Raw genomic sequence first — 112,860 nt, 5'->3', positions numbered from 1 at the left:
GAACCCGCCGAACATGGCGAACACCACCGTTCCGAAGAGCACGTAATGCAGATGCGCCACGATGAAGTACGTATCCGTGACATGGAAGTCCAGCGGCGGTGATGCGATCATGACGCCGCTGAGCCCGCCCAGCAGGAAGGTGACGAGAAACCCCAGTGCCCAGAGCATCGGCGTCTCGAACGAGACGCTTCCGTTCCACATCGTGCCGATCCAGTTGAAGAACTTGACCCCCGTGGGCACCGCGATGATGAACGACATCAGGGAGAAGAACGGCAGGAGCACAGCTCCCGTGGCGAACATATGGTGCGCCCAGACCACTGCGGACAGCATGGTGATCATAATTGTGGCGCCCACCATTCCGACGTATCCGAAAATCGGCTTCCGGCTGAAGACCGGAATGATTTCGGTCACCACGCCGAAGAAGGGAAGGGCCACGATATAGACCTCGGGATGGCCGAAGAACCAGAACAGATGCTGCCACAGCAGCGCGCCGCCGTTCGCCGGGTCGTAGATGTGCGCACCGAACTTTCGGTCCGCCTCCAGGGCCAGTAGAGCCGCCGCCAGCACCGGAAAGGAAACCAGCACCAGAATGGAGGTGAACAGCACGTTCCAGGTGAAGATCGGCATACGGAACATGGTCATCCCCGGCGCGCGGAGGCACACGATGGTGGCGATGAAATTGACCGCGCCGAGCGTCGTGCTGACTCCGGTCAGTACCAGTCCCATTGCCCACAGGTCCCCGCCCTCGCTCGGGGAGTACACGGGGCCGTTCAGCGGGGCATAGGCGAACCATCCGAAATCGGCCGCCCCGACCGGCGTGAGGAAACCGGACACGACGATCAGCCCGCCGAAAAGGAACAGCCAGTAGGTGAAGGCGTTCAACCGGGGGAAAGCGACGTCGGGCGCGCCGATCTGCAACGGCATGACCGCGTTGGCGAATCCGGCGAACATCGGAGTCGCGAAAAGCAGCATCATGATCGTGCCGTGAATGGTGAACAGCTGGTTGAACTGCTCCCTGCTGACAATCTGCAGGCCGGGGCGCGCCAGCTCGGCCCGCATCATCATGGCCATGACTCCGGCGAGCAGAAAGAACCCGAACGCCGTGACCATGTACAGATTTCCGATGACCTTGTGGTCCGTCGTCGTCAGCCAGTCCCGGATGCGGTTCCCGGTCGCGTTCCGGTCGTTCCCCGGCACGGCTTCCGTAGCCGCTTCAGCCGCCTCTGTGGAGCCGTGGACCATCCGGGTTTCTCCGTTCGCCGCCGGGACACAGACCGCCCGTCGCGGAATTCCGCGACGGGCGCCGCATGCTATGTCCCTTTTTCCCGGGCGACGGGCGACAGCCGGTGACTGCTCCGTCCGGCGTCGGAAAGTGCCCTCGTACGGCGGATAACCTGCCGATCCCCGAACCCTGTCGTGCCCTCAGCCGCCGACGCCGCCGCTCCCGAAGCCGCCGCCCTTGTTCTGGTCCTTCTCGGGCACGCCCTTCTCCGGCGGTTCGACGCCGTGGCTGCCGTACTGCTTCAGCTCATAGGGCATGAGGCGGTGCCCGTCGGCCGGGAACGCCTCCTCGTCCGCCTCCCGGATCTCCTCGACGTGCGTGCGCAGGGAAGGCGCGTGCGGCTGCTCCTCCGGGGTCGGCGGCGGCGGCTCCGACGCCCGCCAATTGATGCCCAGCCGCACCGCCAGGATCAGGACGATGGTGACGACGATCCCCGCGATGAACGGGCCGATACCGATGATCAGGTCGCTTGCCGCCGTCTCGACGAGCGCGTCGAGTGCATGCTGCTGCGTTCCGCTCAGCGCGTTCATGTCTCGTGCCTCCCTACCCTCCCTGCGCGGTTCGCGGCCCTACCCCTCGCGGATACCTCAGCCGCGCCGGATCAAACGGCTCAACGGCCCCGCGAAACACGCCACCGTGCCCTTCCGGCCCCCTGACCACCCGCGCCCGTACGCTCGCTGCGCAGGACGCACCGACTCCGCTGGAGCACCCCGGAAGGCAGGAGCAGCCCCGTGATCTTCTTCCGGCGGACACGGCTGAAGACACACGCCGCGAAAGGGACCGCCAGGCATGCCGCCCACCGGACCGTCGGCCGCGTCGCCGAAGGGCTGGACGCCCGGCTCCCCGCCTCCGAAGGCGGTCAGCTGCTCCGTAAGGCGTTCCCCAACCACTGGTCGTTCCTGCTCGGCGAGCTGGCCCTGTACAGCCTGATCGTGCTGATCGTCACCGGCGTGTATCTGACCCTGTTCTTCAAGCCGGAACTGCGCGAAGTGGTGTACGACGGGTCGTACACGCCGCTCCGGGGCGTACGGATGTCGCAGGCCTTCGACTCCACCCTCAACATCAGCTTCGACATCCGCGGCGGTCTGCTGATCCGGCAGCTGCACCACTGGGCGGCGATCTTCTTCGTCGCCGCGATCGGGGCGCATCTGCTGCGGATCTTCTTCACCGGGGCGTTCCGCAGACCCCGTGAAGCGAACTGGACCATCGGGGTGACGCTCTTCCTGCTCGCCCTGGCGGAGGGGTTCGCGGGCTACTCACTGCCCGATGATCTGCTCTCCGGCACCGGAATGCGGATCGCGCAGGGCATCATGCTGTCGATCCCGGTGGTGGGGACGTACGTCAGCATGTTCGCGTTCGGGGCGGAGTTCCCAGGCGAGGACATGATCACGCGGCTGTACGCGGTGCACATCCTGCTCCTGCCGGGGCTGCTCATCGGCCTGGTCACCATCCATCTCATCCTCGTCTTCTACCTGAAGCACACCCAGTGGGCGGGCCCGGGCCGCACCAACCGCAACGCCGTCGGCAAGCCGTTCTTCCCCCAGTTCGTCACGTCGTCCAGCGGGCTGTTCTGCATCGTCGCCGGCGTGCTGACGGCCCTCAGCGCGATCGCTCAGATCAACCCGGTGTGGGCGTACGGGCCGTACCGGCCGGAGCTGGTGTCGACGGGCTCGCAGCCGGACTGGTACGTCGGCTTCCTGGAGGGCGCGCTGCGGCTCGTACCGCCGTGGGAGACGAACATCGCCGGGCACACCCTGATGTGGAACGTCCTGCTGCCCGCGGTGGTGCTGCCCGCTCTGCTCTTCGCGGTGCTGTACGCGTATCCGTTCTGCGAGGCCCGGATGACGGGCGACCGGCGCGAACACCACCTGTGCGACCGGCCGCGCGACCGCCCGGTGCGCACCGGGCTCGGGGTCGCCGCCGTCGTCTTCTACGGTGTGCTGCTGCTGGCCGGGGGCAACGATGTGGTGGCGTACACCTTCCGGATCTCGGTCAACGCTCTGACCTGGGTGCTGCAGGCGGCCTTGATCGTGCTGCCGGTTGTCGCGTTCATGGTCACCAAGCGGCTCTGCCTCGCGCTCCAGGACGCGGAGCGCGAGCGGCAGGCCAAGGGCGCGGAGACGGGCTATGTGCGGCAGACGGTGGAGGGCGGCTATGAGCAGGTACGAACCGGACCACGCCACGACGCGCGGTGACGGTGGGCCGTTCGAGATGCGGGGGCGCGGAAGCCTTGGTTCGCTGGTGGGGCCAGCTCTCCCAACTGCCCGAGGAGTGACCATGAGCGTCGCAGGCGAGCCCGCAGGCCGAGTGCAGCAGATGCGCGAGAAGGCACAGGAACTGAGCGAAGCCGCGGAGCGCGCGACCGACCCGATCCAGCGTGAGCGGCTTCAGGAGAAGGCACGGCGGCTGGAGAAGCAGAGCAGGCAGGAGCAGAGCCTGCAGGAGGGCGGCTCGACGGGCGGGCAGCAGTACCCGCCCGAGTAGCGCCCCTGGCCCCTGGCCTCGGTGGCCTCCCATCCGCAGCCCGCGGACCGGAGGCCACCGAGGAGCGCGAGGAGCGTGAGGAGCGTGAGGAGAGCGAGGAGAGCGAGGAGAGCAAGTTCAACAAGGAGGACGGCCGCATGCCCATCGCCACGGTGAATCCCGCCACCGGAGAGACGCTCAAGACCTTCGACGAGCTCGGACCCGAGGAGCTCGAACGCCGCCTGGCGCTCGCCGAGACCGCCTTCGCCCAGTACCGGACCACCTCCTTCAGCCACCGGGCCGAGCTGCTGAACCGCGCAGCTGACCTGCTGGACCAGGACCAGCCGGACATCGCCCGCACCATGACCACCGAGATGGGCAAGCCGATCGCCGCCGCCCGCGCGGAGGCGGCGAAGTGCGCGAAGGCGATGCGCTGGTACGCCGAGCGCGCCGAGGAACTGCTCGCCCCCGAGCAGCCCTCGGCCGCCGATCTGAAGGACTCCGGAGCCTCCCGGGCGAGCGTCCGCTACCGCCCCCTCGGCCCTGTCCTGGCCGTGATGCCGTGGAACTTCCCGCTCTGGCAGGTCGTACGCTTCGCCGCCCCCGCGCTCATGGCGGGCAACGTAGGCCTGCTCAAGCACGCGTCGAACGTCCCGCAGACCGCCCTCTACCTGGAGGACCTCTTCCAGCGCGCCGGGTTTCCCGATGGGTGCTTCCAGACGCTGCTCGTGGGATCCGGCGCGGTCGAGGGCATCCTGCGCGACCGCAGGGTGGCCGCCGCCACGCTCACCGGCAGCGAGCGGGCCGGGCGTTCCGTCGCCGCCGTCGCGGGCGACGAGGTGAAGAAGACCGTGCTGGAGCTCGGCGGCAGTGACCCCTTCGTCGTGATGCCGTCAGCCGATGTCGAGCGGGCCGCCCGTACGGCGGTGACGGCCCGGGCGCAGAACAACGGGCAGTCCTGCATCGCCGCCAAGCGGTTCATCGTCCACGCCGAGGTCCACGACGCCTTCTGTGAGCGCTTCACCGCGGGAATGCGGGCGCTGAGCGTGGGCGACCCGATGCGGGAGACAACCGACGTCGGCCCGCTCGCGAGCGAACAGGGGCGCGCCGATCTGGAGGCACTGGTCGATGACGCCCTGCGCCTCGGGGCGGTGGCACAGTGCGGAGCGCGGCGCCCCGAGAAGCGTCCCCGGGGCTGGTACTACGAGCCCACGGTCCTCACCGGAGTGTCCGACAGCATGCGCATCCACCGGGAGGAAGCCTTCGGCCCGGTGGCGGCGGTCTACCGGGTCGCCGGCCTCGACGAGGCGGTGACCGTCGCCAATGACACGCCCTTCGGTCTCAGTTCCAATGTGTGGACACGCGACGACGGGGAAGTGGAGCGCTTCGTGCGCGACCTGGAGGCGGGCGGGGTCTACTTCAACGGAATGACCGCCTCGCACCCGGCGCTGCCCTTCGGCGGCGTCAAGCGCTCCGGCTACGGCAGGGAGCTGTCCGGCCACGGGATCCGCGAGTTCTGCAACGTCACCACCGTGTGGCACGGCCCGGAACCGGACGACGTCAACGCCCCTGTCGAGTGAGCGGGCGTCGAGTGAGCGGGCGTCGAATGAGGGGGATCCCTCCGGGTACCCGCAGTGCGGGCAGGGGGCAGTGAGAGGAGGCTCGTCATGAGTGCCGATATGTGGGGCTATCCCGAGACCGCGGGCTTTGTGCCGGGCGCACAGCTCGTCGGGTACCACGTCGAGGCGGCCGACGGATCCATTGGAAAGGTCGACAAACATACGGAGGATGTGGACCGGTCCTACATCGTCGTGGACACCGGCCCATGGATCTTCGGCAGGCGGGTACTCCTCCCCGCGGGCCTGGTGACACGTATCGACACGGAGACCGAGACGGTGCATGTCTCCTGCATGAAAGAGGAGGTCAAGGACTCGCCGGACTACGAGAGCCGCGGCCACGGACCGGAGAGCGACAACACGTTCATCCAGCTGATCGAGCAGTACTACGTGCACCGGCGACCGTGACGCGACCGCCGGACGCGTGCCTCCTCCCGCAGGCGCGGAAAGCCAAACCACGTGTCGGTGTTGGGCCGAACGGGTGAGGAGCGGGAGGATGGGGTCATGAGTAGGTACGAGAGGTACGACGTCACCGACGAACAGTGGGAAGGCCTGGCACAGGTCGTCCCGTTGCGCAGCCGTAACGAGTGGCCTTCAAGGGTCGACCACCGCGCCGTCCCGCAGGAATACGCGGGGGCCGGGCAACGCCGTTTCATCGTTCTGCGGGTGCAGGTTTTCGCCGACGCGCGCGAGGTCGCCGACCACCTCATCGCCCAGATCCCGGTGCTGCTGGACCTGACCGGCGCCGAGCCCGATGTGGCCAAACGTATCCTGGACTTCAGCAGCGGTGTTGTCTTCGGTCTTGGCAGCGGAATGCACCGGGTCGACCGGAATGTGTTCCTCCTGGCCCCGGTCGGTACGGAGGTGGAAGGCATCGCGGCTGCCGCCGTACCCCGTTCGTAGGAAAGTCATAGAGGCGGAACGTTTCCCGCCTTTCGCGCTGCGTACCGTCCCGCCATGGACACAGCCACCCCCCTCACCAGCGCGAACAGCGCCCGCCCCGCAGTCACCGAACTACGGCTCTCCGCCTTCAAGACCCACCGGGGCGCGGTCCTGCCCCTCGGTCCGCTGACGCTCCTCGCGGGGGCGAGCGGCAGCGGCAAAACAAGCGTCCTGCAGGCGTACGAGGCGCTGGCGCGGCTCGGTGCGGGGCACAGGCTGCCGGCCGCCTTCCCGGATCCGGCGGCGTGTGTGCCGGAGCGGGCGGCGGCCGACGGGCAGGGGCGGCGCGGATTCCGGATCGGCTGCACCGTCGACGGCCCGGCCGGTCCCGTACAGCTCGACCTCGCCGTACAGGCGGAGCCCGAACTGCGTGTCGTGGGGGAGCGGCTGACCGGCGGCGGGCGGACCCTGCTGGCCACCGCGTTGCGCGACCCGGGACGGTCCTCGGTGCAGGCCGCCTGGTACACGGCCGGGCTGTCGCCGGTGACGCGCGCCCCACTGCCGGACGACCGGCTCGGCACGGCCCTGCTGCCGCTGCGCGTGGCGGGCAAGACCCAGGGCCAGCTGCGGGTGCTGGCGGCGGCGGAACAGGTCGTCCTGGCGCTGCGGTCGGTCTTCCCCTGCGATCCGCAGCCGCGTCGGATGCGCGAACCGGTGGCGGTGGGGGAGGGGGTGCTGCGGCGTGGCTGCGACAACCTGGCGGAGGTGCTGCACCGTACGCGGAGCGAGTGCGCCAAGAGGCATGTACGGCTGGCGGCGGCGGCGCGGGCGGGCTGCGCGGGAGAGGTGGCCGATCTGGCAGTCGAGGAGCTCGGCGACGGGATGGTACGCGCGCTGCTGGCCCGGGGCGGCGGGCTGCGGGCGACCCCCGTGGAGCGGCTGGGCGAAGGCGAGTTGAGATACCTGGCGCTCGCGCTGGTGATCCTCACCGGGCCCGGGGTGCTCGCCATGGACCAGCCGGCCGAGCTGCCGGACGCGTACCGGTCGCTCACCGTTCTCGCGGACGGCTTCGACCGGTGTCTGGACCGGCGGCAGGCGCGTGAACTGGTGTGTCTGGGCGCCGAGATGTGCGAGCGGGGGCATATCCGGCTGGTCGGGACGGTCGCCGACGCCTCGTACGCGCGCGGGGTGGCCGGGGTGACGGTGGTAGACCTGGTGGCGTGATGAGAGAAGACGAGCTGGATGTGGCAGGGTTGCAGCGCAGGCTGGCCGAGTTCGCGGCGGCGCGGAACTGGCAGCCGTACCACACCCCGAAGAACCTGGCGGTGGCGCTGAGCGTCGAGGCGTCCGAACTGGTCGAGATTTTCCAGTGGTTGACCCCCGAGCAGTCGGCGCGGGTGATGGAGAGCGAGGAGTCGGCGCACCGGGTGCGCGACGAGGTCGCGGATGTGCTCGCGTATCTGCTGCAGTTCTGCGAGGTGCTCGGGATCGACGCGCTGGCGGCGCTCTCCGACAAGATCGACCGGAACGAGCTGCGCTTCCCGACAGAGTGACTGTCACTCTAAGTAGCGACAAAGTTATCCACAACGGTCGTGCTGTCCACAGATTTCCGAATTCCCCTGGCTTTTATGCTCAAGTTCACTCACTCTGGGTAGTGAACTAAATGGGCAGACAGTCGTATGAACGGGGCTGCGTACATGGAAGCGAAACGGCTCATCGGGGTAAGCCGGCACGCCCTGGCACAGAGCCGTGCGGTGCCGGACATCGTGGCGGAGGCCTGGCAGATCCAGGCACTCGCCCAGGCGATTGGAGGTCTGCTGGCTTCGGGCGGTCCGCTGGAGCTGAGGAGCGAGGCGCGCGAGCTCAGCGAGATCGGCGCGCGCGGGTGCGGGGCGCTCGACCACCCCATCGCGGGCAAGGACGGCGTGCGGGCCGCGCAGCTGTCCGAAGTGGCCGATGTGCGCGCGGCGTTGATCGGGCTGGGCGTGCTGCTGGGGGAGGTGGGAATCGCTCTGGTAGGCGGCGCCTGTGGCACAGAGGAGGAGGGGCTGTACTGGCAGTGCATCGAGGCGATTGACGCGGCGGACGAGTCGACTGACCGGGTGCGCGGAATGCTGCGGAAGCTGGCGGAGCGGGAGTCGGAGACGGACTCGGAGAGGGAGCCCGGGGCGGAGCCGGAGGAGCCTGCCCACATCATCCGGGACCCGGTTCGTCCGACTCGTTCGGATCGTCCCGCTCATCCAGCTCGTCTGGCGGCCGATGCGCTGGACGCGCTGAAGGTGATGGACCCGGTGGATGCCATGGACTCGGTGGATGCGATGGACTCGGCGGCGTGGCGAATATGACCGGGGACAGCCGTGGGGTAGCCGCCATGCCGGCCGGGGCGCGGGTGCAGGATGGAAGCATGGATCTTCGAATTTTCACCGAGCCCCAGCAAGGGGCGAGCTACGACACCCTGCTGACCGTTGCCAAGGCCACCGAGGACCTGGGCTTTGATGCCCTCTTTCGCTCCGACCACTACATGGTCATGGGTTCCGGCGACGGCCTGCCCGGACCCACCGACGCCTGGATAACGCTGGCCGGGCTGGCCCGCGAGACCAAGCGGATCCGCCTCGGCACGCTGATGACCGCCGGTACGTTCCGGCTGCCCGGCGTGCTGGCCATCCAGGTCGCGCAGGTCGACCAGATGTCGGGCGGCCGGGTCGAACTGGGCCTGGGCGCGGGCTGGTTCGAGGAGGAGCACAAGGCCTACGGCATACCGTTTCCCGGCGACAAGTTCGCGCGGCTGGAAGAGCAGCTGGCGATCATCACCGGACTGTGGGCGACCGAGACCGGCCAGACCTTCTCCTTCGACGGCGCGCACTACCAGCTCGTCGACTCGCCCGCCCTGCCCAAGCCCGCCCAGGCAAAGGTGCCGGTACTGATCGGCGGCACCGGCGCCACCCGCACCCCACGGCTGGCCGGGGTGTACGCCGACGAGTTCAATATGCCCTTCGCCTCGCCGGCGGACACCGAGCGGCAGTTCGGCCGGGTCCGCGCCGCCGCGGAGGCGGCCGGGCGCGCGGCGGACGACCTGGTGTACTCCAGCGCCCTGGTCGTCTGCGTGGGCAAGGACGACGCGGAGGTGGCGCGCCGGGCCGCCGCCATCGGCCGGGAGGTGGACGAGCTCAAGAGGAACGGACTGGCGGGCACGCCCGCCGAAGTGGTCGACACGATCGGGCGGTACGGCGCGACAGGGGCGTCCCGGTTCTATCTCCAGATCCTGGACCTCGATGACCTGGACCATCTGGAGCTGATCTCCGCGCAGGTCCAGTCCCAGCTGGGCTGACCCGCCCTGCCCCGGTTGGCCCCGCCCGCGCTGCCTCGCCTCGCCTCGCCAGAGCACCATGGGAGAACCGTGATCCCCGCCCGTACACTCGCCGCCGCGCTCGCCGAAGGGGTCGTCGTCCTCGACGGCGGGCTCTCCAACCAACTGGAGGCGCAGGGCTGCGAGCTGTCCGACGCGCTCTGGTCGGCCCGGCTGCTCGCCGACGATCCTCGCCAGATCGAGGCGGCCCACACCGCGTATGTACGGGCGGGCGCGCAGGTGCTCATCACCTCCAGCTACCAGGCCACCTTCGAGGGCTTCGCGCGGCGCGGCGTCGGGCGGGAGCAGGCCGCGGAGCTGCTGGCCCGCAGCGTCGGGCTGGCGCGCGCCGCGGCCGGGACGACCGAGCGGGAGGTGTGGGTCGCGGCCTCCGTCGGGCCGTACGGCGCGATGCTCGCGGACGGCAGCGAGTACCGCGGCCGGTACGGGCTGTCCGTGGCCGAGCTGGAGAGGTTCCACCGGCCGAGGATCGAGGCACTGGCGGCGGCGGGACCCGATGTGCTCGCCCTGGAGACGGTGCCTGACACGGACGAGGCGCGGGCGCTGCTGCGGGCGGTCGAGGGGTGCGGGGTGCCGGTCTGGCTCTCGTACAGCATCACCGGCGGGCGGACCCGGGCCGGTCAGGAGCTGCGGTCGGCCTTCGCTCTCGCGGCCGGTCTGGAGCAGGTGATCGCCGTCGGGGTGAACTGCTGCACGCCGGCCGACGCGGACCGTGCGGTGGAGCTCGCGGCGGAGGTGACCGGCAAGCCGGTGGTCGTCTACCCGAACAGCGGCGAGCGGTGGGATTCCGCGGCCCGGGCATGGCGTGGCGGGGCGACCTATGACCCGGCCAGGGTGCGGGACTGGCTGGCGTCCGGCGCCCGCCTGGTCGGCGGCTGCTGCCGGGTGGGACCCGAACAGATCACGGAACTGGCGGAACTCACGGAGCCGACGGGCCCTGGAGTGGCCTGACCGATGACTTTCCGGACGGCCTGCGGTCAGCATCGGCAGAGGTTGTCGAGAAGAGGAGTTGGTGGGCGTGAGCGGAACGCGCGAGGTTCGTACCCTGCTGGCCGGGCGCGGGCTTGTGGAGTCGCCACGGTGGCACGGTGACCGGCTGTACTTCTCCGACTGGTCCTCGCACGAGGTGATCGCCGTGGATCTTGCGGGCCGGAGTGAGGTGATAGCCCGGGTGGAGTCGCTTCCTCTGTGTATCGCCTGGCAGCCGGACGGGCGGTTGCTGATCGTGTCGTCGTCCGACGGGCTTCTGCTGCGCCAGGAGCCGGACGGGTCGCTGGTGACGCATGCCGATCTGGGAAAGGCCGGCTGGAACGACATCGTCGTGGACGGCCGCGGCAACGCCTACGTCAACAGCATCGGCTTCAACATGATGGCCGGCGAAGCGTATGCCCCCGGATCCGTCACCCTGGTCACCCCGGACGGCGCGCTACGGCGGGTGGCGGACGACCTCGCCTTCCCCAACGGTATGGCGGTGACCGCCGACAACTCCACCCTCATCGTTGCCGAGTCCTATGGCCACGGGCTCGCGGCCTTCGACATCGATGCCGACGGCGGGCTTTCCCATCGGCGGGTGTGGGCCGATCTCGGCGACGGCACGCCGGACGGTATCTGTGTGGATGCCGAGAATGCCGTCTGGTACGCCGATGTGCCCCACCAGCTGTGCGCGCGCGTGGCCGAGGGAGGCAGGGTGCTGGAAACGATCGAGCTGGACCGTGGTGGGTTCGCCTGCGCGCTCGGCGGCCCTGAGGGGAGGACGCTGTTCGTGGTGGCGGCCGAGTGGCGGAACGACCTGCCGGAAATGGTCCCGGCGGGAAGCGGGCACGTGCTCGCCACCGAGGTCACCGTGCCCGGCGCCGGCTGGCCGTAGACCCGTAGGCCCGTAGGCCCGTAGGCCCGTAGAGCCGTAGGCCCGTGGCTGACGTTGGCGCTGGAAAATTCCCGAGTGTGCCCGGGGCGTTCGCTATACGTTGTGCTGACCGCAGTGCACCCGAGTGCACCCGATGTGCACGCGATTGACCGCACGGTACGTATCCGCAGCTCAGACAGCATTTTGAGGCACCCACAGTGTTCCTGACGATCAGTACCACCGGCAGCCTTGCACGTCCCGCCACCGACCTCGGTTTTCTGCTGCACAAGCATCCCGACAAGGCGCAGACGTTCTCCACCGCGCATGGCACGGCGCATGTCTTCTACCCCGAGGCGACCGCCGAGCGCTGCACCTCCGCGCTGCTGCTGGAGGTGGATCCGGTGGCTCTGGTGCGGCGCGGCAAGGGCAAGGGCCGTGGCGGTGCGCCCGACTCGGCGCTCGCGCAGTACGTCAACGACCGGCCGTACGCGGCCTCCTCGCTGCTGGCCGTGGCGCTGAGCACCGTCTTCAAGAGCGCCCTGCGAGGCGTGTGCGCCGCCCTGCCCGAACGCGTCGAGGCCCCGATGCCGCTGCGTATCGAGGTGCCCGCGCTGCCCGCGCGCGGCGGCCCCGAGCTGGTGCGGAAGCTTTTCGGGCCGCTGGGCTGGGCATCGGTGACAGCGGAGCCGGTGGCACTGGACGAGCGGTTCCCCGAGTGGGGCGAGTCCCGCTATGTGCGGCTGGTGCTCGAAGGGGAGCTGCGGCTCGCCGACGCGCTGCGCCAGTTGTACGTCCTGCTGCCCGTCCTCGACGACGCCAAGCACTACTGGGTCGCGCCCGACGAGGTGGACAAGCTGCTGCGGGCGGGCGAGGGCTGGCTGGCCGCACACCCCGAGCAGCAGCTGATCACCAGCCGCTATCTGTCCCGCCGCTGGGGGCTCACCCGGCAGGCGATGGAGCGGCTTGAGCTGGTGCGGCTGGCCGAGGCCGACGACCTCGATGTCGAGGACGTGGACAACGCCGTGGACGAGACCACCGACACCGAGGACAAGCCCGTACCGCTCGCGGTGCAGCGCAGGGACGCGATCCTCGACACGCTGCGCGCCGCCGGGGCGAGCCGGGTGCTCGACCTCGGCTGCGGGCAGGGCCAGTTGGTGCAGGCGCTGCTCAAGGATGTGCGCTTCACCGAGATCGTCGGAGTCGATGTGTCGGTGCGGGCGCTGACCATCGCGGGGCGGCGGCTGAAACTCGACCAGATGGGCGAGCGGCAGGCGGCGCGCATCACGCTGACGCAGGGCTCGCTCACCTACACCGACAAGCGGCTGGGGGGTTACGACGCCGCCGTGCTGAGCGAGGTCATCGAGCACCTCGACCTGCCGCGGCTGCCCGCCCTGGAGTACGCGGTGTTCGGGTCCGCACGGCCGCAGACGGTGGTGGTGACCACGCCGAACGTCGAGTACAACGTCCGCTGGGAGACGCTGCCCGCCGGGCATGTGCGCCACGGCGACCACCGGTTCGAGTGGACGCGCGCGGAGTTCCGCGCCTGGGCCGACCAGGTCGCCGCACGGTACGGCTACGGCGTCACGTACGCGCCCGTCGGTCCTGACGACCCCGAGGTGGGCCCGCCGACCCAGCTGGCCGTGTTCACCAAGACCAAGACCAAGACCAACAGCGAGAAGGAGGCGAAGGCGGCATGACCAGTACGAGTACGAGCACGAGCACGGACACCGCGCCCACCAAGCGCAGGCTCCCCGTGACCGACCTGTCCCTCGTCGTCCTCATCGGCGCGACCGGCTCCGGCAAGTCCACCTTCGCCCGCACCCACTTCAAGCCCACCGAGGTCCTGTCCTCCGACTTCTGCCGCGGCCTCGTCGCCGACGACGAGAACGACCAGAGCGCGAGCGGCGCCGCCTTCGACGTACTGCACTACATCGCCGGGAAGCGCCTTGAGGCCGGGCGGCTGACCGTCATCGACGCCACCAGCGTGCAGCAGGAGAGCCGGAAGCAGCTCGTACAGCTGGCGCGCCAGTACGACGTACTGCCCATCGCCATAGTCCTCGACCTGCCCGAAGACGTCTGCGCCCAGCGCAACGCCACCCGCCCCGACCGCGCCGGGATGCCCCGCCACGTCATCCAGCGACACAAGCGCGAACTGCGCCGCTCGCTGCGCGGACTGGAGCGCGAGGGCTTCCGCAAGGTGCACATCCTGCGCAGCGCGGAAGAGGTCGAGAACGCCGAAGTCGTTCTCGAACGCCGCTATAACGACCTCACCCACCTCACCGGACCTTTCGACATCATCGGCGACATCCACGGCTGCCGCTCCGAGCTGGACACCCTCCTCGCCAAGCTCGGCTACCGGGACGGCGCCCACCCCGAAGGGCGTACGGCGGTCTTCGTCGGCGACCTGGTGGACCGCGGGCCCGACAGCCCCGGCGTGCTGCGCCGCGTGATGAGCATGGTCGCCGCGGGCAACGCCCTCTGCGTGCCCGGAAACCACGAGAACAAGCTCAGCCGCTACCTCAAGGGCCGGAACGTCCAGCACACGCACGGACTGGCCGAGACCATTGAGCAGCTCGACAAGGAGGACGACACCTTCCGCGCGCAGGTGCGGGAGTTCATCGACGGACTGGTCAGCCATTACGTGCTGGACGAGGGCAAGCTGGTCGTCTGCCACGCCGGTCTGCCCGAGAAGTACCACGGCCGCACCTCCGGCCGGGTCCGCTCGCACGCCCTCTACGGCGACACCACCGGCGAGACCGACGAGTTCGGCCTGCCCGTGCGCTACCCGTGGGCGGAGGACTACCGGGGACGGGCCGCCGTCGTCTATGGCCACACACCCGTCCCGAACACCTCCTGGATCAACAACACCATCTGCCTGGACACCGGGGCGGTCTTCGGCGGCAAGATGACCGCGCTGCGCTGGCCGGAGCGCGAGCTCGTCGACGTACCGGCAGAGCGGGTCTGGTACGAACCGGCCAAGCCGCTCAGCACCGAGGCCCCCGGCAGCCGCGAAGGCCGCCCGCTGGACCTCGCCGATGTGCACGGACGCCGGGTCGTGGAGACCCGGCACATGGCACGCGTCGGCGTGCGCGAGGAGAACGCCGCTGCGGCGCTCGAAGTCATGAGCCGCTTCGCCGTCGACCCGCGGCTGCTCGCCTACCTGCCGCCGACGATGTCGCCGACCGCGACCTCGAAGGCAGACGCCCGCGGCGGAGCCGCTGATGGACACTTCTTGGAACACCCGGCCGAGGCCTTCGCCCAGTACCGGGCGGACGGCGTCGCGAAGGTCGTGTGCGAGGAGAAGCACATGGGCTCGCGGGCGGTGGCGCTGGTCTGCCGCGACGCAGCGACCGCGCGCGAGCGGTTCGGGGTCGAGGGACCGACCGGCGCGCTGCACACCCGTACCGGACGGCCCTTCTTCGCCGACGAGCAGGTCACCGAGACAATCCTGGACCGGCTGCGTACGGCCGTGACCGCTGCGGGCCTTTGGGACGAACTGGCCACTGACTGGGTGCTCCTGGACGCCGAGCTGATGCCCTGGTCGCTCAAGGCGGGCGGGCTGCTGCGTTCGCAGTACGCGGCGGTCGGCGCGGCATCGCGCGCCGTCTTCCCGGGCGCCACGGCGGCCCTCGAAGCCGCCGTCGCGCGCGGTGTCCCGGTGGACGGGCTGCTGGCCAAGCAGCGGGAGCGCGCCGGCGACGCCGCCGCGTTCACCGAGGCGTACCGGCGCTACTGCTGGCCGACCGAGGGGCTGGACGGAGGGCTGGAGGGCGTACGTCTCGCGCCGTTCCAGATCCTCGCCGTCCAGGGGCGTTCGCTCGCCGCCGTACCGCACGACGAGCAACTGGCATGGCTGGACCGGCTGGTGGAGCACGACCCCACCGGTCTGCTCCAGGTCACCCGCCGCCTCGTCGTGGAGACCGGCGACGAGGACTCAGTCAGGGCGGGTGTCGACTGGTGGCTGGAAATGACGGGCCGGGGCGGCGAGGGCATGGTCGTCAAACCCCTCCAGGCGCTCGCGCACGACGGGAAGGGCAGGCTGGTCCAGCCGGGCATCAAGGTCCGCGGTCGCGAGTATCTGCGGATCATCTACGGCCCCGAGTACACGCGGCCGGAGAACCTGGAGCGCCTGCGCAACCGGTTCCTGGGCCACAAGCGCTCGCTGGCGCTGCGGGAGTACGCGCTGGGGCTTGAGGCCCTGGACCGGCTGGGCGACGGCGAGCCGCTGTGGCGGATCCACGAAGCGGTCTTCGCCGTGCTGGCCCTGGAGTCGGAGCCGGTCGACCCCCGGTTGTAGACAAGGAAGCACCGCCCGCCGGCCGCTGGAGCAGACCACTCAGCGGCCGGCGGGCATTCGTATGCTCAGCGCCTCTCAGCCGGATGCCTGGATGCCTGGATGCCTGGATGGATGGCTGGATAGCTGCTACGAAACCTCCAAGGCGGGCAGCTAACCGACGATACGCTCGCGGGCCTGGAGCAGCAGGGCGAGGATGTTCCGTTCCCTGGCCTCGTCCAGCCGGACGATGGGAACCGAGCAGCTCAGCGCCTCATTCACCGCACCCCCGAAGCGCAGCGGAACCGCGAAGCAGCGCAGCCCCAGGGTCGACTCCTGCTCATCGATCGAGCAGCCTCGCTGGGCGATCTCCACAAGCGACTCCCGCAGGCGCTCCCGGCTGGTGATCGTGTTCTCGGTGCGCGCGGTCAGAGTCTGCGGCAGCAGCGCGTCGACCTCCTCCCAGGGGCGCTGGGAGAGGATCGCCTTGCCCAGCCCGGTCGCCCAGCAGGGCAGCCTGCGGCCGGGTCTGGAGACCACCGCGAGCGAGTGCCGGGAGACGCAGGTCGCGAGGTAGACGATCTCGTGGCCGTCGAGGCGGGCGAGATGAATCGTCTCGCCGAGTTGCTCGGACAGGTTGTTCATCACCGGCTGGGCCCGCCGCACCACATCGTCGTGTTCGACGTAGGAAGCGCCTGCGCGTAGTGCCCTGATACCCAATTGAAACCCTGAGCCGCTGCCGTCGGTGCTGACCCAGCCCGTGCGCACCAGAGTAGTCAGCAGGGCGTAGGCGCTCGCGCGCGGAATGCCCAGGTCAGTGGTGACATTGCGCAGCGAACGAGGGGTCTCCGCTGCGCTCAGATACTCCAGCAGCGTGATGGTCCGGTCTGCCGATTTAACACTCCGTACACCGCCCGGATCCAGCGATCGTGCTGTGTCGGCCACCTTTGCTCCTCTGGAATCGCTTGACGTGACGACTGTCACGGCACTTTACTCCCGTCTACAAGGTTAGACGTCGTCTCCATACGTAGACACAGGTGCTATATGTCACTGCCCCATCCGCAGCTGGCCCACTCGCTCACCGGCCTGCTCGGTTTCCCCGTCACGCCGTTCCGGGCGGACGGCGACCTGGATCTTCCGCGCTTTGAGCAACACCTCACGGAGATGCTGGACGCCAAGCCGACTGCCCTCTTCGTCGCCTGCGGCACTGGGGAATTCGCCTCGCTCACCCTCACCGAGCACCGTGAGCTCGTGCGTGCCGCAGTATCCCATGTGGGTGGTGAGGTGCTCGTATTCGCCGGCGTCGGCGGCGGCACACAGGTCGCCGTCGAGTTCGTCCGCTCCGCCGAGCAGGGCGGGGCCGACGGAGCGCTGGTTCTGCCCCCGTACCTCCAAGTCGGCCCGCCCGCAGGTCTCGTCGAGCACTACCGGCGGATCGCCGCGGCCACGGACCTCGCGCTCATCCCGTACCAGCGCGCGACCGCGATCTTCACCCCGGAGTCGGTTGCCGAACTGGCGGAGCTCGACCAGATCGTGGCCTTCAAGGACGGTCACGGCGACCTGGAGCTGCTGCAGCGCATCCACACCGCGACAGGCGGGGAGCTGCCTCTCCTCAACGGCATGCCGACGGCGGAGACCTTCGCCCGCGCCTACGCGGCGGTCGGCGCGCGGGCCTACTCCTCGGCCACCCTCGCGTTCGCCCCGGCCATCGCCCGCGCGTTCTTCGACGCCTTCGAGCGCGGTGACAACGAGCTTCAGAACACCCTGCTGCGGGAGTTCTATGTGCCGCTGACCGAACTGCGGCACACCACGAACGGCTACGCGGTCGCCCTGGTCAAGGCGGGACTTGACATCCAGGGCCGGTCGGCAGGACCGGTCCGCTCGCCGCTGGCCGACGTCTCGCCCGTACACCGCGCCGAGCTCGCCCGGTTGATCGAGCGCGGCCACGCGGCCCTCGACGTCATGGCGGGCGTCTGACCTACCGAGCGCCTGAGTACGAGGCCTGGGCCACTTCAGGGCCTGCGTACGAGCCTCTGAGCCGCTGAGCGCGGAGTACGAGCCGCCTGAGCCTCGGAGCGCCTGAGCGCCCGAGCACGAGCGCCTGAGCCACTGAGCGCCCGAGCCCCCGCACCACACCCCGACCATCTGCACTGTCCCGGAGGAACAACGATGTCCACTCCTCGTCCCCTGAGAACCACCAGCCTGCCGGTCAGAAAGACCGCGGCGATGAGCGCCATCGGCGCCATGATGCTGACAGGCGCCTGTTCGGTCGAGAACTCCAGTTCCAGCTCCCCCGACGCGCTGCGGATCGTCCTCCCCGAGGAGCCGCCCACCCTGGAGCCGTGCGACGCCTCGCTGACCAGCACCGGCCGGGTCACCCGCTCCAACATCACCGAGCCGCTGACCGAGCGTGTGCCCGATACCGGTGCGCTGGAACCGAAGCTCGCCACCAAGTGGGTACAGGCCTCCCCCACCTCCTGGACCTTCACCCTCCGCCCGGGCGTCAAGTTCCACGACGGCACACCGTTCAACGCGAAGGCCGCCGCGTACTCCATCGAGCGCACGGTCAACTCGGACATCGAATGCAATGTCGACGGCTATGTCTTCGGCGAAAGCAAGATCACCGCGACCGCCGTCAACGACACCACGCTCAAGGTCACCACGGGCAGCGTCGACCCGATTCTCCCGCTGCGCCTGTCGTTCGTGGAGATGGTGCCGACCACCACGAACAACAAGGCCAAGGTGCGTGAGCCGGTCGGTACCGGGCCTTACAAGATCGACAGCTGGAAGCAGGGCACCAGCCTGCGACTGAAGAGGTCCGACACCTACTGGGGCAAGGCACCGGACTACGCGGTGGCCGAGTACTCCTGGCGCGCCGAGGGCTCCATCCGCGCCGCGATGATCACCAGCGGTGAGGCGGACATCGCCGTAGGCATGTCACCGGCGGACGGTGCTGCCGGGAACGCCGTGGAGTACCCCAACAACGAGACGTCGTATCTGCGGATCGACGCCACCAAGGCGCCGCTCAACGACATCCGCGTGCGCAGGGCGCTCAACTACGCCACCGACAAGAACGGCTTGGTCGCCTCCGTCTTCGCCAAGCTCGGCGATCCGTCCGGCCAGATCGTTCCGGAAGGCGTCACCGGGTACAACCCGAACGTCAAGGCATGGCCCTACAACCTGAATCAGGCCAAGGCCCTGATCGATGAGGCCCGCGCAGACGGCGTACCGGTCGACACCGAGATCACGATCATCGGCCGCAACGGCATCTACCCCAAGGCCGCCGAGGCCATGGAGGTGGTGCAGAACTCGCTGCTGGAGATCGGGCTGAAGGTCAAGATCAAGATGCTGGATGTGAACGCCTGGCTGGAGTACCTACTGCGCCCCTTCCCGAAGAACCTGGGTCCCACCCTGCTCCAGGCTCAGCACGGTAACCAGGCCGGCGACGCCGCTTTCACCATGGGCCAGATCTATGGCTCCAAGGGCGCGCAGAGCAGCTTCGGCACCCCCGAACTGGACTCGCTGATCAAGAAGGCCGAGCTCGCCGCGGGACCGGAGCGGCAGGCCGCGTTCGCCGAGGCTCTCGCCTACCAGAACGACAAGGTCGTCAGGGATGTCGTACTGGCCCACATGACCGGCATCCTCGCGCTGTCGCCCGGCGTGGAGTACAAGCCGAACTCCGCGACCGGCGACGAGATGCACCTGGCTGAAATGCACCCGGCAGGCTGAGGACCCCATGCTCACGTTTCTACGACAACGCATTGTCTCCAGCGCCGTGCCACTCCTGGTCGTGGTGCTCGGAGTGTTCTTCCTGGCCCGCCTCACCGGAGACCCGGCGAACCTCTACCTCCCGCTCAGTGCCACACCGGAGATGAGGGCGGAGTTCTCTGCCCGCAATGGCTTCGACCAGTCGCTGCTCGCACAGTTCGGCGACTATCTGGCGCGAGTCAGTCAGCTCGACTTCGGCGACTCGCTGCGGACAGCCCAGCCTGCGGGCGAGGCGGTACTGCGGGCGTTCCCGGCCACGCTGCAACTGGCGGGCGTCACCATGCTGCTGGCGATCACCGGTGCGGTGATCGTCGGCAGCCTGGCCGCCGTCCGGCCGAACTCCATGGCCGACCGGATCGCGAGCTTCCTGTCCTCGATGGCAGCGAGCACGCCGGACTTCTGGTTCGCGATCATGGGTGTGCTGATCTTCGCCGTTCAGCTCAACTGGCTGCCGACCTCCGGCACCGGGAGTGGCGCCGCCTGGGTGCTGCCCGTCGCGACGCTGCTGATCAGGCCGTTCGGCGTGCTGGTCCAAGTGGTGCGCGGCGCGATGGTCTCCGCGCTCTCCGCCCCCTATATCAAGGTGGCGCGCAGCAAGGGGGCCAGTGAGCGACAGGTGATCTTCAAGCACGCACTGCGCAACGCCGGCGCGCCGGTGCTCACCGTCGCCGGAGACCTGACGGTCGGACTGGTCAACGGCGCCGTCGTGGTGGAGACGATCTTCGGCTGGCCGGGCATCGGCAAGCTGATGATCGATTCCATCCTGCAGCGTGACTTCGCGGTCCTGCAGGCGGCGGTGCTGATCACCGCACTGACGATCTTCGCGCTCAACATCCTTATTGATATGTGCTACGCGTTGCTGGACGCCCGGGTCAGACAAGGGGCGATGGCATGAGCGATCGCAAGATGCGCAAGCCCGGGAGCACAAAGCCCGGGAGTACGAAGGCGGGGGCAGCCGACATGCTGTCCCTGCTGCTCAAGGACAAGATGGCCACGGCAGCGTCCGTAGTGCTGCTGCTGGTCGCGCTGTGCGCGATCGTGGGTCCTTCGCTGTTCGGCGACCTCGCCACCGATCAGAACCTGCGATCGGTCAACCTGGCGCCGCTCAGTACGGGTTCGGGCTGGGAGTTCCTGCTCGGCAGCGACTCACTGGGCCGCAGCGTCCTGGCCCGGCTCATCGTCGCCTCCAGTACGACCATGTCGGTCGCGGTGCCCGCGGTCCTGGTGTCGCTGTTCATCGGCTCGGTGTGGGGCATGTGGGCGGGATTCCACCGTGGCTGGCGGGAGAACGTGTCGATGCGCGTCGCCGACGTCATCCTCAGCTTCCCCTCCCTGCTGCTGGCGGTGGTGGTGCTCTATGTCTTCACCCCCAGCGTCGCCAACATCGTCCTGGTGCTGGCCATCGCCCGGATCCCGATCTACCTGCGGACGGCGCGTGCCGAATCCGCCGAACTGCGCAGCCGGCTGTTCGTCGACGCGGCACGCACCTTCGGCACCGGCGACTGGGCGACCATCCGGCGCCATGTCGCGCCGATCGTGCTGCCTACGCTGCTGACCGTCGCCGCCGTCGACTTCTGCTTTGTGATGCTGACCGAGTCCTCGCTGAGCTTCCTCGGTATCGGTATCCAGCCGCCGGACGTCTCCTGGGGACTGATGGTGGCGCAGGGCAGGCAGGAGTTGCAGACCGCGTGGTGGACCGCGGTGTTCCCGGGCCTGGCGATCATCATCACCACGGTCTCGGCGACCATGCTCGCCGCCTGGGCCAGGATCGCCGGTGACCCGGGCCAGCGCTGGCGGCTCACCGTGCCCAAACGCAAGCGCCGTGACGGCAAGGCAGTCAAGTCAGCGCACGCCGGAAAGGAACTGGCATGAACAGGGACTGGACCGGCGCGGCCGCGGCCTTCGACGATCCGGCGCCGCCGGTGGCGATGGAGGTGACGGGTCTCTCCGTGGAGATCCGCACCCCCACCGGGTCCGCCCGGGTCGTACGCGATGTCGGCTTCTCGGTCAGGGCGGGCCAGACGCTCGCCCTGCTGGGCGAGTCCGGCTGCGGCAAGAGCATGACGGCCCAGGCGATCGTCGGCCTGCTGGACCCGGTCGCCGATGTGGTGGGCGGCCGGGTGCTGCTGGAGGGCCGCGATGTACTGGCGATGAGCCCGGCCGAGCGGCGCCGGATCGCCGGACCCGGCATCGGCGTGGTCTTCCAGGACGCGCTGACGGCTCTCAACCCGGTGTACACGGTCGGTTCGCAGCTGGCCGAGCCATTCCGTATCCACGAGAAACTGTCCCGGCGCGCGGCCACGGAGAAGGCCATCGAGCTGATGGAACGGGTCGGGATCCCGGAACCCCGGTCCCGGGCCAAGGCCTACCCGCACCAGTTCTCCGGCGGCATGCGCCAGCGGCTGCTCATCGCGATGGCGGTGGCGCTGCGGCCTGCGGTGCTGCTTGCCGACGAGCCGACCACCGCGCTCGACGTCACCGTCCAGGCGCAGATCATGGAGCTGCTCGCGGAACTGCGCCGCGAGCGGCGCATGGCGCTGGTGCTCATCACCCATGACCTGGCCGTGGTCGCCGAGCAGGCCGACCAGGTCGCGGTGATGTACGCGGGCTCGGTCATCGAACGCGGCCCGGTCGCCGAGGTCTTCGGCAATCCGCTGCACCCATATACCCGGGGGCTGCTGAACTCGGTGCCCGCCGACGCCGCCCGCGGGACCAGGCTGCTGTCCATCGAGGGCAGCCCTCCGCAGGCCACGTCGATCCCGTCCGGGTGCGCGTTCCGCACCCGGTGCCCGCTGGCGCGTCAGCGGTGTGCCGACGAGGCGCCGCCGCTGGTCACCACCGAGCCGGGCCGCGTGTCGGCCTGCCACTACTGGAAGGAGCTGGCCGATGCCTGAGGCGATGGTGGCCGATCAACCGCTGCTGGAGGCGCGTGGCCTGACCAAGAGCTTCCGGGTGCCGCGCAGCGCGTCGGGATCCAACCGGCTGCACGCCCTGGACAAGGTGGACATCTCCGTCCGGCGCGGTGAGACGCTGGGCCTGGTGGGGGAGTCCGGCTGCGGGAAGTCCACGCTGGCGCGGGTGCTGCTGATGCTGGAACGCCCGGACGGGGGCACCGTGCGCTTCGACGGCGTGGACCCGTTCGGTCTGCGCGGCAAGGAGTTGCTGGCCTGGCGGCGCCGGGTGCAGATGGTCTTCCAGGACCCGTTCGCCTCCCTCAACCCACGGCTGAGCGCGGCGGATCTGATCAGCGAACCGTGGCGCTCGCACAGCGACGTGGTGCCCGTGCGGGAGCGCGCGAGGAGGGTGCGTGAACTGCTGGAGATGGTGGGTCTGCGGGCAACCGACGCCGACCGCTATCCGCAGGAGTTCTCCGGCGGACAGCGCCAGCGCATCGGCATCGCCAGGGCGCTGGCACTGAATCCCGATGTGATCGTGTGCGACGAGCCGGTGTCGGCGCTGGACCTCTCGGTGCAGGCGCAGGTCCTCAACCTGCTCACCGATCTCCAGGCCGAGCTGGGCGTCGCCTATGTGTTCATCTCCCACGACCTGTCGGTGGTCCGGCATGTGGCAGACCGGGTGGCGGTGATGTATCTCGGCAGGGTGGTCGAGTCCGGCCCCACCGAGCAGGTCTACTCCTCGCCGCGGCACCCCTACACCGCCGCCCTGCTTTCGGCGGTGCCCCGGCTGGTGCCGGACGGGTCCGGGTCCGGGGCGGCGCAGCGGATCGTACTGTCCGGGGAGGTGCCCTCGCCGGTGGATCCGCCCTCCGGCTGCCGCTTCAGGACCCGGTGCTGGAAGGCCGAGGACATCTGCGCCGAGGCGGTCCCCGCCGACGCGCCCGCTCCGGGGCATGAGCAGCATCTGGCTGCCTGCCACCTTCCCCTCGCCCCGGTCGGGTGGTTCGCCCGGACGTAGCGGTCGTAGCGGATGGGTGGGGGAACTGGACCGTTCGCCGGGTGAAGGGGGCTCCGCCCGGCGAGGATGGGGGCATGGGATTCCATGTCGACTCCGAGACCGGGCGGCTGCGCCAGGTCATACTGCACCGGCCGGACCTGGAGCTGAAGCGCCTCACGCCCAGCAACAAGGACGAACTGCTCTTCGACGATGTGCTGTGGGTGCGCCGTGCCCGCCAGGAGCACGACGGGTTCGCGGACGTGCTCCGCGACCGCGGGGTGCAGGTGCACCTCTTCGGCGATCTGCTGTGTGAGTCGCTGGAGATCCCGCAGGCCAGAAAGCTCGTCCTGGACCGGGTCTTCAACGAGAAGGAGTACGGACCGCTCGCCACCGACCACCTCAGGGCCGCATTCGACGCGCTGCCCACGGCCGAGCTGGTGGAGGCGCTGGTCGGCGGGATGACCAAGCGGGAGTTCCTCGCCGGTCATCCCGAGCCGACCTCCGTCCGCTTCCATGTGATGGACCTGGACGACTTCCTCCTCGGTCCCCTCCCCAACCATCTCTTCACCCGCGACACCTCCGCCTGGATCTACGACGGTGTCTCCATCAACGCCATGCGCTGGCCCGCCCGGCAGCGCGAGACCGTCCACTTCGAGGCGATCTACAAGCACCACCCACTCTTCACCGGCCCGCGCGCGGGAGACTTCCACTACTGGTCGGACGGGCAGGACGACTACCCCTCCACCATCGAGGGCGGTGACGTGCTGGTCATCGGCAATGGCGCGGTGCTGATCGGGATGAGCGAGCGCACCACCCCGCAGGCGGTGGAGATGGTGGCGCGCGGCCTGTTCGCGGCCGGTTCGGCGCGGACCATCGTGGCGCTGGACATGCCCAAGCGGCGGGCCCTGATGCACCTCGACACCGTCATGACGATGGTCGACCGCGACACCTTCACGCAGTACGCGGGGCTGCCCATGCTCCGCTCGTACACCATCGAACCGGCCGAGGGCCCGCAGGCGCTCAAGGTCTCCGACCACCCGCCCGAGCATATGCACAGCGCGATCGCCGCGGCGCTGGGGCTCAAGGAGATCCGGGTGCTCACGGCGACGCAGGACGTGCACGCGGCCGAGCGCGAGCAGTGGGACGACGGCTGCAATGTGCTCGCCGTCGAGCCGGGCGTCGTCGTGGCGTACGAGCGCAATGCCACCACGAACACCCATCTGCGCAGACAGGGCATCGAAGTGATCGAGATCCGTGGCAGCGAACTGGGCAGGGGGAGGGGCGGGCCGCGCTGTATGAGCTGTCCGGTGGAGCGAGATCCCGTATAGCGATGCAGGTGCTCGTATATACTTCCACGGTACGGTCACCGCAGCCGCGATCCAGGAGCAGCAACCATGGCGATACAACTCGAAGGCCGCCACTTCCTCAAGGAGTTGGACTTCACGGCGGAGGAGTTCCGCGGCCTGATCGATCTGGCCGTGGAACTCAAGGCGGCCAAGCGGGCGGGCACCGAGGTCCAGCGGCTGCGCGGCCGGAACATCGCGCTGATCTTCGAGAAGTCGTCCACCCGGACGCGCTGCTCCTTCGAGGTCGCGGCGGCGGACCAGGGCGCCTCGACGACGTACATCGACCCGTCGGGCTCGCACATCGGCAGCAAGGAGTCCGCGAAGGACACCGCGCGGGTGCTGGGCCGGATGTTCGACGCGATCGAGTTCCGGGGTGACGCCCAGGCCACCGTCGAGGAGCTCGCCGCGTACGCCGGGGTCCCGGTCTACAACGGGCTCACCGCGGACTGGCACCCCACTCAGATGCTCGCGGAGGTGCTCACCATGACCGAGCACTGCGACAAGCCGCTCGACCGGATCGCCTTCGCGTACCTGGGCGACGCCCGCCTCAACATGGGCAACTCCTATCTCGTCACCGGCGCGCTGCTGGGCATGGACGTACGGATCGTCGCACCCGCGTCGTACTGGCCGGCCGAGGAGGTCGTGGCCCGCGCGCGCGAGGCGGCGGAGGTCAGCGGGGCGCGGATCACGCTCACCGAGGACATCGCCGAGGGCGTGGCGGGCGCGGACTTCGTCGCCACGGACGTCTGGGTTTCCATGGGCGAGCCCAAGGAGGTCTGGGCCGAGCGGATCAAGGCGCTCGGCCCGTACGCCGTGACGATGGACGTGCTGCGCGCGACGGGCAACGCGGATGTGAAGTTCCTGCACTGCCTGCCCGCCTTTCACGACCTGGGTACCACGGTGGGCCGTGAGGTCCATGAGAGCTATGGGCTGACGGAGCTCGAAGTGACGGATGAGGTCTTCGAATCGGACCATTCGGTCGTCTTCGACGAGGCGGAGAACCGGATGCACACGATCAAGGCGGTCCTGGTCGCCACGCTGGCGGACGCCGGATAGTCATGCGCGTATTGCGTCGTCGTGACGGGAGTCACGTAGGAGTGATAGCTTCGGGAGGCAGGCAGTAGTCCGCCCGCTGAGGGAGGCCACACTCCATGAGCCCCTTTTCCGGCTCCGCGCCGCGCACGGAGAACTGGCGTCATCTGCGGCTCACGACGGACAACGGGGTCGCGACCGTCACCCTCGCCCGCCCCGAGAAACTCAACGCGCTCACCTTCGGCGCCTACGCCGACCTGCGTGATCTGCTCGCCGAGCTGGCACGGGAGCGGTTGGTACGGGCGCTGGTGCTCGGCGGCGAGGGGCGAGGGTTCTGCTCGGGCGGCGATGTGGACGAGATCATCGGCATGACGCTGTCCATGGACACCGCCCAGCTGCTGGATTTCAACCGGATGACCGGACAGGTCGTACGGGCGCTGCGCGAGTGCCCCTTCCCGGTGATCGCCGCGGTGCACGGCGTCGCGGCGGGCGCGGGCGCGGTCCTCGCGCTGGCCGCGGACTTCCGTATCGCGGAGCCCTCGGCGCGGTTCGCGTTCCTGTTCACGAAGGTCGGGCTGTCCGGGGGCGACATGGGCGCGGCGTATCTGCTGCCGCGGGTCGTGGGGCTCGGACACGCGACCCGGCTGCTGATGCTCGGCGACTCCGTGCGTGCGCCCGAGGCCGAACGGATCGGCCTGATCAGCGAAATGACGGACGAGGGCGGGGCGGACGAACGGGCCGCGGCGCTGGCCCGCCGGTTCGCGGACGGCCCGGCGCTGGCGTACGCGCAGACGAAGGCGCTGCTGACGGCGGAGCTGGACATGCCGCTGGGGGCGGCGGTGGAGCTGGACGCGGTGACGCAGGCGTTGCTGATGAACGGGGAGGATTACGCGGAGTTTCACGCGGCGTTCACGGAGAAGCGCGAGCCGAAGTGGCGGGGCCGCTGACGATGCGGGCCCCGAGCTGGGGCTCCGCCCCAGACCCCGCGCCTCAAACTCCCCCTACGCCTAGCGGCGTGGGGGGACCCCCAGCGAGGCTGACTTTTCGCCTCGGGCCCTTGTCGGGGGCGCTGCCCCCGAGCCCCCGCGCCTCAAACGCCGGCGAGGCTGAGAGTGCGCCTCAATCGCCGGAGGGGCTGGAAATCAAGCCCGTCCGGCGATTGAGGACACGGCCGGAGGCCGTACCGGAGGCCGTACCGGAGGCGATGCGCGTCGCCGTCATCGGTGGGGGGCCCGGAGGGCTGTACGCCGCCGCCCTGCTCAAGCGGCTCGACCCGGCCCGGCAGGTCACCGTCTGGGAGCGCGGCGCTCCCGATGAGACCTTCGGGTTCGGGGTCGTCCTCTCCGACGAGACCCTCGGCGGGATCGCGCACGCCGACCCCGTCGTCCACCGCGCCCTCCAGGACGAGTTCGTACGGTGGGACGACATCGACATCGTCCACCGCGGCCGGACCCTCACCTCCGGCGGCCACGGCTTCGCGGCGCTCGGCCGCCGCAGGCTGCTGCAGCTCCTGCACGAGCGCTGCGCCGCCCTCGGCGTACGGCTCCGCTTCCGCACCCCCGCCCCGCCCGCCGCCGAACTCGCCGCCTCCCACGACCTCGTCATCGCCGCCGACGGCGTCCACAGCCTCACCCGCCAGGCCCATGCCGACGCCTTCGGGCCCCGCGTCACCACCCACCGCTGCCGCTACATCTGGCTCGCCGCCGGCTTCGCCTTCGACGCGTTCCGCTTCGAGATCGTCGAGACCGAGCACGGCGTGATGCAGCTCCACGGCTACCCGTACGCGCCCGACGCCAGCACCGTCGTCATCGAGATGCGCGAGGAGGTCTGGCGGGCCGCGGGCCTCGACGGCTGCGACGAGCAGCAGTCGACCGACCGGTGTGCCAAGTTCTTCGCCGACGCCCTCGGCGGACGCCCGCTGCGCTCCCACAACTCCGCCTGGACCGCCTTCCGTACCGTCGTCAACGAGCGCTGGTCCCACGGCAATACGGTGCTGCTCGGCGACGCCGCCCACACCGCCCACTTCTCCATCGGCTCCGGCACCAAGCTCGCCGTCGAGGACGCCCTCGCGCTCGCCGCCTGCGTCGGGGAGCAGCCCGATCTGTCGTCCGCCCTCGCCGCGTACGAGGCCGAGCGCCGCCCGGTGGTCGAGTCCACGCAGCGCGCGGCTGCCGCCAGCCTCCGCTGGTTCGAGGAGCTCGGGACCTACCTCGACCAGCCTCCCCGCCAGTTCGCCTTCAACCTGCTCACCCGCAGCCGCCGCGTCACCCACGGCAATCTGCGGCTGCGCGATCCGGCCTTCACCGACTCCGTCGAGCGTGCCTTCGGCTGCCCGCCCGCCACACCCCCGATGTTCACGCCGCTGCGGCTGCGCGGCCTCGAACTGCGCAACCGGGTCGTCGTATCACCCATGGACATGTACTCGGCCGTGGACGGCGTCCCCGGCGACTTCCACCTCGTCCACCTGGGCGCGCGGGCGCTCGGCGGGGCCGGTCTGGTGATGACCGAGATGGTGTGCGTGAGCGCCGAGGGCCGCATCACGCCCGGGTGCGCGGGGCTCTACACCCAGGAGCAGGCGAGCGCCTGGCGTCGCATCACGGACTTCGTACACGACCAAGCGCCGGGCACGGCCATCGGCGTACAGCTGGGCCACTCCGGCCGCAAGGGCTCCACGAAACTCATGTGGGACGGCATCGACGAACCCCTTCCGCAGGGCAACTGGCCGCTGGCCGCCGCCTCCCCCCTCCCGTACCGGCCGGGCGTGAACCAGATTCCGCACGAGCTGAACAGGTCCGGGCTCACCGAGATCCGCGAGCAGTTCGCATCCGCCGCACGGGCAGCCGTACGCAGCGGCTTCGACCTGCTGGAACTGCACTGCGCGCACGGCTATCTGCTGTCCGGCTTCCTCTCTCCCCTGACCAACCGCCGTACCGACGCCTACGGCGGACTGCTGGAGAACCGGCTCCGCTTCCCCCTGGAGGTCTTCGACGCGGTACGCGCGATCTGGCCCGACGACAGGCCGATGACCGTCCGCATCTCCGCCACCGACTGGGCCCGGGGCGGCACCACCGGCGCCGACGCGGTCGAGATCGCCCGCGCCTTCGCGGCCCACGGCGCCGACGCGATCGACGTCTCCACGGGACAGGTCGTCCCCGGCGAACAGCCCGAGTACGGCCGCTCCTACCAGACCCCGTACGCGGACAGGATCCGCAACACCCTCTCCGTCCCGGTCATCGCGGTCGGCGCGATCTCGTCCTGGGACGACGTCAACTCGCTGCTGCTGGCGGGCCGCGCCGACCTCTGCGCCCTGGCCAGGCCCCACCTCTACGACCCGCACTGGACGCTGCACGCGGCGGCCGAGCAGAGCTACAGCGGCCCGGCCGCGCCCTGGCCCCTCCCGTACCTGGCGGGCAGCCGCCCACCCCCGACCGGCCGCACGGACGCGCCCAAGCCGAGGCTCAGCCTCAGGTAGGGACCCGTACGAACGCCGCGCCCGGGTCCCGCAGCAGCGCGTGCAGGCGGGCGAAGACCGCCGCCGACCGTTCCCCGGGCCAGCCCTGCGGCAGCAGCTCCGTCGGCAGCCCCGGGTCCACGTACGGCAGCCGCCGCCAGGAGTCCAGCGCCGTCAGATAGTCCCGGTACGCGGCCTCGTACGCGGCCTCAGCAGTGACGTCCCGAGTCGTCTCCCATGCCCGCAGCACCGGCTCGTGCCGGTCCAGGAACTCCTCGTGCAGCTTGGCGATCGCCCCCAGGTCCCACCAGCGCGCCACCGCCTCCGCCGTCGGCGCGAAGCCGAGATGCTCGCCGCGGAACAGCTCGACGTACGGGTCGAGCTGGAGGCGGCGCAGCGTGTGCCGGGTCTCCTCGTACAGCCGCGCGGGCGCGATCCACACGCCCGGCGACGCCGAACCGAAGCCGAGCCGGGTCAGCCGCGAGCGCAGCAGATGGCGCTTGTGGCGCTCGGCCTCCGGCACCGAGAAGACGGCGAGCACCCAGCCCTCGGACAGCCGCGGCGGGCGGCGGTCGTAGATGCGCCGGTCGCCGTCCTCCAGCACCTGGCGGGCGTCGGCCGACAGCGCGTAGCCCGCCGCGCCGTCCTCGGTGCGCTCGGGGACCAGCAGGCCGCGGCGTTTGAGCCGGGAGACCGAGGACCGCACCGAGGGCGCGTCGACGCCGAGAACCGCCAGCAGACGGATCAGTTCGGCCACGGGGACAGACCCAGGACGTTCGCGTGCGTACGCGCCGTACAGGGTGACGATCAGGGATCGGGGAGTGTGCTGCTCGGCCACGCGATCACTCTAGAGCTCGCAGGCGGAAGCGTTGAAGCTTGCCCGTCGGGGTGCGCGGAAGCGCGTTCAGGAAGACGATTTCGCGCGGACATTTGTACGGTGTCAGGCGCTGTTGTACGGCGTCGGTGAGTGCGGTGACGGTGTCGTCGCCGGCCGGGACTCCCTCGCGCAGGACGACGTACGCCACCACGATCTGGCCCCGCAGGGCGTCTCCACGGCCGATCACCGCCGCCTCCGCCACGTCCGGGTGGTGCAGCAGCGCCTCCTCCACCTCCGGGCCCGCGATGTTGTATCCAGCCGAAATGATCATGTCATCGGCGCGCGAGACATAGCGGAAGTAGCCGTCCGTTTCGCGCACATACGTATCCCCGGTGAGATTCCAGCCTTCCTGTACGTACTCCTCCTGGCGGGGGTCCGCCAGATAGCGGCAGCCCACCGGGCCGCGTACGGCCAGCAGCCCCGGCTCTCCGTCCGGGACCGGACGCCCGGAACGGTCCACCACGCGCGCGTGCCACCCCGGAACCGGTATCCCGGTGGTTCCCGGCCTGATCGACTCGTCCGCCGCCGAGATGAAGATGTGCAGCAGCTCGGTCGCGCCGATGCCGTTGATCAGGCGCAGCCCGGTCCGCTCCTGCCAGGCGTGCCAGGTGGCGGCGGGCAGGTTCTCGCCGGCCGACACACAGCGTCGCAGCGAGCGCAGTGAGCCTGCGTCGTGCGCGTCGAGGCCGTCCAGCATCGCGCGGTACGCGGTCGGCGCGGTGAACAGCACCGACACCCGGTGCGCGGCGATCGCGGACAGCAGCTGCCGCGGGCTCGCGTGTTCGAGCAGCAGTGCCGACGCGCCCGCCCGCATCGGGAAGATCACCAGTCCGCCGAGTCCGAAGGTGAAGCCGAGCGGCGGGCTGCCCGCGAAGACGTCATCGGGTTCCGGTAGCAGCACGCGTGCGGAGAAGGTGTCCGCGACGGCCAGTACATCCCGGTGGAAGTGCATGCAGCCCTTGGGGCGGCCGGTCGTGCCGGACGTGAACGCGATCAGCGCGACATCGTCGGCGGCGGTCCGGACCGGCTCGTACGGCTCCGGGGCCCGGGCCGCGGCCAGCCGCAGCAGATCGTCGGGGGCCTCGCCGCCGTACGCCGTGATGCGCAACCCCGCCACCTCGGCCTTCGCCAGATCGTCGATCGAGCGGATGTCGCAGAGGGCGTGGCCGACGGCGGCCATCTCACACACCGTGGCCAGCTCCGTCGCCCGCTGCTGCGCGAGGACGGTGACCGCCACCGCGCCCGCCTTCTGCACGGCGAGCCAGCAGGCCGCGAGCCATGGGGTCGTCGGGCCGCGCAGCAGGACGCGGTTTCCGGGGATCACGCCGAGGGTGGCGGTGAGGACGTGCGCGATGCGGTCGACGTGGTCGCGCAGTTTCCCGTACGTCCAGGTCTCGCCGTCCCCGGTGTGGAAGACGGGCCGGTCGGCGCCGAAGCGTTCGATCGTACGGTCCAGCAGTTCGGCCGCGCAGTTGAGCCGGTGGGGATAGCGCAGCTCGGGCAGGTCGAAGCGGAGTTCAGGCCACTGTCCGGCGGGCGGGAGGTGGTCGCGCGCAAAGGTGTCGAGGTGGGCCGAGGGTGTCAGCTCCGTCGTTTCCATCGTTCGCGCCCTTCTCGTGGTGGGGTCGCGAATCGAGCGTATCGTGAAGGTGACGACAGTCAATGGTCCGCGATATGGGTGCTGATGGATGCCGACGGATATGGCGGATGCGCCCCGAAATGGGAGCATATATGTCGATGTTCTCGCTCGATCCTGCACAGCAGGCCTGGTGTGCGCGCCTGCGCGCCCTGGCCGCCGAGCGGCTGCGGCCCCTCGCCGAGGCCCGTGAACCCGGCCGCGTCAACCGCCCCTTGGTCGCCGCCCTCGGCGAGCTCGGCCTGCTGGAGCGCCTGTTCGAGGCCGGGGCGCTGGAGCTGTGCCTGCTGCGCGAGTCACTGGCGTACGGCTGCACGGAGGCCGAGACCGCCCTCGCCCTGCAGGGCCTCGGCGCCTGCCCCGTCGCGCAGGCGGGCACCGCAGCCCAGCGGGAGCGCTGGCTCCCCGGGGTACGGGCGGGGAGCGCCGTCGCCGCGTTCGCGCTGAGCGAGCCGGACGCCGGTTCGGACGCCGCCGCGCTCACCCTCAAGGCCGTGCCGAAGGACGGGGGCTGGCGGCTGAGCGGCGAGAAGCGCTGGATCTCCAACGCTCCTGAGGCCGACTTCTACACCGTCTTCGCCCGGACGACCGAGGGCGCGGGGGCCCGTGGCGTCACCGCGTTCCTCGTGCCCGCCGACCGGCCGGGGCTGACCGGGACGGCGCTGGAGATGCTGTCCCCGCACCCCATCGGCGCGCTCGCCTTCGACGATGTGCCCGTGTCCGGGGAGGATGTCCTGGGCGAGCGGGACCGTGGCTTCCGGGTCGCCATGAACACCCTCAACCTCTTCCGGCCGAGCGTCGGCGCGTTCGCGGTGGGCATGGCCCAGGCGGCGCTGGACGCGGCCATCGGCCATACCGCCCGCCGCAGGGCCTTCGGCGGCCCGCTCAAGGACCTCCAGTCGGTCGCACACCAGGTCGCGGAGATGGCCACCCGCACGGAGGCGGCCCGCCTTCTCGTGTACGCGGCGGCGGCCGCGTACGACGAAGGGGCCACCGATGTGCCGAAGCGGTCCGCGATGGCGAAGCTGCTGGCGACGGAGACCGCGCAGTACGTGGTCGACGCCGCCGTCCAGCTGCACGGGGCGCGCGCACTCCAGCGAGGCCATCTGCTGGAACACCTCTACCGCGAGGTCCGGGCGCCCCGGATCTACGAGGGCGCGACGGAGGTCCAGCGCACGATCGTCGCCAAGGAGTTGTACGCGAAGGAGTTGTACGGCGAGGAGTTGTACGCCGAGGAGCCGCCCGCATGAGCCTGCACCGCCACAATCCGTCCGACCTCTCGCCGCCCACCGGCTTCTCCCACGCCGTCACCGCGACCGGCTCGCGCTTGGTGTTCCTGGCCGGGCAGACCGCGCTGGACGGCGCGGGCAAGCTCGTCGGGGGGACACTGCCCGAGCAGTTCGAGACGGCCCTGGCCAATCTCCTCACCGCGCTGGCGGCGGCGGGCGGTGCTCCGCGGGATCTCGCGCGTGTCACCGTGTACGCCACCGATGTCGCCGACTACCGCGCGCACGCGGGGGAACTGGGCCGTATCTGGCGGAGGCTGGCGGGGGGTGAGTATCCCGCCATGGCGGTGATCGGGGTGGTGCGGCTCTGGGACGAGCAGGCCATGGTGGAGCTGGACGGGGTGGCCGTACTCCCCTGACGGGCCCATCGCGTACGAGGGGCCGCTGCGCGGTGCTTGTTCCCCCACCCCGCCCGCCCCCTACTCCCCCTACGCCCTGAGGGCGTGGGGGGACCCCCAGCGCGGCGTGGGTGGGGGCACCTCCCACGCCGCTAGGCGTAGGGGGAGTACCCCATCCCGTAACTGGGGCCCCGCCCCAGACCCCGTACCGCCCTTCGGGCGGTGTCCTCAATCTCCCCATAGCCTTCGGCATGGGAGGTGCCCCCAGACGGGCTTGAATTGCCGGGCCACCGGCAACTCCAGCCCCGCCGGCGTTTGAGGCGCGGGGTTCGGGGCGGAGCCCCGACAGGGGCCCGAGGGCAAAATCAAGCCCCGCTGGGGGACCTGCCACGCCGCTAGGCGTAGGGGGAGTTTGAGGCGCGGGGCTTGGGGCGGAGCCCCGACAACGTACGCCTACTGTTCCGTCAGGGAGCGGACAAGCGGGGACACAACCATGCCCAGCAGCGTGGCCGCGGCGATCGCGCCCAGCGCGATACCCCACGCGACAGGCCCCAGCGGGGTGCAGCCGAAGAACTGGCTGATACCAGGCATCTGGATCACGGCGGCGAGGACCGCCGCCGAGCCGATGCTCGCGATAAGGACATGGCGGTCCAGGCCGCCGGTCGCGAGCGTCTGCGCCAGCTGCGTGCCGACGACCGCCGCGAGCGCCACCGTACTGGCGCGGCGGCCCCTGCCCGTCAGCCGTGCCGCGCCCCATGCCAGACCCGCGCCGGTGGCGGTGATGGTCCCGCGCAGCAGCATTTCGTGGGTCAGCGCCGTACCGAGGGAACGGTGCGGGCCCTCCGCGAGCAGGCGCTGACCGGTCTGCCCGGCCGGTTCGCGTACGGCGATGGCCAGCGACGGCGCGAGGTCGGTGAGCAGATTGACCAGCATGATCTGACGGGCATTCAGCGGTGTACGGCCGGTCAGCGCCGAGATGACCACGCTGAACGTGACCTCTCCCAGATTGCCGCCGATGAGAATGCCGAGAGCGGCCCGGACCGACGCCCACATGGCCCGGCCCTCCATCAGCGCCGAGACGATCGTCTCCAGCCGGTCGTCGCTGACGACCAGATCGGCGGCGGCGGTCGCGGAGGGGGTGCCGCGGCGGCCCAGGGCGATACCGATGTCTGCGAGCCGGATGGCGGGCGCGTCGTTGGCGCCGTCGCCGGTCATGGCCACGACCCGGCCGACGCGTTGGTACGCCTGGACGATACGTACCTTGTGGTGCGGACTGCACCGGGCGATCACGTCCACGGTCGGCAGCAGCGCGTCAAGTTCGGCGTCGTCCAGCTCGTCCAGCTCCGGGCCGGTGCTCACTTTCGGCTCGGTGATGTCGCTGATGCTGGAGGCGATGGCGTCGGCGGTCGCCGGGTGGTCGCCGGTGAGCATCACCGTCTGCACGCCCGCCTCCCGCAGTCGCGCGGTCGCGGGAGCGGCACTCGTACGGACCGGATCGGCCAGCGTGAGGAACCCCAGGAACACCAGGTCCCGCACGCTCTCGTCGGTGAGGTCCTCGTCCGTACGCATCCGGCGCTCCGCCACCGCCAGCACGCGGCGACCGGCGCCCGCGAGCTTCTCGGCCTCGGCGGTCAGCCGCCGGACGGCGGCTTTGTCGAGCGCGACGGCGGTGTCTCCGTTCCGCCTGTGGGCCGCGCAGCGGTCCAGTACGTTCTCCGGCGCGCCCTTCACGCTGAGCAGCAGTCCGTGCGCCGTCTCGCCGGAGGTCGCGTGGTAGGCGCGGGACGGCTCGAAGGGCAGCGTGTCCATGCGTCGCCAGCGGGGCGCGCCCAGCCGTACGGAGACCCGGGCGGCGAGCGCACCGGCCGTCACGGCGTGGTCGGTCTGGTGCGCCATGGGCTCCGCCTGCCTGGCGGGCGGGGTGGCGCGCAGCGCGGCGGCGAGCACCTCCTTGCGCGAGACGTCGAGCCGGTCCACCGGCAGCGCGCCATCCCCGTCGCCATCCCCGTCGCTGTCCCCGGCGCTCACCGCGGCGAGCTGGAGCTTGCCCTCCGTGAGCGTCCCGGTCTTGTCGAAGCAGAGAACATCGGCGCGGCCGAGCGCCTCGATGGTGCGCGGGTTGCGTACGAGCGCGCCGACATCGGCCAGCCGCCGGGCGGCGGCCAGTTGCGCGGCGTTGACCAGGAAAGGCAGCCCTTCCGGGACGGAGGCGACGGCGAGATTGACCGCGGAGGCGAGGTTGTCCGTCAGCGGACGCCCGTGCAGCAGACCCGAGGCCGCCACCGCGCTGGCCGACCCGAGCGCGACGGGCAGGCTGGCCCGGGTGAGCTTGGCGAGCCGGGCCTCCACACCGGTCTCGGGCGCGGCCATGCGGGCGGTGGCGAGGCTGCGCCCGACCTCGGTACTCGATCCGGTGGCCACCACGACGGCCACGGCCCGGCCGGAGGACACCGTGGTTCCCTCGTACACCATCGAGCGGCGGCCGGTGATCTGCGCGGCGACCACCGGGGCCGGGTCCTTGCTCACGGCGAGCGATTCGCCGGTCAGCGACGACTCGTCGACCTCAAGCCCCTCGGTTTCCAGCAGCCGGCAGTCCGCGGGCACCACGTCCTCGGGCCGCAGCAGGATGATGTCGCCCGCCACCAGGTCCCCGGCGGTGACCAGCCGTTCGCGGCCGCCGCGGCGTACGCGCGCGCCGATGGCCGAGCGGGCGAACAGCTCGGCGAGAGCACGCTCGGTGCGCACCCGCTGGAAGCCGCCGATGAGCGCGGAGGTCCCGGTGATGGCGGCCACCAGCCCGGCGTCGGTGCGCGAGCCGACGGCGGTGGCGAGGGCGGCGCCCGCGGCGAGGACGGGGGTCAGGGGATTGGACAGCTCCTCGATGAAGGCGGAGGGCAGGGTCAGCCGCGCGGGCCCGCCGCCGGCCTGCGTGCCTTTCCTTCCGCCTGCTCCGCTCGCGCCGCCGCTGCGGGCAGCCGCCTCGTCGACCGTCAGGCCGTCGGCGTGGCTGCGCAGCCGCTCCAGCACCCGGTCGGTGGGCATCAGGTGCCAGGGCACGGTGGTCACCGGCGGGGTGAGGGGGCGCGCGAGCAACTGCCGGGCACGCCAGTTGCCCAGGCAGAACGCCACGCTCGCGGCGGTCGTGCCAGCCGCCATCGACCGGGAGGCCGCCAGGTGGGGAGCGGCCTGCAGCGCGGCCACCGCGCCGACGCCGCTGCCGCCCGCGGCCAGTACGGCACAGTCATGGTCGACCCGTGCCGCCGTGCCCACGGCGTCCACGATCAGCCCCGCGGACTCCAGGTCGGATCCGACGAGCAGATGGGCGCCCCAGGCCGGGGGCTCGCCCTCCGCGTGCACGCCGACAGCGCAGTCGGCCGCTCCCAGCGCCCGGCGGTTCCCGGAGATGAGCAGCACGACCGCACCGTCGGCCTGCAGACCACGTACCGACGCCACAAGACGACCACCCGCGGGCACCCTCGCGTCGGCGAACGAGAACGCCGGGAAGGCCCGGTCGGTGGCCAGCACCACCCGCGCCCCCGCCCGGCGGGCCGCCGCCGCGACGGCCTCGGCGCCCGGGGCGGTCTCTGTGGCCAGACCCACCACGGCCTGGAGCCTGCGCCCCTTGGCCAGGCCCAGCGTCCGTTCACTGCCCTTGCGCCGCAGCCGCGCCTCCGCCTGCCGGCCGGTACGGCCCGTCAGATCCAGGTCGGCGAGCGGCCCGAGCACCCAGCCGTCGTTGTCGCGGGCGGTCCGCAGGGGCGTGTCCGAGTCGAACAGGGCGAAGAGCCGCCGTGAGGTTTCTTCGGGATCGGCGCCGCTGAGCGGTTCCAGGTTCACCGGCTCGTACCGGTCGGTGCGCAGTGCGTCCTCGTCCAGGACTACGGTGTCGACCTGCCCGAGCCGCCGCAGCGCGCTCCGGTCCATGGTCACCACACCCCGCAGCGCCAGGAACCTGCCGAGGCTGGTGGCGAAGCCCTCCCGGCCCGCCTCCGGAGCCTTCGCCACGGCGGCCAGGGCGACGGCCAGTCCCCGGCGGGGTCCGGCGAAGGGAACGGCGATCGCACCGGCCACCATGCCCGCCGCCATGGCCCGCTCCGCATAACGGTCCGCCGAGTCCTGCGGCGTCGGCCCGGCCCGGTCGATCACCATCGAGTCGGCCGACGCGTCGTCAGGCCCACGGACGAGCCGCGGCTCCGCCTCCGCCCAGGTCGCGCGCTCCGCGGTGGCTTCCCGCCACTGCGCCAGCCGCTCCAGCACGTCCAGGACGATGCCTCCGCCGCCGGTGGCCACGCCCTGGGCGAGGGCGCTGATCACCGGCAGTACCGACTCGGCCTGCTCCGTACTGCTGGCGGCGGCGATCAGATGCCGCACCCGCGGGTGGTACCGGAGGGCCGCGGCGAGTGCTCCCACCTCGGGCGGCAGCCTGAGCCAGGGAGCCACCCGCCGGAAGGTGGCGAGGGAGAGTCCCACGGTGTCGGCGGCCAGAACGGACACCGACTGGCGGGTCTTCGGCCCCTCGCAGGGGTGGTGCGGCTCGGGCCACCACTCGGTGAACTCGTCCGCCTCCGCCGCATGGTGCCCCTCCGCGTGCGCGACTGTCGCGACGAGTTCACGCTCGGCCGGAGGCGGCGACCCCAGCGCCACGACGACCCGCTCGGACGGCGCGTTCACCCGCGCCCACACCACCCCCGGATGTCGCTCCAGCGCCCGCTCCACCCGCCGCGCGATCTGGTCCCCGCCGGCGCCGTGCACCCCGTGTACCTCGATGTAGCACCGCCCGGCCCGCTGCCACACATCGCGCCGCGGCAGCCCGATGAGCTGCCCGGCAACCTGGGCGGCACCCCGCGCACCGGCGGCGGCACCTCGCGCACCGGCCGCGACGCCGTACGTCACGCCGGAGGCGAGCGGTGCGAACAGCAGGGGCGTCCACAGGCGGACCCCTGACAGCGGTGACATCGGCTGGGCCTCCGGTCTGTTTACGCGACTTTCGGTTACGCGGAGCCAACGTGGCCCGAGTAGCCTTTCCGGCCTGGTTCAACCGTCGCAGAAGGGCCACGGAGGCACACGTTCAGGGAGTCCATTACCCTTAAATGTAGGCAAACATCATAGAAAATCTGCCCGTACGGCATCTATGGACGTGAGATCCGTGGCCACCTCACCATCACCTCGTAAGCGCACTTCGCAGGGCAGGACAAAGTCCGGCACGGAGCCGAAGAAAGCGACTCCCGCGACGCCCGAGGCACCCGCGAAGACCGCGAAGACCGCGAAGACTGCGAAGACCGCGACGCCTGCCAAGAGCGACGGACAGCGCAAGATCACCATCACGGTCCCCACCGCCGGCCGCGTCGCGAGCGGCGCGGCAAACGCGGCACTGCTCCCGGTGGCAGTTGCCCGCCAGGTCCTGCCGGCCAAGGGAGGCCTGCCGCTCTACCTCGGCCTCGGGGTACTGGGCGCCGTGGATGTCCTTGAGTGGCCGGTGGCGATCGGCATCGGCGTGGGCTATGCCGTACTCCGCCAAGGCGGCGCACTGACCCCCGGCCGCACCTCGACCTCGGGCGAGGCCCGCGCGGCCTGACCTCGGTGAACTGCCGGGCACCTGGAGGGTGCCCGGCGGTTTTCGCATCAGGTGGCGGAAGGAACGGTCACCAGGTGCCCGGCTCCGCGTACCAGGAGCGGTTCGGGTTCTCGAATCCGCCGTCGGCCCAGCCCGGGAACGTGAAGGCCCGGGTGGCGCCGATCGCGTAGTTGTACATGGCCATGAGGTCGGCCCGGCTGTCGTCGTCCGTGTCGCCGGAAAGCGGGTCGCCGGAGCTGCTGGCATACCAGCCGCTGGGCTGGGACTTCCAGCTGGACAGCGGCGCGTCGGAGCCGCCGTCTACGGGTCACGCCCTCGTCGTAGTCGTACATCACCGTGGCGTCGGCGGAGAATGTCCACCGGGGCCGCGGCACCGGTGTCGTAGTCGTAGAGCGCGATTAGGTCATTCTGCGCTCACCGGCGCTCCACCCCGTGACCGCCAGGAACATCGGCCAAGGTACTGCTGGGACTCGGCCGGGGACATGGCGGCGGCTGTCTGCTCGTCCCACACCTTCGCGTACGCCTGAACGTCACGCTGCTGTTCGAGCAATGTACCCGGCCAGCACGATCGTGAGGATCTCGGCTGTCGGTGTTCGCGTCAGATGGTGTCGTTTCGGACGGCCGTGATGAAGACCTGCCACTGCTTGGGATCGAAGGTGTGAGCTCCCAGAGAGCGGTTCTTGCTGTCGCCGACGGCTACGAGGCCATCGGCGGTCAGCTGCTTCTCGACGCATTGCCCCCCGTTGTCACCGCTGTAGGAGGACTTCTGCCAGGCGTCCTCGGGGAGGTTGTGCCGCGTCATCTGGTGTACCTGCCTCTAAGTTCTCTTCTGGAAGTCGCGCGCTGTCTGCGAGATCAGGTCCATGGATTGTCGTGAGGGTAGGGCGGAAGCTCGGAGCTCGTCAAAGGCCAGCTTGTACCGCTCAACGGGGCCATTTTCCTCCAGATACAGCGCCCCGTCGAGGTAGTCCAGGTTGACGACGTCGAGATCCATCGGGTCGGGGTACGCGTAAAGACTGAAGGGCCCGTCGAGTCCGGCGTGCCATCCCTGCCCGAACGGGATGACTTGGATCGTGAGCTTGGGCGGGTTGTTGACCTCGATCAGCTTCTGGAGCTGAGCGGCCATCACCCGTGGCCCGCCGACCTCGCGTCGGAGCACCGCTTCGTCCAGGACGCACACGTACTGGGGCGGGTTGTCCCGCTTGAAGATCTCCTGACGGTTCATGCGGACCGAGACGAGCTGCTGGACCTCTTCCTCGGATGCCTTCTTGTCTACGGAGTGGATGGTCTCCGTCGCGTACTCGATCGTCTGGAGGATGCCAGGGACCAGCAGGGGCTGGAACGCGTGGATGCGGGCGGCGTCGGACTCGATGGCCAGTCGCTCCTGGAACGGTTCTTGCAGTATGTCGTTGTGCTGGGCCCACCAGCCTTTGCGGCGTCCTTCCCTGGCCAGCGTAGCCAGGGCTGTCTTGAGCTTCTGATCCTCCACTCTGTACAGCGTCAGCAGCGCTTCGATCTCCAGCTTGCTGACGCCCTGTCGGCCGTTCTCCTGGCGGGAGATTTTGGACTTGTCGCCGCCGATGCGCTCGGCGGCCTCCTCCATCTTGACGCCGGCCGCTTCGCGTAGTCGCTTGAGCTCGCCGCCGAGCTTGCGTCGTCGCACGGTGGGTCGTGGGTGGCTTGGCAACGTAGCTCCTCCTCCAGGCGTGTTGAGCGCCATTATGTCGTACGGGACGACAGTGCCTCCACAACTCGTCATATGACAACGGAGTAGACCGCTCCTTATGAATCTACAACTTTGTGGCCCAACTGAGTTGCGGTACGAGGATAGATGGGTCCACTCTGTTGTGCGTTACATAGGGCGCTTGGGGCATCACAGAGCGTCGACCCGTTCGCGAACGCGCTGATCAGGCGCTGGAGGAGCCATGGACGTCATGGCAGAGGCAGGCACGCAGCAGTACCGACAGGAGCTGATCGCTCATCCGCGGGCGCTCGCGGGTATCCGCCGTATCGTCGGCGCGCATCTGCGCTACTGGGGATGCGGGCAGTTAGCCGAGCCCGTGACGCTGTGCGTCCATGAGCTGCTGTCCAACGTGGACAAGCACACCGGCTCCCCTGAGTGTGTCCTGCTGCTTCAACGCCTGCCCGATGGTGTGCGCGTAGTCGTCAGCGACACCAGCACTGTCTTGCCGAAGGTCCGTGAGCCGAACTGGATCGCCGAGAGCGGGCGGGGACTGTTCGTCCTGAACGAGATGGCCGACGCCTGGGGTGTCGTGCCGCGCGCCACGGGCAAGGACGTGTGGTTCGAGATCCGCTCGCGTGTCACCTCGGCGGAGGTCGCGGCATGAAGGCGGTGCACATCCACCCTGCCCTGGCTGCCCATGACGGGCGCGAAGTCGCCGTTGAGCACGCTGATCCTCGCCTGGCCGATCCCCCTGGATGCCAACGTACGCATCTCCCCTACCCCCGGCGGGTGGTCGGCGTGAGACTCACCCGCGCCTACTGGTGCCATATCGATCAGGTCTGCGAAGTGCCCACGACAGGCCCGCTCGACGACATCACCACCACAGTCTCGGCTCAGGCCGTCGACTGGGTGCGCGAGTCCGTACGGTCCCTGACTCCTCGCCTTGACCGTGAGACGTTCGACCGCGTCTGGGCTTGGCTCGGCAACCACCGCGGCGCAGAGGCAGCCATCCGCGAACTGCGCAGGGGCAGGCCGTATGCGTTTGAGCTGGCCACCCCCATCGGTCGCTGGACCTGGACCGCCCACCCCGTCTTCGTGCTCCCCATCATCGGGACGGGCCCCGACCGCGACGCGGCGTCGCACCCTCCCGTGCTGACGTCGGTGGAGCTGGGCATCAAGCAGCCCGTGACCGCGCGGCGGCCCGTATCGGCACCCCAGGCAGCGGAGGTGTGATCATGTCGCCGGAGCCACAGCGGCCGGACATCGCCCGCGACCTCCTTGCTGGTGTCCAGGCAGCCGAGCGGAACTGGCACCTCCCCGTCGCGGAGCGCGCCAAGGCCACAGCGGCCGAGATCAGCACGATGCGGCACCTCGACCGCGCCAACGCCCACGTCCTGCGGCGCATCGTGCTCACCCATGGGTGGCCCGGTCGCAGCCTCGTTGGCGAGGAAGCCGCGCGAGCCGCGTGGCTGATCGCCCTGCACGCCGACGACGATCCCGCATTCCAGCTCTCCGCCTTACGGCTGATCAACGAAGCGGTCCGGCACGGAGAGGCGACTTTGCAGCAGTGGGCGCACCTCTATGACCGGTGCTGCGTACATCAGGGCCGCCCGCAGCTCTACGGCACACAGCACCGATACGGGCCCGCCGGCCTGGTGCCTCACCCGATCGCAGAGCCCCACAACCTCGACGCCCGCCGTGCCAGTGTCGGCCTCCCGCCCTACGCCGAACGAGCCGAACGCATCCGGCGCCATCACACCGGCCATCCGACCACCGACCCTCCCGGCCCCGCCGAACCCCTCACAGGAAGGTGCTCCGCATGAGGACTGCAACGCCACAATCCCCCTCCGCTGCTGTCTGGAACGTGTGGGAGGAGGACGGGCAGATGTTCCGGTTGATCACCGATACGGAGCTGATGCACTTCACCCACCACTTCCTCATCCGACGCGGCCAGGTCGCTGTCGACGCAGGCTGCGGCACCGGGGCGTTCAGCCGCCAACTGCACCGTTTCGGCTTCGACGTCACCGGTGTGGACTTCGCCGAGAACGCGCTCGCAGCCGCCCGGCGCACCTGCCTTCCCGCAGTGCGCTACCTGCACCATGACCTCAACGCCGGGGACCCTCCCGCCCTGCCACAGCACGGCATCGACCTTGTGGTGTGCCGACTCGTCCTGCCCTTTCTCAAGGATCCGGCCGCGTGGCTGCGCCGCGTCCGCGACCACTGGCTACGGCCCGGCGGGCGGATGTACGTCGTCGTACCCGTCATCGACGAGCCCACCCCACAACCCGGCGCAATGACCGAAGCGGAAGTAGCCGACCTTGCCCACGGGTGGGCCCATGCCTACCGCTACGACCTGCGCGGTCACCTGGCCTGCCTGATGCTGCGCTCCCCGGCCACGTAGCTGATTCCCGCCGAGCCCCTGTTCGCTGGTGAGGCGGTCGAGGACCCCCGTTTGTACCGGCTGCAAGCCCGTTTACACACGGCACAAACCCGCTGTCGGTCACGGCTCCCCGAGCGGTTCCATCGAACCAACGCCGATGCGGACCCTCGCCGGTGACCCTGGCGACAGGCACGACCCCGAGGCCCCCACGGCCTGACGAGGCCCACCCGCTGTCGGACCGCCTTCGGCGCCCGGACGACAGCAGCAGCACCCGAACGACACCCCCAGAACCCCAAGAGAGAAGGAAGCTCCGCGTGTTCATCGACATCCCGAGCGAACTCGAAGCCGCTCTGATCGACCGTTTTCTCCCGCCCTGGGAACTGGACGGTTCGTTCCTGGCGCAGTCCACCATGGAGGAGTACCGGACCGAGCTGACGGCCACCCCGCGGTTCGAGGAAACCGCCCCGACCCTGCGCCACGCGCTGACCGGGGAGGGCGGCGGATACGCCGTGCTGCGCCTGGGGAACCTCGCCAAGGCCCTGGGGACCGGCGACCGGTTGCGGCGGCTGGCGACGGCCTTCGCGGCCGAGGTGGCGGTCCCCTTCTCGCCCTTCCCGCGGTGGCCCCTGTGGAAGGACATCGGGGTCAAGGTCGACAAGGACCCCGGCCGCTCCAGCGGCATCGGGTACAACGCCTTCCACATGGACCTGGTGAACGCGACCCGGCCCCCGGAGTACACCACGCTCCTGTGCGTCCGCCCCGACCCGCTCGGTGGCGGCCCCAGCATCCTCTCCGACGCCTACGCGGCGGTGGCGCGGCTGTCGGAGGACAGCCGCGCCCTCCTGGCCGAGACGGCCTACAACTACGGGACCTTCTTCGACCTGTTCGGCGTGGGCGAGGAGTACAAGCCGTTTCCGATCCTGGACGGCTCCGACCCGGGTGAGGGGTTCGTCCGGTTCACCGCCAAGATGCTGGAGCGGTCCCAGCTCGGCCAGGCGCACGCCGACGCCGCCCGGGAGCTCGCCGAGGAGCTCGTCCGGGGTCAGGTCTCCTTCATGCTCCAGCCCGGGGACTACCTCATCGTGAATCAGCGCCGATTCCTGCACGGCCGGGAGGCGCTCCACAGCGGCCAGGAGACCGTCCCCGGCGCCGACAGGCGGCTGCTCCTCCAGTTGTTCCTGCGCGCGAGGGCCGGCGATGGCTCGGCCGCGTAGCCGGCCGACGGCACCGGTGACCCACCGAGTCCCGCCCCCCGGGTCCAGCCGCCGAGCACGCGGCAGGGCCACGGGGCGGGGCCCGGTCGGGCACCGCCCCGAACGGACACGCCGATCGCCCCGAGCTCGTGAACGGGTGCTAGATCCGCGACTTCCGCACCGAGTGCCATGCCGCCCCGGCCAGAGCCCGAGCCGACCGGAACACCGAGAGCTGTTCGTGCCGACGGTAGAGGTTCCAGTTGTACGGGACGAGCGACAGCTTGTTCGACGAGAGCGACCCGGCCCGCTGCGCCCGGTACACCGCCAACGGTTCCCGCAGCGCCCGCGCGGGAGTCCCATCCCGCATGATCGACAACCAGAGCGCGTAGTCCTGCCTCTTCGGCATGTCCGGCATCAGCCTCGTCCCGACCACCCTGCGGTCGTACATGGCGGTCAGGGCGCCGATGTGGTCATGGACCAGCATCGCGCTGTAGTCCACGCGCTCCAGCGCCCACACCACACGCCCGTTCGGGACGAAGTCGGCGGCCTCGCCCTCGTACAGGGCGTCCATCTTGTAGTAGGAGGTGAACGTGAGGGGCGTCCCGGCCGTCGCGGCGAAGGCGAGCTGTTTCTCGACCTTCGTCGGAAGCCACATGTCGTCGCTGTCGAGGAAGGCGATGTAGTCACCCCGGGCCCGCGCGATGGCCAGGTTGCGGGCCCGGGCCGCGCCTCCCTGCCGGGCCGCTGCCTCCGGCAGGACCCGTTCGTCCTGCCGAGCCAGCTCTTTCAGCAGATCCATCGAACCGTCCGAGGATCCGTCGTCCGTGATCAGTAGTTCGAGATCGGGGTGGGTCTGCGCAAGCACCGACCGGACTGAGGGCCCGAGCGTGGCCGCCGAATTGTGCACAGGCATCACCACAGAAACCAGGGGCACAGCGGTGCTCCTTACCCAGTTGGAGTCGTCATGGAAGTTGTTGTCGCCGGCCAAGGCTACGTGGGACTGCCGCTCGCCGTACGCGCCGCCGAGGTGGGCCATCGCGTCGTCGGCTACGACGTGGACACGGACCGCATCAAGCGGCTCATCGCCGGCGATTCGTATGTGGAGGACGTGGCCTCCTCGCGACTCCGCGCGGTCCTGGACACCGGGGCCTACTCCGCGACCGCCGACGCCGCCGCGCTGGCCGGCTTCGACATCGCGGTGATCACCGTGCCGACCCCGCTGCGGGACGGCGTGCCCGACCTGACCTACATCGAGTCCTGCGCCCGGACGCTGGGCGAGAACCTTCGCCCCGGCGCGACGGTGGTCCTGGAGTCCACGACCTATCCCGGCACCACCGAGGAACTGCTGCTGCCGATCCTGGAGAAGACCTCGGGCCTCAAAGGCGGGGTGGACTTCCTGGCTGGATTCAGTCCCGAACGCATCGCTCCGGGGAACAAGAGGTGGTCGTTCGACGGGACGCCCAAATTGGTGTCCGGAATCGACGCCGAATCACTCGATGCGATCAAGGGTTTCTACGACGGCATCTTTCAGACAACGGTTCCGGTGTCCGGGACCAAGGTCGCCGAGATGGCCAAGCTGATCGAGAACGTCTTCCGGTTCGTCAACATCTCCCTGGTCAACGAGATGGCGACGCTGGCGGCTCCCCTCGGCGTGAACATCTGGGAGGCGATCGACGCCGCCGCGACCAAGCCCTTCGGCTTCACGCGGTTCACCCCGGGGCCGGGAGTCGGCGGGCACTGCCTGCCCGTCGACCCGTTGTTCCTCTCCTGGAAGGTCCAGCAGGAGCTCGGCGTCCCTTTCCGGTTCGTGGAACTCGCCGACGACGTGAACCGCCACATGCCCGACTACGTCGTCCGGCGTCTCGTGGAAGCACTCGACAAGCGCCGCATGACCATCAACGGATCTCGGATCCTGCTGCTCGGCCTGACCTACAAATACAACGCCACCGACCTTCGCAATTCACCTTCGGCACGTGTCGCCGGACTTCTCATCAACCTCGGCGCCGAGGTGCGCGGCGCCGATCCCAACATCCCGGAGGGCGACGACACCGAGCTGAACGTGCCCCGGGTGGATGCGAGCGCGGAGGAGGTCGCGGCCGCTGATGCCGTGGTGCTTCTCATGGACCACGCACGATTCGACCTCCCGATGATCGAGAAATACGCGACCTATGTTCTCGACTGCCGAAACCGCCTGTCCGGACCGAACGTCGAGACCCTTTAGCTCCTCGAATCCCCCCGACCCGCTGCCGAATCTTCCATCCCTGGGAGTTCTCTTGCGCGACGAATGGGAACACGCCCACACGGACTACACCATGCCCGTGCAGCGTCGCATTCCTGCCTCGCTGGCCGAAAGCGAGAGCGACTGGCGCCACTACCTGGAACGCTCAACCCCCAACGGCTGGCTGATACAGAACAACGCCATGACCGAAGCGCTCGTCAGCGGAAAGCCGATGTACCTGCTGCACGTCACCAGGGACATCGACGCCATCCGCACCAGCCGGCAGTTGCACGTCTCCACCGGTTGCCTGGTCGGAGCCCTGTACTGCTCGCCTCTCGCCAGTCAGCGCGAGGGACTGCGCCCACACAACCTCGGCGCCTACCTGATGCGGACGAAGCCTTCCACCAAGCCCATGATTTTCGAGGTCATCCCGGATGCCCCGATCCGGCCCAAGGGCGTCGACTACCTGCATCTCGGTGCCATCCACCTGCGTACCTACCTGCGCTACCAGAGCTTCCTCACCCCGGCCGAGAACGACCAGCTCGACCGCGCCGTGCTGGCCGGGCTGCGCGCCGCGGCCGTGTTCCTCGACGTCGCCCTGCGCAACGCCGCCGGGCATGCCACTCCGGCACCCGAGTTCATCGACCAGTTGTCCGACGCCGTGGCCCACGTGCCGTTCCTCGGCTACCTCTACTTTGAGGTTCTGTCCGAATACCTGATGCTCCACTCCGTTACTCCGGAGACCAAGACCTATGCCCAGGCGGGAGAGCTGAACAACTGGCTCTACAAACGACTCGCCTTCGCCGCCGTGGACGGCATGGAGCAGTTGTTCGACCTGGCGCGTTTCAATCCGCGCCATCACAGGCTCGTCCAGCTCATCGAAGGCTTAGAACCGGATCTCGACCCGGGAGTCGCTGAGTACGTCCGGCGACGGCTGTCCCACCTGTTCGCCCGGACCGCGCTGCACCCGTCCCAGGATGCGGAATCAGTCACCTTCCAGGGCGCTGATCTCAGTACGATGCAGAAAGCCGCGCCTGGACTGATCGGCCAGATGGTCTTCCGCGAGATCCGGTACATGGCCCGCTATCGGCAGTTGTACCACTGCTTCGAGAAATCCAAGGCTCTTGAGGCGTGGGACTACTGGAACAGTGAGGGAATACCTACCCCCTTCAATGGGATCCTCCCCAAGGGAGAGATAGGGATAAATCCCGTCTACCCCCGATCGGCAGTCAGAGTATGGACGGCAGAACTGGACGGTAGGGGCTATTTGCATCCGGCCGAGGAGGTCATGGCCGTCTTCACGCCGCACCTGGCGTCGTGGTGGGCGCCTCCCCGTCAGCGCGAGATGTAGAACGCTACCGATGATTCACGAGTCGAGTTGGCCCTGGGAGCCCGATCTCCGATTCCCCCCAACGGTTATCCATGAATGGAGGTTCCACATGGCCACCAAGCTCCTGAACATCCTGACCGGCATCAACCGCACCTCCGTGCCTTCGTCCGGGAGTATGATCCTCGTCAACGATCTCTACGGCGCGATGCCTGAAATCCACACGACCTTCCTGGGCAGGGCGCCGGTCGATCAGGCTTGGAAGGCTGCGTTTGATCAGCTGATCACCCTCTCCACGACGAAACGCCCTCACGGCCCGGACTTCGACCCTTACGTTGAGGAGTTGACGCGTGAGGTCGGTGCGCTCATCGAGAAGATTCAGCCGAATGTCATTCACGCCCAGTACCTCGGGTTCGCTCTCAGCCTGGCGTTCACCCGAACTGCTGGCAACATCCCGATCATCGCCATCGCCCACGGCACCGACGTGATGGTTGCCGAGCGCAGCGCATCGGAACGCGAGGTACTGAATGAAGTTGCTGCCGCAAGCGCCGCGATCGTAGTTCCGACCTCCGCCCTCGCTGACCGCATCGACCGTCTCACCCGACGCCGACTCACCGATCGACTCACCGTCATCCCGTGGGGTATCGCTTTGAGCGATGCCCGGGTACGCGATCAACTGCCTACTGGAACCGGACCGCTGTCTCTGGTGCACGCCGGTCGTCTGGACGATAACAAATCCACGATCACCGCCGTCGAAGCCCTCGCTTTAACCGATCAGCCGCACCACTTGACCGTGATCGGCGAAGGAATCCTACGGGAGCATCTGGAACAGCGGGCTATCGAACTCGGGCTCCGGAACCGGGTTCATTTTGATCCGTTCCTGCCCCGCGCCGAACTGTGGCGCCGCCTGCCGAACTTCGACGCCTTCGTCTTCACAACCAGGGGTCTGGAGGCTTTCGGGCTCGTCCTCATTGAGGCCCAAGCCCACGGACTTCCGGTTGCCTACTCCGATCTTCCCGGTGTGAGGGAAATCCTCGGGAGCGCTGGCGTTCCCTATACTCCTGGCGACCCGCGCTCGCTGGCCGTGGCCCTGGACGGGATGGGCCGGGACTTCCACCGGCGCAAGGCCCTGACCAAGGCGGCTCTCAATAACGCGCGCCGATACGACATCACTACCACCGGCCGCCAGCTTCGCGAACTGACGCTCCGCGTTACCTCCTAACGCCGGTGTTTCGAGACCGGCCTCTGGACTGGTTAGGTCACATGTTCAGGTGTCGCGTATTCCAGTTTCGCCTTCGACCGCGACGGCTTGCTCGTCCTGCGCGGCGCCCTCGCCCCCGAGGTCCGCGACCGCGCAGGCGAGAGGCGTAAATCCTGCCCCAAATGCAGAAAGGTCCCCGGCAACGGCAGCCCGCGCCGCCCGCAGTAGCCACTTTTTTGTGGGTACTTGTCGCGGGTCGGAACGGGGCTGAACCTGGTGGTGGGCGGTCAGAGGCCGCCGGATACGGCAGGGAAGAAGCTCTATGCATCAGGTTGCTGGTTGGGCCTCGGTGAGCTTCTCCAGGCGGCGGTGGCCCCAGTCGGAAAGGGGAGCCAACGCCTCGGAGAGTTCGCGGCCGAACGCGGTCAGGGAGTACACGGTCTTCAGCGGCAGCACATCAAGCACCTCCCGGTGCACCAGTCCGTCGGTCTCCATCTCACGGAGCGCCTGAGTCAGCACCTTCTCGCTGATGGCCGGCATCTGCCGACGCAGCTCGCCGGGGCGGTGCGGACCGGATTCCAACAGCCAGAGCAGAAGCGTTTTCCACTTGCCGTCGATCACGGCGATGGCGGCGGTTACCCCGCAGACATTCGGGTCCTCAGCACGACTGCGCATCATTTTCATCCTATTTATTACCGTTTGCCGATATTCTTATGGGAGTTGAGTCATGTCTTCACACATCGAACAGTCTGGCGTCACCGTGCTCGGTCTGGGGCCCATGGGCAGGGCCCTCGCCGGAGCGTTCCTGGATGCCGGTCTGCGGACCACGGTCTGGAACCGGACGCCGGGCCGGGACCGGGAGCTGGTCGAGCGGGGCGCAGTCGGCGCCCGATCGGTCCAGGAGGCGGTCGCCTCAAGCGCGTTGACCGTGGTCTGCGTAGTCAACTACGACGCGGCGGACGCCATTCTGCGGCGCGATGCGGTCACTGACGCGCTCAAGGGGCGCACGGTCGTCAACCTGACCGCCGACACCCCGGACCGGGCCCGGGACGCCGAGCGCTGGGCGGCCGAACACGGCATCCCGTACCTGGACGGTGCCATCATGACGCCGACCACGACCATCGGAACGCCGGCCGCGGTGTTCATCCATAGCGGTCCCAAGGAGCTCTACGAGGAGCACCGCCCGGTGCTGGATGCGCTGGGCGGCACCCACACCCACCTCGGCGAGGGGATCAGCCGGGCGGCGGCGTACGACATCGCTCTGCTCGACATCTTCTGGACCGCGATGGCGGGCTATGTGCACGCGCTGGCCGTGGCGAGGGCCGAGGGCATCACCGCGCGGGAGCTGGCACCGTTCGCCATGGGCATCGGCGCGATCCTCCCGCCGATCTTCGAGCAGTCCGCGGAGGAAGTGGACAACGGCAGTTTCTCCGGCGAGGGCAATCCGATGACCTCGGCGGCATCGTCCATGGCCCATATCATCCACGCCTCCGAGGCCCATGGGATCGACGCGGGCGTGATGCGTGCAGCCGAGGGCATGGCCCGTCGCGCCATCGGACTGGGCCACGGCGGCGACGGGTTCACCCGCATAGCGGAGGTCCTCGGCCGCTAGTGAGGGCTGAGATTGGCTGAGACAGCTGGAACCCGGCTGTCTCAGCCAGGGACTCGATGCGTTCCATGTGTTCCTCGCCCCACTCGCCGAGCGGCGCGAGCGCGGTGTTGAGGGAGCGGCCGAACTCGGTCAGCGAGTACTCCACCTTCGGTGGGACCTGGTGATAGACCTCGCGGTACACGAGGCCACTGGTCTCCATCTCCCGCAGTTGAAGGATCAGCATCCTTTCGCTGATGCCGGGCACCGCTCGCCGCAACTCGCCAAAGCGCAGCGGTCCTTCGCCGAGTGAGAACAGGATCAGCCCCTTCCACTTGCCCCCCATGACGGCGATGGTGCGGCGTCGAATCCGCAGGTATAGGTCTGCCGTGACCGTCATCGGGCTGGGTTCGATGGGCAGGGCACTGGCCGAGGCGTTCATCGACGCCGGGCACCCGACGACCGTATGGAACCGCAGTTCGGCGAAAGCCGCACTGCTCGTGGCCAAGGGAGCGGTCCACGCGGAGGCGGTCGAGGACGCAGTCGCGGCAAGCCCGCTCGTCATCGCCTGCCTGACGGCATACGACGACACGCTCCAGGCCCTGGAGCCCGCCGTCGCCGCGCTGGATGGGCGCGCCTTGGTCACCCTGAACAGCGGATCCCTGGTCGGCGCCCGCGAGACGGCCGCCTGGGCCACCGGTCACGGCGCCCGGTTCCTCGACGGGGCGGTAAAGAATGTGCCTTCGGCCGTGGGGGCGCCGGACACCCTGCTGTACTACGGCGGCGACAAGACCGTCTTCGACGAGTACGAGTCGGCGCTGAAGGTGCTGGGCGGCGACACCGTCCACCTCGGCGACGAGCCCGACCTTGCCGCCCTCTACGAGATGGCGGTGGGCGGCACCCTGCTCCCGGCGCTTGTCGGCTTCTTCCAGGGGGCCGCCATGGTCCAGGCGCGCGGGCTGGAAGCGAGCACGCTGGTGCGGTTCACCGTCAAGTGGCTGGAGATGATCAACTCCGTCCTGCCACTGCTGGCTCAGGAGATCGACAGCGGTGACTACAGCAAGCCCTTTTTCCACCGTCAACGTCTTCCACGCGGGAATCGCCTACGACGAACAGCTCGGCCAGGAGGCCAACATCGACGTGGCCTGGCACGCTCCCCTGCATGACTTGCTGAGGCGGGCCGTCGAGGCCGGCCATGGAGACCACAGCATCTCCGCCCTGACCGAGGTGCTCAGGAAGCCGGAGCAGATGGTGTGACGCAGTTGGGTGCCCCGAGGCGCGAGTCGCCATAACCGCGGCCGCCTCGAGTCAGCTCTGAGTCTCCGCGGTCACCCAGTTGAGGTAGGCCGGACTGCCTGAGTGGACGGGTACGGCGATGATCTCGGGGGTGTCGTAGTCGTGAAGCTCGCCGATGCGCTCCGCGAGCCTGTCCACCAGATCGCCGCGCGTCTTGAAGTCGATGCGCCACTCCCGCTCCTGCTCCACCTTTCCCTCCCACCGGTAGACGGACGAGATCGGATAGACCTGGGCGCAGGCGGCCAGCCGCCCACTGATCACCGCGGAGGCGAGGGAGCGAGCCTTCTCCTCCGCGTCGGTTGTCGTCGTCACCACGGCGTACTCAGGAGTCGTCATGGTGACGAGCGTAAAAGGCGTCCCGCCCGGCACGAAGAGGAGCCGGCGGCACCGGCCCCCGCTACCGAGGCGGCATTGACGCGGCATATGCGCCCGGCTAGTTTCAGCTCGGGCGCAGACCGACTGAGGGTCCTGCGCCGTTTCTCATGCCCTCCGGAGGGTCGATGACGGCAGGCAGGAAGCTCGCCGCGGCATCCCTGGCACTGTTCACGCTGACCGCCCTCCTCGCCGGCTGCGGCGACGGCAGCAGTGCGGAGCTGAAGACCGTCACCGTCTGGATGTACCCGGTGATTACCGACCCCGAGGCGAGTTCCGCGTACTGGAAGCACATTGAGAGGGACTTCGAGAAGGCCACGCCCGGCGTGCGGCTCACCGTCGAGCAGCAGCCGTGGGAATCCCGCGACCAGAAGATCGCCACCGGGTTGGGCAGTGGGGAAGGACCGGACGTCGTCTTGCTGACGCCCGATCAGATTTCCCAGTGGTCCGCCAGCGGCGCCATCAGCCCGGTGGACGGGGCACTCAAGGACAGCGCGGGCAAGTTCCTGCCCGCGGCCCTGGACGTGATGAAACACGATGGCGAGATATACGGCGCGCCCATCTATATGACCGTCACGACCACCATCTACAACAAGAGGCTGCTGAACGCCGCCGGTGTCACCACACCGCCCGCCACCTGGGACGAGATCAAGGCCGCAGCCCCCAAGCTGAAGAAGAACGGAGTCGCCCTCCTCGACTATTCCGCCGACAACGAGGCAACTCTGAACCTCAACTTTTATCCATTGCTGTGGCAGGCCGGCGGCAGCGTCTTCTCCGAAAACGGCAGGACGGTCGCCTTCAACAGCCCGGAGGGGGTCGAGGCGCTCACCTTCCTCACCGACCTCTACAAGGCGGGGTCGGTTCCTGAGTCGTCGATGACGAACAGCAACTTCCTCGACGGCCAGGCCCTTGGCAAGCAACAGGCAGCCATGGGCTACTCCGTCGTCCTGGCCGACGCGGACTGGGCCGCGGAATCCTGGGGTGCTGGGAATGTCGTGGTGGGCACCCCGCTCGGGGGCCCCGCCAGGGAGGTCGCGTTCGGGATTCCTGGCGCTCTCAGCGTCAACGCACAATCCGAGAACAGGGCGAGCGCGGACAAGTTCCTCGCCTTCATGACCCAGCCGGAGCAGATCAAGTCCCTGGGCAGAGCGAGCGGTTACTTCTCGCCGCGTGCCGATGTCATCGTGCCGAGTGATTCGCCGTTCACGAAGCAGTACCAAGCGGCGCTGGCGAATGTCTATCCCGGTGAGCCCCATCCGGCCGCACGCCGGCTGATGCTCCTGCTCGCGCCGGAAATCCAGGCGGCGCTGACGGGCAGGAAGAGTCCCAAAGAAGCTCTTGACTCGGCCGCCCGGACGGCCGACGACCTGCTGGCGCGGGAGCGCTGAGCAGAGCCGGGCGTGCGCAGGACTGGAGACCAGGGGCCCTTCTTCTTCCTCGTCCTCGTCGTCGTCCTCGTCATCAAGGAGAGCGGGGATTTTCAGCGGCTCGCCGGCCGGCTTTGTCGACGATGGCGGTGGAGACCCGGGTGGCCGTGGCGATCACCGTGTCCTTCGCCACGGCAGGTCCCCCCGAGGACTTGCCGCCCACGGAATAGCTGATTCCGGCTACATACCGGACGCCCCGGTAGGCAAGGGTGTCCGGGTCGAGCAGCACCTGCATGCTGTTGCGTTCGTCCGCGTGATCCCGGAAGTTGCCGTCGATGCCGATCACGATGGTTGCCCGTCCTGCCCCGTCGGTCACCTCGATCGGCTTGGTTGCTCCTTCAAGACCGAGGATGATCCGGTAGATCGCCCTGCTCCGGTCGGGCGCGATGACGGGGGAGCCGGAGAGAATCTCCACGATCTCGACGAAGTCCCGCTGGGCCTGGGTCAGGCGCTGCGCGCTGACGAGCCTGCTGGCGATGGACCGCTCGCGGATCATCGCCAGCGCGGTGTCCGGGTCGTCCGGGAGGTCGGCCACCAGGGCGTCCGAGAGCTGGGGCGGGAGCATCTCCCACCCTCCCTGGTAGTGGCCGTTCCACACGTCCACGTCATCCGGGTCCTTCGAGCTCTCGTCGGCCGTGGCCAGCGCTCCGCCGTCGTAGCGGATCCACTTGTCCTGGTACAGCGGCTTCGCGGGGATCGCCGCGCAGGGCTGCGAAGAGGGCCCCAGATCGAAGGAGCCGACCTCGCTGAACCCATAGGTGCTGGCTCCCGTGCCGCACTGCCACGTGTCCCACCGGACCCGCTGGTGCACCCACTGGCCCGGTTGGGGTGTGGACGTCGCGGATGGAGCGCCCCCGTGCGTCGACAGCAGTGTGGAAAGCAGGGACGCCGCCGTCACCGCGGCCGCCGCGCCGACTGCCGCGAGTTTCCACCTGCCGTGCCTGCGCCGCGGCCTGGCGATCACGTCCAGCAGCCGTTGCCGGGCCGGGGTGAGCCGGGCGTGGTCGGGCACGGGAACGTCCGCGCGCAGCTGCCGGACCGCTGCGATCTCATCCATGACCGGCCACCTCCTTGAGGTCGTATACGAGCGTGGGGTCCGCGCCACCCAGAGCGAAACGGACCTTTTTGCGGGCCCGGTTGAGGCGGGAGCGCACCGTGCCCACCGGGATGGACAGCGCTTCGGCGACTTCCTGGTAGCCGAGATCGGCCCAGGCGACCAGCAGCAGCACATGCCGGTCACCTGCCGACAGGCCGGCCAGGGCACCAGCGAGCGGACGCTGTACCGCCTGGGCCGTCATCCTGCTGTCGCACCGATCGGTCCAGGAATCGGCCACGGGGTCGTGGCCGCTGCGGGTCATCGCCCTGAGCGCCCGGACCTCGGCACGGCGCTGCTTTCCGATGAGGTTGGCGGCTATGCCGTAGAGCCAGGGCAGGGCGTGGGCACGGGTCAGGTCGTAGCGCGTACGCGTACGGAAGGCGGTCAGAAACGTTTCGGCGGTGATGTCCTCGGCCAGCCCCTCGCCGAGCCGACGGGCCGCATACCGATGGATGCAGGCGGCGTGCCGGTGGTAGAGCTCGCCGAAGAGCTCGGGCTGCTCCAGGGAGTCGGCGATGATGGAGGCATCCTCGTCAGGTCTGCCGGGCGGGCCGTCCACGCGCTCTCCCGTATCTGCTGGCCGTCGGGTACACCCGTTATTACCCGAAGCCCGCGAATGGGTTCATGGCGGTCGCCCCTGACCCGCGGAGACCCTGACCCGCGGAGGCCCTGGCGCGGGACGCCCCGACGCGGGGACGCCGGATGCCGGGAGCCGGGAGCCGGGTGGTGCGCAGGCCCGTGAACCCATTTGGTGGCTTCGGGTAAGTAGAGGTGTGAGGGGCGCGATTGATCACGGGTGATCGTGCGCATGCCGGGCCGTGAGGGCCGGGTGTGTGCCTGGGGGAGGGGAGTCTGTTGACATACCGCGCCTGCCGGACGGCGGTTGAGCAGAGGGCTGCTGGGGGTGTCTTCGACACCGTCTCGGCCGCCAATTGACTTGAGGGTCCCACGAAACATTGGACCCTGAATAATCCGCCGGCTTTTTTGGCGAACCATTTTCCTGTTGTTGCACCCAAGTGCCCGTCCATTCTTTCCGAATGGATGGCGCTTGGTTTTTTTTGTGTTCTGTCCGATCGGCTGAAATTCCGCCCACGTGGGAATGGCTCAATATCTTCTCCTGGGCGGGCTGCAGGAACGCATACTCTGACCATCGTCGTGATCGATCCCGGCGCGACGATTCCCCCCGAAGGTTATTCCGGAGGAAACATGCGTAAGCTGAAGACTGCCGTAGGCGTAATGGCCGCTGCCGCGGCGGTGGTTGCCGTGGCGGCAGCGCCCGCTCTGGCGGCGGGGGAGACCAATGAATGGACCATGTACTACGGCAATTCGACGGCCAAGGGGACCAACGCGTGGTCCGAACAGTCTGTGGGTATCGCCGGGAATCACTATATTCCCAGTGGTGCCAACCAGTGCCGACGAATCTACGCCGTCGGGCTGACCGTCGCTTATGTTCCCATAGGGGAGGATGGTTCGAGCGCTTGGAAGTGCTTTGAAGGTGTCCACCCGGTGAGCGTTCCGGTGAGAACGACCACAGATGGCGGCCCCGCCTGGGTCCTCATCAGGTGGGAGCAGAAGGCGACCGCAGCCACCCCCGACAGCGCCCGGACCGTAATCGGCCACCGCTATTGCAAAAGGTCCAGCTTCGACTGCTTCGTCTGACGATCTCTGATCGCGGGCTATTGACCTCGATCTTGCGCGCGGGTCCGTCAGCTTTTCGGCTGACGGACCCTTCGCGTAAACCGCCAGGCATGCTCTCGCCGTTTTCGCGGTAGCTGTACTGGCGGAGGCCACCTCGACGCGTGGCTGCGCGAACTCGACGAACTCGCCCACCGCGGCCGGGTCACCCCCGGTTCCGGGACGTTGTGCCAGCTCGATCCGATGGGCCACGCCTCGTAACGGTCGGGTCCGAAACTCGATGCCGTGCAGGTCGGTTTGCCGACATCCACCATCATCGGCCGGCCGTCGAGTGCGACCCAGTGGCCGCCCTTGACGCGACGCTTCCGTCGTCGGGCAGCACTGCGAGGCAGTGATCGAGCCCTTGAGCTACCGAGGAGCTACCGAGGAGTTACCGAGGAGCTTCGGATGATCAGGTCGGGCAGGACCAGGACGCGCTGGGCCGGGCGACGCTTGCCCTCCATCAGGCGGGAGACCATCATCTCGACGGCCACCCGTCCCACGCGCGCCTTCTGCGGCCGGATCGCGGTCATCGCGGGTTCGGCCAGGTGCGCCACCTCGTCGTCGTAGCTGACCATCGCCATGTCGCCGGGGATGGAAACACCCTGTTCCGCAAGGTATTGGGCGATGGACATCGCGTCGGGGTCGCTGTGCACGATCAGTGCGGTGATGCCCGACCTGCGGCAGCGGTCGAGGATACCGCTGATGATGTCGCGGTGGCCGGGCACATCCAGGCTCAGGCTCTCCCTGACCACGAAATCACCTGGCAGACCCAGCTCTGTGCACGCGCGCGTCCACCCGACGTCGAGGTGCGCCGAGGTAGGGCTGCCCTTGGACAGCACCAGACCGATCCTGCGGTGCCCGTGCTCGTGCAGATGGCGCACAGCCATCTCCATGCCCAGGGCGTGGTCGCTGCGCACCCACTCCAACTGGCGCGGGGTCGCGGTCCAGTGCGGTGTCTGACGCTCGACCAGGATGGTCGGCACCGGAAGCCGGCCGATCCAGTCGATCATCTGGTCGACGCCGTCGTCCTCCAGGTTGGGTGCCAGCAACAACCCCTGCACCTGTTGCGCGGCGGTCAGCCGGGTGATCTGCCGACGGTCTTCAGCCGGGTCGTAACTCGACCCCCGCAGCTGGATGTTGACGCCGAGCGCGGCGGCCGCGGTGCGTGCGCCGCTGACAATCTGCGGCCAGTAGTAGTCCAGCGATGGTACGACGATGCCGATGGTGAAGGGGGCCGCTCCGGTGCGCTGACGACGCAGCGGTGCCGGTGAAGGGTCCAGGTCGGTCGGCAGGGTAGCGCCTCCGTGCACCTTGGTGAGCAGGCCGCGCTCGGCGAGAGCGACGATGTCCCGCCGGATGGTGAGCTCGCTGACCTCCAGGGTCTGCGCCAGGTCGCGGACCCGTACGGCGCCGTGCCGGCGCAACTCCTCCATGACACGTTCCCTGCGCTGCAGGGCGAAGAGCCGGTCGTCGGCCATGAGCGCCACTCTCTCTGTCCCGCTGTTCGTATCTGAACGTTTGGTTTCGTATCTGTGTCACCACTAGTGGTTCAGGTCCATTTGAGACTATCTCTGTCCTCACGTCTTCGAAACGGAACGTGTCCTTAACCCGTCTGTTCGATTACGTGTCTGTCTGTTAATCCCTCCAGGAAGGACCTGAGACTCAATGCCGACGAGGCCGCACGCGCTGGTCGTGATGAGCAGGCCGAGCTTCGAAGCACACTTCGACGCCGACCGGATTGCGCGGCTCGCGGACTTGGCGGCCCTGGGTGAACCGCTCTGGACCGACGAGCTCGACAGCGACCTCGTACGCAAGCGCCTCGCCGAGGTCGAGGTGCTGGTGACCTCGTGGGGAGCGCCGCGGCTCACCCCGGAGCGGCTGGCGGCGGCACCGGCTCTCCGTGCCGTACTGCACTGCGCGGGCAGTGTGCGAGGACTGGTCGACGACGAGGTCTACCGGCGCGGGATCAGTGTCTCGAGCGGCGCCGACGCCAACGCGACACCCGTCGCCGAGTACACCCTGGCGGCCATCATCTTCGCCGGGAAGAAGGCACCCTTTCTCGCCGCCGATGAACAACGGGCCTACGGCGGCTGGGGATCGGTCAAGGGTTACGGAGACCTGTCCAACTACGGCCGTACGGTCGGCATCGTCGGCTTCTCCCGGATCGGCCGCAAGGTCGTCGACCTGCTCCGCGTACTGGGAGGTACGACCTGCCTCGTCGCGGACCCGCACGCCGATCCCGAAGAGGTCGCACGCGCCGGTGCCACGCTGGTCGACCTGGAGGAACTCCTGCCCCGGGTGGACGTGCTGTCACTGCACGCCCCGGAACTCCGGGAGACCCGGCACCTGATCGGCGCGGAGCAGCTTCGGCTTCTGCCCGACCACGCGACGGTCATCAACACCGCGCGCGGCAGTCTCATCGACTCCGACGCCCTGGCCGCCGAATGCCTCTCCGGGCGCCTCTTCGCCATCCTCGACGTCACCGACCCGGAGCCGCTTCCGGCTCAGTCCCCGCTGCGGGGTCTGGGCCGGGTCATGGTCACACCCCATGTGGCAGGATCGCTCGGCACCGAGATCGGCCGGCTGACCGATCACGCCCTGGACGAACTGGTCCGCTGGACCACCCGACAGCCGCTCTCGGCGGAGATCACCGCGAAGAGCTGGGCGCAGGGCCTGAGTGCCTGACCGCCCCCAGCCCCCCACGCACACACATCACCGAAATCGAAGGAGCCGCACCATGAGAAAGACCACCGTACGAGTGCTGCCTGTGGCGCTCGCCGTTGCCCTGTTCGGTGTCGCGGGCTGTAGCGGTAGTGAGGGGTCCGGGACGACCTCCGACGGCAAAACGATCGTCAAGATCGCGCTGTGGAACTACGAGACCACCCCGGAGTTCAAGGCGCTGATCGACGGCTTCGAGGCCAAGAACTCGAAGATCGACATCCAGCCCGTCGACATCCTCGCCGACGACTACTCGGACAAGGTCACCACCATGCTGGCCGGCGGTGACACCACCGACGTGCTCACCATGAAGAACGTCACCGACTACGCCAGGTACGGCACCCGCGGCCAGCTCATGCCGCTCACCGACGAGGTCAACAAGCTGAAGAAGGCGTCGTACGCGGGACTCGAGAACTTCGACCTCAAGGGTGAGTACTACGCGCTGCCCTACCGCCAGGACTTCTGGGTGCTCTATTACAACAAGGCCATGGTCGGCAAGGAAGACCTGTCCAAGCTGACGTGGACCGACTACCAGGCTCTGGCCAAGAAGCTCACCAAGGGCTCGGGATCGTCCAAGGTCTACGGCGCCTACCAGCACACCTGGCGCTCGGTGGTCCATGCGATCGCCTCCGCGCAGACCGGCGGGGACCAGCTCGGCGGTGACTACGGCTTCCTGAAGGATCAGTACGCGGTCGCCAACAACCTGGAGAAGTCCGGCGCCGCGCTGCCGTTCGCGACCGCCATCAGCCAGAAGATCACGTACGACTCCCAGCTCACCACCGGCAAGGCCGCGATGGTGCCCATGGGCACCTGGTGGGGCGCCCGCCTCATAGGCGACAAGGCGGCGGGCAAGCACGCGATCGACTGGGGCATGGCTCCGATGCCTCAGATCGCCGCCGACGGCAAGACGGTGACCTTCGGCTCGCCGACAGCCTTCGCCGTCAACAAGAAGTCGGGCAACGCCGACGCGGCCAAGAAGTTCGTGGAGTGGGCCTCGGGTCCCGAAGGCGCCGCGGCCGTTGCCAAGATCGGCATCGTGCCGTCGTACACCGACGCCGCGATCACCGATGCCTTCTTCGCGGTGAAGGGCATGCCCACCGATGCCCTGTCCCGGCAGGCCATGAAGCCCTCCAAGGTGCAGTTGGAGATGCCGGTCAGCGACAAGGCCTCCGACATCGACTTGATCCTCAAGGAGGAGCACGAGATCGTGATGTCCGGTGAGAAGTCGGCGGACAAGGGCATCGCTGAGATGAACCGTCGCGTGAAGAACGACGTCCAGTGACATCGGTCTCCGCGACGAACGCCGCCGCCGTCAAACGGCGGCGGCGGCGCAGCGCACTGGTCGGCTGGAGCTTCATCCTGCCCAACTTCATCGGCTTCGCGGCCCTGACGCTCATACCGGTCATCGGCGCCTTTGTGATCGCCTTCACCAACTGGGACTCCTACTCGACCCCCCAGTGGATCGGGTTCGACAACTTCGAGCGGATGGCGCAGGACGACAACTTCTGGACCGCGGTAAAGAACACCACCTGGTACGCGGTGGGACACATCCCGCTCACCCTGGCGGCCTCCCTCGGCCTCGCCGTTGTCCTCAACCAGAAGCTCCGCGGGGTCGGACTCCTGCGCACGGCCTTCTTCTTCCCGTACATCACCTCGCTGGTGGCGGTGGCCGTGGTCTGGAACATGCTGCTGAGCCCCGACGTCGGTCCGGTGAACCAGCTGCTGAAGTACATCGGAGTGGCGAACCCCCCGGGGTGGACGACGTCCTCGGACTGGTCGCTGCCCGCGATCGTCCTGACCAGCGTGTGGCGGGACATGGGCTACTACATGGTGCTCTTCCTCGCCGGCCTGCAGACCGTGCCTCCCGAGCTGTACGAAGCGGCGCGCGTCGACGGCGCGGGAGCGTGGAAGCGCTTCTGGCACGTCACCCTCCCGGGCCTGCGTCCCACCACCTTCTTCGTGCTGATGATGCTCACCATCTCCAGCTTCAAGATCTTCGACCTGGTGCAGGTGATGACCGAGGGCGGGCCCGGCCGCTCGTCGCTGGTGCTCTCTCAGCTGATCTTCCGTGAGGGCATCACCCAAGGACGCTTCGGCTACTCCTCGGCCATCTCCCTGGCCCTCTTCGCGATCGTCCTGGTCATCACACTCGTCCAGTTCCAATTCCAGCGCAGGAGCGAGCGATGAACACGACCGTCGTGAGAAAGGACAGTCCGCCCGCCGGCACGGCACCACGCCTGCCGGGTGCCGACGACCAGGCGAACCGCCCCCGCGGCGGGGGGATTCGCCGGGTGGCGGGCCGCGCGGCGCTCTACACGAGCCTTGTCGTCCTGGCCGCGGTGATCCTGCTGCCGTTCGCCTGGATGCTGATCTCCTCGGTCAAGGCCGACAGCGATGTGTTCACGGTGCCGATCGAGTGGATCCCCACGAGCTACCACTGGGACAACTTCGTCGACATCTGGACGGACATCCCGCTGGCGACCTACCTGGGGAACTCGCTGTTCCTCAGCGTCGTCATCACGTTCCTTCAGGTGCTCACGGGCAGCTTCGCCGCCTACGGCTTCGCCAAGGTGCGCTTCCCGGGGCGCGACGTGCTGTTCATGGGGTACATCGCCACCATCGCCGTGCCCTGGCAGGCGTACATGATCCCGCAGTACATCATCATGCAGGAAGTCGGACTGGTGAACAGCCACTGGTCCTTGATCCTGCTCCAGGCGTTCGGCGCCTTCGGCGTCTTCCTGATGCGGCAGTTCTATCTGACCATCCCGGAGGAGATGAGCGAGGCCGCGCGCCTCGACGGTCTCAGCGAGTACGGCATTTGGGCCCGCATCATCCTGCCGTTGTCCAAGCCCGCCCTCGCGAGTCTCGCGCTGCTGACGTTCGTCAACACCTGGAACGACTACATGGGCCCGTTCATCTATCTGACCGACAACAACCTGTGGACGGTCCAGCTCGGCCTGCGCTCGTTCGTCGGTCAGTACGACGCGCAGTACGCGATGATCATGACCGGCTCGGTGCTCTCCGTCCTGCCGATCCTCGTGATCTTCCTGTTCGGCCAGCGTTACTTCGTACGCGGCATCGCCACCAGCGGAATGAAGGGATGAGGTCCCCGCGATGAGCAGCATGCCGAACGCCGCCTCCGGCCGACGCCCCCGCCTCAACGTCGCGTACGGATCGTGGGACCTCATCTGGTCCCACGTCCACCGGGTGCTTGTGGTCAACCTCGGTCTGGCGGCGGCGAACCTGCCGCTATTCGCGGCGCTGCAAGCCACCCAACAGCCGTGGCGGCACCCCTTCGTGTTCCTGCTGCTCTCCCTGAGTATCGGCCCGTCGCTTGCGGCCGCTTTCGCCTACCTCGGGCGGGCTACCGAGGACGATCGCGCGCCCGTCGCGGACTACTTCCGCGCCTACCGGCGTCTCTTTCCGCGGGCCATGGCCATGTGGGCGCCCTTCGCGGTCCTCGCGGGGGCCGCCGCGGCGGACGCCGTACTGCTCCGGAACACCGCTGTGGGGCTGGCCCTTGTACCGGCGCTTGCCGTACTGGCCCTCGTCGCCGGGAACGCGGGGGTGGTGGCCATGGCCCACCTGGCCGGCGACGACTCGGTCCGGGTCGGGTGGCGTAGCGCCCTGGCCGCCCTCTACGCCCTCACCCGGCGCTGGGGGCTCGCGCTCATGAATCTCGGGCTGCTCGCGCTTGCCGTGGTGCTCGTCAACCAAGGCCCGCTGATGGGGCTGGCGGTCCTGCCGGGGTGCGTCCTGTTCGTGGTCTGGCGCAACACCGGCGCCATGCTCGACGCGGTGCTTCCGGGGTCCCGGGGCTCGGAGCCGGATACTGACCGTCCCGGTACTCCCGCCCGGGAAACATAGGACGCTTGAGCGGGCGCGGCCCGGGCGTGGGAACGTCCCCCGGTGCGGTCCGGGGGCGGCGACCTCGGGCAGCCGTGCGGGCGGGAATGTATCGGCTCGGGCTCGCGCATGCTCCCGCCTTTGCGCGGTAGCTGTACTGGCGGAGGCCACCGACCGGTGACAAGGCGGTCGGCGCACGGATGTGCCGTGGAGGACATCATGGCCAAGGACATCAGGTATCACCGCGTCTACGACGAAACCTCGTCCGAGGACGGCATCCGGGTCCTTGTGGACCGGGTCTGGCCGCGCGGGCTGCGGAAGGACGACGCCCACCTCGACGCGTGGCTGCGCGACGTCGCCCCGTCCACCGAACTCCGCCGCTGGTACGCGCACGATCCCGAGCGGTACGAGGAGTTCCGCCGACGCTACCTCGCCGAACTGCGCGACCCCGAGCATCAACAGGCGCTGCGCGAACTCGACGAACTCGCCCACCGCGGCCGGGTCACCCTGCTCACGGCCACCCGCGACGTCGACCACAGCCAGGCCGCCGTGCTTGCCGACCGGCTTTCCCGCCGGAGCCGCACGACTGGGGATACCTCCCACCCAAGCCGCTAGGACCTGTCCGGGCGATCTTGCAGGGCTTGTGCGATCAGGTCGTGGACCAGGAATTCTCCGGGCGCGCGGTTCTCCCGGAGGCGAGCGAGGCTGTCGGTGCCGAACCAGTCGTAGGCGGAGTGCTTCGACCATTCCAGGGCGGGATGGTCCAAGTCGCCGTCGACCTCTACGAGATAGTCGGCCTCATGACGCAGTCCAGCGCCGTCATCTCCGGTCCAGGTGCTGGTGCCGAGGAATCGCCGAACGTGGCGGAGGCGCCAGCCGGTCTCCTCCTCGACCTCGCGCGCGAGAGCGTCCAGGAGGGTTTCCCCGGCCTCGACGTGGCCGCCCACGATGTCCCACGTGTCGGGAAAGAGGCGGCGGCCCGGGCTTCGCTTCTGGGCGAACGCCTCGCCGTCGTGGTTGAGGATGACCGCGCCGACGGTCCATACCTCGCCGGGCGCGGGAACGGGCACCTTGACGTCATGGTTCACGGTGAATGACCGGTTTTCCGGCATACCCGACAGCGTAGGGTCCATGGTCATGCCTCTCGCAGCACCGGAGCAGGGCGCTCCCCGGAACCCCGGACGATCAGTCGCGTGGGGACCGTGATGGTGAGAGCGCGGGAGCGGTCGCTGTCCAGGCGGGCCAGGGCGGTTGTCGCTGCCGTTCTGCCGATTTCTTCGGCGTTCTGGGCGACGACGGTCAGGGCCGGTTCGAGTGCCTCGGCGAGGGCCACGTCGTCGAAGGCGACGACGGCGACGTCCTTGCGATCGTTGCGGGCGAGTTCGGTGACGATTCCCAGCGCGACGATATTGTTGCCGGCGAACAGGGCGGTGGGGGGATCAGCCAGGCCCAGCAGCTGGGACGTGGCGGCGGAAGCCCCGTGCTGGTCGTGGGCGTTGGTGACCAGGGAGCGGTCGTAGGGGAGGCCGGCTTCCTGCAGGGCCGCGCGGTATCCGGCCAGGCGCTCGCGGCGTGTGTAGAGCTTGGTGGGAAGGTCGCCGATGAAGCCGATGCGCCGGTGGCCGTGGGCGATCAGGTGGGCGACACCGTCGAGGGCGCCTGCGCGGTTGGAGCTGACGACGTTGTCCGTGGAGAGACCCACCCCCGGGCGGTCGAGGAAGACGACGGGCAGGCCGGCGGCGCGGTGGGTCTTGAGGTGGGAGTGGTCGGCGCCGACGGACGGCACGACCATCAGGATGCTGATGCGGCGGGCGAGGAACTTGTCCGTCAGTGCGCGTTCGCGGTCGGGATCGTCCGCGGAGGATCCCATGAGCAGGGTCAGGCCGCGGTGGCGGACGGTGTCCTCGATGCTCCGGGCCACGGCTCCGAAGAAGGGGTTGCCGAGGTCGGGGATGACCAGTCCGATGGTGGTGTCGGGTCCGCCGACGCGGATGTTGCGGGCCATGAGGTTCGGCTGGAAGCCGAGCTTGGCCACGGCGGCCAGGACCTGTTCCCTGGTCTGGGCTGAGGCGGGTCCGTCTTCGTTGAGGACGCGGGAGACGGTCTTGGCGCTGACGCCCACTTCGCGGGCGACGTCGGCCAGGGTGGGGCGGCGATTCGCAGCCATGGAGGAAACGGTCTCCTGTGCTCGTCGGTTCCGGCCACGGCCCGAGCCGGAACCTGTGAGTGCTTCAGTCGTACATCAGTTGTCCTGGACGTCAGTTGGCCTCGACGCCAGCGGCCTTCGCCGCCTTGGAATCCGCCACAACAGTATCTCCGGCCTCATCGACGGTGAGCGCGCCGGTCATGATGGCGACGACCTCTGCCATGGAGTAGTCGGAGGGCTTGATCACGGCAGCGCGCCGGCCCAGCCGGTGGACGTGGATCCGGTCGGCGATCTCGAAGACGTGCGGCATGTTGTGGCTGATCAGGACGACGGGCATGCCCTTGTCCCGGACGCGGCGGACGAGGTCCAGGACCTGACCCGATTCCTTGACACCGAGGGCGGCGGTGGGTTCGTCCATGACGACGACGCTGCGGGCCCAGGCGACGGAACGGGCGACCGCGACGGCCTGCCGCTGTCCACCGGAGAGCGTCTCGACCGACTGCGTCAGCGAGCGCAGGCCGATCTTCAGGTCGGCCATGTGCCCGGCGGCCTCCTCGCGCATACGCTTCTTGTCCAGCATGCGGAAGACACTGCCGAGGACGCCGGGGCGGCGAACTTCCCGCCCGAGGAACATGTTCGAGGCGATGTCCATGGAAGCGGCCACGGCAAGGTCCTGATAGACCGTCTCGATGCCGTGGGCGCGCGCACTCTGCGGCCCGGAGAACTGGATCGGTTTGCCGTTGAGCCGTATCTCACCCGCGTCGGGGACCAGCGCGCCGGTGAGCGCCTTGATCAGGCTGGTCTTGCCGGCTCCGTTGTCGCCGATGACCGCGAGGACCTCGCCCGGCAGCAGGTCGAAGTCGGCGCCGTCGATGGCGGTGACGTGGCCGTAGCGCTTGACCAGACCGCGGGCCTGCAGCACAGGGGTGGGGGAGGAGGTGGCAGTCATCGGGACTTCTTCCGGGAGATCTGGTCGATGGTCACCGCGAGGATCACCAGGACTCCGGTGATCAGGGTCTGGTAGATGGAGGCGACGCCCATCAGCTGCAGGCCGTTGCGGAAGACGCCGACGATGAGGACGCCGATGAAGGTGCCCAGGACGGAACCGCGTCCGCCGAAGAGACTCGTGCCGCCGAGGACCACGGCGGTGATGCTGTCGAGGTTGTCGGTCTGTCCCGCTTGGGGGTCGCCGACTCCGGTGCGGGAGATGAGCAGCAGGGCGGCGATGCCGTAGAGGAGACCGGCCACGGTGTAGACCCCGATGGTCAGCCGGGAGGTGCGGATGCCGTTCAGCCGCGCCGCTTCCGGGCTGTCGCCCAGCGCGTGGACGTGCCGGCCCCAACCGGTGCTGCTCAGCGCATAGGCGAGAAGGAGGAACAGGGCGATGGTGACCAGGGAGCCGTAGGTGATGTCGGTGTGGCCGAGCGGGAAGGTCTGCCCGAGGGCCGTCAGCGGGCCGGGCAGGTTGCTGACCGTCTGCTCCTCGGAGTAGATGTGGGTCAGCGCGAACGCCACGTTGAGCATGCCGAGGGTGACGATGAACGGCGGCAGCGGGATCTTCTGCACCAGCAGCCCGTTGAGCAGCCCGAAGCCGCCGCAGACGACCAGGCCCAGAGCGATGGCGGCGAGCGGGGGCAGGGAGCCCTCGGCAGCCATCTTGGCGATCACGATGCTGCCGAACGCCATCACGGCACCGCACGACAGGTCGATGCCCGCGGTGAGGATGATCAGGGTCTGTCCGATGGCGAGCGTGCCGACGACCATGACCTGCTGCACGATCAGCGAGAAGTTGCCGCCCGTGAGGAACTGGTCAGTCGAGAGGGAGAAGAAGGCGCAGGCCAGGAGGAGGGCGGCCAGCGGGCCGGTGGTCGGTGCCGCGAGCAGTCTGCGGGCCGTGGTCGGTGCTTTGAGCTCGGCGTACGGCGTCGTGGCTGTCATGCGAAGTCCTTGTCGGAAGACAGAAGTCGTTGTCCGTCGTTGTCAGTCCTTGTCGGAGGACAAGAGGACGAGGGGGCGGCCGTCCCCCGGTCGGGGAGTAGGGGCCGGCCGCCCAGCGGAGGGGAGAGGCGGAGTCGTACGGTCCTCGGGGCAGCTCAGCCCCAGCAGTTCTCCAGGCCGTAGACGGTGTCCTTGGACGTGACCCCGGCCTGCGCCTTGTCGGAGATCAGAGTGACGCCCGTGTCGGTGTAACCGGACGCCTTCTTGCCGTCCTTGGCGAACGTCACGACAGCCTTGACGCCCTCGGCGGCCATCTTCAGCGGGTACTGCTGTGAGGTGGCGGCGATCTTGCCGTCCTTGACCGCCTGCGTCCCGGTGCAGCCGCCGTCGACGGAGACGATCAGGACGTCCTTCTCCCGGCCCTTGGCCTTGAGCGCGGTGTACGCGCCGAGTGCGGCCGGTTCGTTGATGGTGTAGACGACGTTGATGCCGGGCTCCTTCTGGAGGCAGTTCTCCATCGCCGTCTGGCCCTTGGCCTGGTCGCCTCCGGTGTCCTGGGAGCAGACGACCGCCGGGTCCTTCTCCTCGATGCCGAAGCCCTTCAGGAAGCCGTTGTGCCGCTGGACGCCGACGGACACGCCCGGCGCGAGGTCGAGGGTGGCTATCTTGGCGGCCTTGCCCTTCATCACTGCCTTGGCGTACTCGCCGATCAGCTCGCCGGCCTTGAGGTTGTCGGTGGCGAAGAGGGCGTCGACCGCGCTGTCCGGCTCGGTCGGGGTGTCCAGGGCGATGACCAGGACGCCCTTGGCGCGGGCCTTCGCGATCGCGGGCACGATGGCCTTGGAGTCGCTCGGGGTGATCAGGATGCCCTTCACGCCGGCGGCGACCATGTTCTCGATGGCCGTGATCTGACCGGCGTTGTCGCCGTCGAACTTGCCGGCCGCGGTCATCAGCTTGACGCCCTCGGTCTTCGCGGCCTTCTCCGCGCCCTCCTTCATCTTCACGAAGAACGGATTGGTGTCGGTCTTCGTGATCAGACCGACCTTGACGTCGCCCGAACCGGAGCCGGCGGAACCGGAACCGGAGCCGGAGCCGGATCCGCAGGCCGTCAGGGTGAGGGCGGCGATGCCCGTGCACGCAGCGGCTCTGAGGAGGGAAACGGGCAGACGAGTGGTGCGAGACATGAACGACTCCTGCGGGGTCACGAGCGGCGCGGTCGGCATCTGAGCATGCCGTCCCCGAGGGGTGTCATCGTTGACTTATGTCATCGTTGACACCGCTTGCCGAGGATGATGGACTCCATCTCCCGGAAACGTCAATGCCCTGCGCCCGTCACAAATTGGCAACGCCCCCCGCGGCCGTCGCCTGCCCATAGCCGTCCGGCTGCCGCGCCACGACGCGTCCGGATCGCCCGTACGTCTCTCAGAGAAGAGCAGCCCATGAGCCCGCGTCAGGTCACCGTCCTGGGGGAGTGCGTCGCGGACGCGTTCGCCGAACCCGGGGGCACCTCGAACGAACTCGCCCTGCGCGTACTGCCCGGCGGTGGACCTGCGAATACGGCAGTGGCCCTGGCCCGGCTCGGCACCCCGGCCCGCTTCCTCGCGCGCTTGTCCGGCGATGTGTTCGGCCGCCTGTTCCGCGCCCACCTGGAGGCGTCCGGGGTGGACCTGTCGAGTGCCGTCCAGGCCGCTGAGCCCAGCACACTGGCCGTGGCGGAACTGGACGCCGAAGGGCAGGCCGCGTTCTCCTTCCACGCGCAGGCCACCGCCGACTGGCAGTGGACGACCGCGGAACTGGCCGGGGTGGACCTGTCCGACAGCGTCTGCGTGCACACCGGATCCCTGGCCCTGGTCCAGGAGCCCGGGGCGGCGGCGGTCGAGGACTTCCTCGCGGCGGCCGCCCCCGGGGCGACCATCAGTATCGACCCCAATGTCCGGCCGCTGCTGGTGCACCCTGACGTCTACCGCGCCCGGCTGGCGTACTGGTGTGGCCTCGCCGATGTGCTCCGGCTGAGTGAGGACGACCTGGAACTCCTGCTGCCACAAACACCGCCCGAGCAGGCATGCGACATCTGGCACGCGGCCGGGGCACGGCTCGTCGTGATCACGCGCGGCGCCGACGGCGCCCTGGCCTCGCTCGACGGCGAACGGATACAGGTGCCCGCCGTGCCGACGAGGGTCGCCGACACCGTCGGGGCGGGGGACTCCTTCACCGCCGGGCTGCTGCACCACCTCGGCGCCCGCGGCCTCCTCGGCGGCCGGCTGACGGAACTCCGTATCGGCGATGTCGCGGAAGCCTGCCTGTTCGCCACCCAGGTCGCGGCCCTGACCTGCTCGGTTGCCGGTCCCAATCCGCCGTGGCAGAGCCAGTTGACGCAGCTCGCCACAGCTGACGGCGTATGACGGGCAGGCGAGCCCCGCAGGGGTAACATCACGCCCGAACCGGTTGACGCACCGGCCGAGTTGCCCCCATCATCGGGCCACTCGATGTCATCGATGACACAAGTCGACGATGACACTCCTTGTCGACGCCGCGGACGACGGCGTCGGCAAGGTGTCACTTTTCGGTCGGTCCGCGCCGGGCAGCAGGCTCCGCTGCGTGGACGGCCGCGGCACAGGAGATCCCATGAGCTCTGGACGTGTATCCCGGCATGCCCGCATGCGGCTGATCGCGGCGGTGGCCACCGTCTGCGCCCTGTCCGCAGCCCCGCTGGCCCCCCAGGCCGTCGCTGCAGACACCCCGCCGTACTCCGAAACCTACCGGCCCCAGTTCCACTTCACCCCAGAGAAGAACTGGATGAACGACCCCAACGGCCTCGTGTACTACAAGGGCGAGTACCACCTCTTCTACCAGTACAACCCGAGCGGCAACTCCTGGGGCGACATGTCCTGGGGGCACGCGGTGAGCAAGGATCTCGTGCACTGGAAGGAGCTGCCACTCGCCCTGTCGCACGACGACGAGGAGATGGTGTTCTCCGGCAGCGCGGTCGTCGACTGGAACAACACCACCGGGTTCGGCACCAAGAAGAACCCGCCCATGGTGGCGATCTACACCAGCCACGCCAAGGACACGGGCATACAGGCCCAGTCGCTCGCCTACAGCACCGACCGCGGCCGCACCTGGACCAAGTACCAGGGCAATCCCGTCATCGACATCGGCTCCAAGGAGTTCCGCGACCCCAAGGTCCAGTGGTACGCGCCGACCAAGAGCTGGCTGATGACAGTGTCGCTGTCCACCGAGCACAAGGTGCGGTTCTACTCGTCGAAGAACCTCAAGGACTGGAACCTGCTCAGCGAGTTCGGGCCGGCCGGTGCCACGGGCGGCGTGTGGGAGTGCCCCGACCTGTTCCCCCTCGCGGTCGACGGGGACGAGAACAACATCAAGTGGGTTCTCGTCGTCAACATCAACCCCGGTGGTATCGCCGGTGGTTCGGCCGCCCAGTACTTCATCGGCGACTTCGACGGCAAGAAGTTCACCGCCGAGGACAAGGGCGCCTACACCCCGCCCACCGGCACGGTGGTTCAGGACTTCGAGGGCACCGACTTCGGTACGTGGACGACCACCGGCACCGCGTTCGGCGACGGACCGGCGGCCGGGGCACTGGCCGGGCAGGGGACCGTCGACGGCTTCGACGGCAAGGGCCTCGCCAGCAGCTTCCACTCAGGTGACGGCAGCACCGGCACCCTCACCTCGCCCGAATTCGCCGTCGACAGCTCCTACCTGAACTTCAAGGTCGGCGGCGGACGGCACCCGCACGAGTCCGGAACCGTCATGGAGCAGGGGCCGCCGCCCGAGGGGACGGTCCTGGCCGACTTCGAAGGCGGCAGCTACGGCGACTGGACGCAGACCGGAGACGCCTTCGGCTCGGCACCGGCCACCGGCACCCTCCCCAACCAGCAAGAGGTCTCCGGATTCCTGGGCGACGGACTGGTCAACACCTACCTCAACGGTGACTCCACCACCGGCACCCTCACCTCGCCCGAATTCACCATCGACAAGAAGCACATCAACTTCCTCATCGGCGGCGGCAACCACCCCGCCGGCTCCGCCGACTCCACCGCCCTCGAACTCCTCGTCGACGGCCAAGTGGTGCGCAGTGCCACCGGAAAGGATGCCGAGGCGCTCAACTGGGCCTCGTGGGACGTCAGCGACTTCGCAGGCAAGAAGGCGCAGATCAGGATCGTCGATGACAACACCGGCGGCTGGGGTCACCTCAACGTCGATCACATCATGCTGTCCGACACCAAGGCCCAGCCCGTCTCCCAGGAGACGTCCGTCAACCTGATCGTCGACGGCCAGGTCGTCCGCAGCGCCACCGGCGCCAACAGCGAGACCCTGGACTGGGCCTCCTTCGACCTGCGTCCCTACACCGGCAAGAAGGCACGTATCCAGATCGTCGACATGAACACCGCCGGCTGGGGCCACATCCTGGCCGACCGGTTCACCGCCGCCGAAACCCCCGCCAAATCCGTCGTGCAGCGCGCCGACTGGGCCGACTACGGCAAGGACTACTACGCGGCGGTGTCCTGGGAGAACGCACCGGGCGGCAAGCGGTACATGATCGGCTGGATGAACAACTGGGACTACAGCGGTGCCATCCCCACCTCCCCCTGGCGCGGCGCGCAAAGTGTCCCCCGGGAGGTGGCCCTGCGCACGATCGACGGCCGGATCCGGCTGACCAGCAAGCCGGTCGACAGCCTGCAGTCCCTCCGGCAGAAGCGCCCGGCAAAGGCGGCCGGCGTCACCGTCAAGAGCACCTCGAAGCCCCTGATCGGCCCCGCGGCCGGGGGCAAGGCACTCGACATCGAAGCCACCTTCTCCCTCAAGGACGCCGAACGCTTCGGCCTCAAGGTGCGCACCGGCGCCAACGGCGAGGAGACCGTCATCGGCTACGACACCACGACACAGGAGCTGTACGTCGACCGCACCCGCTCCGGCGCCGTGGACTTCAACAGCACCTTCCCCGGCGTCCAGCGAGCCCCGCTGCAGGCGAAGAACGGCAAGGTGAAGCTGCGGATCCTTGTCGACTGGTCGTCCGTCGAGGTCTTCGGCGGCAGCGGCGAAGCGGTGATCACCGACCAGATCTTCCCCGACCCCGCCAGCCAGGGAGTGGAGGTCTTCGCCGAGAACGGTTCGGTGAAGCTGGACCTGGCCGGCGTCTGGCACCTCGACTCCTACCACGACTGATCCCGATCCCGATCCCGACCACGGAGGACACCACACTGTGAACAAGACCCTGCTCGCCGAGTTCACCGCCCGAGAGGGAGCGGAGGACGAGGTCGCCCGCCTGATCCTGGACTACGCCAAGAAGGTGCGCGAGGAAGACGGCAACCTCGCCTTCGACGTCTGCACCAAGGCGGCCAACCCGCGCGCCTACTGGATCTTCGAGGTGTACCGGGACGAGGACGCCTTCCAGGCACATCTGAAGGCCCCGTACGGCGGCCCGTTCAACACCGCACTCGCCCCGCTGATCGAGGAGGACGCCTCGGTGCTGACTTTCCTCGACCCGGTGACGTGACGTCGGCCTCCGCTCAGTGTCCAGTCAGTGTCCAGGAACGGTGGACTCGCTGTAGGACTTGCGCAACCCGGTGGCTGAGATCGCGAGTTCGTCGGTCGTTGTCGTCATGCCGCAGAGCTTGGGACCGAGCCGGTTCAGTACGGTTTCAGCGCGGTTTCAGCCTCTCCACGCCACGGAACCGCGCAGGGGCCTGATCCGCTCGCGGCAAAGGCCCACGGATGCCGCCGCACCCCTTCCGTGACGCTACGTCAGCCATGTGGCGGATGACCGGTGTCCACCACGGCGTCTTGTCCCGGCGGGGCATGCTCGGCCCGTGAGCAAGGTCCCGGCGGCCGGATGCGGCGACTGTGGCCTTGGACGACGTGGCCGAAAGGCAGCAACGTGATGACATCCTCCCGGATCCGCGCGGCCGTGGCCGGCGCCGTGCTCGCGACGGTGCTGACCGTCACGGGCGGCGCCACCGCGCAGGCGCAACCGCAGGCCGTCCCTCCCGTGGACCACAACTGTCTGAGCCCGAGCGGGACGAATCTCAACACCTTGCTCGACATCAGGGAACGCGTCATCGGTCCTCCCGCCTGCCGTGAGGCATTCGCAGGCGAACGGTGGGTCCGCTCCTTCCCCAGCTGGGGAACGGCGCCCGACGCCGAGAGCGCCGTGTACCCGGCCGGCTACACACCCTCACGCGTCAACCCCATGGATGACTTCATCTCGAAATTCCGCGGGGTCCGGATCGTCCAGGACATCGGCACCCGTCAGGAGCGGAGCTATACCTTCGGACCAGAGGCCCTGCGTCTCGTCGCCGTCGAGGACGGGATTCCGTTCGCCTTCTTCGCCTCTCCCGCCCTGCGTCCGCTGAGCGTCGGGCCACATACGACGTCGGTCTTCATGCGGCTGAGCGAACAGCACTGCGACGGACTGGGAACCAACAGCGAGGAGAACTGCCTGCCCGGCGGCGAGTTCCCCTACCACGCGAACGTGCCCATCACGTTCTTCCCGCGGAACGCAGTCCCGCCTCGGTCATAGGTGCAGGGGCGGAGCCTCGTCATCGCGGCTACGGGTCCGCAGTCGCGGAGTCGGAGGGGCCGTTGTCGCGCAGGCGGCGCAGGACGAGAGCAAGGGCGAGCCGGGTGCGGCCGGCCGGAGTGGTGACCCGGAAACCCAGCACGGTCTCGGCTCGGGTCAGCCGGTCGGCGACCGAACTGCGGTGCAGGTGAAGGTCGGACGCCGCGCGGCGCAGCGATTCGGCCGCACAGTAGACGTGCAGGGTGTGGAGCATGGACGCCCCGGACGTCTCTGCCATGACCCTGTCCAGCGCGGCCAGATCGGGGCTCTCGGCGAACGCGGCGAGGGGCAGCTGCTCGGCCAGCAGCGCGAACGCGCCGAGGTTGTCCCACCACACCAGCGGCGCTCCGGTCAGGTGCGCGGTGGCCGCTTCGCCGTTCGGCCCGCTCTGGCCGGTGAATCGCAGGGCAACCTGGGCGGAGCTCCATGACCGCCACGCCTGGGACGCCGGTACGCACGCGCCCACCCCGATCCTCGTACCGGGCGGCGAGGCCGACAGGCCAAGCTCGCCGCCGTCCACGGTGAGCACCGCGTGCAGGTCGCCGAGGGCCGCCTGATGAGCCGGGTGGGCCGCGCGGGCCGACCGGCAGGCCGCAGCCACGTCCGTCCCGCCTCCGCCGGCCACGGCCAGCACTCTCACCCGTGCGCTGGGTGCGACGCCCATCAGATGCAGTGCCCGGGCACGCTCGGCATCGCCGGCGCTCCGGCTGAGCACCAGTTCCAGCAGCGCCGGGTCACCGAGTTCGGGAGCGGGCAGATTCTGGTGCCCGAGCAGTACGGCCGCGGCTATGGCGAACCGTTCCAGCAGGATCGGGTCGAGCGGGAGGGCCGTGTCTCCGACCCGCTCCACCCACACCTGGCCCCCGCCTTCCAGCGGATGGGTGGTGGCGTTCGGCGGCGGCCCCGCGGCGTCGAGCCCGGTGCCGTCGGGCGTGGCCCGCAGCAGCACACCGCCACCGGGCGCACTGAGCCCGCAGGGCCGCTCGGCCAGCCGAGCCGCGGCGCGCACCAGCGTGGGGGCGTCCGCCCGGTTGCGTACCAGGGCGTCGAAGAAGGAGATCACCCGGACCGCGTTCCCCGCGGCGGCGTCGAGTGCGCTCAGGCGTAGCAGCAGCGCTTGCATGAGCGCACGCTACCTTGTGGCCGAAGCGGCATATAGGGGGTGAATGGGATACGAGCCGACCGACGCCGGTCGGGCCGGGCAGCCGGTTTCGCGGCCGTACGGCGGGTGGTCTGTCACCGGGCATGGCCGCACCATGAGGCCAGTCCGTTCAAGCCAGTCCGTTCAAGGAGGAACAATGACGTACGGCTTCGACCCCGAGCTGGCCCCCTGGGCAGCGATGCTGCCCGACATCGACTTCGCCGACCCGGTCACCGCGCGCGCCGAGCTGTCGGCCACCTACGCCCAGCTCCCGCCGTACGAGGCGACGCGTCCCCTGACGGTGACGGACGAGGCAACCGCCCCGGTACCGGTCCGGATCTACGCGCCGGCCGAGCGCACCGAGCCGCTGCCCGGCCTGCTGTGCCTGCACAGCGGCGGCTTCGTAGCGGGCGGCCTGGACACCGTGGACGCCTCCGCCCGGCATATCGCCGACGCCGTCGGCGCGGTCGTGGTGTCCGTTGACTACCGGCTCGCCCCCGAGCACCCCTTCCCGGCAGGTCTGGAGGACTGCTATGCCGTGCTGGAGTGGGTCGCCAAGAACGCTTCCGTCCTGGGCATCGATCCGACGCGTGTCGGCGTCTACGGCGAGAGCGCCGGCGGTGGCCTTGCCGCCGCGCTCACGCTCCTCACCCGGGACCGGGGCGGCCCGGAGCTGTGCTTCCAGCACCTGGAGGTCCCCGAACTCGACGACCGCCTCGACACCCCGTCCATGCGGGCCTTCACCGACACCCCCGTCTGGCACCGTCCCAACGCGGAGGCCAGCTGGCGTCACTACACAGGTGCACTCGGTGACGCGGCCGAAGTCTCCCCCTACGCGGCCCCCGCCAGAGCCGAAGACTTGAACGGCCTGCCGCCCGCCTGGATCTCGGTCGCCGAGTTCGACCCGCTGCGTGACGAGGGCATCAGCTACGCCCACCGCCTCATCCAGGCCGGTATCCCCACGGAACTCCACACCTACCCAGGCGCCTTCCACTGCTCCTTCGTCGTCCCGGGCACCGCCATCACCGACCGCATGCTCGCCGACCGCATAGCCGCCCTGTGCCGCGGTCTTCGCTGAGACTGTCGTCTCCCATGAGCTGAGCGCACCGCCTCGTTTTGCCCGCGGAAGTCGGGGCTACTACGGTGGAAATACCAGGTCGGCGGAGCGTACACACGCAGGCACGTATCTGGGCCGGCCCCGTCGAGGGAGGACGGTATGGCAAAGATCCTGACGGTGCTCTATCCCGATCCCGTGGATGGTTACCCTCCCTCGTACGCGCGGGACACGATTCCCGCCATCAGCAGCTACCCCGGAGGGCAGTCCACGCCGACGCCGCAATCACTCGATTTCACTCCTGGCGAGTTGGTCGGCTGCGTATCGGGACAGCTCGGCCTGCGCCGGTTCCTGGAGGAACGGGGCCACAGCGTGATCTTCACCTCGGACAAGGAGGGTCCGGACTCCACATTGGAGCGGGAACTCCCCGACTCCGACGTGGTGATCTCACAGCCCTTCTGGCCCGCCTATCTCACCCCTGAGCGGATCGCCAAGGCTCCGAAGCTGAAGCTGGCGATCACCGCGGGGATCGGCTCGGACCACGTGGACCTCCCCAGCGCCATCGCCCATGACATCACGGTGGCGGAGGTGACCTTCAGCAACAGCATCAGCGTGTCGGAACACGCGGTCATGCAGATCCTCGCTCTGGTCCACAACTATCTGCCCGCCCATGAGTGGGTCACGACCAGGAAAGGCTGGAACGTAGCGGACAGCGTCTCCCGGAACTACGACCTGGAAGGGATGGACGTCGGCGTCCTGGGGGCCGGCCGGATCGGCCAGGCGGTACTGCGCCGGCTCAAGCCGTTCGACGTGTCACTGCACTACTCCGACGTGCAGCGGCTGCCCGCGGAGATCGAGAACGAGTTCGGCGCGACCTGGCACCCCGATGTCCGCTCCCTGGCCGGATCGGTGGATGTGCTGTCGATTCACGCGCCTTTGCATCCGAAGACGGTCAACCTCTTCAACGACGACCTGATCGGCGCCATGAAGCGCGGGTCCTACATCGTCAACACGGCACGCGCGCTCATCGTCAACAGGGACGCCGTCGTGCGCGCCCTCGAAAGCGGCCGGCTGGCCGGCTATGCCGGTGATGTCTGGTACCCGGAGCCGCCGGAGCCCGAACACCCCTGGCGGACCATGCCGCACGAGGGAATGACGCCACACGTCGCCGGTTCGACGCTCTCCGCGCAGGCCCGTTACGCGGCCGGGGTCCGGGAGATTCTGGAGTGCTGGTTCGACAGCCGACCCATCCGCCAGGAGTACCTGATCGTGGAGGGCGGCAAGCTGGCCGGGACCGGGGCACGTTCCTACACGGTCCAGGGGCCCGGAGGCTGAGACGGGGAGGTCTGTTCAGCGGTTCAGCGCGAGCGGCGTTCGCGGAACAGAAGGCTCAGGGTCGCGGGCAGGGGCGGTCGGGCCGAGCCGTGCAGCAGGGCCGCCCCCTTTGCCCGCGCCGCCACGGCCGTGAGATCCTCGATGCCGATCATGGCGCGGAAAAGCGGCCGGCCTTCGGGCGGTACGAGGTCGGCCAGCGGCCGTCCGGCAGCCAGGGACTGACGTGCCTGGCCGAGGACATGGTCCAGCAGAGCGCGCGTGCCGGAGGTGTCCCGGGCGGACTCCAGGTCCGCGCGGGTGACTCCGTATGCGTCGAGGGTGTCCTGGGGGAGGTTGAGGCGCCCCTCTGCGAGGTCTTCGGCCAGATCGTTGGCGAAGTCGAGGCGCTGGCTGCCGTCGATGTACGTACGGCACGCCTCGCGGTAACCGGCCGGGGTGTCCTCACCCACCAGGAGGCCGGCGATCAGCATGAAAGCGGGGAGCGCATAGGCGTCGAGGTAGGACTGGTAGTCCGCCTCGGTGGCGAATCCGGCGAAGTCGAGGTCAGTCGGAGCGGCAGCGAGGAAGTCCAGTACGCGGGTACGCAACGGTGGGTGCGCGGCGATGGTGTGCACCAGGGGCCGGATGTCAGGGTGGTCGTCGGCGCCGGTCGACACCCCCTCGCGGACCTGTTTCTCCCAGTGCGCGAAGGCGGCGGCGCGCCCGGCTTCCGGGCCGCTGTCGAGGAGGCTGTCGGTGCGGTGCATGAAGGCGGTGACCGTCAGCAGGTGGGGGAGGAGGTGGCGGGCCACCAGCAGGCGAGTGGCCAGATAGGCACTGGGCCGGTAGCGGGCGACGAGTATGCGCTGCCGTGTGTAGTCGCCGCGCAGGGCGACCGTGTCGATCCCGGCGGCGTCCAAGGCCCTGCCCCACCACAGCCCCATGAGCCGATCCTCCTCGATCCCCGCATCGCGACGGCAACCCCGCCACCGTAGTGGCCGGCCCCGGCCCCGGCCCTGCCCGGCCGGATCAGTTCGCTGCCGCCAGTTCGGCGCGGGACAGAGCGACTTCGAGTACAACCAGCAGCGCGTCCCGTACCGAGCCCGTCTTCCGTGCGTCGAAGACGATCAGCGGTACGTGCTCGGAGATGTCCAGGGCCCACCGCACCTCGTCCAGGTCGTGCTCGACCTCCCCGTCGAACGCGTTGACGGCGACAGCGAACGGGATGTCCCTGTGCTCGAAGTAGTCCACCGCCGCATAACAGTCGTCCAGGCGGCGGGTGTCCACGATCACCAGACCGCCGAGGGCGCCCTCGGCCACGTCGTCCCACATGAAACCGAACCGGTCCTGGCCCGGCGTGCCGAACAGATAGACCTTCAGGGTCGGGTCGATCGTGATGCAGCCGAAGTCCATGGCGACCGTGGTGGTCGTCTTGCCGGGCGTGTGGGTGAGATCGTCCACGCCCGCCGCGACCTCGGTTATCGCGGCCTCCGTGGTGAGCGGTCGTATCTCGGAGATCGCGCCCACGGCCGTGGTCTTGCCGACCCCGAAGCCGCCGGCGATGACCAGCTTGACCGGCAGCGGCGGCTGTTCAACCGGTGTCGGAGCGTGTGCCCCGTGAGTCGGGTACGGCGCGGAGACCATCGATAACCCTTCGCAGTACGGAGATGTCCTGGGCTGTCCTGGCGTTCGGCAGGTAGATCGCCAGATGCCCGGCGGCACACAGGTCCTCGGCCAGCACCCGGACAACGTTGAGGTGCAGTCGCAGCCGGGCGGCCAGTTCCGCCACCGACTGCGGCCGTCGGCAGGCGGCGACGATGTCGTGGTTTTCGAAAGTGAGAGAGCCGAGGCCCAAGAGCCCGTCCGAGGTCGACACGACCTGGGTCTCGATCGGGATCGGCGGCCCGGTTCCACCCCCCGAAACCCGGCCGGCCGTCAGCAGGAACGGCCGGATCGCCGGGGCGCGGCCAACCGGCTCCGGCGACTCCCACGCGTCCCCCGACGCCTCGTGTGGTGCTGCTCCACCGACGGCCATCACGATCCCTTCCTCCGTCCCGTATCCGTGATCCTGGCCTCGGGGACGGGTCAGCCGGCCGGTGCGGCCCCGACGTTCTTCTTCAGCTCCAGTACCAGTTGGGGGGTGAGCGCCGCGCCGGCCCGGTTGGCGAAGAGGGTCATCTCGTAGGCGATATTGCCCAGCTTCGCCTCCTTCGAGGTGACCACCCCGAGGACGGCGCCGCTGCCGATGGCCGACACCAGCACATGGCCGCTCTCCAGGTCGATGATCACCTTGTTCAGGGAGCCCAGGCCGTAGTTGCCGGACGCGCCCGCGGCGAGACTCGTGATGCCGGACACGATCGCGGCGAGCCGTTCGGAGTCGGCCTGGTCGCGCAGTTGGGAGACCGCGATCAGGAGGCCGTCGGACGACACCGCGATCGCGTCGACGACGCCTGCGGTCTCCGTGGCGAACCGGTCGAGCAGCCAGGTGAAATCGGCCGCGGCGGCTCGCAGGTCGGTTGATTCCGCCCGCTCGGGACTGCTGTCACCTGTCGACGTGGTCACTGCCCGACTCCTTCTGTGATTCCTGGTGTGGCGATGGTGCTGATTCCGTCCGGGCGAGGGCACTGTCCTGCTCCGCCCTGCGTACAGCGGCCTCGAACTCGTCGAGTTCCGAGCGGACCGCGTCGGCGTCGACGGGCTGCCGTACGGCCGGGGTCCCGCGGTCCGCCGGTGTGGTGGTCATGGCGAGTGCCGCGCCCCGTACCCGCCGCCGCAGCGGCCGGGAAGCATCCGGCGCGGGCGGCTCGTCGGAGGCAGCGGCGGTCCGCGCCGCGCCGGTGCGGGCGGGGACGCGTCGGGGGAGGCCACCCGGCGGCAACGGGGCCCACCGTTCGGGGGCGGCGGTCGCGGGAGCCGGTACGGGCGGGGGCACAGCCGCGACGGTTTCCTGCTCCTGCCCGCTCTCCGGCTCCGGCTCTGGTCCCTGCTCCTGCTCTGGCTCCTGCTTCGCCGGAAGCGCCGTCACGGTCCCGGCCGGGCCCGTGACGGAGGGCGGCGTGAGGTCCACAGGGCTCATGGTCAGCAGCAGCGTGGAGGGGATCCAGACAGTGCTGGTGACCCCGCCGCCCGGCGTACGGCTCAGGGTCACCTGTACGCCCCAGCGCCGGGCGAGACTGCCGACCACGAACAGGCCGAGCACCTTGGTCGGTACGAGGTCCAGCCGTTCCCGCCGGATCAGCCGGGCGTTCTCCTCCGCGAGGCGTTCCGCGCCCATGCCGAGGCCGTGGTCGATCACCTCGATCAGCGCACCGCCGTCCGCGGTGACGTCGGTACCGGGCCGGACGGCCACCTCGACGCGCGTGTGCGAGGGCGAGAACCCGACCGCGTTCTCCAGCAGTTCGGCGACCATCAGGGTCAGGTCGCCGATGATGTCGGGCGCGACGGTGACCTCCGTCTCGGACCGCAGGGACACCCGCTGGTATCCCTCGATCTGGCCGAGCCCCGCCCGTATGACGTTGGCCAGGGTGGTCGGCCGCGTCTCGACGCCCGTCTCCCGGATCCCGGCAAGCAGCATCAGGCTGTCGGCGTTGCGCTGGAGGCGTACGGCGATGTGGTCGATGCGGTAGAGCCGTTCGAGGATATCGGGGTCGGTCTCCTCGCGTTCGACGGCGTCGATCAGCGTGAGCTGACGGGAGGTCAGGTTGCTGACCCGGCGTCCGACGTTGCCGAACATCTCGGCGACGTTGCGGCGGCTCAGCACCTGCCGTTCCAGCAGTCGGGCGGCGGTGACCTGCACCCGGTTGAACGCCTCGGCCAGGTCGCCGATCTCGTCGCGGACCGGGACCGGGATCATCCGTGGCCGCAGGGGCGTGCTGTCGGCGGATTCGTCGTCCGCGACCCGGTCGAGTTCCGCACCCGCCACGTCGACCACCTGCTGGGCGGCGCCGGTCAGGGCCGCCAGGGGGCGTACGACCGAGCGCCGGACCAGGACGGAGAAGGCCAGCCACACGGCGAAACCGAGGAGGGCCAGACCCAGCATGGCCAGTGCCTTGCGCAGGGCGTTCTCGGAGATGTCGTCGGCCCGGGCGGCGATCTGCCCGATCAGCGACCCGGTGATGCCGAGGCGGGTCTCCGCCTGCTGTGCTCCCGCGGTGATCGACTTGCGCAGCTGCTGCGGCGTCTGGGCCTGCAGCGAAGTCGGATCGATCTGCAGCTCCGCGAACTGGGACTCGATGCCGTGCTCCTCGGCACTGCGCTCGATGCCGCCCATTCTCAGGATCTGCTCCGGGGCGGCGATCCGGCTGAATCGTTCCGCCTGGTGGTGGTAGAGCTCGCGGGCGCCGACAGCGCGGGTGTACTCGGTGAGGGCGTTGGCGTCACGGGTCTGGGCGGAGAACACGCCGCTCTCGAAGGCCGCGTGGGCGGCGTCGGCGCGCAGTACCGCGTCGAGCAGATTGGTGACCGTGGACGACGAGGTGCCGGAGAAGTGGTCGAGACCGATGCCGTCGATCAGGTAGTCGACCGCGGAGGCGTACGCGGGGTCGATGTTGGCGGCGGAGACCGAGCCCCGTTCGGCCTTCTCGCGCAGGACGACGAGGCCGCGGATGTACTCGAGCGCCTGCGCCTCCTCGTCCGGCAGGCCCGGCCCGAACGCGGAACGCACGGCGGTGACCTGCGCGTCGGTGGCCCGCTGCGCCTGCCGGTAGGCGGCGGCCGACGGTAGGGCGGCTCCGGGGCGGACCGACTCGTACTGCACGGACAGCAGCAGCGCCTGCCGGTGTTCTGCCTGCACATCGTTGATCAGTCGCGCGACCTGCTCGCTGTCGCGGACCAGCTCGGCGACCCGGTCGGCCGCCCGGGCCTGCTGTACCTGGCTGTTGACTCCGATGCCCAGCAGCACGCCGACGACCGCGACGGGCACGATCACGAAGACGTTGAGCTTCCGCCGGAACGGCCATCGGTCGAAAAGTGCCCCCGCCTTCCGGCGAAATCTCGGTGTCAGGGGTGCCCGCCCGGGCGGGTCGGGTTCGAGTGGCGGGTCCACTGTGTTCACAGACACCCAGGCCTCCTTCAATGTGCTCCTGAGCGGTGACCGAGGTGTCGTCGCTGCCGGACCGCCGACGGCCGGTGGCGCGTGACGCTCTCGAAGCCGCACTCCAATGCGAGCGGGGGAATCGCGCGTGTCACGTGTCAACCAGCCGTGCGGACACTACCGGTTGTGTGATCGCTTACAAGACATATGCCATCAAGAGTTGGTTACAAGTTGTTCATAGAGCGTCTACGGACCGCGCTGTTTCGTCTGTTGAGACGCGCGCCGCGGCCGTAAATGATCGATGCCGCCGGATATCCGGTGCCTGGCCCGGGAGTTCGCGCGGACCGGCGCCTCGCGGTTCTCTCCTCCCGACGGGGGGCCGCGTGCCGGAGCCGTCAGCACCCGTAGCCTGTCTGCTCCCCCACCCCCGTCCGTATCCTCCCCTGCCTTTTGAGGAGACCCCGTGCACCCCACCCGCAAGGCGGCCGTGACATCCGCCGCGCTCCTGGCCGTGGCCACCGCCGTCGCCGGCTGCGAGAGCGGTTCGACCACCACCGAGTCCGCCGGCTCCTCCAGACCCGGCTGCCCCACCGTCTTCGCCGCCGCCGAGAAGGCCGTCAAGAAGGCCGAAGACGTGAACGCCCCCTGGACCGGCCCCACCACCGGCCCCAAGGCCGTTCCCGGCAAGACCATCGTCTACGTCGCCCAGACCCTGTCGAACCCCGGCGTCGCGGGAGTCGCCAAGGGTGTCGAGGAGGCCGCCAAGGTCCTCGGCTGGCGCGTCCGCACCATTAACGGCAGCGGCACCCCCGACGGCATCAAGGCCGCCTTCAGCGAAGCCCTCGCCCTTGAACCCTCTGGCATCGTCGTCAGCGGCTTCGACCCCGAATCCACCGCCCAGCAGGTTCGGCGGGCCGAGGCCGCCGGCATCCCGCTGGTCGGATGGCACGCCGTCACCGTGCCGGGCCCCAGCCGGACCCCGAAGCTCTTCAGCAACATCACCACCAAGGTCGAGGACGTCGCGAAGATCAGCGCCGACTGGATCATCGCCCGGTCCAACGGCCGCGCGGGCGTGGTCCTGTTCACCGACACCTCGATACCCTTCGCCAAGCGCAAATCCGAACTGATCAAGAAGGAACTCGCCACCTGCGCCGAGGTCTCACTGCTGAGTTACGAGAACATCCCCATCCCCGAGGCCAACAGCCGCACCATCGAGGAAGTCTCCTCCCTGCTCTCCCGCTTCGGCTCCCAGTGGACCCACTCCGTCGCCATCAACGACCTGTACTTCGACCACGCGGGACCGGCCCTGCGCGCCGCCGGCAAACAGGGCGCAGACGCCCCGTTCAACATCGGCGCCGGTGACGGCGACCCGTCGGCCTTCCAGCGGATCAACAGCAAGCAGTTCCAGGCTGCCACCGTGCCTGAGCCCCTGTCCGAACAGGGCTGGCAGATCATCGACGAGTTCAACCGCTCCTTCGCCGGCGAGCCGGCCAGCGGATACGTCGCACCCGCCCACATCACCACCGCGGCGAACAGCGGCGGCGCGTTGTCCTGGGACTCCGAGGGCTACCGCCAGGCATACCGCAAGATCTGGGACAAGTAGGAGACCGGCGGCGGACCGGCTGCCGCGGAGACTGGTCCACGGTTCCGGCACGCTGCGGAAGCAGCCCGGTCTCGGCGCAAAGTCCCAGAGAAGTCCCACGGTCCGCCGCACCCCTCACCCAACGGTGTTCCTGCTGCTCAGGTGGGGTGCGGCGGCAGTGCCTCCGTACGATTGGCCTTTCGGCTGTTTCACGCTCGTGCGCGTTGATGCAGCTGTTGCGTTCCGGTTGCCGCCTAGGTGAAAATGAAAGTCATCTTTCTCTCGCTGCTTCGGGGGTTGCCGCTGTGCTGGATCCGTACGAACGCTCAGCCGAGTACCTCGACCTCATGATCGCCGAGACCTGGCAGTCCCTTGGTCCGGCACTGGCCGAAGCGCTCCAGCAGGTGAAGGCCGGGCCTGGCCCCGTGGTCGATGTCGGTGCCGGTACGGGCCGGGGGGTCCGGGCCATCTGTGCGGCGCTTCCGGGCGGTGATCCTGTGCTGGCGGTCGAGCCCTCTTCCGCGATGCGCGCCGTGCTACTGGCACGCGTCCATGACGACCCCCAACTCCGCGGTCGCGTCACCGTACTGGCGGAAGACGCCGCACACGCCCCGCTGCCTGACGCTCTGCGCGCGATCGTCGCGGTGAACGTGCTGGGGCACCTGCCTCCGGCCGAACGGCGGGCGCTGTGGAGGAGCGCCGCACGCGCACTCGCCCCCGGCGGCGCGCTCATCGTCGGTGTCGCTCCGCCCTTTACGCCCCAGCGGGTTCCGCGCACCCGGATGGCTTCGGTGACCGTGGGCGCACTCCACTACGAGGGATGGGCCACCGCGGAGCCATCGGGGCAGGACGAGATCACCTGGCACATGGACTACCGCGTCCTGCGGGACGGTCTGCCGCTGTCGGAGGTCACGGTCGACTATCGCTGGTGGGTGGCGAGCGAGAGCCAACTGGCCGAGGAGGCCGCCGAAGCCGGGCTGGCCATGCGGCCCGCGGGGAATCCCGACCTCGGATTGCACCTCCTCACGCGCCACGGCGAGTAGCACCCGGTCCGGAAGGGCCCATCAGATCATGCACATCCGACGACCTCCGGGTTGTGCCTTGGCTGCCCGTCTACCCGGGGTGCCGGGGATCATCCGGCTCGGGCTCCGCCAGGATGGGTAGGCGTGCAGAGTGGGAGCCGTACATTCCTCTCCGTTCCAAGGCGGGCATCATGCGGAGGATCCTGACCCGTTTCACCCAGGTGCTCGGCCTGTGTGCGGCGCTGGCCGTCGCACTGTGGCTGGCGACCTGGCTCATCAAGAATTTCTGACCGCAGGCCGCCCTGCGGTCCGCGCGCCCTGGATACGGGCCGCGGACCGCCGGGGGCCATTGTTCAGGCGCTGCCTGCCGTGCTGCGGCGCTTCCACCACCACGCGCCGCCGGCCAGGGCCGCGAGCACTACGACACCGATGGCGATCGGCAGCGCGGGCGACGAACCGGCGTCCGACTTCTCCGCCGCGGCCTTGTCGCCCGCCTTGTCGCCCGCCTTGTCGTCCACGGCGGCAGGAGTGCTCGGCGCGGCTGTGGACGGGGCCGCTGTCGTCGGCTCGGCACTCGGGCTGGGGGTGGGGCGGGGGCTGACGGGCTTGGCCCCGGGAGCTGCGGGCTTCAGTTCAAGGATCGGGGCGGAGTGGCCGTGCCCGTGCCCGCCGCCGGACTTCTCCAGCTCGATCCAGCGATCCAACCGGCCGTCGCTGTAGGTCTGCAGGGTCTTGAACGCCAGGGACTTGGCGTCCGGGAGCTGCCTGACGGTCACGGAGTGCGCGGCGTCCTTGCCCGTGGCGAGGGCCGGACCCGACACCGCGTAACCGAGGTCTGTGAGGGCCAGCTTCCAGCCGGTGGGGCCCTCCTTGTAGGTGATGTCGGCCGGGGCCATTCCCTCGGGGAGGATCACCTCCAGCTTGGTGATCCCGGCCTTGCCGGACTCCGACTCGGCCGTGAAGTTCAGCGTGACGTTCTCGGCGAGGGCGGCGGCGCCTTCCGCCTCGACCTCTACATGCGCCGACGCCGGGACGGCGAGGGCGACGGAGGCGGCGAGGACGGCGGCGGTGACGACGAAGAGACGGCGCGCGGTGCGCGCCGTAGTGCTGCGAGACACGGGTGACTCCCATAGTGGTGTGGGGCTGTGCGGGCGCGCCGGAACGCGCCCCCGAGGTCAGACGGCGAGAGCGAATTCCGCCGGAGGGCCTCGGCGCATGACCGCGTGCGCCAGAACCAGGGAGTTGCGCGGGGGCGCCTGCGCCCGTGCCCGTACCGGCCGCAGCACGTGCGGCACAGCCGCCAAGGGACCCCTCGGCGACAGCCGTACGAAGAAGTCGCCGAGCACCTCGCCGAGGCGCTGCCCGAGGGACCGGCTGGCGGCGTCGGCGCGCTGCATGCACCAGGCCACCAGCAGGGCCGCGGCAATATGGGCCGCCGTCATGGATGTGCCGTGAAGGCCGGCATGCCATGCCTCGTGCGGACCGCCGTGGTGGGCCACCGCGTGCGGATTCGGCGCGCCGTGCCCTTCGGCCCGTACGAACCACATGTGCAGGGCACCCTGAGCCCCCGCGGTGGCCGCGATCACGGCAGGCAGTGACCGCTCGGAGCGCACGGCCGGCACCGCCAAGGCGAAGAGCAGCACGCCGGCGAGCAAGGCGGCACGCCACGGCACCGGATGGCCGGAGACCAAGTGATGCCCAGTGACGGCGAGTCCCGTGCCGACCGCGGTGAAGACCCCCGCCCGCACAGCACACACCAGCACGCCCGTCATCGGTTCCTCGCCGATGCGGCGCGCGGCACGAGTGCTGATGGTCCATGACATGGCTGCCCCATCATGGAGTACCGCCGCACCGCGTGACCCGGGGTTCCGGATTCGGTCCCCAACGGACTCCATGGCCGAGCGGGTGGAGTGGCGGGTGGAGTGTCAGTGCCCGCTGCGAGTATCGGGGCAAGTCGGCAGCCGCCGCCGTACGAGCGCTCGGACCCGCCTCCGCCGGGCAGCCTCCCGGCCCCTACTTGGACCGGGCCCCGGCCGCGGACTGAGACCCGTGATGCGCCAGGGCCAGATGCGGGTCGGGTGCGCCCGGCGCCGGTGCCGGATCGGCGTGGACCAGGGCCGCCGTCAGTCTCGGTACCGCGTGCAGCAGGGCGTGCTCGGCGTCGACGGCCACCTGGTGCGCCTCTCGTACGGTCAGCTCCCCGTCCACGACGACGGCGACCTCGGCGCGCAGCCGGTGGCCGATCCAGCGCAGCCGCAGCTCGCCCACCGCTCGTACGCCCGGCACCTCTTCCAGCGCGTTCTCGGCGGCATCGACCAGGGCCGGGTCGACGGCGTCCATGATCCGGCGGAACACCTCGCGGCACGCGTCGCGCAGGACCAGGAGTATCGCGGCGGTGATGACCAGGCCCACGAGGGGGTCGGCGAGCTGCCAACCAATGGCCGCGCCGCCCGCTCCCAGCAGCACCGCGAGGGAGGTGAATCCGTCGGTGCGGGCATGCAGCCCGTCGGCCACCAGGGCGGCCGAGCCGATCTCACGTCCGACGCGGATGCGGTAGCGGGCCACCCACTCGTTGCCGATGAAGCCGATCACGGCGGCTGCGGCGACGGCGGGCAGATAACTGATCTCCCGCGGGTTCAGCAGCCGGTCGATCGCGGTCCAGGCGGCGAAGGCGGCCGAGGCCGCGATGGTCAGCACGATGACGATGCCGGCCAGGTCCTCGGCACGCCCGTAGCCGTAGGTGAAACGCCGGTTGGCGGCGCGGCGGCCGAGTATGAAGGCGACGCCGAGCGGCAGCGCGGTCAGGGCGTCGGCGGCGTTGTGGACGGTGTCGCCCAGCAGCGCCACCGAACCGGACAGCACCACGACGACCGCCTGCGCCGCCGCCGTCACTCCGAGCACGGCCAGCGAGGTCCACAGCGCCCGCATGCCCTTGGTCGAAGACTCCAGCGCGCGGTCGACCTTGTCGGCGGACTCGTGCGAGTGCGGCTTGATCAGATGCCCGGCCTGGTGCCGCCACCGCGCCCAACGGCGCTTGCCATGCTTCTGTCCCTGGCCGTGGTCGTGGGGGTGCTCGTGCGGGTGGGTGTGTCCGTGCTGCTCGCTCACGAAACCGGCCTTCCGACGCGGGGGCAGAGGTGGACACGAGGGTGTGCCCTCCACCATTATGTGCGTATGAGCGCACGCATGCACCTATCACCTGCGCACGGTTCGCACCCGCAAGAGCCGGGCGGCGAGCAGTTCGCGCATGCGGCCCACGTCCTCGGCCTTCTCGCCGATCGCACCCGCCTGGCGCTGCTGCATACCCTGGGCAAAGGTGCGGCGGATGTCACGACGCTCACGGCCGCCTGCGACGTCGCCCGACCGGCGGTCAGCCAGCACCTGGCCAAGCTGCGGCTGGCCGGGCTGGTGACGGTACGCAGGGAAGGGCGGCGCATGATCTACGAGCTCCCCGACGGGCATCTGCGCCGGGTCGTCGAGGAGGCTCTGAGCCTGGCCGACCACCGCCTCAACGGCACGGACCCGCACGACTGACCCTGCGGCGTCCAGGTCGGGGTCGCGGTGCGATCCCGTCCATCAGGGTGGCGACGAGGTCGCGAAGGTCGTCATCACCGTGTGACCGACCGCTGAGGCGGCCGGCGTACGGGGCTCCCTCGCAGCCGTCTCGGCTGCGGAAACCGGGTGGGACGCTCACCGGCCGAGGGCGGGCCGCGTTCGGTGCCGTTCGGTCCCATGCCGCGACGGTGCGGCCGTGCCGGCGACTGTCCGAGGCAGGTACGGCGGGGTTCCGGCACTGGCATCGGATGCCACGTCGTGGGCCTTCGTGGATTTGCCCGTTCGCCGGGAACTCACCGGCCTCCCGCTCCGACTCCTCTCGGGAAACGAGCAGGAGGCGGGATGGAAGGTCTGGATGTGCGGATGCGTGAGGTCGCCTGCCGGCACGGTCGCGTCGAGGCCGTACGCGGTGTGGACCTCGACATCGAGGCGGGCGGGCGGGTGGCGCTGACCGGCACCAACGGGTCGGGCAAGACCACGCTGATCCGTGCCGTGATGGGCCTGCACCGCCAGGCCGGCGGACAGATCCTGGTCGGTGGCCGGGGCACTGGGACCACGGCCGAGTGGGCGTGGCGGCGCCGGGCGTGTGCCTGGGTTCCGCAGAAGCCCGCGGTGGGCCGTTTCCCGCTGCTCGCGCGCGAGTTGCTGGCGAGCAGCGGGGCGGCCGGTCAAGCCGAGGAGGCGGCGGAGAAGCTGGGGGTCGGGTCACTGACCGGCCGCCCGCTGCACACACTGTCGGGGGGCCAGTTGCAGCGCATGTATCTGGCCCGAGCGGTCGGCTGTGTCGCCGCCGGGGCGGGGGTACTGCTGGCCGACGAGCCCACCGCCGCCCTTGACTTCGCCGGGCAGGAGGAGGCCGCCGACGTCCTGCTGTCCCTGCCGGTGACCGTCGTGGTCGTCACTCACGACCGGGCGCTGGCCGACCGCTGTGACCGGGTGCTGGAGATGGCCGCCGGGCGGCTGCGGGAGGTCCGGTGAACAGCCTTGCCGCCGCCGACCTCGGGCAGCTCCTTCAGCTCATACCGGTCCAGCGGGCCGGTGCCGCCCTGCTGTTGGCCGCGATCGGCCTTCCCGTGATCGGCGTTGTGATCGTCGGGCTCGACATCATGCCGGTGCGGTTCGCGATGATGCACGTCGCGCTGCTGGGCATCGCGGTCGGGCTGCTGACCGGGCTCGATCCTATGCTGTGTGCGCTTCTCGGCTGCGCTCTCGCGGGCGCCGGGGTCGCGCCGCTCGCCCGGACACCGGATGGCCTGTCGGGTGCGATGGGTCTGCTGATGAGTCTGGCGATCGCCGCGGCGCTGCTGGTGCTGTCGGTGTCCGGGGTCAACGCGCAGGGCGCGTTCGCGCTGCTGTGGGGCTCGATCCTGTCGGTGGGCACGGCCGATCTGTGGCTGCTCGGGGCGCTCGCCGTTGTCGTACCGGCGCTGTTCTGGTGGCGCCGCCGTGACCTGGCGCTCCTGCTCTACGACCGCGAACTCGCCCTCTCCTCCGGGGTGCGCGTCGACCTGCTCACTCTCCTGCTCCTCGTGCTCGTCGCGGTGTCCGTCGCCGGGGCGATCAAGCTGACCGGCGCGCTGCTCGTCGACGCGCTGACCTTGTTGCCCGCGCTGGCCGCGCGGCGGTTGGGCACCTCCTTGAAGTCCATCACCGTCTGGGCGGTGGGCATCGGCGTCGTCGTGAACCTCACCGGGTTCCTGGTCGCGCTGAAGCTCGACTGGCCGCCCGGGCCCGTGCTCGTTCTGACGGCCGGAGCTGTGGTCCTGGCCGTCCATCTCATCCCCGAACGGAGAATCAGCTCATGGCGCGCATCCGCGTCCGCATCGTCCGCGTCCGCATCGTCCGTGTCCCTTCCGTCCTCGCACTGAGCCTGAGTGCCGTGCTCGCGCTGACCGTCACCGCGTGCGGCTCCGACAAGGCCGACAGCGCTGACACAAGCGGGAAGAAGAACGACGGTGCTCCCGTCGTCGTGGCCACCACCACCTGGGAGGGTGCCTTCGCCAAGGCCGCCGGTGCCAAGGACGTGAAGGTCATCGTCCCGTCGTCCGCGCAGCACGCTCCGGACTACGACCCCAAGCCGTCCGACCTCGCGGCGGTCGCGGGCGCCGACTTCGTGCTCTACGCCCCCTTCGAGCCGTACGCGGCGCAGATCAAGGAGGCCGCCGGGTCGGACGCGAAGCTGGTCGAGGTCAACCTCGACAACGACGCCGACAAAGCGAGCGCCGAAGTCACGCGCCTGGGCAAGCTGTTCGGGACTGCGGACGCAGCCGCGCAGTGGGACACGTCCTTCAAGAGCGAGTACGGCACGCTGCAGAAGGAGTTGAAGGACGCGTGGCCGGACGGCAAGGCCCCGGCGGTCGTCGCCCAGGTCTTCTCCGTCTGGTCGGCGAAGATGGCGGGCGCGGAAGTGCGCGGCATGTACGGCCCTGAGGCCGTGACCGCCCAGCAGTTGTCCGACCTGGCGAAGAAGAAGCCCGCGTACGTCTTCGAGAACGTGCACATGACGACGGGTGAGGTGCTGCCCGACTCGGGGGCGCAGCAGATGGAGATCGTCAACTATCCGGGCAAAGACCTGGACCTGATGGCTGTCTACCGGAATGCCGGAGAGACGATCAAAAAGGCGATGACCTCTTCCTGAGGTGCTCTTCCTGATGTGAGTGCGGGGCCGCCCGGAGATCCCGGGCGGCCCGTTCCCGTATGGTCAGACGGCCTGCGCGACGGCCTGCGCGACGGATTCCGGCATCCGTGCGGAGCACCGCTCCCGCAGCAGCGCCCGGTCCGGCTTGCCCGCCGGGGTCAGCGGCAGTTCCGTGACGACCAGCAGACGCTCCGGGTGCTTGCGCCGCTCCAGGCCGCGCGCGTCCAGATGGGCGGACAGTTCCTCCAGGGCGGGGGCCTGACCACGCGGCACGACGCAGGCCGCGAGCCGTTCGCCCATCAGCGGATCCGGCACGCCGACGCACACCACGTCCCGTACGAGGGGGTGCGCGGCGAGCTCGATCTCCACCTCGGCCGGGCTGATGTTGGCCCCGCCCCGGATGACGACGTCCTTCAGACGGCCGACGATCCGCAGGTTTCCGTCGTCCTCGATGAGGCCGAGGTCGCCGGTGCGTACCCAGCCGTCGGCAGTGCGGTAACGGGCGTCGAGATCGGGGGCGGCGACGTAGCAGAGCGGGGTCATCGGGCCGCGGGCGACGATCTCGCCGATGGAGCCCTGCGGTGCCTCTTCCAGTTCGGGTGTGCCCGGGACGGCTATGCGTATGTCGGCGACACGCGGGTCAGGATGGCCCGCGAGGACGCCGGGCCCTTCCCCGCGCAGGGGCTCGTCGGACAGTCCGGTATGGCAGTTGACGCCGTCGGCCGAGCCGTAGAGGTTCACGACAGGGCAGCCGAAGACCCGGCGGGCTTCCTCAGCCGTCGCCTCGTCCAGCGGTGAGCCGCCGACGATGACGGCTGTCGGGGGAGTGAACGACGGGTGGTGTCCCTCCGCGATCCGGTCCAGCATCATCCGGATCATGGTCGGTACGCCCAGGACGTGGGTGGGCTCGTGTGCGGCCAGCGCGTCCAGGGCGGCCTCAGGGGTGAAGTGGTCGAGCAGGACGAGCGTTCCGCCGTGCCGGGCGAGCGTGACGGCGGTGCCGTTGCTGCCGAACGCGGATGCCAGCGGTACGAGGAAGAGGCAGCGCGGCGGCTGCCCGTCGGGCATGAGGGAGGCGAGGAAGTTGCCGCGCCCGCCGGCCAGCGCGTTGTGTGAGTACGCCACCATCTTCGGCTCGGCCTCGGAGCCGGAGGAGACGAGGATACGGGCGGCCGAGCCGGGGTCGGGGCGGGCCGGGCCGAAGGACGCGGGGTCGGTGCGCAGGAGCGCGGAGAGGGCGACGGTTCCCTCCGGGGCATCGCGCCCGGCGGCGATCACGGTGTGCAGGGCGGGCAGCTCACCGGTCAGTGCGAGCAGGCCGGCGGCGTGGTGGTTGCCGTGGTGCTCGGTGGCGGCGATGACGGCGACCGCTTCTGATCTGCGTAGCAGCGAGGCCGCCTCGCTGCCGCCGCGGCCGACCGGGAAGGGCAGCGCGACCGCGCCCAGAGCGGCCAGGGCGAGGTCGGCGATGACGGCACTCCGTCCATTGGGGAGTTGTATGCCGACCACGTCACCGGCGCGTATGCCGAGCCCGGACAGCCCGGCGGCCAGACATCGCACCTTGCGGTCGAGGGCGGTGTAACAGAGTTTTCCCTTGGCGTCGATGACCGCGGTGCGGTGCAGGTCGGCGATCTGGTGGGCGCGGTAGAGGCTGTAGAGGTCGAGGTCGGGGCAGGTGCCGTCGACCACCCAGGAGCGGCGCAGGTCGGCGGGCAGCAGGTCGTGCAGGTCCACGGTCATACGAAGCTCCAGGGGGTGGGGACGGCGGGGGCGCCGTGTGCGTCGCGGCTGATCGGGCCGGAGGACAGAAGACCGGCGAGGTCGGTGACGACCGGGACGCCGGCCAGGCCGCGGTCGCGCAGCCGCTTCAGCGCCTGACCGGTGGACAGTTCGGCCACGTCGTACGGGAGCGCGGAGTGGTCCGCGAGGGCGATCCAGCCGTCGGCGGTGCGCAGCGGGCGACGGAACCCGGCAGGCCGGCGCGGGTCGAGCCCCTGTACGGCCCGGGCGCGGGCGGGTGCGGTGAGCACGTCGGCGGCGCCGAGCAGTGAGGAGTCGACGCGTACTCCGCTGCTGGAGCGTTCCCGCAGCAGCAGTGCCGCCGTGATCGCCTCGGCTCCGAGCAGTCCGCCGAGGACGTCGAGCAGTGTCATCAGGGACGGCGCGGGCGGTTCGTCGGCGGGCCGCACGGCCTCGCCCACCCCGGTACGGGCCTGCACCATGAAGTCGGTGCCCATCGGGGCGTCGGGCAGCCGGTCCGCCCAGCCGCTGGTGTACGCGTAGACCAGCGCGGGGCTGGCCGCGGCCAGGTGCTCGTGGTCGAGGCCGAGCTGGGCGGCTTTGCCCGGCGCCCAGTTGTGCAGGAAGACATCGGCGTCGGCGGCCATCTCCCGCAACCGCTCCCGGTCCGCAGCGGACTTGATGTCCACCTCGACGGCCTTCTTGCCCCGGTTCAGCGCGAGCCACCGCGCGGAGATCCCCGAACAGGCGGGTGGCATACCGCGCAACGGATCGCCGCCCGGCGGCTCGATCCGGATGACCTCCGCGCCCAGCAGGCCAAGGAGATGGGCGGTGAGCGGGGCCTGGATGCGGCGGCCGGCTTCGAGGACGGTGAATCCGGCGAGGGGCAGGCCGTCGGTGGCTCTTGTGGGGGAGTACGTGGTGTGGTGCGGGGTGTGGTGCGGGGTCAGCTCCCAGGGCGCCGACCCGTCGTACTCGGCCGCCCGCTCGGCCAGCGACCGCAGCGGGCACACATCGGCGCCGGATGAGTCGGCGGCGTGCCGGATCCGCTCCCAGGAACTCGCCCGCGCCGCTTCGTCCAGCGCCTGCGGGAAGGGCGCGCAGGCCGTGGCGTACCGGAACTGGAAGGGCCGCCACCCCCGGCGTATCGCCTCCTGGGGGGCATCGAGGGCGCGCCAGAACGCCGCCCACACCCCCGGGTCGAGTGTCTCCAGCTCGAAGACGGTACCGTCGGCCGACGTGAACGGCGGTCCGCCCGGGGCCAGTTCGGCGGCCTCGCCCTCCTCGGCCCCGGCGGCGGCCAGGTACTGGGAGACGGCGAGCAGACCGGCTCGCTCGGCGCTCACCTCGACCTGCGCGATGTGCCCGCCTCCGCGTGCCCGCGCCAGCAGCGCGGCCAGCAGGCCCTGCACGGCGAGGACGCCGGTGACGGTGGCGGCGTAGTCGACGGCGAGGCCGCGGGGAGAGCCGTCGCGGCGGCCGTGCACCGCCATGATGCCGGTCGCCGCCTGCGTGGTGGCTTCGTCGGTCGCGGCCTCACCCCAGGTGGTGCGGGCGGTGACCTCGCCGACGTCGCGTCCGGTGAGGGTGAACCGGCCTCCCGAGCCGCCGACGGTCTCGGCGCCGAGCAGCCGCAGATGCTCCGCGACGAGCGCTTCCGCCGGACCTGGCGGACCAGAACCCTCCAGACGCAGTCCTTCGAGTGGTCCGGTCGTCTGCGCGATGGCCGGTGTGGCTGGAGTCGCCATGCCTCTCCTTTCCTGACGCGCGGGAACCCGGAGGCCCTCGCCCCCGACCTGTTCCACGGAAGAGGGAGTCGGACGGCCTGTGCCCCGGGTTCCCGTGACCCCCGAACAAAGTGAGGGAAATCCGCATGGAGGAGATCACCGGCGCGCCCCATTGCCCGGCGGAAACAGCGGAGTTGAGGGATCGCGTCGCGGCCTTCGTGAGCGACCGGGTGATGCCCCATGAGTCTGTGCTGGACGCCGGCGGACCGCAGGCCGCCGCCATCCTCCGTGGCCTGCGACAGGAAGCGAAGGCCGAGGGGCTGTGGGCGCTGCCGCTTCCCGCCGAGCTCGGCGGCCAGGGGCTGCCGCTGCGCTCGTACGCCCATGTCGCCGAGGCCGAGGGCGCCAGCGACCACGGACCGGCCGCTCTCGGTTCGGCGACCCTGCTCGACGCGCTGATGCTGTGGCGGCACGGCAGCCCCGGCGTCCGTGACCGGTACGCCGAGCGCCTGGTGGCCGGGGAGGTACGGGCCTGCTACGCGATGACCGAGCCCGAGGTGCCGGGCACCGACCCCTTCCTCACCGCCACCCGCGCCGCGCCGGGGGAGGACGGAATCTGGCGGGTGAGCGGGCGGAAGTGGTTCACCAGCGGGGCGGCCGACGCCGACCTCGTCACGGTCCTGGCCCGCACGGACGGCGAACCGCCGGACCGTGAAGGGCTGTCGCTGCTTCTGGTGCGGACTCGCTCACCCGGCTTCCGTGTGATCCGGGAACTGCCGGTCCTCGGCGCGGGCGGACAGTACGAGATCGAACTGGACGACGTGGCCGTGGACCACGACCACCTCATCGGCGAGCGCGGCAAGGCGCTGGCCGTCGCGGGCGAACGGTTCCAGCTCGGCCGCACGCTGCGCTGCCTGCGCTGGCTGGGGCAGGCACGGCGGGCCTTCGACCTGATGCGCGAGCGCGCGGTGACCCGTACCCGCTCCCGCGGTCCGCTCGGCGACCTCCAGCTCGTCCAGCGGCATGTCTTCGAGTCGCTGCTCGCCCTGCGGACGACCCGTCCGCTCGTGTACGAAGCGGTGGCCCGCCTGGACGCGGGGCTCGACGCTCATGTGGAGGTGGGCCTGGCCAAGGTGGCCGCCGCCCGAACCCTCCAGCAGGTGGCCGACGCGGCGATCCAGGTGCACGGCGCGGCCGGGCTCGGCCCGGACACCGCGCTGCCCGCGCTGTTCCGCACGGGCAGGGCGGCCCGGATCCTGGACGGCCCGGACGAGCTGCACATCACGTCGGTCGCGCGCCGGGTCCTGCGTACCTAGGGCGGGCCCTGCGGCGTATGGTGCGTGGGACTTCTCAAACACTCCCTAGGCTTCGTGGGGGTCTACGAGGCCGGTGAGCGCGGCGAGCGCGTACGCGAGGAAGAAGTCGCCCCAGACCAGCTCGTGGTGGGTCGCCGTGCCGGAGGCGAGGTCGTAGCAGCCGTTCAGGAGCCGGCCATCGTCCGTGACATGGGTGTGGACCAGATCGTCGAGCAGAACCATGGCGTCCTCACGGTGGCCGAGCTTGAGCAGGGCCACCGCGGTGATGGCGGCGGCGGAGGTGTCGAGAGGACCTGCGGGGTGTGCCGCGTCGGCCGGTGGAACAGCGTCCTCCGGGACCAAGCGCCGTATGGCGTTCGCGGGATCGTCTGCGCCGAGACGGTGTACGGCGTCGGCGACAGCCAGCAGCAGCCAGGCCCGTCCTCGGCTCCAGCCGGGCGGTGGATCGTCGCAGGGGACCCAGCCAACGGGCTCCTCGTACCGCCAGGACCAGCAGAAGGAGTCCTCGCGGAGGCAGAGTTCAAGGTGCCGGCGCAGATGGGACTCGGCCGCCCGGGGGTCGATCGAAGCCAGCAGCGGCACCATGCCGGGCACGCCGTCCACGCGGGCCAGCAGACGGGGCCCGCCGAACGCCGAACCCCAGGGGACCAGGCCGAGTCGCGGGTCGTACGCACCCTGGCAGGCGTGAGCCGCGCGGTCCCGCAGCGCGGCAGCCTCGGGAGTGTCGGCGAGCGCGGTGCCGTACCAGAGGATCAGTCCACGCGTGGCTGTGTCGGCGTCCACCCAGTCCGTGAGCCGACCGGTCAACCGCACCGCGGCCTCGCGGTCGGTCCCCTGATCCGTATGCCGGGCGCGCAGCCACAACAGCCCCGCCCAGAAGCCGCCGGTCCACGAGCCCCGCCCGGTCGTCGTCCACCGGCCGCTGCCGGGGTCCGCGAACAGCGGGAAGCGGTCGCCGGCTTCGGCCGCGGTGACGGACACCCGGCCGAGGACGGACTCCAGGGCGGGGGCGACCCAGTCGGGAACGCCCGGGGTGGTATCCATGCGGCCCATGGACGCAGGCGGTGTACTCATCGCGGTGTGCCCGATCGCCGCTCGCGCACCGCCCACACCAGCGCCACCACGCTCGCGCCTGCGAACTCTGCCGCGACCAGCAGCCACCCCGTCCCGTACTGTCCGGCCGCGGCCAGCAGTCCGAACAGCGGCGGGCCGATCGCGAACCCGGTGAAGAATCCGGCCGAGACCAGAGCCGAGTCCTGCCCGGTCCGGCCGGCCGCCGCACGCTGCATGACCAGCACCATCGAGACCGCGTTCGCGGCCACGGCGAAGACGCCGAGGGCCACCGCCGCGACCCACGCCAGCGGACGCGCGTGCGCCGAGGCCGCGAGGAGGAGAGCGGCCCCGACCGCGCCGGCGGCCAGGCCGCCCGGCAGCCACACGGCTCGGCCCGGCGCTCCCGCGACCTTGGACCAGCCCAGGCGCCCCGCGATCCCCGCGATGCCCAGCACCGCCACCAGCGCACCGGCCGCCGTCGGTCCGAGCCCGAGCCCCCGCACGCCGTACAGCGCCAGATACGTGTTCACCGACGCGATGCCGCAGCCCAGCAGCAGCGAGAAGACAGCCAGCCACGCGATCGCACCCCGCGGAACCCATGAGGCTGCCCACGAGGCAGCACACGAGGCCGACGCGGATTTCGGCGGCGGGTGGTCGGCGGGCAGCGCACGGGCCGCCCAGACCGCCGCCACCACGGCCGCCGCGGCGGCCGTCCACACCGCGCCCCGCCACCCGGCGACCCCGGCCAGCGCGGCGAGAGGCAGCCCGGCGGCGAACGCGCCCAGCTGCACGCCCGACTGCTTCATCCCGGTCACCGAACCGCGCCGCTCGGCGGGCACGTTGGCCACGATCGCCTTGTTCGTGGCCGGGTTGGCCAGCGCCTGCGGCAGCCCGCCCAGGGCGACCGCCGCCAGCAGGAACCCGGCACCCGGTGCCGACCCGATCAGCGCCAGCGCCACCGCCGACACCAGCAGCAGCGCGACCAGACAGCGGCGCGGACCGATCCGGTCCACCATGCGTCCGCCGACGGGCGAGAGCGCGGCTGCCGCCCCGAAGCCGACGGTGGTGGTCAGGCCCAGCACGGTCGGTGACACATCGAGGTCGTCCACGAGTCGCGGTCCGAGGGCGCCGAGCAGGAACAGCTGCATCATCGAGAAGGCCATGGCGCAGGTCAGCAGGGCGGTCATGGCCGTGGCCGCCCCCTCAGGGCGGCGCTCGGCCGCGGTACGGATCTCACTCTGCTCCGCCACCACCGGCACCCCTCCTCCTCCGCCCCGGACCTCCCCGGGTCTTCGGCAGGAGTCGGCCTGAACGACCAGCGAGTTCCCAGCCATTGCTGTGGCGTGTATCACAACTGCTGGATTGGGTGGGGTGCCAGGGCAATTCCCGTACTCTCCGGTGATCCGCGAGATCTGGATGCGAGGATGGGCCGCCATGACTGCTGGGTGGTGTTCTCGCACGGTACGGGCCGCGGTGTTCGCGGCCGTCTGTGTGCTGCTCGCCTCCCTGGGCCACGTCATGATGTCGGGGACCGCGGTGCCCTGGTGGGCCATGGCCGCGGCTGCGGCGGCGACGGGCGGCACGGCCTGGCGGCTGGCCGGCCGGGAGCGCGGGCCGGTCCTGGTCGGCTCCGTCGTGGTGGCCGCCCAGGCGGTACTCCACGCGTCGTTCTCGCTCGCTCAGGCGGTCGTACATCCCGAACCGTCCGGCGGCAGGTCGCTCGGCCGCCAGTGGCTGGGCCACCTGTTGGGCGGTTCGCCCCCGGGACCGGGCGCGCGGCATGACGACATGTCGACGTCCATGGGCTCCATGGACCACGGAATGGGCGCCACGCACTCCATGGGGTCGATGGACCACATGGGGGCCGCGACTTCCCTGGACCATGGCATGGGCGGCATGTCCTCGACCGGCATGCTGGCCGCCCACTTGCTGGCCGCACTGCTGTGCGGCCTGTGGCTCGCGCACGGCGAGCGCGCCGCGTTTCGCATCCTGGGTTCCCTCGCCGGCCGGCTCGTCGCGCCGCTGCGCCTGCTGCTGCGGCTGTCCGCGCCGCCGCACCGCCCACGCGTCCGTGCCCGCCGAGCGGCGGCGGACCGGGTGCCGCGCCGGCTCCTCCTCACTTACGCGATCACTTCTCGGGGTCCGCCCGACGGGGTTGCTGTCGCCTGACGACAGCTGATTCCCCGAGGCCGTTCGTCCAGCTGCCGAGCCTTCGGCACCCCGCCTCGGGGTACCGGCCGCGCACTCCCGTGCCCGGCCGTCCACCCCATTACCGGTACCGCTGTGCCGCGCCCGCTCTTCCGCGCGCGCCGGCCCGGACACCGGATTCTTGATTCCCGAGAAGGACAGACACCAGGTGATCACTCCTGCCCTGCTTCCGTCACGCGAACAGTCGAGAGAAGAGTCGATAACCGCCTGGGCACTCGCCGCCCGCGGTGGCGACCCCGACGCCGTAGAACACTTCGTACGTGCCCTGCACCGAGACGTCCGCCACTACGTGACATTCCTCGGCGCCGACCCACAAAGTGCCGATGACCTGACCCAGGACACCTTCCTACGGGCCCTGGGCAGCCTGCACCGGTTCGAAGGCCGCTCCTCGGCCCGCACCTGGCTGCTGTCCATCGCCCGCCGCGCGGTGATCGACAGCATCCGCTACAACTCCTCCCGGCCCCGCCTGTCGGACACGGACGACTGGGAGGCGGCCGCCGAACGAACCCAGCCGCGCGACCTGCCCGGCTTCGAGGACGGCATCGCCCTGGCCGAACTGCTGGACACGCTCCCGGACGACCGACGGGAGGCTTTTGTCCTTACCCAGATGGTGGGCCTTCCCTACGCGGAGGCCGCCGTCGTCAGCGGCTGCCCCATCGGTACGGTGCGCTCACGGGTCGCCCGCGCCCGCACCTCGCTGATCGAGTGGCTGGACGACACCGAAGGTCCCCGGCCGGCAGCCGTGGCAGCTGCCTGATGACCGTACGTTTCCGCCGCCCGGCTCGTGGTCCGGGCGGCGCCCGGGCACTCGCTCCCACCAGCCGTGGCCACACCGTCTCGGGGCCGAAGCTCACCGTACGGCAGTTGTCCGATGCCAAATCGCTGGTCTTCAAAACCCCGCAGACCTACAGCGACAGCCATCTGACCGGCGAAGGCGGGTGAACCCGGGACGCGGTGGCGGCGGCCTACGCGGACGAGATCGAAGCGCTCTACGGCGAGTGATGGTAGACCTGGTGATCTCGTGACGGTCCGGTCGGCGGCCGTTGCCGCCCTTCACCGTCCCGAGGCACCCATGGATACCCGTACTCGACCCGCGCGCTGGCTGGTCCGCCGCCGCGAGCGCCCCGAAGCACCGCTGAACGTCTACGTCTTCGCGCACGCGGGCGGCTCCAGCGCCGAATACCTGTTGTGGACCGATGAACTGACGGAAATTCAGTTATGGGGCGTGCAGCTCCCCGGCCGCTCCGCGCGCCTCGCGGAGCCCGCGCACGCCGCGATCGGCCCCCTCGTCGCCGACCTGGTCTCCCAGTCCGCGTTCACCGGGCCCTACGTGTTGCTCGGCCACAGCTTCGGCGGCCTCCTGGCGTACGAGACGACGAGGGCGTTGCGCCGCGAGGGACGCGAACTGCCCGAGCACCTGATCCTGTCCTCCTGCCCCGCCCCGCACACCTTCGGCGCCGGCGGACCGGCCGGCTCGCTGCGCACCCTCTCCGACGAGGAACTGATCACGGCGGTCGAGGCGCGCTGGGGCCCGCTGCCAGAGCAGGTGCACGCGGACGCGCGGCTGCGCCGGCTGGTCCTCGGCCCGCTCCGCGCCGACATCAGCGTCTTCGAGACGTACGCCCACGAGCCCGAGCCCCCGCTGAGGGTCCCGGCGACCCTGCTGTGCGGCACCGGGGAGCAGGACCACCTCGTCGGCGAGAGCGCGGGCTGGGCCCGGCACCTGGACCGCATCACCCGCCGGCTCGCCCTGCCCGGCGGGCACTTCTACTTCCGCGAGGACCGCGCGCCCCTTCTCGACGTCATCCGCGAGGTGGCCGGGGAGGTCGGCGTCGGGCTGCGGCGCGCGACCGTCTGACGGACCCGCCGCACCGGCCTACCAGGCGTCCTCGTCCAGCGTCATGAGGACGCCGTCCTCGCGGTCGGCGATCTCCCGCTGGGCCGCGACCAGCGGGAGCACCTCCTGGGCGAAGAACACCGCCGTCGCCACCTTCCCCTGGCAGAAGGAGCGTTGGGCCCGCCGCGCCCCGGCCGCGGGGTCCGCCAGGCGCCGGGCCGCCACTCCCGCCTGCCGCAGCAGCAGCCAGGCCACCAGGACGTCACCCGCCGCCATCAGCAGCCGGGTTGTGCCGCGTCCCACCTGATGGATGGCCGAAGGGGTCCTCCAGGGACGTGAGGAGGTGCCCGCCGAGGCCGGTCGCCATCGCCTGGAGATGGCCCGCGGACCGGCCGAGCAGTGCGTGCGCGTCGGCGAGTTCGCGGCTCTTCGGCGCGTCCGCCGCGGTCTTCTCCACCTCGGCGATCAGGGCGGCGAGTGCCCCGCCCTGATCCCTGGCGATCTTGCGGAAGAAAAGGTCCATGCCCTGGATCGCGGTGGTGCCCTCGTACAGCGTGTCGATCCGGGTGTCGCGGATGTACTGCTCCAGCGGGAAGTCCTGTGTGTATCCCGCGCCGCCGAGTGTCTGCAGGGCGTGCCCCAGCGACACAAAGGGGCCCGGCCGGTCCTCGGACCCGGCCGGGCCCCTCACCGGCCCCTCGTCCCGGTCAGGCGAACGTCACCCGCGCCACGGGCACGAGCCGCCCCTCGTTGAGCAGGGCGCGGCAGCGGAACCGCTGGATCTTCCCGCTGGGCGTCTTCGGGAGCACCCCGCGCGCCAGGAACAGGCACTCCGCGAGCGCGACCCCGGATTTCTCCAGGGCCAGCGAGGCGGCCTCCTCGGCGATCGGCCGGAAGTCCTTCGGGTTGCCCTGGGGCTCCACCATCAGCACGAGCCGGGACATGCCCGAGTCGCCCGCGTCGACGACGGCGGCGCAGCCCTTGCGGACATTCTTCAGGGAGTCGACCGCCGACTCGATCTCGGAGGCGTAGACCTTCCGGCCGCCCACCGAGAGCATGTCGTCGGCCCGGCCGAGGATGTACAGCTCGTCGTCGCGCACGAAGCCGAGGTCGCCGGTGCGCAGCCGGCCGTCCTGGAATCGCGCGGCGGTGCGCCCGGGGTCCCCGTAGTAGCCGCCGGCCAGGCTCGGCGACGACACCAGGATCTCCGAGATGTCGCCGCCGCTCCCCGCCCGGACCGATACCCCGGGCAGCGTCACGCCGTTGGAGACCAGCCGGGCCGCCTTCGGATGGTCGGGCGTCACCTCGATCACCGAGCCCTCGACGAGCGCGGGACCGTCGAAGGCGAGCGCCTTGGGTGCCTGGGCCCACGGCTTCCCGGTCACCGCGAGCGTCGCCTCGGCCATGCCGTACGCGGGCTGGAACGCGGTGTCGGACAGACCGAACGGCCGGAACTTCTCCGTCGCCGCCGCCAGCGTGTCCCAGTCGACGCGCTCCGCCCCGATCACGGCCGCCCGCAGCTTCAGCTCCTTGGGCAGTGCCCCCCGGCCCTGTGCCCGTGCCGCGAGGTACACGGCGGTGCTCGTGCCCGCCGTCATCGTCGCCCCGTACTCCGACATGTCACGGAACCACGTACGCGGCGCTATCCCGAACCGGTCGGGCGACGACAGCACGAAGTCGAAGTCGTACGCCCACGAGTACAGCAGGCAGCCGAACATGCCCATGTCGTGCGAGAGCGGCAGCCAGGAGGCGACGGTGTCGGCGCCGGGGCGACCGCCCGTCAGGTGCAGGATGATCTGCAGCTGCTGCTCGATGGCGCGCGTGGTCAGCGCGCAGCCCTTGGGGGTGCTGGTGGACCCGGACGAGTACTGGATGAAGGCCACGTCGTCCCGGCCCGGCGGGCTCGGCTCGATGCGTCCCCCGCCGCGCAGCGCCGACCAGTCGCGGACCGGCAGCTCCTTGCTGAGCTCCGCGGGGACCATGGCGGTCAGCCGGTCGTCGACCAGGAGCAGCGTCGGGTCCAGCCGCGCCGAGAGTGCCACCAGCTGCTCGCCGTACGCCTCCTGGCTCTGGCCGCGGGTCGGCAGCGGCAGCGAGGCCACCGCGCCGCCGGCCAGCCAGATCGCCAGCAGGCCGCGGACCGTGTCGGGCGTATTGGTGAGGATGGCGGCGACCCGGGTGCCCGGCCCGATGCCGAGGGTGCGGAGCTCGGTGGCCATGCCGTGGGCGTCCCTGACGACGTCGCGCCAGGGGGTGTGCTCGAACTCCTCGCCTGTCCACTCGTGCAGCACGCCGTGCGAAGCCCCGTTGGTCAGGGCGTGGAATAACTCCATGTACGTGATCCCCGTCTGCTCGTCTGCTCGTCCGGTGGCCGCGCTATTCCACGTCCACCAGCGAGGCGTCGGCCTCACGGGCCTCGCGGCGGCGCTCCGCCATGGGCGCGATGTTCTGCTGGGTCTCCAGGAGTTCCCTCTTGTCCAGGGAGGCCGAGTTGACGCGGCTGACGCCCGCCTCGCGCATCTCCATGCGCTCGACGTCGATGCGCACGACCTTCCAGGCGAGGTGGGTCTTCTCCAGGCTCCAGATGAGGATCGCGGAGAGGTCGATCTCGTACCACTTCATGCCGTGGCGGGCGGAGCGCGGGAAGGCGTGGTGGTTGTTGTGCCAGGCCTCGCCGAAGGAGGGGATGGAGAGCCAGGCGACGTTGCGCGACTGGTCGGTGGTCTCGAAGCGGCGGCGGCCGAAGACGTGGCCGACGGAGTTGACCGCGTAGGTCATGTGGTTGATCAGGAAGATGCGGACCAGGCCGCCCCAGAGCATGCCGGTCAGGCCGGCCTGCCAGTCGCCGCCGGTGATGGCGTAGGCGATGAGGCCGGGCAGCACGACACTGGAGGCGATGACCAGCAGGAGGTTCTCGCTGAGCCAGCGCAGCGGCTTCTCGCGCACCAGGTCCGGGCAGTAGCGCATCGGGTCGGAGGTGAGGTTGACATCGAAGAGCCAGCCCAGGTGGGCGTGCCAGAGACCGGCCATCGTGCCCTTGAAGCCCGGCTCGAAGTCCAGGTGGGGGCTGTGCGGGTCACCGGGCTTGTCAGCGACGCGGTGGTGCTTGCGGTGGTGGGCCGCCCAGATCAGCGGCGGGCCCTGGCCGGCCATCGCCCCGGCGGTGGCCAGGGCGACGCGGATGGGCTTGTACGTCTCGAACGAGCGGTGGGTGAGCATCCGGTGGTAACCGGCCGAGATACCGAAGCCGGAGACCGCGTACATGATGACCAGGACCACCACGTCCGACCAGCCGAAGATCTCGTTCCACAGCAGGGCCATGGCGCCGAACACCGCGACCAGCGGTATCAGCGACGCCCCGAGGATGAACCAACGGTGCTTTCTGCCGTCCATATACCTGTGCCTTTCACTTACGGAAGTTTGGGAGTACCGACTGACGGTTGGGTGCGGGGGCCACTCCGCGCGCTGCGGAAGACGGGCAGCACCGCCGCGCGCAGCAAGGGAAAGAGCAGGGAACGCGGCGTGTGGCGGCCCGCGAGGTACTGGGCCTTGGCGATCGGCCCCGGGACCACCACGCGGCGCCCCTGCGCCAGGCCGCGCAAGCCCGCCTCGGCGACCCGCTCGGGCGTCAGCCAGGCCAGGAACTTCCGCTCCTGGAGCCGTGACATGCCGCCCACCGTGTAGAAGTTGGTGCGCACGGGGCCGGGGGCGAGCAGGGTGCAGCTCACCCCCGTGCCGCGCAGTTCGACGTGCAGCGACTCGGCGAAGGTGTTGGCGAACGCCTTGCTGGCCGAGTAGGTGGCCGCGGTCGGCACGGGCTGGCAGCCCGCGGTCGAGCCGGTGACCAGGATCCCGCCGCGCCGCCGGGCCAGCATGCCCGGCAGCAGCGCCTGCGTGAGCGCGTGCAGCGAGACGACGTTGACCTGGACCTCGGCGCTCTCCTTGGCGGGGTTGTTCTCGCTGAACGGTCCGCAGGTGGGAAAGCCCGCGTTGGCGCAGAGCACGGAGACCGGCTGCCCGGCCAGCTCCTCTTCGAGCGCCCGCCGCGCGGCCGGGTCCGCGAGGTCGCAGGTCCGCACGCGCACCGGCACGCCGTGCCGGTCGCACAGCTCCTTGGCGAGCAGTTCGAGGGCGTCGGTGGAGCGGGCGACGAGCCACAGCCCGTACCCCCGCGCGGCCAGGCCCCGGGCGAGGTGCTCGCCGATGCCGGAGGAGGCGCCGGTGACCACCGCCCAGTCGGCCGGGCCGCTCATGCCGCCACCCGCGCGGGCGCCGAGGGCGACGTGAGGTGTGCGGCGAGCCGGCCGGCCGCGGCACGGCCCGTCCGGGCGCACGCCTCGATGGACACGCCCTGGATGTAGTCGCCCGCGAGCTCCAGGCCCGCCACGCCCGCGACGCTCTCCCGAACCTCGGCGAGGAAGCCGGCGTGGTGCGGAAGGTAGCCGCTGTAGGCCGCCTTCCAGTGCTTGACCAGGAGGTTGACGCGCTCGGCGCGCGGCGCCCCCAGGTACTTCACCAGGCGCTCCTCGGTCTCACCGGTCAGCCGGTCGATGTTCTCCGGGCTGAGGTCGGTCAGGCGCCCCTCGCGCCCGCTGTAGGTGTAGCGGACGATGTGCCGTTCCTCCATGCCGTACGAACCGGCGTTGCTGCACGGCCCGTCGTCCATGGTGAGCGCGCGCACGTCGTGGCTGAAGACGGGCCGGTCGTACTCGACGAGCACCACGGTGGACGGGAAGTAGTTCACGTCCGACAGGCGCCGGGCGAGCGCGGGCCGCGCGGAGCGGACGATCTCGGCGGTCGCGTAGGCCGGGGTGGCCAGCACCACACCGTCGTAGTCGCTGGTCCGCGCGGGCGCCCCGCCCTCGAGGACGCGCAGTCCGGTGACCTTGCCGTCGCGGACCTCCAGGCCCTCCACGGTGGCGCCGAGCCGCACCGGGACCCGCTTGGCGAACGCGTCCAGGACCGGCTGGATGCCACCGGCCAGCTGATCGTAATGGTCCATCAGCATCGCCAGGTTGGTGCCGAACGTGCCGGGGTAGACCTCGTCGGGCTCGGCCCCGTTGTTGCGGATGACCATGGGCCGCACCAGCATGTCCGTCATCTCGCGCCCGAAGAACGAGCTGAGCGGGGCGTGGTCGTGGCGCCGCGAGACGCCGCTGAAGTAGCGTGAACCGAGGAAGCGGTTGCGCTCGTCGGCGCGGATCCGCGCCGCCATCGCCGCCATCCGCGCGAAGTCGCGGGCCGAGCCCATCCGCCGGATGTTCTTGAGGGTCTGGCCCCGCCGCTCGCTGTCGATGGTGAGGATCTCGCCGTCCTTGATGCGGGACGCGTTGTAACCGAAGGACTCGTACGCGTCCGCGCCGAGCTCCGAGGTGAACCAGCGGAACGTGTGGTAGCGGCGGCCGATGTTCTTCCCGCCCGTCATGACCTGCCGGTCGCCGAGCTTGTCGAGGCCGAAGCGGCCACCGAGGATCCCGGCCGCCTCGATGAGCTCGACGTCGTACCCGAGGAGGTCGAGGCGGAGCGCCGCGGTGAGGCCGGAGATGCCCGCCCCCACGACCGCCACGCGCCGCCGGTTTCCTGCGCTTTCACCTGCGTGTGCAACTGCCATGGATCAGACTCCGTGCGCTCGCGCGGTCGATTGGGGACGCGGGGCCGCGTCGGGAAGCAGGTCGATGCGGCCCTCGACGATCGGTTTGCCGAACTGCCGCAGGACCACGGCCACCGGGACGCGGCCGTCCGCGCCGGGGGCGCCGACCTTCGCCTCGTGGACCAGGTCGGCCTCGAACTCGGCGAAGTCCAGGAAGGCCGCCTCGCAGCCGACGGTGAGGGCGTGCGGGGTGGCCATCGCCCCGGCCCGGCAGGCCGCGGCCACGGCGGCCTGCCGCATGCCCTCCACCATCAGGGGGCCCGGCACGTGGTCGTACTCGTGGTCGAAGAAGGCGGGGTGGTACGGGTCGGCCGTCAGCAGGCAGCGGAACGCGCCGTCGTCGGGCCCGCCGTCCGTCCGCGCCTCCTGTCCCGGCAGGCCGATGACGACGTTCCGCGGGTTCTCGCGCCCCACCAGGCCGGCGTCGAGCCGCCGTGCCGGGGTCAGGCGGGCGTCGGCCACCGGCTTCCGCGCCCGCTGGAAGGCCCGGAAGATGTCGTAGTCCTCCTGCGACATGAAGGCGAGCACCGCGCTCAGGGTCATCGCCGGGCGCCCGCCGATCTCCATGACGCCTTCGAGGACCATGCTCACCACGTCGGAACCCTTGCCCTGGCGTTCCGCGACCCGGTAGTGCACGTAACCCTGGAGCGCCGACGTCCCGTCGTGGGCGTACGCCTGCGGGTCCGTCACCCGCAGCGTGATCCGCTGGAGGCTGAAGGGCAGCCCGACGGGCACCCCGACATGGCGGTGCAGCAGCACGAAGATGGACTGCCGCGCGGCCTCCGCGGACGCGAACGGGTCGTGGAAACCGGCCCGTTGGTCCGACCAGAGGCTGTGGGCGCGGGGGATCTGGAAGGAGAGGTAGAAGTCGTCGTCGGACCCCTGCGCGGAGTCGGCGACGAACACCTCGCCGATCTGCCTGCGGTGGGCGAGGGAGCGGGGCACCGTCTGCTCGAAGGTCAGCTCGACGCCTGGGGGCGGCAGTTGGCCGCGCGTGGCGGTGTACGGGATCGTGCTGGTCATTGGCTCAGCTCCGGTTCGGGCGTGTCCTGCTGTACGGGGCGCGGCGCCGGGCCGCTCTGGAAGACGGGCTTGCGCATCGCGTTCCTGCGCCGGATCTCGGTGGTCGCGAGCCGCCCCAGCTCGCCGAGCGTGGCGCGGCGTTGACCGGGGGCGCGCAGCAGGTGCCCGCCCGTGGCGCCGAGCACCCGCGCCGGGGTGAGGACCTCCAGGACGGAGGCCCGGTGGCTCAGCAGGTTCAGGACGCCGTCGACCTTGCCGCGCGCGTGCAGCCCGCGCACGACCCGAGGGACGATGCCCGCGATGGGCCCGGCCACGCCGAGGTCCGCGGCCAGGCCGTAGTACTCGGCGTACGTGCGGTCCCGCCAGCGGCCGAACTCCGCGACGGCGCGGTCGAGCAGGACACCCGACCCGATGGTGTCACCGACCGCGTCGGCGAGCCGTTCCGCCTGGTGGAAGGCGTCGCCGATGCCGCGCCCGCCCGCCGGGTCCTTGAAGTGCCCGGCGTCGCCGAGCAGCACCCAGCCGGCGCCCGCCGCCTCGCGGAAGTAGCCGGAGAAGCGCCGGATGCCGTAGACCCTGCTCGCCCTGGTGGCGCCCGAGAGAGCCTCGGCGATCGGCGCGCAGCGCATCGCGTGGGCGCGCACGGAGCCGTCGAGGTCGGCGCGGAAGCTCTCCCGCTCGTGCCGCTGCGGGGAGACGCCCACGATGTAGAGGCCGTTGTCGGCGGGGCCGCCCAGCATGTGCCGGTCGCCCCAGCGGTGGAAGACGAACGTCGACCGCGGACCGGTGTCCGCGCCCTCGAAGTACGTCCAGTAGTAGCTGCGTTCGCCGGGACTCACGTGGTACATGCGGGACCCGCACACCTCGGCGACCTTCGAGTTCCGTCCGTCCGCGCCGACCACCAGGCGGGCCCGCAGCCGCGTCTCGACGCCGCCCGACACCGCCCGGACCCCCGTGACGCGGCCGGCCTCACGGATCACCCCGGCGACCCGGGTGCCCAGCCGCACCTCGGCGCCGGACGCGCGGGCCGCGTCCACCAGTACCGGGTCGAGGACCTCGCGGCGGATGCACGCCGCGCCGCCCACGTCGCCGGACTCCTGCGGGAACGCGACCTGGCAGCGGAACTCCTCCAGGCGCATGTCGACGTGGCTCATCGTGGTGACCCCGGCCGCGCGCAGCCGCTCCATCACGCCGAGGCGGTTCAGGAACGCCAAAGAGTCGGCCTGGAGGATGTTCGAGGAGAGGGTCGAGCGGATCTTGGTGGCTTGGTCGAGCACGGCGACCCGCAGACCGCGGCGCGCGAGGAGCGCGCCCAGCGTGGCCCCGGCGCAGCGCGCGCCGACGACGATCACGTCGAACTCCCCGGTCCCGCCGGGGCGTTCTGCCGCACCGGGCCGGTCTTCCGCACCGAACCGGTCTGTCGCGTCGAACCGCTCGTTCTCGCCGGACTGCCCGGCCCGCTGGGGCGGCTCGCTCATGAGGCGCCGTTCCAGCGCACCGCCGCGGCGGCCGCGAAGTCACCGGCGTGCGCGAACCCCGACATCACCACGAGGTCGCCGTCGCGCAGGTGTCCGGCGCGGGCCGCCCGGTCGAGGGTGACGGGCACGGCGGCGCCGTACAGGTTCCCGTAGCGGTCGAAGGTGTCCAAGTGCCGTGCCTCGTCCAGTTTCAGGGCCTGGCGCCAGTTCTTCAGGAAGATCCGGTTCGGCTGGTTGGTGACGAGCACGTCGATGTCGGACGGCTGCTCCCCGAGGTCGGAGCAGAGCTTCCCGACGAGCTCGGGCACGAGGGTGTTGCCACGCTGGAGGATCTCCGCCGTCTTGTCGGCGTCGAAGCGGATGTCCATCTGGCCCTCGCCCGGCTCCCAGTACTCGCGCCCGTCCGGGGTCTTGATGCCGAGGTCCACGGAGTACGCGGGGATGCTGCGGGTCCGTACCCCGAGGAGCGGCGAGCCCGCGCCGGCCTCCAGGTAGGCCACGCCGCAGCCGTCGCCGGGGATCGGCGCGTGCGACAGCTTGCGCACCTCGGACTGGGCGAACATCTGGCCCGCGGTGTTCTGCACATTGGCGATCAGCGCGGTGCGTGCCGCTCCGTCGGCCATGATCTTCTGGGCCAGCGAGAGCATGTACGGGAACGAGGCGCAGCCGCCGTTGTGCAGGTCCACGATCCACTCGGGATCGATGCCGAGGGCATGCGAGGCCTGGGCGCCGACGCCCATGAACGGCTCGTCCGGCAGCAGCACGTTCGTCAGCAGCACGTCGACCTGGCCCGCGGGCTCCTTGCCGAGGCGCTCGAAGACCGGCCGGGCCGCCTTGGCGATCATGTCGGCGGCACGCTCGCCGGGGGCGACGTGGTGCCGGGTCGGGGGCACGCGGAACAGCGGGGTGTTGGCGAGCGGGTCCACCGGGGCGTTCTCGTCCAGGAAGAACTCGGGCCCCACCACGTTCTCGGGCAGATAGCTCCCGAAGTCGACTATGCCGACGGGCTGCATGACAGTTCCTTTCGATGCCATTCCTCGACGGTGCGTGCCGTGTGAGCGGCGTGCTCTTCGAGGAGCGAGAAGTGGTCGCCGGTGACGGGCGTGACGGTGTCCGCGGCCTGCCAGAGCCGCCAGGCCGCGCCGTCCGGCGCGTCGGGCCCCCGCTCGGCGGTCAGGAGCAGCGCGGGAGCCGTCAGCGGGTCGGCCGCCCAGTCGTCGAAAAGCCGCAGATAGCCGCCCATGGCCAGCACACCGTGGTCGTCGATGTCGGCGAGCGCGCCGTCCCGGGCGAGGATGCGGCCCATCGCCCAGGCGAACACCGCTTGCTGCTGGGCGGGTTCGGGCTCGTACGTGTCGATCAGCACGACCCCTTCGACGCGGTGCCCGGCGCGCTCCAGCGACGCGGCGGCGGCGTGCGCGAGGGCACCGCCGATGGAGTGCCCTGCGAGGACCAGCGGGGCACCGCCCGCGGTGTGCAGCGCGGCGGCGGCCAGGCTGTCGACCGCCGCCCGCCACGAGCCGGGCAGCAGCGGCGAGGTGCCGAGGCCGGGCAGGGTGAGCGCGTGCATCCGCGGCCGGTGGGTGAATCCGGCGGCGAACCGCGCGAACTGGTGCGGGCCCGACCCGGCCAGGAAGGACGGCACGCAGACCACGGCGGGCGTGGCGGGTCCGTCGGAGACCAGCACGGACTCCGGCGGGCCTGCGGGCCGTTCGGCCGTGGAGAAGGTGGGCCGGTCCGCGGCGGCCGACCGCAGCAGCGGTACGGCGTCACCGAGTCGCCCTCGCCGGTGCAGGTCCCTGAGCAGGTCGGCGGGGCCGCTCGGGGAGCTCGGGGCGAGCAGCGGCCGCAGGTGCTCCGCGAGGGCCGCCGGGGTGGGGTGGTCGACCAGGAGGGTGGCCGGAAGGTCGAGGCCGGTGACCGAGACCAGGCGCCGCTGGAAGCGGACGGCACCGAGCGAGTCGATGCCGAGCTCCAGCAGCGTCAGGTCCGGGTCGATCCGCGCGCCGTCCTCGTAACCGAGGACGAGGGCCACCTGGGTGCGGACCAGCCCGAGGACGTCCCGCCCCTGGTCCGCCCGCCCCTGGTCCGCCCGCTCCGGCTCCGCCCGGTCCGGCTGTTCCTGCGCGGCCGGGGCCGGAGCCGCCTGGTCCGCGGAGGGGCCGTGATCCGTGCCCCGTACGGTCTGCGGCACGTCGATCCAGTGGCGGCGCGGCTGGAAGGCGTACGTGGGAAGCGGCACCTGGCGAGCCGCGTCCCGGGGAAGGAGGGCCGCCGGGTCACCGCACGCGCCGTGCGTGTGCAGCTCGGCGAGCGCGGTCATGAGCGCGGCGGGCTCGGGCGCGCGCCCGTCGAGTGCGGGAGCGAGCACCGCGGACCCCGGGTCGCGCAGGCAGTGCCGGGCCATCGAGGTCAGCACACCGCTCGGCCCGAGCTCCAGGAACGCCGTCGCCCCCGCGCCCTCCAGGCGGCGTATCCCGTCGTGGAAGCGGACGGGGCGCTCGGCGTGGCGGACCCAGTAGTCGGGCGTGGCCAGGGCGGTCGCGTCGGCGAAGGTCCCCGTCACGTTGGAGATGATCGGCACGGTCGGCGCGTGGTAGCTCAAGCCGCCCGCGACGGCCGCGAGTTCGTCGAGCACCGGCCGCATCAGAGGCGAGTGGAAGGCATGGCTGACGCGCAGTCGGCGGGTGCGGCGGCCTTGCTCCTGCCACGGTCGCAGCCAGGTCGCGAGGGGGTCGGCGGCGCCGGACACGACGACCGAGCGGGGCCCGTTCACGGCGGCCACGGCCAGCCGGCCGTCGCCGCGCAGGCTCTCCAGGGCCTCGTCCTCCGTCGCCTCCACGGCGACCATCGCGCCGCCCTCCGGCAGGGCCTGCATGAGCCTGCCGCGCGCGGCGACCAGGGCGCTCGCGTCGGCCAGGGACAGCACCCCGGCGACATGCGCGGCGGACAGCTCGCCGATCGAGTGGCCCATGAGAAAGTCCGGCGTGAAGCCCCAGGACTCGACGAGACGGTAGAGGGCCACTTCCAGGGCGAACAGCGCCGGCTGCGTCCAGCCCGTGCGGTGCAGCAGCTCCGCCTCAGGGGTGCCGTCGGGGGCGTCCATCACCTGGCGCAGGGGCAGCTTCAGATGCCGGTCGAGCTCGGCGCGGGCCGCGTCCAGGGCGTCGGCGAACACCGGGTGGGCGGCGGCGAGTCCGCTGCCCATGCCGGCCTGCTGGGACCCCTGCCCGGAGAAGAGGAAGGCGGTCTTCCGTGCCCGCGCCGCCACTCCCAGGACGGCGTTGCCCGGCAGTTCCCCCGCGCCGAACGCTGCCAGCCCCGCGAGGAGTTCGGTGCGGGTGGTGCCGGTGAGGGTGGCTCGGTGGTTGAAGTGGGTGCGGGTGTGGGCGAGGGCGGCGCCGATCTGGGTGGGGGTGGCGTCCGGTTGTGTGGTGGTGAGGTGGGTGTGCAGGCGGCGGGCCTGGGCGCGCAGGGCGGTCGGCGTCTTGGCGGACAGCAGCCACGGCACCACCGGCAGGGCCGCCGGCTCTGGCCCCGCCCCGGCGTCGGGGGACACGTCGAGCGGTGCCTCCTCCACCACGACGTGCGCGTTGCTGCCGCTGATGCCGAACGAGGACACTCCGGCTCGGCGGATTCGTTGGCCGCGTGGCCATGGGGTGGTTTCGGTGAGTAGGGAGATGGCGCCGCTGGACCAGTTGGCTTTGGGTGTGGGCCGGTCGACGTGCAGGGTTGGGGGGAGTGTTTCGTGGTGCAGTGCCTGGATCATTTTGATGAGTCCGCCGACGCCGGCGGCGGCCTGGGTGTGTCCGATGTTGGATTTCAGGGAGCCCAGGCGCAGGGGTTGTTTGGTGGGGCGGTTTTGGCCGTA

At 70.0% G+C, this 112,860-nt stretch carries 101 protein-coding genes and 3 pseudogenes (1 of these 104 only partly in view); 61 read left to right on the top strand and 43 right to left on the bottom strand.

Annotation, left to right across the window (positions count from 1 at the left end):
- Positions 1-1,242: the 5' portion of a cytochrome c oxidase subunit I gene (ctaD, locus tag ACIHCQ_RS12740; protein WP_399661098.1), read on the bottom strand. The gene continues 456 nt to the left of window position 1, outside the view; only the first 1,242 of its 1,698 coding nucleotides appear in the window; it begins with the start codon at positions 1,240-1,242; its stop codon lies off the left edge, out of view.
- Between the two features lie 180 nt (positions 1,243-1,422).
- Positions 1,423-1,812, bottom strand: a complete 390-nt coding sequence (locus tag ACIHCQ_RS12735; protein WP_399661096.1) for a DUF6479 family protein — start codon at positions 1,810-1,812, stop codon at positions 1,423-1,425.
- Positions 1,813-2,016: 204 nt separating this feature from the next.
- Here ACIHCQ_RS12735 and ACIHCQ_RS12730 point away from each other — a divergent pair, with 204 nt between their 5' ends.
- From ACIHCQ_RS12730 to ACIHCQ_RS12670, 13 genes and pseudogenes are all read left to right on the top strand, one after another.
- Positions 2,017-3,477 carry a cytochrome bc complex cytochrome b subunit gene (locus ACIHCQ_RS12730; protein WP_399661446.1) on the top strand — a complete coding sequence of 487 codons (1,461 nt, stop codon included), beginning with the start codon at positions 2,017-2,019 and terminating at the stop codon, positions 3,475-3,477.
- 82 nt (positions 3,478-3,559) lie between these two features.
- Positions 3,560-3,766, top strand: coding sequence for a DUF6381 family protein (locus tag ACIHCQ_RS12725; protein WP_399661094.1), 207 nt, complete (start codon positions 3,560-3,562; stop codon positions 3,764-3,766).
- 137 nt (positions 3,767-3,903) lie between these two features.
- Positions 3,904-5,325: an NADP-dependent succinic semialdehyde dehydrogenase gene (locus ACIHCQ_RS12720; RefSeq protein ID WP_399661092.1), complete on the top strand. Its 1,422-nt coding sequence runs from the start codon at positions 3,904-3,906 to the stop codon at positions 5,323-5,325.
- An 87-nt stretch (positions 5,326-5,412) separates the two neighbouring features.
- Complete coding sequence (locus ACIHCQ_RS12715) at positions 5,413-5,769, top strand: PRC-barrel domain containing protein (RefSeq protein ID WP_399661090.1); 357 nt, start codon at positions 5,413-5,415, stop codon at positions 5,767-5,769.
- A 96-nt stretch (positions 5,770-5,865) separates the two neighbouring features.
- Complete coding sequence (locus ACIHCQ_RS12710) at positions 5,866-6,264, top strand: cell division protein SepF (RefSeq protein ID WP_399661088.1); 399 nt, start codon at positions 5,866-5,868, stop codon at positions 6,262-6,264.
- A 54-nt stretch (positions 6,265-6,318) separates the two neighbouring features.
- Entirely contained in the window at positions 6,319-7,467 is a 1,149-nt protein-coding gene (locus ACIHCQ_RS12705) for an AAA family ATPase (protein WP_399661086.1), read from the top strand.
- A complete protein-coding gene (locus ACIHCQ_RS12700) occupies positions 7,467-7,796 on the top strand; it encodes a nucleotide pyrophosphohydrolase (protein WP_399661084.1) in 330 nt (109 codons plus the stop codon). Before ACIHCQ_RS12705 ends, ACIHCQ_RS12700 begins: the two co-directional genes overlap by 1 nt.
- 144 nt (positions 7,797-7,940) lie before the next feature.
- Positions 7,941-8,429, top strand: a pseudogene (locus ACIHCQ_RS12695) (DUF6099 family protein); the annotation flags it as partial.
- Positions 8,430-8,647: 218 nt separating this feature from the next.
- Entirely contained in the window at positions 8,648-9,571 is a 924-nt protein-coding gene (locus tag ACIHCQ_RS12690; protein ID WP_399661082.1) for an LLM class F420-dependent oxidoreductase, read from the top strand.
- Between the two features lie 69 nt (positions 9,572-9,640).
- Positions 9,641-10,561 (top strand): homocysteine S-methyltransferase, encoded by a 921-nt coding sequence (gene mmuM / locus ACIHCQ_RS12685; RefSeq protein WP_399661080.1) that lies wholly within the window; start codon positions 9,641-9,643, stop codon positions 10,559-10,561.
- 67 nt (positions 10,562-10,628) lie between these two features.
- Positions 10,629-11,477 (top strand): SMP-30/gluconolactonase/LRE family protein, encoded by an 849-nt coding sequence (locus tag ACIHCQ_RS12680; protein WP_399661078.1) that lies wholly within the window; start codon positions 10,629-10,631, stop codon positions 11,475-11,477.
- Between the two features lie 197 nt (positions 11,478-11,674).
- Positions 11,675-13,153 carry a 3' terminal RNA ribose 2'-O-methyltransferase Hen1 gene (locus tag ACIHCQ_RS12675; protein ID WP_399661076.1) on the top strand — a complete coding sequence of 493 codons (1,479 nt, stop codon included), beginning with the start codon at positions 11,675-11,677 and terminating at the stop codon, positions 13,151-13,153.
- Positions 13,150-15,753, top strand: coding sequence for a polynucleotide kinase-phosphatase (locus ACIHCQ_RS12670; RefSeq protein ID WP_399661074.1), 2,604 nt, complete (start codon positions 13,150-13,152; stop codon positions 15,751-15,753). The genes ACIHCQ_RS12675 and ACIHCQ_RS12670 overlap by 4 nt, the downstream gene beginning before the upstream one ends.
- 150 nt (positions 15,754-15,903) lie before the next feature.
- Here ACIHCQ_RS12670 and ACIHCQ_RS12665 read toward each other — a convergent pair whose 3' ends face one another.
- A complete protein-coding gene (locus ACIHCQ_RS12665; protein ID WP_399661072.1) occupies positions 15,904-16,674 on the bottom strand; it encodes an IclR family transcriptional regulator in 771 nt (256 codons plus the stop codon).
- A gap of 99 nt (positions 16,675-16,773) precedes the next feature.
- Here ACIHCQ_RS12665 and ACIHCQ_RS12660 point away from each other — a divergent pair, with 99 nt between their 5' ends.
- From ACIHCQ_RS12660 to ACIHCQ_RS12615, 10 genes are all read left to right on the top strand, one after another.
- Positions 16,774-17,706 (top strand): 5-dehydro-4-deoxyglucarate dehydratase, encoded by a 933-nt coding sequence (locus tag ACIHCQ_RS12660; RefSeq protein ID WP_399661071.1) that lies wholly within the window; start codon positions 16,774-16,776, stop codon positions 17,704-17,706.
- A 192-nt stretch (positions 17,707-17,898) separates the two neighbouring features.
- Complete coding sequence (locus tag ACIHCQ_RS12655; protein WP_399661069.1) at positions 17,899-19,458, top strand: ABC transporter substrate-binding protein; 1,560 nt, start codon at positions 17,899-17,901, stop codon at positions 19,456-19,458.
- Positions 19,459-19,465: 7 nt separating this feature from the next.
- Entirely contained in the window at positions 19,466-20,392 is a 927-nt protein-coding gene (locus ACIHCQ_RS12650; protein ID WP_399661067.1) for an ABC transporter permease, read from the top strand.
- Positions 20,389-21,369 (top strand): ABC transporter permease, encoded by a 981-nt coding sequence (locus tag ACIHCQ_RS12645; RefSeq protein ID WP_399661065.1) that lies wholly within the window; start codon positions 20,389-20,391, stop codon positions 21,367-21,369. Before ACIHCQ_RS12650 ends, ACIHCQ_RS12645 begins: the two co-directional genes overlap by 4 nt.
- Complete coding sequence (locus ACIHCQ_RS12640; protein WP_399661062.1) at positions 21,366-22,391, top strand: ABC transporter ATP-binding protein; 1,026 nt, start codon at positions 21,366-21,368, stop codon at positions 22,389-22,391. The genes ACIHCQ_RS12645 and ACIHCQ_RS12640 overlap by 4 nt, the downstream gene beginning before the upstream one ends.
- Complete coding sequence (locus ACIHCQ_RS12635; protein ID WP_399661060.1) at positions 22,384-23,412, top strand: ABC transporter ATP-binding protein; 1,029 nt, start codon at positions 22,384-22,386, stop codon at positions 23,410-23,412. The genes ACIHCQ_RS12640 and ACIHCQ_RS12635 overlap by 8 nt, the downstream gene beginning before the upstream one ends.
- 74 nt (positions 23,413-23,486) lie before the next feature.
- Complete coding sequence (locus ACIHCQ_RS12630; protein WP_399661058.1) at positions 23,487-24,719, top strand: arginine deiminase; 1,233 nt, start codon at positions 23,487-23,489, stop codon at positions 24,717-24,719.
- Between the two features lie 66 nt (positions 24,720-24,785).
- Complete coding sequence (gene argF, locus ACIHCQ_RS12625; RefSeq protein WP_399661056.1) at positions 24,786-25,793, top strand: ornithine carbamoyltransferase; 1,008 nt, start codon at positions 24,786-24,788, stop codon at positions 25,791-25,793.
- A 95-nt stretch (positions 25,794-25,888) separates the two neighbouring features.
- The gene (locus tag ACIHCQ_RS12620; protein ID WP_399661054.1) at positions 25,889-26,716 is read left to right on the top strand and encodes an enoyl-CoA hydratase family protein; all 828 of its coding nucleotides are present in this window, start codon (positions 25,889-25,891) and stop codon (positions 26,714-26,716) included.
- A gap of 257 nt (positions 26,717-26,973) precedes the next feature.
- Positions 26,974-29,241 carry a bifunctional salicylyl-CoA 5-hydroxylase/oxidoreductase gene (locus ACIHCQ_RS12615; protein ID WP_399661444.1) on the top strand — a complete coding sequence of 756 codons (2,268 nt, stop codon included), beginning with the start codon at positions 26,974-26,976 and terminating at the stop codon, positions 29,239-29,241.
- Here the strand turns inward: ACIHCQ_RS12615 and ACIHCQ_RS12610 are convergent.
- Entirely contained in the window at positions 29,234-30,058 is an 825-nt protein-coding gene (locus ACIHCQ_RS12610) for a PaaX family transcriptional regulator C-terminal domain-containing protein (RefSeq protein WP_399661052.1), read from the bottom strand. The genes ACIHCQ_RS12615 and ACIHCQ_RS12610 overlap by 8 nt on opposite strands.
- A gap of 4 nt (positions 30,059-30,062) precedes the next feature.
- Positions 30,063-31,697, bottom strand: coding sequence for an AMP-binding protein (locus ACIHCQ_RS12605; protein WP_399661050.1), 1,635 nt, complete (start codon positions 31,695-31,697; stop codon positions 30,063-30,065).
- 131 nt (positions 31,698-31,828) lie between these two features.
- On the opposite strand from ACIHCQ_RS12605, the gene ACIHCQ_RS12600 reads away from it, so the two are divergent.
- The gene (locus ACIHCQ_RS12600; RefSeq protein WP_399661048.1) at positions 31,829-32,983 is read left to right on the top strand and encodes an acyl-CoA dehydrogenase family protein; all 1,155 of its coding nucleotides are present in this window, start codon (positions 31,829-31,831) and stop codon (positions 32,981-32,983) included.
- Positions 32,980-33,378 (top strand): RidA family protein, encoded by a 399-nt coding sequence (locus ACIHCQ_RS12595; protein WP_399661046.1) that lies wholly within the window; start codon positions 32,980-32,982, stop codon positions 33,376-33,378. The genes ACIHCQ_RS12600 and ACIHCQ_RS12595 overlap by 4 nt, the downstream gene beginning before the upstream one ends.
- A gap of 432 nt (positions 33,379-33,810) precedes the next feature.
- Here the strand turns inward: ACIHCQ_RS12595 and ACIHCQ_RS12590 are convergent, their stop codons facing one another.
- Positions 33,811-38,313, bottom strand: coding sequence for an HAD-IC family P-type ATPase (locus tag ACIHCQ_RS12590; RefSeq protein ID WP_399661044.1), 4,503 nt, complete (start codon positions 38,311-38,313; stop codon positions 33,811-33,813).
- Between the two features lie 190 nt (positions 38,314-38,503).
- Between ACIHCQ_RS12590 and ACIHCQ_RS12585 the strand changes: the two genes are divergently transcribed.
- A complete protein-coding gene (locus ACIHCQ_RS12585) occupies positions 38,504-38,932 on the top strand; it encodes a hypothetical protein (RefSeq protein WP_399661042.1) in 429 nt (142 codons plus the stop codon).
- A gap of 598 nt (positions 38,933-39,530) precedes the next feature.
- Here the strand turns inward: ACIHCQ_RS12585 and ACIHCQ_RS12580 are convergent.
- Positions 39,531-39,734, bottom strand: coding sequence for a DUF397 domain-containing protein (locus ACIHCQ_RS12580; RefSeq protein ID WP_399661041.1), 204 nt, complete (start codon positions 39,732-39,734; stop codon positions 39,531-39,533).
- Between the two features lie 15 nt (positions 39,735-39,749).
- Positions 39,750-40,595 carry a helix-turn-helix domain-containing protein gene (locus ACIHCQ_RS12575; RefSeq protein ID WP_399661039.1) on the bottom strand — a complete coding sequence of 282 codons (846 nt, stop codon included), beginning with the start codon at positions 40,593-40,595 and terminating at the stop codon, positions 39,750-39,752.
- A 262-nt stretch (positions 40,596-40,857) separates the two neighbouring features.
- On the opposite strand from ACIHCQ_RS12575, the gene ACIHCQ_RS12570 reads away from it, so the two are divergent.
- From ACIHCQ_RS12570 to ACIHCQ_RS12550, 5 genes are all read left to right on the top strand, one after another.
- Positions 40,858-41,280 carry an ATP-binding protein gene (locus tag ACIHCQ_RS12570; protein ID WP_399661037.1) on the top strand — a complete coding sequence of 141 codons (423 nt, stop codon included), beginning with the start codon at positions 40,858-40,860 and terminating at the stop codon, positions 41,278-41,280.
- 134 nt (positions 41,281-41,414) lie between these two features.
- Complete coding sequence (locus ACIHCQ_RS12565) at positions 41,415-41,849, top strand: hypothetical protein (protein ID WP_399661035.1); 435 nt, start codon at positions 41,415-41,417, stop codon at positions 41,847-41,849.
- A 2-nt stretch (positions 41,850-41,851) separates the two neighbouring features.
- On the top strand, positions 41,852-42,439 hold the full coding sequence (locus ACIHCQ_RS12560; protein WP_399661033.1) for a DUF6624 domain-containing protein: 588 nt from the start codon (positions 41,852-41,854) through the stop codon (positions 42,437-42,439).
- Positions 42,436-43,017 carry a class I SAM-dependent methyltransferase gene (locus ACIHCQ_RS12555; protein WP_399661031.1) on the top strand — a complete coding sequence of 194 codons (582 nt, stop codon included), beginning with the start codon at positions 42,436-42,438 and terminating at the stop codon, positions 43,015-43,017. Before ACIHCQ_RS12560 ends, ACIHCQ_RS12555 begins: the two co-directional genes overlap by 4 nt.
- 293 nt (positions 43,018-43,310) lie before the next feature.
- Positions 43,311-44,210: a TauD/TfdA family dioxygenase gene (locus ACIHCQ_RS12550; RefSeq protein ID WP_399661029.1), complete on the top strand. Its 900-nt coding sequence runs from the start codon at positions 43,311-43,313 to the stop codon at positions 44,208-44,210.
- A 139-nt stretch (positions 44,211-44,349) separates the two neighbouring features.
- Here ACIHCQ_RS12550 and ACIHCQ_RS12545 read toward each other — a convergent pair whose 3' ends face one another.
- Positions 44,350-45,123, bottom strand: coding sequence for a glycosyltransferase family 2 protein (locus ACIHCQ_RS12545; protein ID WP_399661027.1), 774 nt, complete (start codon positions 45,121-45,123; stop codon positions 44,350-44,352).
- 30 nt (positions 45,124-45,153) lie between these two features.
- On the opposite strand from ACIHCQ_RS12545, the gene ACIHCQ_RS12540 reads away from it, so the two are divergent.
- The 3 genes from ACIHCQ_RS12540 (at position 45,154) to ACIHCQ_RS12530 (ending at position 48,956) form a co-directional block, all read left to right on the top strand.
- Positions 45,154-46,410: a nucleotide sugar dehydrogenase gene (locus ACIHCQ_RS12540; RefSeq protein ID WP_399661025.1), complete on the top strand. Its 1,257-nt coding sequence runs from the start codon at positions 45,154-45,156 to the stop codon at positions 46,408-46,410.
- Between the two features lie 52 nt (positions 46,411-46,462).
- Positions 46,463-47,758, top strand: a complete 1,296-nt coding sequence (locus tag ACIHCQ_RS12535; protein ID WP_399661022.1) for a hypothetical protein — start codon at positions 46,463-46,465, stop codon at positions 47,756-47,758.
- An 88-nt stretch (positions 47,759-47,846) separates the two neighbouring features.
- Complete coding sequence (locus ACIHCQ_RS12530) at positions 47,847-48,956, top strand: glycosyltransferase family 4 protein (RefSeq protein ID WP_399661020.1); 1,110 nt, start codon at positions 47,847-47,849, stop codon at positions 48,954-48,956.
- Positions 48,957-49,262: 306 nt separating this feature from the next.
- Here ACIHCQ_RS12530 and ACIHCQ_RS12525 read toward each other — a convergent pair whose 3' ends face one another.
- On the bottom strand, positions 49,263-49,613 hold the full coding sequence (locus ACIHCQ_RS12525; protein ID WP_399661018.1) for a winged helix-turn-helix transcriptional regulator: 351 nt from the start codon (positions 49,611-49,613) through the stop codon (positions 49,263-49,265).
- 49 nt (positions 49,614-49,662) lie between these two features.
- On the opposite strand from ACIHCQ_RS12525, the gene ACIHCQ_RS12520 reads away from it, so the two are divergent.
- Positions 49,663-50,547, top strand: a complete 885-nt coding sequence (locus ACIHCQ_RS12520; protein WP_399661016.1) for an NAD(P)-dependent oxidoreductase — start codon at positions 49,663-49,665, stop codon at positions 50,545-50,547.
- Here the strand turns inward: ACIHCQ_RS12520 and ACIHCQ_RS12515 are convergent.
- Positions 50,516-50,904, bottom strand: a pseudogene (locus ACIHCQ_RS12515) (winged helix-turn-helix transcriptional regulator); the annotation flags it as partial. The gene ACIHCQ_RS12520 and the pseudogene ACIHCQ_RS12515 overlap by 32 nt on opposite strands.
- Positions 50,905-50,936: 32 nt before the next feature.
- Between ACIHCQ_RS12515 and ACIHCQ_RS12510 the strand changes: the two are divergent.
- A pseudogene (locus ACIHCQ_RS12510) lies at positions 50,937-51,780 on the top strand (NAD(P)-dependent oxidoreductase).
- Between the two features lie 51 nt (positions 51,781-51,831).
- Here ACIHCQ_RS12510 and cutA read toward each other — a convergent pair.
- Positions 51,832-52,155 carry a divalent-cation tolerance protein CutA gene (gene cutA / locus ACIHCQ_RS12505; protein WP_399661014.1) on the bottom strand — a complete coding sequence of 108 codons (324 nt, stop codon included), beginning with the start codon at positions 52,153-52,155 and terminating at the stop codon, positions 51,832-51,834.
- 164 nt (positions 52,156-52,319) lie between these two features.
- Here cutA and ACIHCQ_RS12500 point away from each other — a divergent pair, with 164 nt between their 5' ends.
- Positions 52,320-53,579 (top strand): ABC transporter substrate-binding protein, encoded by a 1,260-nt coding sequence (locus ACIHCQ_RS12500; RefSeq protein ID WP_399661012.1) that lies wholly within the window; start codon positions 52,320-52,322, stop codon positions 53,577-53,579.
- Between the two features lie 73 nt (positions 53,580-53,652).
- Here ACIHCQ_RS12500 and ACIHCQ_RS12495 read toward each other — a convergent pair whose 3' ends face one another.
- Together ACIHCQ_RS12495 and ACIHCQ_RS12490 are read right to left on the bottom strand one after the other, a co-directional pair.
- Positions 53,653-54,675, bottom strand: a complete 1,023-nt coding sequence (locus ACIHCQ_RS12495) for a hypothetical protein (RefSeq protein WP_399661010.1) — start codon at positions 54,673-54,675, stop codon at positions 53,653-53,655.
- On the bottom strand, positions 54,668-55,273 hold the full coding sequence (locus ACIHCQ_RS12490) for an RNA polymerase sigma factor (RefSeq protein ID WP_399661008.1): 606 nt from the start codon (positions 55,271-55,273) through the stop codon (positions 54,668-54,670). Before ACIHCQ_RS12490 ends, ACIHCQ_RS12495 begins: the two co-directional genes overlap by 8 nt.
- Positions 55,274-55,869: 596 nt before the next feature.
- On the opposite strand from ACIHCQ_RS12490, the gene ACIHCQ_RS12485 reads away from it, so the two are divergent.
- Complete coding sequence (locus tag ACIHCQ_RS12485) at positions 55,870-56,373, top strand: hypothetical protein (protein WP_399661006.1); 504 nt, start codon at positions 55,870-55,872, stop codon at positions 56,371-56,373.
- A 395-nt stretch (positions 56,374-56,768) separates the two neighbouring features.
- Here the strand turns inward: ACIHCQ_RS12485 and ACIHCQ_RS12480 are convergent, their stop codons facing one another.
- On the bottom strand, positions 56,769-57,869 hold the full coding sequence (locus tag ACIHCQ_RS12480; RefSeq protein ID WP_399661004.1) for a substrate-binding domain-containing protein: 1,101 nt from the start codon (positions 57,867-57,869) through the stop codon (positions 56,769-56,771).
- 187 nt (positions 57,870-58,056) lie between these two features.
- Between ACIHCQ_RS12480 and ACIHCQ_RS12475 the strand changes: the two genes are divergently transcribed.
- The 6 genes from ACIHCQ_RS12475 (at position 58,057) to ACIHCQ_RS12450 (ending at position 63,570) form a co-directional block, all read left to right on the top strand.
- Complete coding sequence (locus ACIHCQ_RS12475; RefSeq protein WP_399661002.1) at positions 58,057-59,076, top strand: hydroxyacid dehydrogenase; 1,020 nt, start codon at positions 58,057-58,059, stop codon at positions 59,074-59,076.
- Between the two features lie 52 nt (positions 59,077-59,128).
- Positions 59,129-60,391 (top strand): extracellular solute-binding protein, encoded by a 1,263-nt coding sequence (locus ACIHCQ_RS12470; protein ID WP_399661000.1) that lies wholly within the window; start codon positions 59,129-59,131, stop codon positions 60,389-60,391.
- Positions 60,388-61,296, top strand: a complete 909-nt coding sequence (locus ACIHCQ_RS12465; RefSeq protein WP_399660998.1) for a carbohydrate ABC transporter permease — start codon at positions 60,388-60,390, stop codon at positions 61,294-61,296. The genes ACIHCQ_RS12470 and ACIHCQ_RS12465 overlap by 4 nt, the downstream gene beginning before the upstream one ends.
- On the top strand, positions 61,293-62,213 hold the full coding sequence (locus tag ACIHCQ_RS12460) for a carbohydrate ABC transporter permease (protein WP_399660996.1): 921 nt from the start codon (positions 61,293-61,295) through the stop codon (positions 62,211-62,213). The genes ACIHCQ_RS12465 and ACIHCQ_RS12460 overlap by 4 nt, the downstream gene beginning before the upstream one ends.
- A 10-nt stretch (positions 62,214-62,223) precedes the next feature.
- On the top strand, positions 62,224-62,976 hold the full coding sequence (locus ACIHCQ_RS12455; protein WP_399660994.1) for a hypothetical protein: 753 nt from the start codon (positions 62,224-62,226) through the stop codon (positions 62,974-62,976).
- Positions 62,977-63,174: 198 nt separating this feature from the next.
- A complete protein-coding gene (locus tag ACIHCQ_RS12450) occupies positions 63,175-63,570 on the top strand; it encodes a DUF488 domain-containing protein (RefSeq protein ID WP_399661442.1) in 396 nt (131 codons plus the stop codon).
- On the opposite strand, the gene ACIHCQ_RS12445 is transcribed toward ACIHCQ_RS12450, so the two are convergent.
- The 5 genes from ACIHCQ_RS12445 to ACIHCQ_RS12425 form a co-directional block, all read right to left on the bottom strand.
- Positions 63,567-64,067: an NUDIX hydrolase gene (locus ACIHCQ_RS12445; protein WP_399660992.1), complete on the bottom strand. Its 501-nt coding sequence runs from the start codon at positions 64,065-64,067 to the stop codon at positions 63,567-63,569. The genes ACIHCQ_RS12450 and ACIHCQ_RS12445 overlap by 4 nt on opposite strands.
- Before the next feature lie 23 nt (positions 64,068-64,090).
- Entirely contained in the window at positions 64,091-65,122 is a 1,032-nt protein-coding gene (locus tag ACIHCQ_RS12440; protein ID WP_399660990.1) for a LacI family DNA-binding transcriptional regulator, read from the bottom strand.
- Positions 65,123-65,213: 91 nt separating this feature from the next.
- Positions 65,214-66,050, bottom strand: coding sequence for an ATP-binding cassette domain-containing protein (locus ACIHCQ_RS12435; RefSeq protein WP_399660988.1), 837 nt, complete (start codon positions 66,048-66,050; stop codon positions 65,214-65,216).
- The gene (locus tag ACIHCQ_RS12430) at positions 66,047-67,039 is read right to left on the bottom strand and encodes an ABC transporter permease (protein ID WP_399660986.1); all 993 of its coding nucleotides are present in this window, start codon (positions 67,037-67,039) and stop codon (positions 66,047-66,049) included. Before ACIHCQ_RS12430 ends, ACIHCQ_RS12435 begins: the two co-directional genes overlap by 4 nt.
- 155 nt (positions 67,040-67,194) lie before the next feature.
- Entirely contained in the window at positions 67,195-68,223 is a 1,029-nt protein-coding gene (locus ACIHCQ_RS12425) for a sugar ABC transporter substrate-binding protein (protein WP_399660985.1), read from the bottom strand.
- A 255-nt stretch (positions 68,224-68,478) separates the two neighbouring features.
- On the opposite strand from ACIHCQ_RS12425, the gene ACIHCQ_RS12420 reads away from it, so the two are divergent.
- The 4 genes from ACIHCQ_RS12420 (at position 68,479) to ACIHCQ_RS12405 (ending at position 73,580) form a co-directional block, all read left to right on the top strand.
- Positions 68,479-69,441 carry a carbohydrate kinase gene (locus ACIHCQ_RS12420; protein ID WP_399660984.1) on the top strand — a complete coding sequence of 321 codons (963 nt, stop codon included), beginning with the start codon at positions 68,479-68,481 and terminating at the stop codon, positions 69,439-69,441.
- Between the two features lie 223 nt (positions 69,442-69,664).
- Positions 69,665-72,226 carry a GH32 C-terminal domain-containing protein gene (locus ACIHCQ_RS12415; RefSeq protein WP_399660982.1) on the top strand — a complete coding sequence of 854 codons (2,562 nt, stop codon included), beginning with the start codon at positions 69,665-69,667 and terminating at the stop codon, positions 72,224-72,226.
- 37 nt (positions 72,227-72,263) lie between these two features.
- Positions 72,264-72,557: a putative quinol monooxygenase gene (locus tag ACIHCQ_RS12410; RefSeq protein WP_399660980.1), complete on the top strand. Its 294-nt coding sequence runs from the start codon at positions 72,264-72,266 to the stop codon at positions 72,555-72,557.
- A 384-nt stretch (positions 72,558-72,941) separates the two neighbouring features.
- Positions 72,942-73,580 (top strand): hypothetical protein, encoded by a 639-nt coding sequence (locus ACIHCQ_RS12405; RefSeq protein ID WP_399660979.1) that lies wholly within the window; start codon positions 72,942-72,944, stop codon positions 73,578-73,580.
- Between the two features lie 28 nt (positions 73,581-73,608).
- Here ACIHCQ_RS12405 and ACIHCQ_RS12400 read toward each other — a convergent pair whose 3' ends face one another.
- Positions 73,609-74,742 (bottom strand): helix-turn-helix domain-containing protein, encoded by a 1,134-nt coding sequence (locus ACIHCQ_RS12400; protein WP_399660977.1) that lies wholly within the window; start codon positions 74,740-74,742, stop codon positions 73,609-73,611.
- A 175-nt stretch (positions 74,743-74,917) separates the two neighbouring features.
- Between ACIHCQ_RS12400 and ACIHCQ_RS12395 the strand changes: the two genes are divergently transcribed.
- Both ACIHCQ_RS12395 and ACIHCQ_RS12390 read left to right on the top strand, forming a co-directional pair.
- Positions 74,918-75,838, top strand: a complete 921-nt coding sequence (locus ACIHCQ_RS12395) for an alpha/beta hydrolase (protein ID WP_399660975.1) — start codon at positions 74,918-74,920, stop codon at positions 75,836-75,838.
- Positions 75,839-75,976: 138 nt separating this feature from the next.
- Entirely contained in the window at positions 75,977-77,149 is a 1,173-nt protein-coding gene (locus ACIHCQ_RS12390; protein WP_399660973.1) for an NAD-dependent formate dehydrogenase, read from the top strand.
- Between the two features lie 23 nt (positions 77,150-77,172).
- Here the strand turns inward: ACIHCQ_RS12390 and ACIHCQ_RS12385 are convergent, their stop codons facing one another.
- The 5 genes from ACIHCQ_RS12385 to ACIHCQ_RS12365 all read right to left on the bottom strand — a co-directional run bounded on the left by ACIHCQ_RS12385 (position 77,173) and on the right by ACIHCQ_RS12365 (position 82,187).
- Positions 77,173-78,072: a phytoene/squalene synthase family protein gene (locus tag ACIHCQ_RS12385; RefSeq protein WP_399660971.1), complete on the bottom strand. Its 900-nt coding sequence runs from the start codon at positions 78,070-78,072 to the stop codon at positions 77,173-77,175.
- 85 nt (positions 78,073-78,157) lie between these two features.
- Entirely contained in the window at positions 78,158-78,772 is a 615-nt protein-coding gene (locus tag ACIHCQ_RS12380) for a GTP-binding protein (protein WP_399660969.1), read from the bottom strand.
- A complete protein-coding gene (locus tag ACIHCQ_RS12375; RefSeq protein ID WP_399661440.1) occupies positions 78,720-79,163 on the bottom strand; it encodes a DUF742 domain-containing protein in 444 nt (147 codons plus the stop codon). Before ACIHCQ_RS12375 ends, ACIHCQ_RS12380 begins: the two co-directional genes overlap by 53 nt.
- A gap of 50 nt (positions 79,164-79,213) precedes the next feature.
- Positions 79,214-79,690, bottom strand: a complete 477-nt coding sequence (locus ACIHCQ_RS12370; protein ID WP_399660967.1) for a roadblock/LC7 domain-containing protein — start codon at positions 79,688-79,690, stop codon at positions 79,214-79,216.
- Entirely contained in the window at positions 79,671-82,187 is a 2,517-nt protein-coding gene (locus tag ACIHCQ_RS12365; RefSeq protein WP_399660965.1) for an ATP-binding protein, read from the bottom strand. The genes ACIHCQ_RS12370 and ACIHCQ_RS12365 overlap by 20 nt, the downstream gene beginning before the upstream one ends.
- Positions 82,188-82,623: 436 nt before the next feature.
- Here ACIHCQ_RS12365 and ACIHCQ_RS12360 point away from each other — a divergent pair, with 436 nt between their 5' ends.
- Positions 82,624-83,763, top strand: coding sequence for a substrate-binding domain-containing protein (locus ACIHCQ_RS12360; RefSeq protein ID WP_399660963.1), 1,140 nt, complete (start codon positions 82,624-82,626; stop codon positions 83,761-83,763).
- 284 nt (positions 83,764-84,047) lie between these two features.
- On the top strand, positions 84,048-84,785 hold the full coding sequence (locus ACIHCQ_RS12355) for a class I SAM-dependent methyltransferase (protein WP_399660961.1): 738 nt from the start codon (positions 84,048-84,050) through the stop codon (positions 84,783-84,785).
- 332 nt (positions 84,786-85,117) lie between these two features.
- Here the strand turns inward: ACIHCQ_RS12355 and ACIHCQ_RS12350 are convergent, their stop codons facing one another.
- From ACIHCQ_RS12350 to ACIHCQ_RS12340, 3 genes are all read right to left on the bottom strand, one after another.
- On the bottom strand, positions 85,118-85,882 hold the full coding sequence (locus ACIHCQ_RS12350) for a DUF1775 domain-containing protein (RefSeq protein WP_399660959.1): 765 nt from the start codon (positions 85,880-85,882) through the stop codon (positions 85,118-85,120).
- Between the two features lie 57 nt (positions 85,883-85,939).
- The gene (locus ACIHCQ_RS12345; protein WP_399660957.1) at positions 85,940-86,587 is read right to left on the bottom strand and encodes a hypothetical protein; all 648 of its coding nucleotides are present in this window, start codon (positions 86,585-86,587) and stop codon (positions 85,940-85,942) included.
- A 190-nt stretch (positions 86,588-86,777) separates the two neighbouring features.
- Positions 86,778-87,872, bottom strand: coding sequence for a cation diffusion facilitator family transporter (locus tag ACIHCQ_RS12340; RefSeq protein WP_399660955.1), 1,095 nt, complete (start codon positions 87,870-87,872; stop codon positions 86,778-86,780).
- A 66-nt stretch (positions 87,873-87,938) separates the two neighbouring features.
- Here ACIHCQ_RS12340 and ACIHCQ_RS12335 point away from each other — a divergent pair, with 66 nt between their 5' ends.
- The 4 genes from ACIHCQ_RS12335 (at position 87,939) to ACIHCQ_RS12320 (ending at position 90,957) form a co-directional block, all read left to right on the top strand.
- Positions 87,939-88,298: an ArsR/SmtB family transcription factor gene (locus ACIHCQ_RS12335; protein ID WP_399660953.1), complete on the top strand. Its 360-nt coding sequence runs from the start codon at positions 87,939-87,941 to the stop codon at positions 88,296-88,298.
- Positions 88,299-88,661: 363 nt separating this feature from the next.
- Entirely contained in the window at positions 88,662-89,297 is a 636-nt protein-coding gene (locus ACIHCQ_RS12330; protein WP_399660951.1) for an ATP-binding cassette domain-containing protein, read from the top strand.
- On the top strand, positions 89,294-90,187 hold the full coding sequence (locus ACIHCQ_RS12325) for a metal ABC transporter permease (protein ID WP_399660949.1): 894 nt from the start codon (positions 89,294-89,296) through the stop codon (positions 90,185-90,187). The genes ACIHCQ_RS12330 and ACIHCQ_RS12325 overlap by 4 nt, the downstream gene beginning before the upstream one ends.
- Positions 90,121-90,957 (top strand): ABC transporter substrate-binding protein, encoded by an 837-nt coding sequence (locus ACIHCQ_RS12320; protein WP_399660947.1) that lies wholly within the window; start codon positions 90,121-90,123, stop codon positions 90,955-90,957. Before ACIHCQ_RS12325 ends, ACIHCQ_RS12320 begins: the two co-directional genes overlap by 67 nt.
- A 63-nt stretch (positions 90,958-91,020) precedes the next feature.
- Here the strand turns inward: ACIHCQ_RS12320 and ACIHCQ_RS12315 are convergent, their stop codons facing one another.
- The gene (locus ACIHCQ_RS12315) at positions 91,021-92,697 is read right to left on the bottom strand and encodes a class I adenylate-forming enzyme family protein (RefSeq protein WP_399660945.1); all 1,677 of its coding nucleotides are present in this window, start codon (positions 92,695-92,697) and stop codon (positions 91,021-91,023) included.
- Positions 92,694-94,445 carry a CoA transferase gene (locus ACIHCQ_RS12310; RefSeq protein WP_399660943.1) on the bottom strand — a complete coding sequence of 584 codons (1,752 nt, stop codon included), beginning with the start codon at positions 94,443-94,445 and terminating at the stop codon, positions 92,694-92,696. The genes ACIHCQ_RS12315 and ACIHCQ_RS12310 overlap by 4 nt, the downstream gene beginning before the upstream one ends.
- 125 nt (positions 94,446-94,570) lie before the next feature.
- Between ACIHCQ_RS12310 and ACIHCQ_RS12305 the strand changes: the two genes are divergently transcribed.
- Positions 94,571-95,740 carry an acyl-CoA dehydrogenase family protein gene (locus tag ACIHCQ_RS12305; RefSeq protein WP_399660941.1) on the top strand — a complete coding sequence of 390 codons (1,170 nt, stop codon included), beginning with the start codon at positions 94,571-94,573 and terminating at the stop codon, positions 95,738-95,740.
- A 45-nt stretch (positions 95,741-95,785) separates the two neighbouring features.
- Here ACIHCQ_RS12305 and ACIHCQ_RS12300 read toward each other — a convergent pair whose 3' ends face one another.
- On the bottom strand, positions 95,786-96,784 hold the full coding sequence (locus tag ACIHCQ_RS12300) for a sugar ABC transporter permease (protein WP_399660939.1): 999 nt from the start codon (positions 96,782-96,784) through the stop codon (positions 95,786-95,788).
- A gap of 26 nt (positions 96,785-96,810) precedes the next feature.
- Positions 96,811-97,956 carry an MFS transporter gene (locus tag ACIHCQ_RS12295; protein ID WP_399661439.1) on the bottom strand — a complete coding sequence of 382 codons (1,146 nt, stop codon included), beginning with the start codon at positions 97,954-97,956 and terminating at the stop codon, positions 96,811-96,813.
- Positions 97,957-98,227: 271 nt separating this feature from the next.
- Here ACIHCQ_RS12295 and ACIHCQ_RS12290 point away from each other — a divergent pair, with 271 nt between their 5' ends.
- The 4 genes from ACIHCQ_RS12290 to ACIHCQ_RS12275 all read left to right on the top strand — a co-directional run bounded on the left by ACIHCQ_RS12290 (position 98,228) and on the right by ACIHCQ_RS12275 (position 100,859).
- On the top strand, positions 98,228-98,962 hold the full coding sequence (locus ACIHCQ_RS12290; protein WP_399660937.1) for a hypothetical protein: 735 nt from the start codon (positions 98,228-98,230) through the stop codon (positions 98,960-98,962).
- Positions 98,963-99,149: 187 nt separating this feature from the next.
- Positions 99,150-99,758 carry a sigma-70 family RNA polymerase sigma factor gene (locus ACIHCQ_RS12285; protein WP_399660935.1) on the top strand — a complete coding sequence of 203 codons (609 nt, stop codon included), beginning with the start codon at positions 99,150-99,152 and terminating at the stop codon, positions 99,756-99,758.
- Entirely contained in the window at positions 99,758-99,943 is a 186-nt protein-coding gene (locus ACIHCQ_RS12280; protein ID WP_399660933.1) for a hypothetical protein, read from the top strand. Before ACIHCQ_RS12285 ends, ACIHCQ_RS12280 begins: the two co-directional genes overlap by 1 nt.
- A gap of 130 nt (positions 99,944-100,073) precedes the next feature.
- Positions 100,074-100,859 carry a thioesterase II family protein gene (locus ACIHCQ_RS12275; protein ID WP_399660931.1) on the top strand — a complete coding sequence of 262 codons (786 nt, stop codon included), beginning with the start codon at positions 100,074-100,076 and terminating at the stop codon, positions 100,857-100,859.
- An 18-nt stretch (positions 100,860-100,877) separates the two neighbouring features.
- Here the strand turns inward: ACIHCQ_RS12275 and ACIHCQ_RS12270 are convergent, their stop codons facing one another.
- The 10 genes from ACIHCQ_RS12270 to ACIHCQ_RS12225 all read right to left on the bottom strand — a co-directional run.
- On the bottom strand, positions 100,878-101,141 hold the full coding sequence (locus ACIHCQ_RS12270) for an acyl-CoA dehydrogenase C-terminal domain-containing protein (protein WP_399660929.1): 264 nt from the start codon (positions 101,139-101,141) through the stop codon (positions 100,878-100,880).
- Complete coding sequence (locus ACIHCQ_RS12265) at positions 101,101-101,529, bottom strand: acyl-CoA dehydrogenase family protein (RefSeq protein ID WP_399660927.1); 429 nt, start codon at positions 101,527-101,529, stop codon at positions 101,101-101,103. Before ACIHCQ_RS12265 ends, ACIHCQ_RS12270 begins: the two co-directional genes overlap by 41 nt.
- A gap of 16 nt (positions 101,530-101,545) precedes the next feature.
- Positions 101,546-103,171: an AMP-binding protein gene (locus ACIHCQ_RS12260; RefSeq protein WP_399660925.1), complete on the bottom strand. Its 1,626-nt coding sequence runs from the start codon at positions 103,169-103,171 to the stop codon at positions 101,546-101,548.
- Between the two features lie 43 nt (positions 103,172-103,214).
- Positions 103,215-104,231: an acyl-CoA desaturase gene (locus ACIHCQ_RS12255; protein WP_399660923.1), complete on the bottom strand. Its 1,017-nt coding sequence runs from the start codon at positions 104,229-104,231 to the stop codon at positions 103,215-103,217.
- Between the two features lie 17 nt (positions 104,232-104,248).
- Positions 104,249-105,091 carry an SDR family NAD(P)-dependent oxidoreductase gene (locus ACIHCQ_RS12250; protein WP_399660921.1) on the bottom strand — a complete coding sequence of 281 codons (843 nt, stop codon included), beginning with the start codon at positions 105,089-105,091 and terminating at the stop codon, positions 104,249-104,251.
- Positions 105,088-106,449 (bottom strand): FAD-dependent oxidoreductase, encoded by a 1,362-nt coding sequence (locus ACIHCQ_RS12245; protein ID WP_399660919.1) that lies wholly within the window; start codon positions 106,447-106,449, stop codon positions 105,088-105,090. The genes ACIHCQ_RS12250 and ACIHCQ_RS12245 overlap by 4 nt, the downstream gene beginning before the upstream one ends.
- A 3-nt stretch (positions 106,450-106,452) precedes the next feature.
- A complete protein-coding gene (locus ACIHCQ_RS12240) occupies positions 106,453-107,511 on the bottom strand; it encodes an AfsA-related hotdog domain-containing protein (protein ID WP_399660918.1) in 1,059 nt (352 codons plus the stop codon).
- The gene (locus tag ACIHCQ_RS12235; protein ID WP_399660916.1) at positions 107,508-108,989 is read right to left on the bottom strand and encodes an NAD(P)/FAD-dependent oxidoreductase; all 1,482 of its coding nucleotides are present in this window, start codon (positions 108,987-108,989) and stop codon (positions 107,508-107,510) included. Before ACIHCQ_RS12235 ends, ACIHCQ_RS12240 begins: the two co-directional genes overlap by 4 nt.
- On the bottom strand, positions 108,986-110,002 hold the full coding sequence (locus ACIHCQ_RS12230) for a 3-oxoacyl-ACP synthase III family protein (RefSeq protein ID WP_399660914.1): 1,017 nt from the start codon (positions 110,000-110,002) through the stop codon (positions 108,986-108,988). Before ACIHCQ_RS12230 ends, ACIHCQ_RS12235 begins: the two co-directional genes overlap by 4 nt.
- Positions 109,984-112,860, bottom strand: a 2,877-nt coding sequence (locus ACIHCQ_RS12225; RefSeq protein ID WP_399660912.1) for a type I polyketide synthase, incomplete at its 5' end; no start/stop codon positions are given. The genes ACIHCQ_RS12230 and ACIHCQ_RS12225, both read right to left, overlap by 19 nt.

The sequence above is a fragment of the Streptomyces sp. NPDC052236 genome (assembly GCF_044548015.1).
GTDB lineage: Bacteria > Actinomycetota > Actinomycetes > Streptomycetales > Streptomycetaceae > Streptomyces.
This window is presented reverse-complemented; position numbering and strand designations above follow the sequence as displayed.

Excerpts from the sequence above, each read along its gene's own strand:
- ACIHCQ_RS12320 (WP_399660947.1), top strand. The coding sequence starts at position 90,121 with ATGGCGCGCATCCGCGTCCGCATCGTCCGCGTCCGCATCGTCCGTGTC.
- ACIHCQ_RS12280 (WP_399660933.1), top strand. The coding sequence starts at position 99,758 with ATGACCGTACGTTTCCGCCGCCCGGCTCGTGGTCCGGGCGGCGCCCGG.
- ACIHCQ_RS12290 (WP_399660937.1), top strand. The coding sequence starts at position 98,228 with ATGACTGCTGGGTGGTGTTCTCGCACGGTACGGGCCGCGGTGTTCGCG.
- ACIHCQ_RS12395 (WP_399660975.1), top strand. The coding sequence starts at position 74,918 with ATGACGTACGGCTTCGACCCCGAGCTGGCCCCCTGGGCAGCGATGCTG.
- ACIHCQ_RS12385 (WP_399660971.1), bottom strand. The coding sequence starts at position 78,072 with ATGGGGCTGTGGTGGGGCAGGGCCTTGGACGCCGCCGGGATCGACACG.
- ACIHCQ_RS12440 (WP_399660990.1), bottom strand. The coding sequence starts at position 65,122 with ATGGCTGCGAATCGCCGCCCCACCCTGGCCGACGTCGCCCGCGAAGTG.
- ACIHCQ_RS12315 (WP_399660945.1), bottom strand. The coding sequence starts at position 92,697 with ATGACCGTGGACCTGCACGACCTGCTGCCCGCCGACCTGCGCCGCTCC.
- cutA (WP_399661014.1), bottom strand. The coding sequence starts at position 52,155 with ATGACGACTCCTGAGTACGCCGTGGTGACGACGACAACCGACGCGGAG.
- ACIHCQ_RS12635 (WP_399661060.1), top strand. The coding sequence starts at position 22,384 with ATGCCTGAGGCGATGGTGGCCGATCAACCGCTGCTGGAGGCGCGTGGC.
- ACIHCQ_RS12735 (WP_399661096.1), bottom strand. The coding sequence starts at position 1,812 with ATGAACGCGCTGAGCGGAACGCAGCAGCATGCACTCGACGCGCTCGTC.
- ACIHCQ_RS12435 (WP_399660988.1), bottom strand. The coding sequence starts at position 66,050 with ATGACTGCCACCTCCTCCCCCACCCCTGTGCTGCAGGCCCGCGGTCTG.
- ACIHCQ_RS12630 (WP_399661058.1), top strand. The coding sequence starts at position 23,487 with ATGGGATTCCATGTCGACTCCGAGACCGGGCGGCTGCGCCAGGTCATA.
- ACIHCQ_RS12555 (WP_399661031.1), top strand. The coding sequence starts at position 42,436 with ATGAGGACTGCAACGCCACAATCCCCCTCCGCTGCTGTCTGGAACGTG.
- ACIHCQ_RS12655 (WP_399661069.1), top strand. The coding sequence starts at position 17,899 with ATGTCCACTCCTCGTCCCCTGAGAACCACCAGCCTGCCGGTCAGAAAG.
- ACIHCQ_RS12615 (WP_399661444.1), top strand. The coding sequence starts at position 26,974 with ATGCGCGTCGCCGTCATCGGTGGGGGGCCCGGAGGGCTGTACGCCGCC.
- ACIHCQ_RS12650 (WP_399661067.1), top strand. The coding sequence starts at position 19,466 with ATGCTCACGTTTCTACGACAACGCATTGTCTCCAGCGCCGTGCCACTC.
- ACIHCQ_RS12705 (WP_399661086.1), top strand. The coding sequence starts at position 6,319 with ATGGACACAGCCACCCCCCTCACCAGCGCGAACAGCGCCCGCCCCGCA.
- ACIHCQ_RS12255 (WP_399660923.1), bottom strand. The coding sequence starts at position 104,231 with ATGGACGGCAGAAAGCACCGTTGGTTCATCCTCGGGGCGTCGCTGATA.
- ACIHCQ_RS12430 (WP_399660986.1), bottom strand. The coding sequence starts at position 67,039 with ATGACAGCCACGACGCCGTACGCCGAGCTCAAAGCACCGACCACGGCC.
- ACIHCQ_RS12640 (WP_399661062.1), top strand. The coding sequence starts at position 21,366 with ATGAACAGGGACTGGACCGGCGCGGCCGCGGCCTTCGACGATCCGGCG.
- ACIHCQ_RS12230 (WP_399660914.1), bottom strand. The coding sequence starts at position 110,002 with ATGCAGCCCGTCGGCATAGTCGACTTCGGGAGCTATCTGCCCGAGAAC.
- ACIHCQ_RS12250 (WP_399660921.1), bottom strand. The coding sequence starts at position 105,091 with ATGAGCGGCCCGGCCGACTGGGCGGTGGTCACCGGCGCCTCCTCCGGC.
- ACIHCQ_RS12495 (WP_399661010.1), bottom strand. The coding sequence starts at position 54,675 with ATGGATGAGATCGCAGCGGTCCGGCAGCTGCGCGCGGACGTTCCCGTG.
- ACIHCQ_RS12645 (WP_399661065.1), top strand. The coding sequence starts at position 20,389 with ATGAGCGATCGCAAGATGCGCAAGCCCGGGAGCACAAAGCCCGGGAGT.
- ACIHCQ_RS12400 (WP_399660977.1), bottom strand. The coding sequence starts at position 74,742 with ATGCAAGCGCTGCTGCTACGCCTGAGCGCACTCGACGCCGCCGCGGGG.
- ACIHCQ_RS12420 (WP_399660984.1), top strand. The coding sequence starts at position 68,479 with ATGAGCCCGCGTCAGGTCACCGTCCTGGGGGAGTGCGTCGCGGACGCG.
- ACIHCQ_RS12415 (WP_399660982.1), top strand. The coding sequence starts at position 69,665 with ATGAGCTCTGGACGTGTATCCCGGCATGCCCGCATGCGGCTGATCGCG.
- ACIHCQ_RS12345 (WP_399660957.1), bottom strand. The coding sequence starts at position 86,587 with ATGTCATGGACCATCAGCACTCGTGCCGCGCGCCGCATCGGCGAGGAA.
- ACIHCQ_RS12390 (WP_399660973.1), top strand. The coding sequence starts at position 75,977 with ATGGCAAAGATCCTGACGGTGCTCTATCCCGATCCCGTGGATGGTTAC.
- ACIHCQ_RS12700 (WP_399661084.1), top strand. The coding sequence starts at position 7,467 with ATGAGAGAAGACGAGCTGGATGTGGCAGGGTTGCAGCGCAGGCTGGCC.
- ACIHCQ_RS12540 (WP_399661025.1), top strand. The coding sequence starts at position 45,154 with ATGGAAGTTGTTGTCGCCGGCCAAGGCTACGTGGGACTGCCGCTCGCC.
- ACIHCQ_RS12530 (WP_399661020.1), top strand. The coding sequence starts at position 47,847 with ATGGCCACCAAGCTCCTGAACATCCTGACCGGCATCAACCGCACCTCC.
- ACIHCQ_RS12275 (WP_399660931.1), top strand. The coding sequence starts at position 100,074 with ATGGATACCCGTACTCGACCCGCGCGCTGGCTGGTCCGCCGCCGCGAG.
- ACIHCQ_RS12375 (WP_399661440.1), bottom strand. The coding sequence starts at position 79,163 with ATGGCCGTCGGTGGAGCAGCACCACACGAGGCGTCGGGGGACGCGTGG.
- ACIHCQ_RS12380 (WP_399660969.1), bottom strand. The coding sequence starts at position 78,772 with ATGGTCTCCGCGCCGTACCCGACTCACGGGGCACACGCTCCGACACCG.
- ACIHCQ_RS12660 (WP_399661071.1), top strand. The coding sequence starts at position 16,774 with ATGTCACTGCCCCATCCGCAGCTGGCCCACTCGCTCACCGGCCTGCTC.
- ACIHCQ_RS12450 (WP_399661442.1), top strand. The coding sequence starts at position 63,175 with ATGGCCAAGGACATCAGGTATCACCGCGTCTACGACGAAACCTCGTCC.
- ACIHCQ_RS12620 (WP_399661054.1), top strand. The coding sequence starts at position 25,889 with ATGAGCCCCTTTTCCGGCTCCGCGCCGCGCACGGAGAACTGGCGTCAT.
- ACIHCQ_RS12475 (WP_399661002.1), top strand. The coding sequence starts at position 58,057 with ATGCCGACGAGGCCGCACGCGCTGGTCGTGATGAGCAGGCCGAGCTTC.
- ACIHCQ_RS12245 (WP_399660919.1), bottom strand. The coding sequence starts at position 106,449 with ATGGCAGTTGCACACGCAGGTGAAAGCGCAGGAAACCGGCGGCGCGTG.
- ACIHCQ_RS12725 (WP_399661094.1), top strand. The coding sequence starts at position 3,560 with ATGAGCGTCGCAGGCGAGCCCGCAGGCCGAGTGCAGCAGATGCGCGAG.
- ACIHCQ_RS12560 (WP_399661033.1), top strand. The coding sequence starts at position 41,852 with ATGTCGCCGGAGCCACAGCGGCCGGACATCGCCCGCGACCTCCTTGCT.
- ACIHCQ_RS12405 (WP_399660979.1), top strand. The coding sequence starts at position 72,942 with ATGACATCCTCCCGGATCCGCGCGGCCGTGGCCGGCGCCGTGCTCGCG.
- ACIHCQ_RS12525 (WP_399661018.1), bottom strand. The coding sequence starts at position 49,613 with ATGATGCGCAGTCGTGCTGAGGACCCGAATGTCTGCGGGGTAACCGCC.
- ACIHCQ_RS12235 (WP_399660916.1), bottom strand. The coding sequence starts at position 108,989 with ATGAGCGAGCCGCCCCAGCGGGCCGGGCAGTCCGGCGAGAACGAGCGG.
- ACIHCQ_RS12240 (WP_399660918.1), bottom strand. The coding sequence starts at position 107,511 with ATGACCAGCACGATCCCGTACACCGCCACGCGCGGCCAACTGCCGCCC.
- ACIHCQ_RS12260 (WP_399660925.1), bottom strand. The coding sequence starts at position 103,171 with ATGGAGTTATTCCACGCCCTGACCAACGGGGCTTCGCACGGCGTGCTG.
- ACIHCQ_RS12470 (WP_399661000.1), top strand. The coding sequence starts at position 59,129 with ATGAGAAAGACCACCGTACGAGTGCTGCCTGTGGCGCTCGCCGTTGCC.
- ACIHCQ_RS12305 (WP_399660941.1), top strand. The coding sequence starts at position 94,571 with ATGGAGGAGATCACCGGCGCGCCCCATTGCCCGGCGGAAACAGCGGAG.
- ACIHCQ_RS12605 (WP_399661050.1), bottom strand. The coding sequence starts at position 31,697 with ATGGAAACGACGGAGCTGACACCCTCGGCCCACCTCGACACCTTTGCG.
- ACIHCQ_RS12590 (WP_399661044.1), bottom strand. The coding sequence starts at position 38,313 with ATGTCACCGCTGTCAGGGGTCCGCCTGTGGACGCCCCTGCTGTTCGCA.
- ACIHCQ_RS12500 (WP_399661012.1), top strand. The coding sequence starts at position 52,320 with ATGACGGCAGGCAGGAAGCTCGCCGCGGCATCCCTGGCACTGTTCACG.
- ACIHCQ_RS12720 (WP_399661092.1), top strand. The coding sequence starts at position 3,904 with ATGCCCATCGCCACGGTGAATCCCGCCACCGGAGAGACGCTCAAGACC.
- ACIHCQ_RS12330 (WP_399660951.1), top strand. The coding sequence starts at position 88,662 with ATGGAAGGTCTGGATGTGCGGATGCGTGAGGTCGCCTGCCGGCACGGT.
- ACIHCQ_RS12715 (WP_399661090.1), top strand. The coding sequence starts at position 5,413 with ATGAGTGCCGATATGTGGGGCTATCCCGAGACCGCGGGCTTTGTGCCG.
- ACIHCQ_RS12570 (WP_399661037.1), top strand. The coding sequence starts at position 40,858 with ATGGACGTCATGGCAGAGGCAGGCACGCAGCAGTACCGACAGGAGCTG.
- ACIHCQ_RS12520 (WP_399661016.1), top strand. The coding sequence starts at position 49,663 with ATGTCTTCACACATCGAACAGTCTGGCGTCACCGTGCTCGGTCTGGGG.
- argF (WP_399661056.1), top strand. The coding sequence starts at position 24,786 with ATGGCGATACAACTCGAAGGCCGCCACTTCCTCAAGGAGTTGGACTTC.
- ACIHCQ_RS12710 (WP_399661088.1), top strand. The coding sequence starts at position 5,866 with ATGAGTAGGTACGAGAGGTACGACGTCACCGACGAACAGTGGGAAGGC.
- ACIHCQ_RS12690 (WP_399661082.1), top strand. The coding sequence starts at position 8,648 with ATGGATCTTCGAATTTTCACCGAGCCCCAGCAAGGGGCGAGCTACGAC.
- ACIHCQ_RS12425 (WP_399660985.1), bottom strand. The coding sequence starts at position 68,223 with ATGTCTCGCACCACTCGTCTGCCCGTTTCCCTCCTCAGAGCCGCTGCG.
- ACIHCQ_RS12295 (WP_399661439.1), bottom strand. The coding sequence starts at position 97,956 with ATGGCCTTCTCGATGATGCAGCTGTTCCTGCTCGGCGCCCTCGGACCG.
- ACIHCQ_RS12310 (WP_399660943.1), bottom strand. The coding sequence starts at position 94,445 with ATGGCGACTCCAGCCACACCGGCCATCGCGCAGACGACCGGACCACTC.
- ACIHCQ_RS12600 (WP_399661048.1), top strand. The coding sequence starts at position 31,829 with ATGTCGATGTTCTCGCTCGATCCTGCACAGCAGGCCTGGTGTGCGCGC.
- ACIHCQ_RS12580 (WP_399661041.1), bottom strand. The coding sequence starts at position 39,734 with ATGACGCGGCACAACCTCCCCGAGGACGCCTGGCAGAAGTCCTCCTAC.
- ACIHCQ_RS12335 (WP_399660953.1), top strand. The coding sequence starts at position 87,939 with ATGAGCGCACGCATGCACCTATCACCTGCGCACGGTTCGCACCCGCAA.
- ACIHCQ_RS12445 (WP_399660992.1), bottom strand. The coding sequence starts at position 64,067 with ATGCCGGAAAACCGGTCATTCACCGTGAACCATGACGTCAAGGTGCCC.
- ACIHCQ_RS12480 (WP_399661004.1), bottom strand. The coding sequence starts at position 57,869 with ATGGCCGACGACCGGCTCTTCGCCCTGCAGCGCAGGGAACGTGTCATG.
- ACIHCQ_RS12595 (WP_399661046.1), top strand. The coding sequence starts at position 32,980 with ATGAGCCTGCACCGCCACAATCCGTCCGACCTCTCGCCGCCCACCGGC.
- ACIHCQ_RS12460 (WP_399660996.1), top strand. The coding sequence starts at position 61,293 with ATGAACACGACCGTCGTGAGAAAGGACAGTCCGCCCGCCGGCACGGCA.
- ACIHCQ_RS12455 (WP_399660994.1), top strand. The coding sequence starts at position 62,224 with ATGAGCAGCATGCCGAACGCCGCCTCCGGCCGACGCCCCCGCCTCAAC.
- ACIHCQ_RS12670 (WP_399661074.1), top strand. The coding sequence starts at position 13,150 with ATGACCAGTACGAGTACGAGCACGAGCACGGACACCGCGCCCACCAAG.
- ACIHCQ_RS12300 (WP_399660939.1), bottom strand. The coding sequence starts at position 96,784 with ATGGATACCACCCCGGGCGTTCCCGACTGGGTCGCCCCCGCCCTGGAG.